The sequence below is a fragment of the Limnobacter humi genome, from assembly GCF_024518835.1.
GTDB lineage: Bacteria > Pseudomonadota > Gammaproteobacteria > Burkholderiales > Burkholderiaceae_B > Limnobacter > Limnobacter humi.
In genome coordinates this window covers 229,412-328,496 of the sequence record NZ_JANIGO010000004.1, presented here as the reverse complement: position 1 = coordinate 328,496, position 99,085 = coordinate 229,412, and the positions used below count along the sequence as shown (strand labels likewise).

Annotated in this window: 84 protein-coding genes and 1 pseudogene (1 of these 85 only partly in view); 50 read left to right on the top strand and 35 right to left on the bottom strand. The window is 56.0% G+C overall.

The features are described 5' to 3' along the window. The 3 genes and pseudogenes from NQT62_RS15570 to NQT62_RS13170 form a co-directional block, all read right to left on the bottom strand. Positions 1–110, bottom strand: a pseudogene (locus NQT62_RS15570) (flagellin FliC); the annotation flags it as partial. A gap of 262 nt (positions 111–372) precedes the next feature. Then, on the bottom strand, positions 373–1,218 hold the full coding sequence (locus NQT62_RS13175) for a flagellin N-terminal helical domain-containing protein (RefSeq protein ID WP_256765184.1): 846 nt from the start codon (positions 1,216–1,218) through the stop codon (positions 373–375). Positions 1,219–1,599: 381 nt separating this feature from the next. After that, a complete protein-coding gene (locus tag NQT62_RS13170) occupies positions 1,600–2,463 on the bottom strand; it encodes a flagellin N-terminal helical domain-containing protein (protein WP_256765183.1) in 864 nt (287 codons plus the stop codon). 545 nt (positions 2,464–3,008) lie between these two features. On the opposite strand from NQT62_RS13170, the gene flhD reads away from it, so the two are divergent. From flhD to NQT62_RS13125, 9 genes are all read left to right on the top strand, one after another. Continuing rightward, on the top strand, positions 3,009–3,326 hold the full coding sequence (gene flhD / locus NQT62_RS13165; RefSeq protein ID WP_256765182.1) for a flagellar transcriptional regulator FlhD: 318 nt from the start codon (positions 3,009–3,011) through the stop codon (positions 3,324–3,326). A 38-nt stretch (positions 3,327–3,364) separates the two neighbouring features. Next, positions 3,365–3,928: a flagellar transcriptional regulator FlhC gene (flhC, locus tag NQT62_RS13160; protein WP_256765181.1), complete on the top strand. Its 564-nt coding sequence runs from the start codon at positions 3,365–3,367 to the stop codon at positions 3,926–3,928. Positions 3,929–4,253: 325 nt separating this feature from the next. Further along, positions 4,254–5,114 carry a flagellar motor stator protein MotA gene (motA, locus tag NQT62_RS13155; protein WP_256765180.1) on the top strand — a complete coding sequence of 287 codons (861 nt, stop codon included), beginning with the start codon at positions 4,254–4,256 and terminating at the stop codon, positions 5,112–5,114. A gap of 6 nt (positions 5,115–5,120) precedes the next feature. After that, entirely contained in the window at positions 5,121–6,062 is a 942-nt protein-coding gene (motB, locus tag NQT62_RS13150) for a flagellar motor protein MotB (RefSeq protein WP_256765179.1), read from the top strand. A gap of 46 nt (positions 6,063–6,108) precedes the next feature. Then, the gene (locus NQT62_RS13145; RefSeq protein WP_256765178.1) at positions 6,109–7,041 is read left to right on the top strand and encodes a chemotaxis protein; all 933 of its coding nucleotides are present in this window, start codon (positions 6,109–6,111) and stop codon (positions 7,039–7,041) included. Positions 7,042–7,050: 9 nt separating this feature from the next. Next, the gene (gene cheY, locus NQT62_RS13140) at positions 7,051–7,440 is read left to right on the top strand and encodes a chemotaxis response regulator CheY (protein WP_256765177.1); all 390 of its coding nucleotides are present in this window, start codon (positions 7,051–7,053) and stop codon (positions 7,438–7,440) included. 27 nt (positions 7,441–7,467) lie between these two features. Beyond that, on the top strand, positions 7,468–8,256 hold the full coding sequence (locus NQT62_RS13135) for a protein phosphatase CheZ (protein WP_256765176.1): 789 nt from the start codon (positions 7,468–7,470) through the stop codon (positions 8,254–8,256). Between the two features lie 34 nt (positions 8,257–8,290). Next, positions 8,291–10,120, top strand: a complete 1,830-nt coding sequence (locus tag NQT62_RS13130) for a chemotaxis protein CheA (RefSeq protein WP_256765175.1) — start codon at positions 8,291–8,293, stop codon at positions 10,118–10,120. Positions 10,121–10,362: 242 nt separating this feature from the next. Further along, a complete protein-coding gene (locus NQT62_RS13125; protein ID WP_256765174.1) occupies positions 10,363–12,108 on the top strand; it encodes a methyl-accepting chemotaxis protein in 1,746 nt (581 codons plus the stop codon). Positions 12,109–12,139: 31 nt separating this feature from the next. Here the strand turns inward: NQT62_RS13125 and NQT62_RS13120 are convergent, their stop codons facing one another. Beyond that, positions 12,140–12,499 (bottom strand): Hpt domain-containing protein, encoded by a 360-nt coding sequence (locus tag NQT62_RS13120; protein ID WP_256765173.1) that lies wholly within the window; start codon positions 12,497–12,499, stop codon positions 12,140–12,142. 98 nt (positions 12,500–12,597) lie between these two features. On the opposite strand from NQT62_RS13120, the gene flhB reads away from it, so the two are divergent. The 7 genes from flhB (at position 12,598) to NQT62_RS13085 (ending at position 21,567) form a co-directional block, all read left to right on the top strand. After that, positions 12,598–13,728 carry a flagellar biosynthesis protein FlhB gene (flhB, locus tag NQT62_RS13115; RefSeq protein ID WP_256765172.1) on the top strand — a complete coding sequence of 377 codons (1,131 nt, stop codon included), beginning with the start codon at positions 12,598–12,600 and terminating at the stop codon, positions 13,726–13,728. Between the two features lie 409 nt (positions 13,729–14,137). Beyond that, the gene (flhA, locus tag NQT62_RS13110; protein WP_256765171.1) at positions 14,138–16,258 is read left to right on the top strand and encodes a flagellar biosynthesis protein FlhA; all 2,121 of its coding nucleotides are present in this window, start codon (positions 14,138–14,140) and stop codon (positions 16,256–16,258) included. Beyond that, entirely contained in the window at positions 16,255–17,604 is a 1,350-nt protein-coding gene (gene flhF / locus NQT62_RS13105) for a flagellar biosynthesis GTPase FlhF (protein WP_256765170.1), read from the top strand. Before flhA ends, flhF begins: the two co-directional genes overlap by 4 nt. A 23-nt stretch (positions 17,605–17,627) precedes the next feature. Further along, positions 17,628–18,389 carry a MinD/ParA family ATP-binding protein gene (locus NQT62_RS13100; protein ID WP_256765169.1) on the top strand — a complete coding sequence of 254 codons (762 nt, stop codon included), beginning with the start codon at positions 17,628–17,630 and terminating at the stop codon, positions 18,387–18,389. 22 nt (positions 18,390–18,411) lie between these two features. Continuing rightward, positions 18,412–19,128: an RNA polymerase sigma factor FliA gene (locus NQT62_RS13095; RefSeq protein ID WP_256765168.1), complete on the top strand. Its 717-nt coding sequence runs from the start codon at positions 18,412–18,414 to the stop codon at positions 19,126–19,128. Between the two features lie 87 nt (positions 19,129–19,215). Next, complete coding sequence (locus NQT62_RS13090) at positions 19,216–21,123, top strand: PAS domain-containing sensor histidine kinase (protein ID WP_256765167.1); 1,908 nt, start codon at positions 19,216–19,218, stop codon at positions 21,121–21,123. Positions 21,124–21,129: 6 nt separating this feature from the next. After that, positions 21,130–21,567 (top strand): response regulator, encoded by a 438-nt coding sequence (locus tag NQT62_RS13085; RefSeq protein ID WP_256765165.1) that lies wholly within the window; start codon positions 21,130–21,132, stop codon positions 21,565–21,567. Here NQT62_RS13085 and NQT62_RS13080 read toward each other — a convergent pair. From NQT62_RS13080 to flgA, 3 genes are all read right to left on the bottom strand, one after another. After that, positions 21,542–22,054: a flagella synthesis protein FlgN gene (locus tag NQT62_RS13080; protein WP_256765164.1), complete on the bottom strand. Its 513-nt coding sequence runs from the start codon at positions 22,052–22,054 to the stop codon at positions 21,542–21,544. The genes NQT62_RS13085 and NQT62_RS13080 overlap by 26 nt on opposite strands. A gap of 18 nt (positions 22,055–22,072) precedes the next feature. Further along, a complete protein-coding gene (flgM, locus tag NQT62_RS13075; protein WP_256765163.1) occupies positions 22,073–22,360 on the bottom strand; it encodes a flagellar biosynthesis anti-sigma factor FlgM in 288 nt (95 codons plus the stop codon). A gap of 143 nt (positions 22,361–22,503) precedes the next feature. Beyond that, complete coding sequence (gene flgA, locus NQT62_RS13070; RefSeq protein ID WP_256765162.1) at positions 22,504–23,259, bottom strand: flagellar basal body P-ring formation chaperone FlgA; 756 nt, start codon at positions 23,257–23,259, stop codon at positions 22,504–22,506. Positions 23,260–23,455: 196 nt separating this feature from the next. On the opposite strand from flgA, the gene flgB reads away from it, so the two are divergent. The 11 genes from flgB (at position 23,456) to flgL (ending at position 33,000) form a co-directional block, all read left to right on the top strand. Further along, positions 23,456–23,890 (top strand): flagellar basal body rod protein FlgB, encoded by a 435-nt coding sequence (flgB, locus tag NQT62_RS13065; protein WP_256765161.1) that lies wholly within the window; start codon positions 23,456–23,458, stop codon positions 23,888–23,890. Between the two features lie 19 nt (positions 23,891–23,909). Then, positions 23,910–24,332: a flagellar basal body rod protein FlgC gene (gene flgC / locus NQT62_RS13060; RefSeq protein ID WP_256765160.1), complete on the top strand. Its 423-nt coding sequence runs from the start codon at positions 23,910–23,912 to the stop codon at positions 24,330–24,332. A gap of 13 nt (positions 24,333–24,345) precedes the next feature. Beyond that, entirely contained in the window at positions 24,346–25,011 is a 666-nt protein-coding gene (locus NQT62_RS13055; RefSeq protein ID WP_256765159.1) for a flagellar hook assembly protein FlgD, read from the top strand. Between the two features lie 45 nt (positions 25,012–25,056). Beyond that, on the top strand, positions 25,057–26,367 hold the full coding sequence (gene flgE / locus NQT62_RS13050; protein WP_256765158.1) for a flagellar hook protein FlgE: 1,311 nt from the start codon (positions 25,057–25,059) through the stop codon (positions 26,365–26,367). 23 nt (positions 26,368–26,390) lie between these two features. Next, complete coding sequence (gene flgF / locus NQT62_RS13045; protein ID WP_256765157.1) at positions 26,391–27,128, top strand: flagellar basal-body rod protein FlgF; 738 nt, start codon at positions 26,391–26,393, stop codon at positions 27,126–27,128. Positions 27,129–27,155: 27 nt separating this feature from the next. After that, a complete protein-coding gene (gene flgG / locus NQT62_RS13040) occupies positions 27,156–27,938 on the top strand; it encodes a flagellar basal-body rod protein FlgG (RefSeq protein WP_256765156.1) in 783 nt (260 codons plus the stop codon). 132 nt (positions 27,939–28,070) lie between these two features. After that, positions 28,071–28,661, top strand: coding sequence for a flagellar basal body L-ring protein FlgH (locus tag NQT62_RS13035; RefSeq protein WP_256765155.1), 591 nt, complete (start codon positions 28,071–28,073; stop codon positions 28,659–28,661). Positions 28,662–28,679: 18 nt separating this feature from the next. Then, complete coding sequence (locus NQT62_RS13030) at positions 28,680–29,834, top strand: flagellar basal body P-ring protein FlgI (protein ID WP_370569184.1); 1,155 nt, start codon at positions 28,680–28,682, stop codon at positions 29,832–29,834. Then, the gene (locus NQT62_RS13025; protein ID WP_256765154.1) at positions 29,834–30,241 is read left to right on the top strand and encodes a rod-binding protein; all 408 of its coding nucleotides are present in this window, start codon (positions 29,834–29,836) and stop codon (positions 30,239–30,241) included. Before NQT62_RS13030 ends, NQT62_RS13025 begins: the two co-directional genes overlap by 1 nt. Positions 30,242–30,271: 30 nt before the next feature. Then, a complete protein-coding gene (flgK, locus tag NQT62_RS13020; RefSeq protein WP_256765153.1) occupies positions 30,272–32,002 on the top strand; it encodes a flagellar hook-associated protein FlgK in 1,731 nt (576 codons plus the stop codon). 17 nt (positions 32,003–32,019) lie between these two features. After that, entirely contained in the window at positions 32,020–33,000 is a 981-nt protein-coding gene (flgL, locus tag NQT62_RS13015; RefSeq protein ID WP_256765152.1) for a flagellar hook-associated protein FlgL, read from the top strand. A 497-nt stretch (positions 33,001–33,497) separates the two neighbouring features. On the opposite strand, the gene NQT62_RS13010 is transcribed toward flgL, so the two are convergent. After that, positions 33,498–34,130 carry a response regulator gene (locus NQT62_RS13010; RefSeq protein WP_256765151.1) on the bottom strand — a complete coding sequence of 211 codons (633 nt, stop codon included), beginning with the start codon at positions 34,128–34,130 and terminating at the stop codon, positions 33,498–33,500. Then, positions 34,127–35,662, bottom strand: coding sequence for a hybrid sensor histidine kinase/response regulator (locus NQT62_RS13005; protein ID WP_256765150.1), 1,536 nt, complete (start codon positions 35,660–35,662; stop codon positions 34,127–34,129). The genes NQT62_RS13010 and NQT62_RS13005 overlap by 4 nt, the downstream gene beginning before the upstream one ends. A 278-nt stretch (positions 35,663–35,940) precedes the next feature. Between NQT62_RS13005 and NQT62_RS13000 the strand changes: the two genes are divergently transcribed. From NQT62_RS13000 to NQT62_RS12990, 3 genes are read left to right on the top strand one after another with little or no spacing between them, the layout of a single operon-like run. Then, on the top strand, positions 35,941–36,843 hold the full coding sequence (locus NQT62_RS13000) for a CheR family methyltransferase (protein WP_256765196.1): 903 nt from the start codon (positions 35,941–35,943) through the stop codon (positions 36,841–36,843). Next, positions 36,840–37,463, top strand: coding sequence for a chemoreceptor glutamine deamidase CheD (locus tag NQT62_RS12995; protein ID WP_256765149.1), 624 nt, complete (start codon positions 36,840–36,842; stop codon positions 37,461–37,463). Before NQT62_RS13000 ends, NQT62_RS12995 begins: the two co-directional genes overlap by 4 nt. Positions 37,464–37,472: 9 nt before the next feature. Continuing rightward, on the top strand, positions 37,473–38,576 hold the full coding sequence (locus NQT62_RS12990) for a protein-glutamate methylesterase/protein-glutamine glutaminase (protein ID WP_256765148.1): 1,104 nt from the start codon (positions 37,473–37,475) through the stop codon (positions 38,574–38,576). Between the two features lies 1 nt (position 38,577). Here the strand turns inward: NQT62_RS12990 and NQT62_RS12985 are convergent, their stop codons facing one another. Then, positions 38,578–40,305, bottom strand: a complete 1,728-nt coding sequence (locus NQT62_RS12985; protein WP_256765147.1) for an EAL domain-containing protein — start codon at positions 40,303–40,305, stop codon at positions 38,578–38,580. 80 nt (positions 40,306–40,385) lie between these two features. Between NQT62_RS12985 and greB the strand changes: the two genes are divergently transcribed. Continuing rightward, a complete protein-coding gene (greB, locus tag NQT62_RS12980) occupies positions 40,386–40,943 on the top strand; it encodes a transcription elongation factor GreB (RefSeq protein ID WP_256765146.1) in 558 nt (185 codons plus the stop codon). Positions 40,944–40,990: 47 nt separating this feature from the next. On the opposite strand, the gene NQT62_RS12975 is transcribed toward greB, so the two are convergent. The 7 genes from NQT62_RS12975 to NQT62_RS12945 all read right to left on the bottom strand — a co-directional run bounded on the left by NQT62_RS12975 (position 40,991) and on the right by NQT62_RS12945 (position 47,099). Beyond that, entirely contained in the window at positions 40,991–43,237 is a 2,247-nt protein-coding gene (locus NQT62_RS12975; RefSeq protein WP_256765195.1) for a RelA/SpoT family protein, read from the bottom strand. Positions 43,238–43,285: 48 nt separating this feature from the next. Then, complete coding sequence (minE, locus tag NQT62_RS12970; protein WP_256765145.1) at positions 43,286–43,540, bottom strand: cell division topological specificity factor MinE; 255 nt, start codon at positions 43,538–43,540, stop codon at positions 43,286–43,288. A gap of 5 nt (positions 43,541–43,545) precedes the next feature. Then, positions 43,546–44,358, bottom strand: a complete 813-nt coding sequence (minD, locus tag NQT62_RS12965) for a septum site-determining protein MinD (protein WP_256765144.1) — start codon at positions 44,356–44,358, stop codon at positions 43,546–43,548. A gap of 11 nt (positions 44,359–44,369) precedes the next feature. Continuing rightward, positions 44,370–45,191 (bottom strand): septum site-determining protein MinC, encoded by an 822-nt coding sequence (gene minC / locus NQT62_RS12960; RefSeq protein WP_256765143.1) that lies wholly within the window; start codon positions 45,189–45,191, stop codon positions 44,370–44,372. Between the two features lie 102 nt (positions 45,192–45,293). Further along, a complete protein-coding gene (gene rpoZ / locus NQT62_RS12955; protein ID WP_256765142.1) occupies positions 45,294–45,500 on the bottom strand; it encodes a DNA-directed RNA polymerase subunit omega in 207 nt (68 codons plus the stop codon). A 10-nt stretch (positions 45,501–45,510) separates the two neighbouring features. Beyond that, positions 45,511–46,158 (bottom strand): guanylate kinase, encoded by a 648-nt coding sequence (gmk, locus tag NQT62_RS12950; protein ID WP_256765141.1) that lies wholly within the window; start codon positions 46,156–46,158, stop codon positions 45,511–45,513. An 11-nt stretch (positions 46,159–46,169) separates the two neighbouring features. Beyond that, complete coding sequence (locus NQT62_RS12945; RefSeq protein ID WP_256765140.1) at positions 46,170–47,099, bottom strand: YicC/YloC family endoribonuclease; 930 nt, start codon at positions 47,097–47,099, stop codon at positions 46,170–46,172. 85 nt (positions 47,100–47,184) lie between these two features. Between NQT62_RS12945 and dinB the strand changes: the two genes are divergently transcribed. The 5 genes from dinB to NQT62_RS12920 are packed head-to-tail and all read left to right on the top strand — an operon-like array spanning position 47,185 to position 52,551. Next, complete coding sequence (gene dinB / locus NQT62_RS12940; RefSeq protein ID WP_256765139.1) at positions 47,185–48,402, top strand: DNA polymerase IV; 1,218 nt, start codon at positions 47,185–47,187, stop codon at positions 48,400–48,402. A gap of 38 nt (positions 48,403–48,440) precedes the next feature. After that, complete coding sequence (gene rph, locus NQT62_RS12935) at positions 48,441–49,169, top strand: ribonuclease PH (protein ID WP_256765138.1); 729 nt, start codon at positions 48,441–48,443, stop codon at positions 49,167–49,169. A gap of 1 nt (position 49,170) precedes the next feature. Further along, entirely contained in the window at positions 49,171–49,800 is a 630-nt protein-coding gene (gene rdgB, locus NQT62_RS12930; protein ID WP_256765137.1) for an RdgB/HAM1 family non-canonical purine NTP pyrophosphatase, read from the top strand. A 1-nt stretch (position 49,801) separates the two neighbouring features. Next, the gene (gene hemW, locus NQT62_RS12925; RefSeq protein ID WP_370569183.1) at positions 49,802–51,157 is read left to right on the top strand and encodes a radical SAM family heme chaperone HemW; all 1,356 of its coding nucleotides are present in this window, start codon (positions 49,802–49,804) and stop codon (positions 51,155–51,157) included. Positions 51,158–51,213: 56 nt separating this feature from the next. Next, positions 51,214–52,551: a DsbA family protein gene (locus NQT62_RS12920; RefSeq protein ID WP_256765136.1), complete on the top strand. Its 1,338-nt coding sequence runs from the start codon at positions 51,214–51,216 to the stop codon at positions 52,549–52,551. Here the strand turns inward: NQT62_RS12920 and NQT62_RS12915 are convergent. The 5 genes from NQT62_RS12915 to NQT62_RS12895 form a co-directional block, all read right to left on the bottom strand. Beyond that, the gene (locus tag NQT62_RS12915; protein WP_256765135.1) at positions 52,515–55,685 is read right to left on the bottom strand and encodes an ATP-binding protein; all 3,171 of its coding nucleotides are present in this window, start codon (positions 55,683–55,685) and stop codon (positions 52,515–52,517) included. The two genes, NQT62_RS12920 and NQT62_RS12915, sit on opposite strands and share 37 nt — an antisense overlap. Next, the gene (locus NQT62_RS12910; protein WP_256765134.1) at positions 55,682–56,680 is read right to left on the bottom strand and encodes an ABC transporter substrate-binding protein; all 999 of its coding nucleotides are present in this window, start codon (positions 56,678–56,680) and stop codon (positions 55,682–55,684) included. The genes NQT62_RS12915 and NQT62_RS12910 overlap by 4 nt, the downstream gene beginning before the upstream one ends. 88 nt (positions 56,681–56,768) lie before the next feature. Next, the gene (locus NQT62_RS12905) at positions 56,769–57,410 is read right to left on the bottom strand and encodes an ATP-binding protein (RefSeq protein WP_256765133.1); all 642 of its coding nucleotides are present in this window, start codon (positions 57,408–57,410) and stop codon (positions 56,769–56,771) included. After that, the gene (locus tag NQT62_RS12900; protein ID WP_256765132.1) at positions 57,355–59,142 is read right to left on the bottom strand and encodes a PAS domain-containing protein; all 1,788 of its coding nucleotides are present in this window, start codon (positions 59,140–59,142) and stop codon (positions 57,355–57,357) included. Before NQT62_RS12900 ends, NQT62_RS12905 begins: the two co-directional genes overlap by 56 nt. A 100-nt stretch (positions 59,143–59,242) precedes the next feature. Further along, positions 59,243–59,767 carry a hypothetical protein gene (locus tag NQT62_RS12895; protein WP_256765131.1) on the bottom strand — a complete coding sequence of 175 codons (525 nt, stop codon included), beginning with the start codon at positions 59,765–59,767 and terminating at the stop codon, positions 59,243–59,245. 152 nt (positions 59,768–59,919) lie between these two features. Between NQT62_RS12895 and clpB the strand changes: the two genes are divergently transcribed. Next, positions 59,920–62,508: an ATP-dependent chaperone ClpB gene (gene clpB / locus NQT62_RS12890; RefSeq protein ID WP_256765130.1), complete on the top strand. Its 2,589-nt coding sequence runs from the start codon at positions 59,920–59,922 to the stop codon at positions 62,506–62,508. Between the two features lie 63 nt (positions 62,509–62,571). Here clpB and NQT62_RS12885 read toward each other — a convergent pair whose 3' ends face one another. Then, the gene (locus NQT62_RS12885) at positions 62,572–63,450 is read right to left on the bottom strand and encodes a metal-dependent hydrolase (protein ID WP_256765129.1); all 879 of its coding nucleotides are present in this window, start codon (positions 63,448–63,450) and stop codon (positions 62,572–62,574) included. A gap of 124 nt (positions 63,451–63,574) precedes the next feature. On the opposite strand from NQT62_RS12885, the gene NQT62_RS12880 reads away from it, so the two are divergent. The 3 genes from NQT62_RS12880 to aceA all read left to right on the top strand — a co-directional run bounded on the left by NQT62_RS12880 (position 63,575) and on the right by aceA (position 66,814). After that, entirely contained in the window at positions 63,575–64,594 is a 1,020-nt protein-coding gene (locus NQT62_RS12880; protein WP_256765128.1) for an AraC family transcriptional regulator, read from the top strand. A 90-nt stretch (positions 64,595–64,684) separates the two neighbouring features. Continuing rightward, complete coding sequence (rraA, locus tag NQT62_RS12875) at positions 64,685–65,176, top strand: ribonuclease E activity regulator RraA (RefSeq protein ID WP_256765127.1); 492 nt, start codon at positions 64,685–64,687, stop codon at positions 65,174–65,176. Positions 65,177–65,494: 318 nt separating this feature from the next. Next, complete coding sequence (aceA, locus tag NQT62_RS12870; RefSeq protein ID WP_256765126.1) at positions 65,495–66,814, top strand: isocitrate lyase; 1,320 nt, start codon at positions 65,495–65,497, stop codon at positions 66,812–66,814. Between the two features lie 444 nt (positions 66,815–67,258). Here the strand turns inward: aceA and NQT62_RS12865 are convergent, their stop codons facing one another. Both NQT62_RS12865 and NQT62_RS12860 read right to left on the bottom strand, forming a co-directional pair. After that, positions 67,259–67,756, bottom strand: coding sequence for a restriction endonuclease subunit S (locus NQT62_RS12865; protein ID WP_256765193.1), 498 nt, complete (start codon positions 67,754–67,756; stop codon positions 67,259–67,261). Between the two features lie 218 nt (positions 67,757–67,974). Then, entirely contained in the window at positions 67,975–70,671 is a 2,697-nt protein-coding gene (locus NQT62_RS12860) for a YhgE/Pip domain-containing protein (RefSeq protein WP_256765125.1), read from the bottom strand. A gap of 673 nt (positions 70,672–71,344) precedes the next feature. Here NQT62_RS12860 and NQT62_RS12855 point away from each other — a divergent pair. Genes NQT62_RS12855 through NQT62_RS12835 form a run of 5 tightly spaced genes read left to right on the top strand, consistent with a single transcriptional unit; the run spans position 71,345 to position 76,398 of the window. Continuing rightward, positions 71,345–71,947: a prepilin-type N-terminal cleavage/methylation domain-containing protein gene (locus tag NQT62_RS12855; protein ID WP_256765124.1), complete on the top strand. Its 603-nt coding sequence runs from the start codon at positions 71,345–71,347 to the stop codon at positions 71,945–71,947. Further along, on the top strand, positions 71,944–72,798 hold the full coding sequence (locus NQT62_RS12850; RefSeq protein WP_256765123.1) for a type II secretion system protein: 855 nt from the start codon (positions 71,944–71,946) through the stop codon (positions 72,796–72,798). The genes NQT62_RS12855 and NQT62_RS12850 overlap by 4 nt, the downstream gene beginning before the upstream one ends. 17 nt (positions 72,799–72,815) lie before the next feature. Beyond that, entirely contained in the window at positions 72,816–75,422 is a 2,607-nt protein-coding gene (locus tag NQT62_RS12845; RefSeq protein ID WP_256765122.1) for a hypothetical protein, read from the top strand. An 11-nt stretch (positions 75,423–75,433) separates the two neighbouring features. Further along, positions 75,434–75,973, top strand: coding sequence for a hypothetical protein (locus NQT62_RS12840; RefSeq protein ID WP_256765121.1), 540 nt, complete (start codon positions 75,434–75,436; stop codon positions 75,971–75,973). Further along, a complete protein-coding gene (locus NQT62_RS12835) occupies positions 75,970–76,398 on the top strand; it encodes a type IV pilin protein (RefSeq protein WP_256765120.1) in 429 nt (142 codons plus the stop codon). Before NQT62_RS12840 ends, NQT62_RS12835 begins: the two co-directional genes overlap by 4 nt. On the opposite strand, the gene NQT62_RS12830 is transcribed toward NQT62_RS12835, so the two are convergent. The 3 genes from NQT62_RS12830 to NQT62_RS12820 all read right to left on the bottom strand — a co-directional run bounded on the left by NQT62_RS12830 (position 76,395) and on the right by NQT62_RS12820 (position 83,221). Next, positions 76,395–78,065: a cation:proton antiporter domain-containing protein gene (locus tag NQT62_RS12830; protein ID WP_256765119.1), complete on the bottom strand. Its 1,671-nt coding sequence runs from the start codon at positions 78,063–78,065 to the stop codon at positions 76,395–76,397. The two genes, NQT62_RS12835 and NQT62_RS12830, sit on opposite strands and share 4 nt — an antisense overlap. A gap of 92 nt (positions 78,066–78,157) precedes the next feature. Continuing rightward, positions 78,158–79,789, bottom strand: coding sequence for a methyl-accepting chemotaxis protein (locus tag NQT62_RS12825; protein ID WP_256765118.1), 1,632 nt, complete (start codon positions 79,787–79,789; stop codon positions 78,158–78,160). A 105-nt stretch (positions 79,790–79,894) separates the two neighbouring features. Continuing rightward, positions 79,895–83,221 (bottom strand): PAS domain S-box protein, encoded by a 3,327-nt coding sequence (locus tag NQT62_RS12820; RefSeq protein ID WP_256765117.1) that lies wholly within the window; start codon positions 83,219–83,221, stop codon positions 79,895–79,897. A gap of 240 nt (positions 83,222–83,461) precedes the next feature. On the opposite strand from NQT62_RS12820, the gene NQT62_RS12815 reads away from it, so the two are divergent. Beyond that, the gene (locus NQT62_RS12815; protein WP_256765116.1) at positions 83,462–84,232 is read left to right on the top strand and encodes a sulfite exporter TauE/SafE family protein; all 771 of its coding nucleotides are present in this window, start codon (positions 83,462–83,464) and stop codon (positions 84,230–84,232) included. A 108-nt stretch (positions 84,233–84,340) separates the two neighbouring features. Further along, complete coding sequence (locus NQT62_RS12810; protein WP_256765115.1) at positions 84,341–86,284, top strand: hypothetical protein; 1,944 nt, start codon at positions 84,341–84,343, stop codon at positions 86,282–86,284. Positions 86,285–86,347: 63 nt separating this feature from the next. Here the strand turns inward: NQT62_RS12810 and NQT62_RS12805 are convergent, their stop codons facing one another. Beyond that, positions 86,348–86,557: a cold-shock protein gene (locus NQT62_RS12805; protein WP_256765114.1), complete on the bottom strand. Its 210-nt coding sequence runs from the start codon at positions 86,555–86,557 to the stop codon at positions 86,348–86,350. 271 nt (positions 86,558–86,828) lie between these two features. On the opposite strand from NQT62_RS12805, the gene NQT62_RS12800 reads away from it, so the two are divergent. Continuing rightward, positions 86,829–87,602, top strand: coding sequence for a GNAT family N-acetyltransferase (locus NQT62_RS12800; protein ID WP_256765113.1), 774 nt, complete (start codon positions 86,829–86,831; stop codon positions 87,600–87,602). Here NQT62_RS12800 and ppx read toward each other — a convergent pair. Then, positions 87,599–89,101, bottom strand: a complete 1,503-nt coding sequence (ppx, locus tag NQT62_RS12795) for an exopolyphosphatase (RefSeq protein ID WP_256765112.1) — start codon at positions 89,099–89,101, stop codon at positions 87,599–87,601. The genes NQT62_RS12800 and ppx overlap by 4 nt on opposite strands. Before the next feature lie 196 nt (positions 89,102–89,297). Here ppx and ppk1 point away from each other — a divergent pair, with 196 nt between their 5' ends. After that, positions 89,298–91,454, top strand: coding sequence for a polyphosphate kinase 1 (gene ppk1, locus NQT62_RS12790; RefSeq protein ID WP_370569182.1), 2,157 nt, complete (start codon positions 89,298–89,300; stop codon positions 91,452–91,454). A gap of 24 nt (positions 91,455–91,478) precedes the next feature. Here the strand turns inward: ppk1 and NQT62_RS12785 are convergent, their stop codons facing one another. Both NQT62_RS12785 and NQT62_RS12780 read right to left on the bottom strand, forming a co-directional pair. Then, positions 91,479–93,761, bottom strand: coding sequence for a RelA/SpoT family protein (locus tag NQT62_RS12785; protein ID WP_256765110.1), 2,283 nt, complete (start codon positions 93,759–93,761; stop codon positions 91,479–91,481). A gap of 65 nt (positions 93,762–93,826) precedes the next feature. Then, positions 93,827–94,687 carry an alpha/beta fold hydrolase gene (locus NQT62_RS12780; protein WP_256765109.1) on the bottom strand — a complete coding sequence of 287 codons (861 nt, stop codon included), beginning with the start codon at positions 94,685–94,687 and terminating at the stop codon, positions 93,827–93,829. 97 nt (positions 94,688–94,784) lie between these two features. On the opposite strand from NQT62_RS12780, the gene NQT62_RS12775 reads away from it, so the two are divergent. Then, positions 94,785–95,567, top strand: a complete 783-nt coding sequence (locus NQT62_RS12775) for a 3-hydroxybutyrate dehydrogenase (RefSeq protein WP_256765108.1) — start codon at positions 94,785–94,787, stop codon at positions 95,565–95,567. A gap of 14 nt (positions 95,568–95,581) precedes the next feature. On the opposite strand, the gene NQT62_RS12770 is transcribed toward NQT62_RS12775, so the two are convergent. From NQT62_RS12770 to NQT62_RS12760, 3 genes are all read right to left on the bottom strand, one after another. After that, positions 95,582–96,550, bottom strand: a complete 969-nt coding sequence (locus NQT62_RS12770; RefSeq protein ID WP_256765107.1) for an alpha-E domain-containing protein — start codon at positions 96,548–96,550, stop codon at positions 95,582–95,584. A 14-nt stretch (positions 96,551–96,564) separates the two neighbouring features. After that, positions 96,565–97,980: a circularly permuted type 2 ATP-grasp protein gene (locus NQT62_RS12765; protein WP_256765106.1), complete on the bottom strand. Its 1,416-nt coding sequence runs from the start codon at positions 97,978–97,980 to the stop codon at positions 96,565–96,567. A gap of 95 nt (positions 97,981–98,075) precedes the next feature. Beyond that, positions 98,076–99,085: the end of a DNA internalization-related competence protein ComEC/Rec2 gene (locus tag NQT62_RS12760; RefSeq protein ID WP_256765105.1), read on the bottom strand. Its footprint extends 1,423 nt past the window's final position; the window shows 1,010 of its 2,433 coding nt (coding positions 1,424–2,433); its start codon lies off the right edge, out of view; the stop codon is at positions 98,076–98,078.

Sequence of the window (99,085 nt, the reverse complement as noted above, 5' to 3'; positions counted from 1 at the left end):
CGCAGGCCGGAAGACAGGCGGGCGATGGCGGTGTCCAGACCGGCACCGGACATGGACAGGTTTTTCTGAGCGGTCAGCGACGCGACGTTTGTATTGATTCCCAACATGATGATTCTCCAAGCAGTGTGTTTTTGATTCATGGTGGCCGCGTCATTGCGCTGCCTTATGAATCCATTAACGCGAGGAAAAAAGGAATCTTTAGGGCGGAAAAACAAAAAAATTCCCCACAGGCGGAGAATTTTTTTGCACCCTCAAGTTTGCGGTCTTGCTGCCGTAAAGCTGCCCCGCATTCTGCGGCAACCCCCGGAAACACAGGCTTTTGGCCTGAGAACCGGGGGCGCTCGGAGGAACCCCTTCAATTGGGGGAAGGGCTTAACGCAGCAGGCTCAACACGTTGTTGGGCAGCTGGTTGGCCTGGGCCAACATCGCTGTACCAGCCTGTTGCAGGATCTGCGAGCGGGTCAGGTTGGCAGTTTCTTTGGCGAAGTCTGCATCCATGATCCGGCCCTTGGCAGAAGCCAGGTTGGTGGAGCTGCTTTCCAGTGAAGACGCCACTTGTTCCAGGCGGCTCAGGCCAGCACCCACGGTCGCACGCAGGTTGGTCACCGCATTGATGTTGGTGTCAATGTTGGTGATGGCGGTGGTGGCGTTGGCCACGCTGTCGATCGCACCGAAGGTGGATGCAGCCAGGGTGGTTTGCAGGTCGTTACCGCCCGATGTACCGTCATCAGTCAGGTTCACGGCCAGGCTGTCGGTGGTGGCGTTGCCAGAACCAATCTGCAGGGTCACCGACTTGTTGGCTGAGCTGAACACGTTGTTGCCGTTGAAGGTGGTGCCAGTGGAAATCCGGGTGATTTCATTGCCCAGTTCGGTGTATTCACGGTTCAGGTTGGCGCGGTCGGTGGAGTTCAGGGTGCCGTTTTTGGCTTGAACAGCCAGTTCACGCATGCGCTGCATGTTGTCGGAGATCTTGCCCATGGCGCCGTCGGCGACCTGGAGCAGGGATGTACCGTCGTTGGCGTTGCGTTGTGCAACGTCAAAGCCTTTGATCTGTGCGGTCATGCGCTCGGCAATCGCCAAACCGGCGGCATCGTCTTTGGCCGAGTTGATGCGCAGGCCAGAAGACAGGCGGGCAATCGAGGTTTGAAGGGAGCCAGCAGACTTGCTGAGGTTCATCTGGGCTGTCAATGAAGGTGCGTTTGTGTTGATTCCTAACATGATGTTCCACTCCGAAATGGTGATCAATGAGGTTGAACAAATGGGTCAGGGTTGGTAACCGCTGATCGATTCGGCAAGTTCGCTGCCGATGACTAGTTAACGAAACAGCTGGAAAAAACTTTAGATAAAACTTTAAAAAAAAATTATAAGCAAATGAAAACAAAGAAATAAAAAAACTGTACTTTGAGTGCCGATCACACTCAAAGTACAGTCGTTGATTCGCCCATGGCCGGGCATGGCCCTGGCTCGGCGAGGTATAAAAATGGCGGGTGGGTGTTGGCCTACCCCGCCAAAACAACCGGCATTCAGGAATCAGGATGCAGGCTGCTGCTTGGTCGTGGTGGTCACTGTCGTGGCCACCGTTGTCTTCACTCAACAGGCTTACTTCAACAGGCTCAACACATTGTTGGGCAGTTGGTTGGCCTGGGCCAACATGGCTGTACCAGCCTGTTGCAATATCTGCGAGCGTGTGAGGTTGGCAGTTTCCTTCGCAAAATCCGCATCCATGATCCGCCCGCGCGCTGCTGACAAATTCGTGTTCTGAATGTCTGCAAAAGCCACCACCTGCTCCAGACGGCTTTGACCGGCACCGACCACGGCCCGAACACTGGTGATGGCATCAATCGCGCCATCCAGGCGGGTAATGGCCGTGGTGGCGTTGGCCACGCTGTCCACGCCCACCAGGTTGGCCTGGATGGTGCCGTTGCCGTTCACCAACACGGTCGTCAAATCATTACCGCCTGCTGTGGCATCGTCGGTCAGGTTCACCGTCAGCGTGTCGGTGGCTGCGTTGCCGGTGCCGATCTGGAAAGCCATGCTCTTGTTGGCTGCGTTAAACACAGCATTGCCGTTGAACGTAGTGCCGCTCACAATGCGGTCCACTTCATTGGCCAGTTCGACGTATTCGCGGTTCAGATTGGTGCGGTCGGTGGGGTTGAGCGATCCATTTTTGGCTTGCACAGCCAGTTCACGCATGCGCTGCAGGTTGTCGGCGATCTTGCCCATCGCGCCATCGGCCACTTGCAGCAGCGAGGTGCCGTCACTGGCGTTTCTGGACGCCACAGCGTAGCCCTTGATCTGTGCATTCATGCGCTCGGCAATCGCCAGGCCAGCGGCATCATCCTTGGCATTGTTTACACGCAGGCCAGATGACAGGCGGGCGATGGAGGTTTCCATGCCCAGGCCGGACATGGACAAATTCTTTTGAGCGGTTAATGACGCAACGTTTGTATTGATTCCCAACATGATGATTCTCCAAGCGGTTTGTTTGTGTGTTCGGTGCTGGTCACAATGCCGCCCCGATGACCTGTTAACGCTGCTGGAAAAACGAACTTGAGGGGTGTTGTCAAACTTTTTAAATAAATTGTTGGGGGACTTCAGTTTTTTTTTCAGTCGCCGTAAACGCCGGTTTTTTGACAAAGGTTGACAGATCTCCGGTGCGTGGAGGGTCAAGTTTTATGCGGCTCTGACCGTTATTTGAATTGACCGGTGCTTGTTCGGGAGGCCTCGAAGGAGGCCCGCCATATGGGGTTCGACCAGATGGGGGGATCCCCCCAAGCCGTGATGCCCCCCGTGCTCAAGGATAGGCACAGTGAAGCCGTGAAGTTGATTTGTGTCATCCAGATTCCTACAGGTTGATTGACTGAAGGATGACGACACGAATGGTGCCAAGCCGATTCAGGTTTCCACTGGAGACGCCGACACTACGTATGAGGGAAATGTCTTTGAAACAACCGTTTGGAAGACAACAGAGACACGACAGACTGACTGTTGAATTGGAGGATGTTCACATGAAAAGCACACGTTTACTGGATGAGATTCGCGAGACCAACCTGTCCTACTTGTTGCTGGCTCAGCAACTGATTCGTGAAGACCGCGCCGAAGCCACCTTCCGTTTGGGAATTTCCGAGGAAGTGGCTGACCTGATTGACCAACTGACCACAGCCCAGGTGTTGCGGATTGCATCCAGCAACATGTTGATGTGCCGTTTCCGTTTCGACGACGAGGTGGTTTGGAACCTGCTGACCAGCCACACCAAAGATCGCACCGTGTCTGGCATGCACGCAGCCATCATCATGTCTGGCAAAGCCGCCAGCACCGCTGCGTAAGTTGCGTTTCAACCGATCACATCATCAAAGGCGCTGTCATGGCTAAAGTCAAATCCATTCTGTCCGAAGCAGCACAAATCCAGTTGGCGACCGAGCTCATCCGTTTGGATGCCCGCTTGCAAGTGCTGGAGTCCGAAACGCAGTTGTCCCGCGAACGTTTGCTCAAACTCTATAAAGAGTTGAAGCACAAGTCGCCACCCAAGGGCATGTTGCCGTTTTCGACCGATTGGTTCATGACCTGGCAGCCCAACATCCATTCATCGCTGTTCATCAACATTTACCAGACCCTGATCAAGAGCACCGAGATTGAAGACATCGATGCCATCATCAAGGCCTACCGCATGTACCTGGAACAAGTGGCGCACCTGGGCTTGCCCGAAGTGTTGTCGCTGACCCGCGCATGGCGCCTGGTGAAGTTCTTTGATGCCGGTATGTTGACCACCACCGCGTGCAAGGAATGTGAGGGCCGTTTTGTCGTACACACCTTTGAGTTGGTGAATGACTATGTGTGTGGCCTTTGCCACATGCCTTCCCGTGCTGGTAAAACCCGTCAGTCGGCTGCTGAACGTTTCTTCAATGAAGAGGCCAGCCTCGAAGTTTGATTTGAATTGAACAATCGCCCCAGGGAGAAGGGGCTACGTTTACCTCCGCTGCGTTAAAAGGTCCGGTTGCATCCTCCCACCCTCTGTCTCTTCCGGGTCTGCAGCGGGGGTTTCTCAATCCCCACAAGGCCAGTGCTTCCGTGCACTGGCCTTGTTGCATTGGGGGTCCCCAAAATGCAGGAACCACGCACCTGTCCGGGCACTTTGACAAGCTGTCATGCTTTGAATTCGCCCCTAAAAAGTGGCTTATTCAAATAAAAGATTTTACAAATCCTGCCGACAATACCTATACAGAAAAACCAATTTCGAGCAGAGGGTTCTCTCCATGTTTGTCATCGTTGGCTACATCCTTGTCACAGGCTCCGTGCTCGGTGGCTTCCTCATGGCGGGCGGGCACTTGCATGTGTTGTGGCAGCCAGTGGAGCTCGTCATCATCGCCGGTGCAGCCATTGGCGGTTTTATTGTGAGCAACACCACCAAGGTGTTGAAAGCTGTTGGAAAGGGGCTGGCCAGTTGCTTCAAGAACACGGCAGTCACCCGCGAGTTCTACATGTCGCTGATGGCCCTGATGTATGAAATTCTCACCAAGGTGCGCAAAGAGGGACTGATGTCCATCGAGGGCGATGTGGAAGAGCCCGAACAAAGCCCGCTGTTTCAGAAATATCCCGATGTGTTGGCAGACCATCACATTGTGGAATTCATGACCGATTACCTGCGTTTGATGGTGAGCGGCAACCTGAACCCGATGGAAATTGAAGCCCTGATGGACGGTGAGCTGGAAACCCACCATCAAGAAGCGCACACCCCGGCCTCTGCCGTTCAGAAAATGGCGGATGGCTTGCCAGCTTTCGGTATTGTGGCCGCGGTGATGGGGGTGGTGCACGTGATGGGTTCGGTGGGGCAAGTCAGCAACGCGGAGCTCGGGAACATGATTGCAGCAGCCCTGGTGGGTACCTTCCTGGGTATTTTGCTGTCGTACGGTTTTGTGGGCCCGTTGGCCAGTTTGCTGGAGCAAAAAATCAGCGAATCGTCCAAGCCCTTTGAATGTGTGAAAACCACGCTGTTGGCCAGTTTGAATGGCTATTCGCCTGCACTGGCTGTGGAGTTTGGTCGCAAGGTGTTGTATTCCACCGAACGGCCAACCTTCCTGGAGCTGGAGTCGCACGTGAAGGGTACCAAGGGGTAAACGGCCATGGCCAAGTCCGAGCAAGAACGCCCCATCATCGTCATCAAGAAGATCAAAAAGGGTGGCCACGGCCACCACGGCGGGGCCTGGAAAATTGCATATGCCGACTTCGTGACGGCCATGATGGCGTTTTTCCTGTTGATGTGGCTGCTGGGTTCCACATCGGAAGGCGACTTGAAAGGTATTTCCGATTATTTCAATTCACCCTTGAAGGTTGCCCTGATGGGGGGTGAAGGATCGGGCACTGCAACGAGTGTAATACAGGCAGGTGGAACCGATTTGGCGCGGTCGGTTGGACAGATCAAAAGTGGCAACAACGAAAAAGAGGTGAATTACAACCCCAACTCCACCACTGAAAAAGCTGAGGCCCAGCGCCTGGAGCAATTAAAGGGGGAAATTGAGGGCCTAATCGACGCATCGGATTTGATGAAACAGTTTAAAAATCAAATCATTCTGGATTTAACGCCGGAGGGATTGCGGATTCAGATTGTGGACGAGCGCAACCGACCCATGTTTGACATCGGCAGTGCGGTGCTCAAGGACTACATGAAGGATATTTTGCGCAACCTCACCAAGGTGTTGAACCAGGTGCCCAACAAGTTAACGCTGTCGGGCCACACCGATGCAGCGCCCTACGCCCTGGGCAACAAAGGTTACAGCAATTGGGAATTGTCGGCAGACCGCGCCAACGCCAGTCGCCGTGAAATGACAGCAGCGGGCATGTCGGACAACAAGATGCTGCGCGTGGTGGGCTTGGCGTCTTCGGTACCGTTGGTTGAAAACGATCCGATGGCTGCGGTGAACCGCCGGATTGCGATTGTGGTGATGAACAAAAAAGCAGAAGAAGCTGTGCGAGCGATGGCTCACACGGATGCTGCAGAGGGCCGCACGTTTGTGGATTTGCCACCCGTGCCCCGATTGAATGAAAAGCCTGTGAAAGGGCAGTGATTGAAATGGAAAACAATGGCAAGCAGCCATTTTGTCAGGAGCGACAATGATGCAAAACGACTACCGCTTGATGAACATGATTGATGAGAAGGCTCGGCTGGCGGGCTCCAACAAAATGGAGTTGCTGCTGTTCTCGCTGGGCTCGACCGAAGTGTTTGGCATCAACGTGTTCAAGGTTCGCGAAGTGTGCGAAACACTGCCGATCACCCGCACACCGAACATGCCACCCGGTGTGGAAGGCATCATTTCACTGCGTGGCAGCATTTTGCCCGTCATCGACCTGGCAGCGTGCTTGCGGATGGACAACGGATCGGAGCGCACCAAGCTCATCATCACCGAGTTTTCATCGCACACCCAGGCCTTCCTGGTGCAGGATGTGGATCGCATTGTGCGGGTGGACTGGGAACAAGTGAAATCACCCCAGAGCATCGGTCAGTCCCAAAGCGCCATGATCACGGCCCTGACTGAATTGCCCGATGGCAAGTTGGTGTCGATTCTGGATGTGGAACAAATTCTGGGTGAAGTGATTGGTGAGGGCGATGTGCCCAACATGGACTCGCTGCGCCCCGATCATCCACACCCGGTTTTCTTTGCAGATGATTCCAACCTGGCCCGGAAAAAAATCACCGAGGTGCTGGAAAAACTGCACCTGCCTTACCAAAGCGCCACCAACGGCCGCGAAGCCTGGGAAAAGCTGCGCAACATTGCCAACCGGGCTGAAAACGAAAACCGCAACATCAAGGACGAGGTGTCTCTGATCCTGGTCGATGCGGAAATGCCAGAAATGGACGGTTATGTGCTGACACGCCACATCAAGGAAGACCCGCGTTTCCGCGATATTCCGGTGTTGATGCACTCCTCGCTGTCCTCGGTGGCCAACAAGAAGCTGGGTCAGCAAGTGGGTGTGGATGCCTATGTCGGCAAATTCCATCCAGAAGAGCTGGCTCAAATGGTGACCTCAATGCTGCAACCAGCGTAAGGAGCAAGCATGAACCCCGAAGAATTGAGAATCCTGATTGTGGACGACTTTTCGACCATGCGTCGAATCGTTCGAAACCTGCTGAAGGAAATCGGCTACAACAATGCCGACGAAGCCGAAGACGGTGCTGTGGCGCTGGGCAAGCTCAAAAGCGGCCACTTCAATTTTGTGGTGAGCGATTTGAACATGCCCAACATGAATGGCTTTGAGCTGCTGCAAAACATTCGCAGCGACCCCGATCTCAAGCACCTGCCCGTGTTGTTGGTGACGGCGGAAGCCAAGAAGGAAGACATTGTGACGGCTGCCCAAATGGGGGCCAATGGTTACATCGTCAAGCCCTTCACCAAAGCGACCCTGGAAGAGAAACTTGGCAAGATTGTCGCCAAGATGTCTGTGTAAAAACCCACAACAAGCGAGGGCGCGAGGATGACTCCCGATAACTTGAAAAACGGCGACAACGACGAACTGGAAGCCCTGTTCGATTCCATTGCAGAACAGCGTAGCTGGGACAGCGGCGCAAGCGCCACCCCTGCGCAACAGCAGGCAGCAGCGCCGGACAACATGGCCAATGACAACCCATTTGCCGACATGGACGAAGGCGACGGTGATGACCCGCACGATGTCTTCCGTCGCGTGGGTTCACTGACACGAAAGCTGCACGACGCCCTGCGTGAACTGGGCTACGACAAAAGTGTTGAAACGGCTGTGAACAGCCTGCCCGATGCCCGTGCCCGACTGAATTACATCGCCAACCTGACGGGTCAGGCTGCTGAAAAAGTGCTAGCCACCGTGGAGGTTTCCCAGAAGCTGAACGATGACCTGGCCGACCAGGCCAATGCACTCGACAAAGCCTGGGACAAGCTCTACAACAATGAAATGAGCCTGGAAGAATTCAAGGCCCATGCGCAAGCCAACCGGGATTTTGTGAAGCGGGTTTCAGGCCACACGGGTGAAATGGGCAGCAAGCTGACCGACATCATGATGGCGCAGGACTTCCATGACCTGACTGGTCAAGTGGTCAACCGCATTGCGAACATGGCCCAAGGGCTGGAAGAGCAGCTGGTTCAGTTGTTGCTGGACACCACACCACCCGACCAGCGCAAGCAGGTTGAAGAAACCTGGCTGAATGGTCCAGCCATCAACACCGAGGGCCGCACCGATGTGTGTGCCAACCAGGGCCAGGTGGACGACCTGCTGGAAAGCCTGGGCTTCTGAGGACAGTGCCCGTTGATTCGGGTGGGAGAAATGAATGAGTGCATTCAGTGATGTCGAGTTGCTACAAGACTTCTTGACCGAAGCGGGTGACTTGCTGGAAGACGTGGACGCCAAATTGGTAGAGCTGGAGCAGAGTCCGGAAGATTCAGACCTGTTGGCCACGGTGTTTCGTGGGTTTCACACCATCAAGGGGGGCGCCGGTTTTCTGGAAGCTGCCCACCTGGTGGAGTTGTGCCACAAAACTGAAAACCTCTTTGACAAGCTACGTTCACGCAGCCTCTCGCTGACCGCCGAAATGATGGACAGCATTCTGGCTGCCACCGGTGAAGTGCACCGCATGTTTGGTGAAATGCGCAATGGGCATCAGCCGTCGGGGGCACCCCAGGAGCTGCTGGATGCGCTGGATGCGGCCATTGAGGGCCGCAGTGTCGCGCCGGTGGACCCTGTTGCTGCACCGAGCTCAACAGCTGAGCCTGAAGCAGCGCCTGTTGCTGTACGGTCCACCAACACCGACGATGAACTGGACTGGGCCGGCATGTATGAAGCTGTGGTGGGTGTACCACCCAAGGAACTCGCACAGGCAGCGCTGAGCACCGAGATGGTCACGGAAGCGTTGGCAAAACAGTCGGCCGCTGCAGTTCGCCCCAAGCCTGTGGCCAAACCCAAACCCGCTGCATCGCCTGCAGCCGCCGCCACCAAAGAAAACACCATTCGGGTCGACACCCAACGTTTTGACCAGATTTTGAACCTGAGCGGTGAAATTGGTTTGACCAAGAACCGGCTGAATTGCCTGTTTGATGCCATCACCCGTGGTGACCGCGGTGAGGATGTTCTCAAGGCGCTCGACACCGTGGTGGGTCAGTTGGACATGTTGGTGTCAGACCTGCAATCGGCTGTGATGAAAGCCCGCATGCAGCCAGTTGGCCGTGTATTCCAGAAATACAGCCGCTTGGCGCGTGATGTAGCCCGCCAGTTGGGCAAAGATGTTGAACTGGTGATTGAAGGCGCAGAAACCGAAGTGGACAAGTCCATTCTGGAAGAGCTGAATGATCCCTTGGTTCACCTGGTGCGCAATGCGGTTGACCACGGCATTGAAACCATCGCAGACCGCACAGCCGTTGGTAAAAATGCCAAAGGTATTGTGAACCTGTCGGCACGCCAAACAGGCGACCACATCGTGATCGAAATCCAGGATGATGGCCGCGGCATGCGTCCGGAAGTGATTCGGGAAAAAGCGGTGGAAAAGGGGTTGATCAGCCATGAAGAGGCCGGTCAACTCAACACCCAAGACAGCCTGCAACTGATTTTTTTACCCGGCTTTTCGACCAAGGATCAGATTTCCGATATTTCTGGCCGCGGTGTGGGCATGGATGTGGTCAAGACCAATATTCAGCGCCTGAATGGACGGATCGAAATTCAGTCTGAGCCGGGTCAGGGCTCTCGAATCACCATTCTGCTGCCGCTCACGCTGGCCATATTGCCGGTGCTGATGCTCAAGCTGGAAGAGCAAATTTACTCATTGCCATTGTCTTGTGTGCGGGAAATCATTCCGATTGAGCAAGAGAAGGTTCAGCGCGTGAATGGAAAGCCCACCATGGTCATCCGTGGCGAAGTGGTGCCTTTGCTGGATTTGGCCAGTCTGATCGGACGCCCCACCAGCGATCGACCCAAAGTGGGTGTGATGGCCGTGAGCGGCAACCGCAGTTGCATTCTGGCTGTGGACACCTTGGTGGGGCAGGATGAGGTCATGATCAAGCCACTGGACGGCGTCAAACCCAAAGGCGTGGCGGGTGCCACCTTATCTGGCGAGGGGCTGTTGGTGCTGGTTCTGGAATTGCGGGAGTTGCTGGAAGGCAAGCTGTAAGAACTCCCGTTGAATGGCTGTTTCCCCTGAGGGCCAGGTTTTTAACCTGGCCCTTTTGTTTTACCTTGTTTCACCTTTGTTTAAAGTAGGCGGTTTTTGCCGGTCTAATAACCTGATTGGGTTTGTCTGAAATTTTTAATAATTTGATATCGCCTGCTGCAGAACACTGCAGACCGCATTTTTAAATCAACACAACAAAGCCGACTGACGGGCTCACAAGGCCTGGGCTGGGAGATGTTCAGATGAGTTCACTGTACCGCACCATCGAGAAAACGTTTTTCTACACATTGGGCCGAAAGTTGTTTGGCAATGTGATGGTGACAGTGCTGGCCTCCATCACGGGTTTTGGCGTGCTGTACGCCTGGTTGCAAGGCCGCATTCCAGCCACCGATTTACCCGTGTTCAACACGCTGTTTGCCACATTCACCGCCCTGACGGTGCTCAGTGGCGTAGGGGCTTACCTGTATTTAAAACACCTCATTGTGCGCCCGGTGCATTTGCTCAGTGCCCGTATGAATTTGCTGGCCCATGGTGAGGGTGACTTGTCGGTGGATTTGCCCACCGTGACCCAGGATGAACTGTGTGAGTTGGCCGACAATTACAATGCCTTCATGGCACGCCTTCGTGATCTTATTCATGAAATTCGCCGCATGACCGCGCAGGTGTCCATGGAGTCGGTGCGGGTGTCTGGCAGTTTGAAAGACGCCAGCCGCACGGCCGACAAACAGGGTGAAATCACCGGTGAAATTTTCAATGCAGCCGACCACGCGTCCCAAGCCATGGAGCAGGTGGCCAACAGCGCCAGCTATTTGTCGTCAGCCACCAGCGAACATTTGCAGACCGTGAATTCATCCTACCGTGAACTGTTGACCGTGGCTGAAGACATGAACAACGCCTCGGGCAGCCTGAGCAGTTTCGGGCAGACAGTGGAGCAACTGGCGGCCACTGGCAAAGGGATTGAAAGCATCGTCAAGCTCATCAATGATATTTCGGACCAAACCAACTTGCTGGCCTTGAATGCGGCCATTGAAGCGGCGCGTGCCGGTGAGCAGGGCCGGGGTTTTGCGGTGGTGGCTGACGAGGTGCGCGGTTTGGCTGAACGGGTCAAGGCGGCAACCGGTGAAATCCGCGGCAATATTTCATCCATGCTCGCACTGGTGAACGACACACAAAACGAAACCCGTGAAATCAACCAGAGCATTCTCAAAGGCCAGCACACCGTGACTGCCTCGTCTGAGAAGTTTTCAGGCATGGTCCATAGTTTTGAGGAAATGAGCACCCAGATCAACGACGTGACCACACAGGTTCAGTCGGTGAAGGTGATCAATGCCGAGGTGTCGGAAAAAGCCTCTCGCATTCGCGAAACTGCACAGTCGGTGATCAGCCAGACCACCGACAGCGAGCGCTCCAGCAGTGAGTTGGCCAACGCAACCGACCGCATCAAGGAACTGGTGGCTCGCTTCAAGATTGGCAAAGGGGCTTATGAGTCCATCATCGAACGGGCCATGCAGGCTCGCCAGGCCTGTGCAGACATTTTGACGCGGGCCCAACTCAGTGGTGTGAACATTTTCGATGAGAGTTACAAGCCGATTGCCAACACCAATCCGCAAAAGTACAGCACCCACTATGACCGTGCGGTGGAACGTGAATTGCAGGCCGTGTACGATCGCTTGGTGGCCGATGTTCAAGGGTCTGTATTCGCACTCTGTGTGGACCGCAAAGGCTATGCACCAACGCACAACAGCAAGTATTCAAGGCCTGCGACCGGCGACCTGAAAAAAGACCTGGTGGAGAGCCGTGACAAACGCATGTTCAGCGATCCCGTCGGTCTTCGCGCTGCGCAGAATGTCACGCCGTGGCTGTTGCAAACCTATCGACGTGACACCGGTGAGGTGCTCAATGATCTATCCTTGCCCATCGAGATTGACGGCCGCCACTGGGGTGGTATCCGTTTGGGCTTCAGTCCGGAACTGTTGATTCGAGATTGATGACAGGCCAGTGACTGTGTTCAGCACTGATTCAGTGGCTGTTTAGCCAATCATTCATGACCGACTCACACTGCTTGAGTCGGTCCATCAATTTCTCAAACAGAAACTGAAAACTCTGGATGTCTTTGTCCGAAGGTACATTGGGTGCACTGCGGCAGGTTTTTTCCAGTGTTTCGGCGATTTCACGCACCATTTCAAGCCCAATGGCGGCGCTGGCCCCTTTCACATTGTGTGCGGCATTGCCCAGTTCCACCCAGTCTGCTGCTGAGTAGGCCTTGGTTAATCGATGGGTGTAGGTGTCCCGTTCATTCAAGTAAACCCCGATGAGCATCTTGAGCAACTCAAGATCATCGTCGATGCGGGCCAGTGCCTCGGTGGGGTCGTAAAGCATGGGTGCCTGTCCTGTGTGGTTTCCCCTTCAATTCGGGGGTTTGTTTTGTATGTTCTTGACCACATAATAGAGCCTTCATTGCAGAAAGGGGAGCCGCGGTGGCTGAAGAAAGCGACCAGGAAAAGGAATTACCAGCCTCCGAACAAAAGATCCGCAAAGCCCGCGAAGAAGGCAATGTGCCCAGGTCGCGAGAGTTGGGCGGTGGCGTGGTGTTGCTCGTCGGTGTGGCGTTGCTGTATTCGCTGGGTACAGACCTGTTAAGCCAAAGCGAAAAACTGTTGCGCGCTGGCCTAACGCTGGACCGCACGCAGGCGTTCGACACCAAGGCCATGGGCCTGAAATGGATTGGCATGATGCAGGATAGCCTGGTCATTTTGATCCCACTGTTTCTGGCTGTATTTGTGTCGGCGATTGTGGCCAACCTGGTGGTGGGCGGACTGAACTGGTCAACCAAGCCGCTGGAGCCAAAACTCTCCAAATTAAATCCTGTTAGCGGCTTGAAGAATATTTTCTCCACCAACGGTTTGGTGGAGTTGCTGAAAGCGGTACTGAAGGCCGTGGTACTGGGCGGCGTGGGCTACTTGTTGATTCAGGCCGACATGCCTGAGTTTGCCCAACTGTCGGCCATGCCACTGGAACATGCCATGGCTGAAACGGCCCGCATCGCTGTGAAAGATGCCTTGATTCTGGCCTGTGTGTACATGGGCATTGTGGCCATTGATGTGCCATATCAGCTGTGGAAGTACTACAAAGGTTTGCGCATGAATCTGGAAGAACTCAAGCGTGAAGCCAAGGAATCAGAAGGCGACCCACACTTGAAGGGGCGCATCAAGCAGATGCAACGGGAAGCCGCCCGCAAGCGGATGATGGCCTCGGTACCCAAAGCCGATGTGATCGTCACCAACCCAACCCATTACTCGGTTGCCCTGAAATACGACAAGCAGGGCAATGGCGCTCCCCGGGTGTTGGCCAAAGGCATCGGACCTTTGGCCCTGCGCATCCGCGAAGTGGGCAAGGAAGCCAGGATCCCCTTGGTTGAAGCCCCGCCCTTGGCCCGTGCGCTGTACGCCCATGTTGAACTGGAACAGGAAATACCCGCCAGTTTGTACACGGCGGTGGCCAAGCTGCTGGCGTATGTCTATGCGCTGGCGGAGGGCAGGGCGCATTTGCTCCAAGTGCCCGATTCGGCGGATATACCGGCGGGCTTGGATCCGGGAGTGAGTGAGTAAAGCTGTTTTCTGCGCGTGTACCCCTCCCTTGGCGACGGCCAATCTGTTGTTCAAAACCTGAGCCTCGCGATCGCTGAGGTCGACCCTCCAAAAAAGACGGTCGGGATCGACCTCTGGGCCAGCTCGTTGAGCTTGGCCCACCGCGCCTGCTTGGCACAGGGTTTGGCCAATGAGTGCAGATTGTCCTGACTGTCGCTGCAAAGGGGCGACCTTTCCTTCGGGGGGCGTTCGGGCTGGGCTACCGGTGTTGCGAAGGGGCGATCAGCGGAAACCGGGCTGCCGGTGTTGCTGGGGGCAGTCCAAACAGCACAGGCACCGTCTCACGTTGCAATTGGACACCTTTTCGGCCTCAATTCCCCGCTTGGTCCACCCCTCAAGTTTTCCATAATGGAACCGTTAACAACATCAGATGCGCAGAACTGTGGCCACTCCCGCATTCAATCTTGAATTCCTCAAACAGGGTTTCTCTGGCGACAAGGCCAAAACCTTGGGCGCACCGCTGTTCATCTTGATGATTCTGTTCATGATGATGCTGCCGCTGCCCCCAGTGGTGCTCGATCTGCTGTTCTCATTCAACATTGCGCTCAGCCTGATGGTGCTTGTCGCCAGCCTCTACACCACACGTCCGCTGGACTTCGCCGCCTTTCCCACCATCCTGCTTGTCACCACGTTGATGCGCCTGAGCCTGAACGTGGCGTCCACCCGTGTGGTGCTGATCCATGGTCACGAAGGCCCTGATGCGGCCGGCAAAGTGATCGAAGCGTTTGCCCATTTCCTGATTGGTGGCAACCTGGCGGTGGGCCTGGTGGTGTTTGTGATTCTGATGATCATCAACTTTGTGGTGATCACCAAAGGCGCTGGCCGAATTGCAGAAGTGTCGGCCCGTTTTACCCTGGATGCCATGCCCGGTAAACAGATGGCCATTGATGCCGATTTGAACGCGGGCCTGATTGCAGAAGACGAGGCCAAAAAGCGTCGTCAGGAAGTCACCCAGGAAGCCGAGTTTTTCGGCTCCATGGACGGTGCTTCGAAATTTGTTCGCGGCGATGCAGTGGCCGGCATGTTGATTCTGGCCATCAACATCATCGGTGGGTTCGCCGTGGGTGTGGCCCAGCACGACCTGAGCTTTGCTGCAGCCGGTAAAAATTACGTGATGTTGGCCATTGGTGATGGTCTGGTCGCCCAAATTCCCGCGCTGATCATTTCGATTGCCGCCGGCATGGTGGTCGCCCGGGTTGGCCAAGGCCAGGACATTGGTACCCAAATGGCCGGGCAGTTGATGAAATCCCCCCAGGCGATTGCCATCACCTCCGGTATTTTGGCGCTGATGGGCATGATTCCGGGCATGCCCAATTTTGCATTTCTCACCTTGTCGGCTGGTTTTGGTTATCTGGCCTACCGCATGGCCGCCAAAAAGGCAGAGCCTGCCAAGCAGGCATCCGATGCTGAAAAGGAAAAAATCAAGGCGGCCACCACCGAAGCCCAGGAAGCCACGTGGGACGACTTGGTGCCCGTCGACACCGTGGCATTGGAAGTGGGTTACCGCTTGATCAGCCTGGTTGACAACAAGCAGGATGGCGATTTGCTCAAACGCATCAAGGCCATTCGCAAAAAATTTGCGCAGGAAGTGGGCTTTCTGCCGCCCGCTGTGCACCTGCGTGACAACCTGGAACTGCGTCCATCGGTGTATCGCATCTTGTTGAAGGGCGTGTGCATGGGCGAAGGGGAAGTATTCCCCAACCAGTTTCTGGCCATTAACCCGGGCCGTGTCACCATGCAGTTGCCAGGCCCGCAAACCAAAGACCCCGCATTCGGTTTGCCTGCCGTGTGGATTGCTGAAGACCAAAAGGACAAAGCCACTGCAGCGGGATACACCGTGGTGGATGCATCCACCGTGGTGGCCACGCACCTGAGCCATATTCTGCAAACCGCGTCTGCCCAGTTGCTGGGCCGCACCGAAACCCAACAGTTGCTGGACCATTTTGCCAAAACAGCACCCAAGGTGGTGGAAGACCTCACCCCCAAGTTGCTGGACGTGGCCGTGATTCAGAAGGTGTTGCAGAACCTGCTGGAAGAATCGGTTCACATCCGCGACTTGCGCACCATTTTTGAAACCCTGCTGGAATACGGTAACCGCACCAAAAACCCGCTGGAATTGACTGCGGCTGTTCGCGTGGCGCTGGGTCGTGCAATTGTGCAAGCCTTGGCAGGGCCTTCCGATGAATTGAATGTGTTGGTCATGGAGCCCCGTCTGGAGCAGATGATCAGCCAGGCCCACACCACAGCGGGCAATGATCACGTGGGCATCGACCCCAACCTGGCGGAAACACTGGCACGCCAGACCGCCGAGGCCGCAGGACGTCAGGAGCAACTGGGGCAGAGCCCAGTGCTGTTGGTGCCCGATGTGCTTCGCCTGTCGATGTCCCGTCTTTTAAAGCGTGCAGCACCCAATTTGAAGGTGTTGTCGCACAGTGAAATTCCTGAAAATCGTTCTATCCGCGTCGCACAGGTCGTAGGAGCCAAAGCATGAAGCTGAAAAAATTCACCGCCTCCACCACACGTGAAGCCCTGCAGAAACTTCGGGCAGAGCTGGGTGAAGATGCCATCATTCTGTCCACCAAGCGCACCGCTGCCGGAACAGAGGTGTTGGCTGCTGCGTCGCAGGACCTGGATGACGTGGCTGTGCAAGCGGAAAAACCACAGGCTCAAACGGTGAGCCCTGCATCCTGGACGCGCAACGAACGACAGCAGTATGAAACACTGAGTAAACCCGCACCACAAGCCAGCCGGGCTGATCTGGTGGCTCAGCAAGTGGCGGCGCAGCGCAGTAGCCTGTTGTCGCCCAGCGCGCCATCCATGGCACCCGAGCAGCGTTTTGAGCCCGACGACATGATGACCGAGGTGGGACGCCGTCGCGCGCAGGCCGCCAGCCAGGCCATGGTCAACGAGCAGGCTGCTGTGCTGGAAGAAATCAAGCAGATGCGCCAACTGCTGAAAGACCAGATGAACCTGATGACCTGGCGTGATTCGCTGGAAAAGAATCCATTGAAAGCCGAATTGTGGAACCACCTGAGCAATGCTGGCTTTTCGCCATTGTTCGCCCGCACTGTGGTGGACAAATTGCCGGCCGGTCTGACTGAGAACCAAGCCATGGAATGGATACAAAGCGTTCTGAAGAAAAACCTGGCGGTGGTTGATGCCCAACACGACATGGTGGAAACGGGTGGCACTTATGCCCTGGTGGGCCCTACCGGTGTTGGTAAAACCACCACCACGGCCAAGCTGGCTGCACGTTGTGTGGTCAAGTATGGTGCAGACTCCCTGGGTTTGATCACCACCGACAGTTACCGGGTTGGTGCGCAAGACCAATTGCGCATTTACGGAAAAATTTTGGGCGTTCAGGTGTACACCGCACAAAATCACGCTGACCTGCAGCAATTGCGCACCAGCCTGCAGCGAAAGCGCCTCATCCTCATCGATACGGTGGGCATGGGCCAGCGCGACAGTCGGGTTGCCGAGCACACCAAGATTTTGACTGACAGCCATGTCAAGCGTGTGTTGCTGTTGAATGCCACCAGCCAAACCGAAACCCTGGACGACGTGGTTCGCCATTACAAAAGCACGGGTCTGGATGGAGCCATTGTGTCCAAACTGGATGAGGCCATCAAATTGGGCGGCGTGCTGGACGTGGTGATGCGCCACAAACTGCGCCTGCATTACATTGCCACGGGTCAGCGCGTGCCTGAAGACCTTTTCCTGGCCGATGCCCGTGTGTTGGTGCACCGCGCTTTAAAAAACCGGGCCAGTCAGGCTTTCAGCTCGTCTGACGAGGAATTGAAGTGGAAAATGGCCCAAGTCTCCACGACTGGTTTGTAAGCGGCTTCATTACACTGAGTCTCATGGATCAAGCCACGACATTGCGAAAATTGTTGGGTCAAACCCGCCCGGTGATCACACCGATCCTGGGCGACATGGGTTTTGACTATGCTGCTTGCCTGGCCCGTTTCATTCTGGAACGGCATGCCCGCCAGCATCAGAATGCCTTGGTGTTTGACGCCTCGGTGGCTGGCTTGCGACAGTTGTTGCCGGCAGACCGCCGCCAGGACGTGATTGAATTTTTCAAAGGCCGGTTGAATCTGGAAGACCAGGTGGTTGAGCTGGCCGACGGCCAGTACCTCTCCCCAGCCATGCATGGTCTGTCAGCGCTGGCCCACAATGTGGACCAGGTGGATGTGTTGCTGAGCAGGCTGCACCGCCTGCCCGTCACCTGTGACCGGCATTTCGCCACCTTGCCCTATGAGTCCTGGAAGCTGGCTGCAAAACTGGCACCATCGTCAGACTGGTATTGGGTGGTTCAACCCACCGCAAACTCGGTCACGCGGGTGTTTCAAGCCATTCGCAATACATGCGGAGTCGATCAAAACATTCACCACCGTGTTATTGTTGCAGGAGTGAAAGGGACGGATGAAGCCGATCATGTGTTCGCCAACCTGTTGGAGACCACATCGGGGTTTTTGAGCCAGCCACTGCAGTATGCCGGTCACCTCCCGGCCTTGGCCTTGGGTCAGCCCTTGAGTATGATGGGCCGAGAGATGATGACCGCAGGACGGCGAGTGGCCAAACTGGTGTGTGCCCTCGAAGAGCACGCCCTGGCCGAATAACAAGACAGGAAGCACACCCTCCATGTACACAGCGCAAGGCACCCTCGACAAATCGCAGCAAATTGACCAGTACATTCCACTGGTTCGCCGGCTTGCGCACCACCTCATTGCCAAGCTGCCTGCCTCTGTTCAAATCGACGACCTGATTCAGGCGGGCCTCATCGGCCTGATGGACGCGATTTCCCGTTTTGAAGAAGGGCAGGGGGCGCAGTTTGAAACCTATGCCAGCCAGCGCATTCGCGGGGCCATGCTCGATGAGCTTCGCCAGGCGGACTGGATGCCACGGGGCGTTCGGCAGGCCCAGCGTAAAATCGACAACGCCACCTTGAAGACCGAGCAGAAACTGGGTCGTTCCGCCACCGAAGCTGAAATCGCCGAAACGCTGGGTGTGAGCTTGGCGGAGTACCAAGACATGCTGTTTGAGTCGCGGGGTGCGCAGTTGGTGTACTACGATGACTATGCTGAAGACGGTGATGGCGAGGGCTACCTGGACCGCCAAATGGATGGCGATGAAGAGGCCAATCCGCTGGAAATGTTGGGTGATCAACGCTTTCGGTCCACACTGGTCAAGGCCATTGAAGAACTTCCCGAGCGCGAAAAAATGCTCATGGGTCTGTATTACGAGCAGGAACTGAACTTCCGTGAAATTGCCGCGGTGCTTGGCGTGACTGAGTCGCGCGTGTGCCAGTTGCACACCCAGGCGGTTAGTCGCTTGCGGGCCAAGCTCAAAGACCATTGAAGGCCTGAATTCGGCGAAACCCCACTCGCCAAAAGGCGCGCGCCTCGCGTAGACTTACCTCACCCTCGACTTTGTGATGCCTTGCCCATGGCCGCAAGCCCAACATCCACTGGAAAGCCCAGCAGCATAGAGCAGTCCAGAGCCCGCATTTTCCGTGCGCTGCTGATTGTTATTGTCTGCGCTGTTGGTCCGGTGGCCTTGGCTGCCGTCTACATGTCAGCCGACACCCCCCGCGCATCCAGTTGGCAATTCATCATGCTGGTCACGACCCTGTTGGGCATCATCAGTGCCCTGTTCATGGGGCGCAAGCTGTTGTCCACCCTCTTTGATGCGTTGGGGCAGGTGGTGCAGTCCGAACGCCAGTTGCGCAAGCTGATGGAGTTGTCGGGTGACTGGTACTGGCAGCAAGACCCACAACACGCCATCACCCGCATTATTTATCGGGGCCGAGACCAAGCCGGCAGTGAACTGACCGAGGACCTTCCGTTTCGTGGCCTGGCCCGATGGGACGTGGAGGGCCTAAAATGCATTGACCCCCGCTACAACTGGGACAGCTTTCGCGCCTTGCTGGACGACCATCAACCGTTTGACCGGGTGTTGTTTGAATATTGGCCAGCCAATCGGCCCCGCCTTATTTTCGAATCCACGGGTCGCCCCAGTTTTTCCAGTGAGGGGCACTTCCACGGTTACATGGGCGTGTCTGCCGATCTCACCCAGAAAAAGCTCAATGAACAAATGCTGTCTTTGCAGCGTTCGTTGTTGCAAGGGGTGTTGTTGTCAGCGCCAGTGCCCGAACTGGCCGCCGCTTACGCCAAGGGGTTGAAAAACTGCCTGACTGCCCACACGGAGGTGTTGCTGGGCTATCGCGACAATGTGCAGGTACCCAAATGGCATATTCGCGGCACCACACCCGAATTGCACCTGCCGCTGGACAAGGGCCTGGCTTTTTGGAATAACCCGGAGGCGTATTGCATGCCGCTGGAAGGCCACGATCAGCAAGGTTTGGTGTGGTTGGGGCAGATGAAGCCTGAACACTATTTTGATCCGGCCTGGACCACGCGTGTGGGGGTCAGTTGCATTTGGGTTGCCATTCGCAAAGCGGTGGAGCCCAATCAGCCGGAGTACTGGGTCATGGTGGCCCAACGTGGCACATCCAAAGTGTTTCACGACGATGTGTTGCGGGTGCTGACGGCGGTTCGGGTGTTGGGGTTGTGCGTGGAACGCCGCGTGTTTGAAGACGACCTGCAGACCCTGAATGCCACACTGGAACAGCGCATTGAGGCCCGAACAGCCGAACTGAAACGCAGCAATTCCGAGCTGGAAGCATTCACGTACACGGTGTCGCATGACCTTCGGGCACCCCTGCGCGCCATTGACGGGTTTTCCAGTATTTTGAGGGAAGACTTCAAAGACCACTTGCCCGATGATGCCCAGCATTTGCTGGACCGAATCAGCAACAATGCCCGCCAAATGGGTGGATTGATTGATGGTTTGCTGGACTTCTCCCGCCTGTTGCGCACCGATGTGGCTTGGGTGGAGGTGAATCAGCAGCAGTTGATTGAGCAAATCATCGATCAGCTGGATGCCCGGCGGCGAGCCACGCTGGATGTTGCTGCACTGCCCACGGTGCATGCAGACCCGGTGTTGCTCAAACAGGTCTGGATGAACCTCATCGACAATGCCTTGAAATTTTCATCCCGAACCGATGCACCCCGGGTGACCATTGCCTGTGAAAAGCTGCCGCGGTTTTATCGCTTCAGCGTGCAGGACAATGGGGCCGGGTTTGACATGAAATACGCCGACAAGCTGTTCAACGTGTTTGAGCGCCTGCATCACAAAAAAGATTTTGATGGCACTGGCGTGGGCTTGGCGATTGTGAAACGGATTATTGAACGTCACGGTGGCGAAATTCGCGCACTGGGCGAAGTGGGCCAGGGGGCCCGGTTTGAATTTACCTTGCCGGATAATGCCGGCAATCCTGACAGAAAGGACTGAAAAGCCATGGCGGATGTGGTGTTGGTGGATGACAATTCCAATGATGCGGATTTGGCGCTACGCGTTGTGCGGAAAACCTCGGCCAGTTCGTCCACGGTCCTGCTGGAGGACGGGGAACGGGCCATCGACTATTTCAAACAGTTGATGAACCAGCCCGGCGAGGACGGTGCTCCGGATTTGCCCAAACTGTTGTTGCTGGATTTGAAACTACCCAAGCTGGATGGTTTGGAGGTGCTGAAATTCCTGCGCGCCCAACCCGTGTTCAACACGATGCCAATTGTGGTGTTGTCGTCATCGCGTGAGATCAGCGATGTAAGAAAGGCTTACGAATTGGGTGTTAATAGTTTTGCAGTCAAACCGGTTCAGTTCGACCAGTACTTGACGCGCATCTCAGCGCTGGTGTCGTATTGGATGACCATCAACGAATTACCGCGCGGGGCGTAAGGCCCGAGCCAGACAGGCTGTTGAGCGAGCCAGTGGGTCCATAGGTGTTGGCGGTGCCGGGTTGTTGTTCAGCCACAGCGGCGGCCGTCAGAATGGAAATTCGCTCCTGCAGGCCGGCCAATTGCTCCGCCACCAATTCACCGTTGGCGGTGTTCAGGCGGTGGGCTTGCTGCAAGGTTTCCCGCAGGGTTGCATAAGTGCTTTGAAGGCGACGTTCATCGGTGGCCAGTTCATCCACCCAATGGGCGATGCCGTCCAACGTGGGCTCGTAACCCAGGCTTTGGGCGATCTGGATGTTGTTCAAATACCGCTTTTCCAGCTCCAGCATCATGCCTTCTTTCTGCAGAGCCAGTTCACCCAGGCGCTTGGTTTCCAGTTTCACCAGACAGGCTTGCTCTTCCAGCAGCACATCCACCAACGCCATGGCGATGTCGCATTCCTGCGCCAGGTTTCGGTAGAGGTTGATGGCCTGTTCGGTGTGTGACATGGTGTAATCCTCGCGCTTTTACTTTTGGCCCAGCAACTCGCGGGCACTTTCAATCACTTTGGAAGCCACGGCTTCGGCATTGACTTCAAACTTGCCTTCACGAATCGCCTGCTGGATTTCAGCCACGCGTTTCGCGTCGAATGGCGCTTCGGCGCCCTTGATGCCGTCAAACTGTCCCGACAGCTTGGTCACCGCGCTCTCGCTGGCACTGCTGTCGACACTGTCGGTCTTGCTGGCTTTGGCGCCACCCTGGGGTTTTGCCAGTTTGTCCACCGTGCCCGGCTCAAATTTTCCGTTGATTTTCATGTTGTCCTCCGCTTCAGGCAGAGCCTAAGGTTGCTTTCCATGACTGTTTAACGGTCACACCCGCCCTAACTTTAACGAAATATCCATGAAATGCCCATTCTTTTGCATTGAACCACCCGTCTCATGGGCTTTGCACAAGTCCATCAAAGGGTAACCTCCACTTGGAGGGGCTCCACCGCAATGCCTTGAAGCACTTTGCCTTGGGGGGTTTTCACCTTGACGGTCTGCCCCTGTTCGGCCGAATCCATCGCGATGGCCGACCCACCGATCGAAAAACCGGGCCCCTGAATCAACACTTTCACGGTATCCCCACTTTTCACCATGGGTTGCCCTTTGAGTAAATCCGGTTTCAGAATGGCGCCTGGCCACAAGGCCCTTGCAGCTGTTTTTTGATTCAGGTGCGACAACTCGGCCACCCAGCCGGTGCCCAACTGGGCAATGTCCAGGGTTTTGAATTCAACATCGTTGCTGGTCACATCCTGGCCAGATGCCACGGCATTTTTCATCACCAGCACTGGTGCATACACTTTGACATCCACGCCCACGAAGAAGCCAGGGGTGTCGGTGCCCAGGCACTGCACGCGCAAAAAGGTGCGGCCCCACAATCGGTTGCCCGTGGTGTTGGCCAATAGCGGTGAAGGGCAGTCCACCCCTCCAAGTCGGGGGTCCTGTTTCACCAGGCTCACCTCAATCTGACTGCCAGCGGGCACGCTGCCTGGGTCAATCAAGGTATTCAACCGGTCCAATGTCACCCAGCGAGCCTCACTGGCTGCGCGGGTTCCAGCCATGCTGACCGGTGAGCCAAGCAAACCCGCACCCAGCAACACCGCCGCCGCCAGCAGGGTGCTGCGGAGCGTTCGACCGGTGGTCTGTTGTCTGTGGATGGTTTGACGTTTCATTCAAGTTTTCGGCATGGCTGCCGTTAAAGACCATAAATAGTTGGATCATTGCATCGATCCGTCCATGCATCGTAGGCGGGTGAGGCTGGTCCGTGCCGCTCGAATAGAACGGGTAAATGCCCTTTTATTGTCTGTTTGATTGGACAGCACCCCATGAATAATCCATTCATCCCCCTGTGGAGAAAGGATTTTTCAGATGCTGGACAAACTTGCTGACACCATGCAGTTCTCTGCCGAGGCGCTGAAGCTGCGCGCTCGTCGCCAAGAAATTCTGACTTCCAACATCACCAACGTGGACACGCCCAATTACAAGGCGGTGGACATGAAGTTCAATGAGGCCTTGCGCGCCGCCACTGGCGATATGGCCTCGGGCCAAGCGTCTTCCTTGTCCTCACCGGCATTGGCGGTAACTCACAAAGGCCACATGGCTGGTAACGGTCAGTCCATGTCCACACAAGCCATGCTGCAGTTTCGCCGGGGTAACAACCCGGCTGTCGACGGCAACACCGTGGACATTGAACGTGAACGCGCCGCATTTGCTGAAAACACCGTGAAATACGAAGCCGCCCTGCGCAGCATCAATGGTCGCATTTCGACCTTGAAGCAGGCCATGGGTTCGGGCAACCAATAAGGCTTAGGAGACCATCACCATGTCCATGTTCGATGCATTCAAACTCGCCGGCAGTGCCATGCAGGCCCAAACCCAGCGCCTGAACACGGTGGCCTCCAACCTGGCCAACGTCGATACCGCTGCATCCAGTCCGGACCAGGTGTACCAGTCCCGCAAGGTGGTGTTTGAAGCCGTGTTGCAAAAGGCAGCACCTGGCAAGGCTGCGTTGGCCGACGATGTGCGCGTGAAAGACATCATCACCGACAAAACCGAACCCAAAAAAATGTACGACCCCAAGCACCCCATGGCCGATGACGAAGGCTATGTGTACATGCCCAATGTGAATGCAGTGGAGGAAATGGTGGACATGTTGTCAGCCTCCCGCAGTTACCAAACCAATGCGGAAGTGATGAACACCGCCAAATCGCTCATGTTGAAAACCCTCAACATGGGCAACCAGTAAGGAGCCTTGAACCATGGCCATTGATGCAACCTCCGCAGTGGGCACCAGCAAGACCAGCGCCACCGCCAAGAAGAATGACAACAGCCCTGAAGCCATTCAGGAGCGCTTTATGTCGCTCTTGGTGGCACAGCTGAAAAACCAGGACCCCATGGCACCCATGGACAATGCCCAGGTGACGAGCCAGATGGCGCAATTGAACACAGTCACCGGCATTAACAAGTTGAATGATTCCATGTCAGCCATGGTGGCCTCCTTTGCGTCCAACCAAACGGCGCAGGCTGTGACCATGTTGGGCCGCGCGGTGCTGACCGAAGGCAACGACATCGCCATGAAAGACGGTGTGGGCACAGGTTCACTGGAAATGAAACAGTCGGCAGACAGTGTTCAGGTCAACATTCTCGATTCCAACGCCAAGGTGATTCGCACCATGGACATGGGCCCACAGTCCAAAGGCATTCACCAGTTTGACTGGGACGGCAAGGACGCCAACGGCAACACCGTGCCTTCAGGCAATTACAAATTTGAAGTACAGGCCACGGCCGCAGGCCAAAAGGCCGATGTGACCACGCTCAGTTTGGCGGTGGTGCAGGGCGTTCGCAACGCCGGCAGTGAAGGATCGAAACTGCTGACCAACCTGGGAACGGAACTGTCGTTCTCGGACATCAAGCAGATTTTCTAAACATCAACGACAGCGAAGTATCACGAGTTTATTCAGGAGCTCAACATGGCAATTGCAGGTGGAACATTCCAACAAGGTCTCAGTGGCTTGAACGCAGCACAGCGCGGTCTTGAGGTTATCGCCAACAACGTGTCCAACGCCAGCGTCGTTGGTTTTAAAGGGTCTGAGGCGGAGTTTGCTGATGTATTTGCCCGTGCTTTCAACGGTGCGCGTTCCTCCAGTGCCATTGGTTTGGGTACCACGCTGTCCTCAGTGAACCAAAGTTTCAAGCAGGGCAACATCAACGTGACTGGCAATCCGCTGGACATGGCCATCAACGGCAACGGCTTCTTCAAAGTGGCTTCCACGGCTGGTGAAATGGTGTACACCCGCAATGGTCAGTTCAACGTGGACAAAGACGGCAACATCATTAACTCCAAGGGTGACAAGCTGCAAGGCTTCCCGATTGACTCCACCACGGGTCGGGCTTCGGATGTTGCAGGCAATGTCACCGTTTCACAGGCGGCCATTCCACCGTCACCCACACGGGGCTCAGGCCTTGAGCTCAATCTGGATGCCCGTGCCACTGCCATTTCCGGTGCCATCACCTTTGATCCATCAAACCTGAACTCCTACAACAACTCAACATCCATGACCGTGTACGACGAGTTGGGCCAGTCGCACATCATGAGCATTTACCTGCGCAAAGACACGCCCAACAACTGGAGCGCCTATGCCACGGTGGATGGCACGCAAGTGGATGTGGGCCTGTCGCCTGTCACGCCCACTGTTGCACCCGCCCAAGCGGCCGCCGGTGCCCTGGTATTTGGTGTGGATGGCAAACTGTCCACGCCCGCCAATGCCAGCTTCACCGTGGACCTGTCCCGTTTTGTAACCGCCGCAGGTGTTCCGTTTTCCTCCACTGGTGCATCGCCCAACAGCTACACCTTTGACATGAGCAAGGTCACCCAGTACGGCAGTTCCTTCTCGGTTCAAAACCTGAGCCAGGACGGCTACACCGCCTCCCCCTTCTCGGGTTTTAACGTGGGTGCTGACGGCACATTGACCATCAGCTATGCCAACGGCAAGCAGGTGGATGTGGCCAAAATCGGCCTGTACAAATTCTCCAATCCAGAGGCCTTGCAACCGGTGGGTTCCAATGGCTGGCTGGCCACGCAAGCGGCGGGTTCTGAGTTGGTGTCTTTGAGTGAGGACTCTGGTTTTGGGCTGATTCAATCCGGTGCCCTGGAAGAGTCCAACGTGGATTTGACTGCTGAACTGGTGGCCATGATTTCTGCCCAGCGCGTGTATCAGGCCAACTCGCAGAGCATCAAGACGCAAGACTCGTTGCTGCAAACCATCACGAACCTGCGTTAAGTAAAACAGAAGGCGACTGACCCATGGACAAACTGGTTTATCTGGCCTCTCAAGCCGCCAAGGGCACCATGGCCCGGCAAGAGAACATTGCCAACAACCTGGCCAACGTCAATACACCGGGCTTCCGGCAGCAGCTCATGGCTTTCCAGAGTGCGCCGGTGGTGGGTGAGGGCAGTGGCAGTCGCAGTTTTGCGGTGGAAACCTCGGTGGGGTTTGACACCACACCCGGGCAAATTCAGTCCACGGGGCGCGACATGGACGTGGCCATTCAAGGCAAGGGCTGGTTTGCAGTCACGGCTGCAAACGGCAACGAGGCCTACACCCGCAACGGTTCTTTCCAACTGGACTCGGGTGGCAACCTGGTCACCCAGGAAGGCTATCCCGTGATTGGAACATCCGGCCCCATCAATGTACCGCCCGATCATCGGGTGTCTTTTGAAACCGATGGCACCGTATCGGCCATTCCCCTCACCGGGCAGGGCGGTGTGGTACCCCTGGGCCAACTCAAACTGGTGGACCTTGAAGATGGCCAGTTGACCCGCGGCGATGATGGCCTGTTCCGCAGCAAAAATGGTCAGGATGCAGAGCCCAACCCAGCGGTGCGCGTGGCTGGCGGTTTTATTGAAACCAGCAATGTGAATGCGGTGGACATGATGGTGCAAATGATCACGGCCGCCCGCCAGTACGAAACCCAAATGAAGATGATCAGCTCGGCTCAAGAGAATGACCGCGCTGCGAACAACTTGTTCGGCTTGAATTAAGCCGGGCCGAACTGAGGAGAAATTGCCATGATGCGTTCTTTGTGGATCGCCAAAACCGGTCTGGATGCCCAGCAAACCAACTTGGATGTGATTTCAAATAACCTGGCCAACGTGTCCACCAACGGCTTCAAGCGGTCTCGTGCCGTCTTTGAAGACTTGTTGTACCAAACGCTTCGCCAACCCGGTGCGCAAACCACCGAGCAAACCCAGGTTCCCTCTGGCTTGCAAGTGGGTACCGGTGTTCGGCCGGTGTCCACGGTGCGCAATTTTGCCCAGGGCAACCTGCAGCAAACCAGCAATAATCTGGACATTGCCATCAATGGCCAGGGCTTTTTCCAGGTGCAAATGCCCGACGGCACCACCAGCTACACCCGGGATGGCAGCTTTCAGCTGGACTCCAATGGCACCCTGGTCACCTCCAACGGTTATCCGATTCTGGGCCCTGTGACCGTACCCCCCGGTGCACAAACCATCACGGTGTCGCAAGACGGTACCGTGTCGGCCACCATTCAGGGTCAGGTTCAGCCCCAGCAGTTGGGTCAGTTGCAACTGGCCACTTTTGTGAACCCGGCCGGTTTGTTCAGCATGGGGCAAAACCTGTATCAGGAAAGTGCCGCCTCTGGCGCGCCCACCCAGGTGGTGGCCGGCAGCAATGGCTCTGGCCAGTTGTCACAGGGTTATGTGGAAACGTCCAACGTGAACGTGGTGGAAGAGCTGGTGGGTTTGATTCAGGCACAGCGTGCGTACGAGATCAATTCCAAGTCAATCACGACATCTGACCAGATGTTACAGCGCTTATCACAGCTTTGATTTTTGCCTGACCTGACACACTGGGTGTGTTAGATGGGAGAAAAAGCAATGCTTACACGGCTTCTGATTGGTTTAACGGCAGCAGTTTCAATAACTTTAGGGGGATGCTCCACTTTTAATCCGAAAGTGGACATGCCCCAGCAAACCACGGTGCAACAGCCGGCCCCGCAAGTGGCCATGGCCCAACCCACCGGAAGCCTGTACAGCCCGCAAACCTTTCGCCCCCTGTTTGAAGACCAGCGTGCCCGTTTTGTGGGCGATACGCTCACCATCCAGGTGGTGGAGCAGTTGGCCTCTGAACAAACCAACTCGGCGTCGGCCTCCCGCAACAATTCAACCAGTCTGACTTTGCCGGGTCTGGGTTTTGGCATTTTCGACACCAACCCAGTGGACAAATCCGCCACAGGCTCCGCCGATTTCAAGGGCCAGGGCCAAAGCAAGGCCGCCAACACCCTGACAGGCACCATCACCGTCACCGTGAGCGAAGTGCTGCCCAATGGCAACCTGCGTGTGGTGGGTGAGAAACAGATTGGCACCAACCGCGATGTGGAAAAACTGAAATTCACCGGTGTGGTGAACCCGGTCACCATCTTGCCCGGCAATGTGGTGCCCAGTAACCGCGTGGCCGATGCCCGCATTGAATACAAGGGCGAAGGCACGATTGATGCCGCCACCACCATGGGCTGGCTGTCCCGCTTCTTCCTCACCGTTCTCCCATTCTGATTGCCCCGGAGCCTGCTCATGAATTCGCCCTACCTCAGCCCCAGCCTTCAGTGGATCAAGCGCTTGATGAAAGTGTTTGTGGTGTTTGTCAGCCTGATGGCGGTGTTCAGCCTGTGCAATGCAGCCCAGGCGCAAACCCGCATTCGTGACCTCACCAGCGTGCAGGGTGTTCGGTCCAACCCGGTGTATGGCTATGGCCTCGTGATCGGCCTGGATGGCACGGGAGACCAAACCACCCAAACCCCGTTCACCACCCAAAGCATTGCAGCCATGCTGGCCCAATCGGGCATTAACCTGCCGCCGGGTGGCAGTATTCAGCTCAAAAACGTGGCTTCGGTCATGGTGACGGCCAACCTGCCGGCTTTCGTGCAACCCGGACAATCCATTGACATCACCGTGTCGTCCATCGGCAATGCCAAAAGCCTGCGTGGCGGCATGCTCTTGCTGACCCCGTTGAAAGGCCCCGATGGCCAGGTGTATGCGTTGGCCCAAGGCCAGTTGATTGTGGGCGGTGCGGGCGCATCGGCGGGTGGGTCAAAAACCCAAATCAACCATTTGTCCTCCGGTCGCATTCCGAACGGCGCCATTGTTGAACGGGAAGTACCCACACCCTTCAACCTGGGTGAAAACATTCAACTGGAGTTGAATGCCACCGACTTTTCCAATGCCACCCGGGTGGCCCAGGCCATCAACAAAGGCATGGGGCAAGAGTTGGCCCAAGCCCTGGACGGCCGTATCATTCGGGTGCGTGCACCCTCCAGCCCCAACGAACGGGTGGCTTTCCTCTCCAAAATCCAGGAATTGGGCATCGACAAGGCGGTGGGTACCGCCAAAATCATCGTCAATGCCCGCACGGGGTCGGTGGTGATGAATCAGGCTGTTTCACTGGAAGACTGCGCAGTCGCCCACGGCAATTTGACGGTGAAGATCACCTCCACCCCGGTGATTTCACAACCTGCACCATTCTCGCAAGGCCAAACCGTGTCGACGCAACAGTCGGACATTCAGATTTCGCAATCCGGCGGCGAGGTGATCTCGCTCAAGGGTGCAGCCCAATTGTCCGACGTGGTCAAAGCCCTGAATACGCTGGGTGCCACACCGCAAGACCTGATCTCCATCCTGCAGGCCATGCAAAGTGCTGGCAGCTTGAAAGCAGAAATTGAGGTGATCTGATGGTGGCACCCCTATCCAACAATACGGCTGACCCACAGTCCCTCTCGCTGGATACCCGCAGCCTGGAAGGCTTGAAGCGCGGTGCCCGAGCCGAGAAGGGCAGTGCCGAATACAACCAGGCCATTGACAAGGTGGCCACCCAGTTTGAATCCATCTTTCTGCAAATGGCCCTGAAAGGCATGCGGGACGCCACGCCACAGGGCGGGCTTTTTAGCGATTCCGCCACCAAAAGTTACCAGGCCATGTACGACCAGGAGCTGGTACAAAAACTGTCGGGGCGGGGCTTGGGCCTGGCCCAGGAAATTGCGCGTCAATTGAAGTCGCAGGGGGGCACAGCCATCCCACCCCAAAGCGGGCATTCCCAAATCGAAGCGCAAGCCTCAACTTTGCCAAAACAGGGCCGTTAAGCCGTATAAGAGAGAAAAGGATTCGACATCATGACGAACTCGGTCTATGGCATTGCACTCAGTGGCCTGAACGCGGCGCGTTCGGGCCTTTCGACCACGTCCAACAACATTGCCAACAGCAACACCGTCGGCTACAACCGCCAGCTGGTGGTCCAGCAGGCGCGCCCATCGTTTGGCAGCGACATTGGCTACATTGGCCAGGGCGTGGACATTGCCTCGGTTCAGCGGGTGTATTCCGACTTTCTGAATTCACAAGAACAGAAAGCCACCTCCGACTCAGCATTCTTCAAAGCCAAGTCTGAGCAGATTTCCCGGGTTGATGCCCTCATTGCTGACGATTCTTCGGGCATCTCGGGTGCTTTGAGCAACTTTTTTGCGGCCGCTCAAACCCTGACCACCAACCCGGCAGATCTTCCATCCAGACAAAACTTTTTGTCGGCGGCCGACTCGTTGGCAGGCCGTTTCAATGGCTTGAACAATGTGCTGGATGAGTTGCGCAACGCCACCAACTTGCGCGTGAAAGACACGGTTGCCCAAGTCAATGACGCCACGGCTCAAATCGCCCAATTGAATGACCGCATTGTGGCGGCGGGCTCGCAAACCTTCAATGGTGGTCAACCCAACGACTTGCTGGATCAGCGCGACAAACTCATCATGGACTTGTCCCAACAGGTGCAAGTGACCCGCGTCAACATGGCCGATGGCTCGGTTAACCTGTTTTTGGGCAACGGGCAACCGCTGGTGGTCAAAACCACCCAGTTTCCAGTCAGCACCCAGGTGGATCCCTCCGACCCCAAGAATTTGCTGGTCGGTACCACGCAAACCATCAATGGACAGCAAGCGCTGATTCCCCTGAAAGCGGACACCTTGGGCATGGGCGCACTGGCGGGTTACCTCAGCTTCCGGGACAATGAATTAAACCAGTACCAAAACACCGTTGGTTTGTTGGCAGCCCGCGTGGGTGAGGCCATCAACAACATTCAGACCGCCGGTGTTGACCTGGATGGCAATGCCGGCAACCCGTTGTTCAAATTTGGTTCAGGCTCGTTTCTGAGCGGCATTTCCCGCGTGGTGCCCAATGTGAACAACAGCACAACGAATGTCACAAACATGACTTTCAAGAGTGTGGATTTGTCCAAAATCAGCGGCGCCGATTATGAAGTGACCATCATCGGTGGGCAGCCCCAATACAGAGAGTTGGGCTCCACGGGTTCCTTTCAGCCGGCAACCCTGGTACCGGATCCGACCGGCAATTACTATGAAATTCGCGATCCGGCGGGCGCACCCCTGGTTCAATTCCAACTGGACAATGCCACACCGCAGGAAGGTGACACCTTCACCTTGATGCCCGTGCGCGATGCTGCACTGAACATGACTTCGGCCATTACGCGTCCCAATGAAGTGGCTGCCTCATCGGCCACCAACCCCAGCGTGGGCAACAACGACAACATTCGTGACATTGCGGCCTTGCAAACGTCCAGAACGCTGTACAAAAGCAACAACGCTGCGGGCGTCTCGGTTTCTGACGCGTTTAACCAATTGGTGAGCCGCGTGGGCAACAAGGCGCGTGAATTGCAGGTGTCCTCGGATGCGCGAGACACGGTGCTCAAGCAGGTTACGGAAAGTCGCGATGGATTGTCGGGCGTCAACATGGACGAAGAAGCCGCCAATCTCATCAAATATCAGCAGGAATATCAGGCCTCGGGCAAAGTCATTTCCCTGGCCAAGGAGCTGTTCCAGCAAATCCTGGAAATGTTCTGATCCGGAGTCTATGAACCATGGCCATTAACCGTGTAAGCACCAACCTGTACTACAGCATCACTGCGGACCGCATGTCCAAGCAGCAGGGTGAACTCATCAAGCTGCAAGGGCAGTTGGCCACTGGCGTGCGCGTGCTCAAGCCATCGGACGATCCGTTGGCCATGTCCACCGCCATGGGGGCCAAATCAGCCATCAAGACGCTGGACAGCTTTCAGTCCAACATCACTTACGTGAACAATCAGCTGAGCCAGATGGACACCGCCCTGGGCTCCGCCAGTGATGTGATGAGCAGCATCAAAGAGTCCATGTTGCAGGCTGGCAACCCCACACTGAGCGCGGCTGAACGGGAAATTCTGGCCCGCGACCTGGAAGGCCGCATGGATGAATTGCGTGGCATTGCCAACCGCACCGACCCCAATGGCAATTACTTGTTTGCAGGCACTTTTCAGGATCAGGAGCCGTACCAGGCACCCAACCCGCCAGCCGTCACCGGCAACTTCCTGGAACAGCCCACGCAGGCCGCCATGCAAGCCATCACTGGTCGGAAAATCCAGGTATCGGCCGGACGAGACATCGACCTGAGCATCACCGGTTACGACGCATTCAACAACCCCAACACCGGGGCTGATGCATTTGCCATTATGCGACAGGCCATCTCGTATTTGCGAGACCCAGGTTACCCAGGTGGCCAGCAGGGCGCAACGCCAGCCGACACATTCAAAAAAGCGTTTGATGACAAACGCGCTGAACTGGACGGCGTGTTCGACCAGGTTCAATTGGCCCGAACCAAAGTGGGTGTCCGTTTGCGTGAGGCAGAAACACTCGAACAGATCAACTCGGCTGCTTCGCTGGACCAGGAAAAAGTGGCCGGTGAAGCGGTGGGCCTGGATTATGCCAAGGCCATCAGCGAGCTGTCGCAAGGGCAGTTGCAGTTGCAGGCCTCGCAGCAGAGTTTTGCATCGACCTCGCAGTTAAGCTTGTTCAGTTTCTTGAAGTAAAGGCGGGGGCTTGAATGCCCCTGTTGGTTGATTGTCCATTCGCAACACCGTTAGCCAGTTCATTTTTACTGCCCCCAGCAATACCGGTCGCCCGGTCCGAACGCCCCCCAAAAAGTAAAGGTTGCCCCGCGCATGTCGAACCGTCCCGAGAACTCGCCACTGCGTGGCTCAAACATCTCGGTCCGTGTGTTCGAATGCTGTGCGGGTCAAACCGATCGGAGGGCTGACTGTTCGGCACCGGGCACACCGGCATTGCTGGGGGCGGCCTGCGCGGTTCACCTCCCCTGCAGCGACAGTCAGGACAATCTGCAAAACCGTGCCAAGCAGGCGCGGTGGGCACAGCCTTTCAGGCTGGCCCAGAGGGCGATTCCCGACCGTCTTTTTTGGAGGGTCGACCTCAGCGATCGCGAGGCCCAGGTTTTGAAACACAGATTGGCCGTCGCCAAGGGCGAGGTAACTGTGCGGGCTGCTATCTCTGCAAAGCCAAACACGATCCTTCAAATCAACCCATGCTCCAACGCATACCGCGTCAATTCCCCATTGGTTTTCATGCGCATCTTTTCCAGAATACGCGCTCGGTAAACACTCACCGTCTTGGGGCTCAATGACAATTCTTCGGCAATCTCGCTCAATTTCTTGCCTGCGGCAATCAATCGAATGGTCTGAAATTCACGGTCGCTCAGCGTGCTGTGCAGGGGTTTTTCGGTGTCTTCCGTCAAATGGCTGGCCAACGATTCGGCCAGTTCGGGTGTGATGTATTTCCGTCCGGCGGCAATCACTTGAATGGCATCCACCAGTTTTTCCGGTGCAGTATTTTTCGTTAAATAACCCGAGGCACCTGCTTTCAGCGAGCGCACGGCGTACTGGTCTTCCGGGTGCATGGAGAGCATCAGGATTTTCAGGGCCGGGTATTTGTCCTTGAGGATTTTCACCACATCCACACCATTTTTTCCAGGCATGGAAATATCCAGAATGGCCAAGTCCAGTCCTGGATTGGCACTCATGGCTTTCATGATCTCGGAGTATTCACCCGCTTGTGCCACCACCTGAATGTAGCCCGTGTCTTCCAGCAACTGCTTCAAACTGCCACGCAACAGGGCGTGGTCATCGGCCAACAACACTTTGATCATTCGTCTGCCTCTTCCCCTGGCTGTCCTCTCGGAATCGACACCATCACCGTGGTGCCTTGTCCCACTGCGCCGCTCACATCCACCCATCCGTCAAATGCAGCAACCCGCTCTTGCATCCCTCTTAAACCGAAGGAGGTCTCTTTTAACTTGTCGGTGTTGTCAATGCCTTTGCCATTGTCACGAATTTCCATCGACAACTCATTGTCGGTGACAAACAGTTCCACATCAACCCGGGATGCTTGGGCATGCTTCACTATATTCGTTAATGCCTCCTGCAAAATGCGGAATAGGGCGGTTTTTTCCTCACCGGGCAAATCCACGTCTTCCACATTGCTCTGAAAATGTGCGGCCACCTGACTGCGTTTGTTGAAGTCCTTGACCAGCCAGTCCAATGCGGGAATCAAACCGTAGTCCAGAATACCAGGTCGCAGGTCCTTGGCAATCCGCTGGCTACTGGCCAATAAATGTTCAATCAACTCCAGCATGTCATCCAGTTTCTCCTGCACGGCAGTGTCTGGCACCAGGTTTTTGTTCAGCCAAGCCACATCGGCCTTCAACTTGGTGAGCGACCCACCCATGTCGTCGTGAATTTCCCGGGCAATGGAGCCTCGCTCCTGTTCACGTCGTTTCTCAAACTCGGTGGTGACCTGCCTTAACTCCACCTGGGCTTTCAGCAAACGTTCCTCAGCCTGTTTGCGGTCGGAGATGTCCAGCAGTACGCCATCCCACAGGTACATGGTGCCCTTGGGTTTGGCCACCGCACTGAGGTAAACCCAGCGTGTGTCCTGACCTTTTCGTTGCTTCAGCCGGCCTTCCCAGCCAAACGGTTCATCCTGGCCTGGCGGGTCCAGCAGTTCTTCGAACAACAGTGCCGCGTCATCGGGCTCAAACTGTTCGAAGAAGTAATGTGGATTTTCCAGAAAATTTCGCGGTGGCACGCCAAATAGGCGAATCACCCCTTCGCTGACATAGGGCACGGTTGGTCGAGCCATGCCCGCACCCGATACCATCTGAAAAATAATGCCAGGAATATTTTCTGCGATGGCAGCAAACCGGCGTTCACTTTCGCGCTGCGCCATCTCGGCGGCTGCCAGGTTGCGCCGTTCGTTGGCGGCCCGAAGCGAGCGCTCAATCGCCGGTACCAAGCGTGCCATTTTGTCCTTCATCAGGTAATCATCAGCCCCAGCTCGCATGGCATCCACCGCCACATGTTCGCCGATGCTGCCCGACACAATGATGAATGGAATGTCCAGGCCCGAGTCGCGAACCACCCGCAAAGCCTCTTCCGAGCTGAAGCCGGGCAAGTTGTGGTCTGAAATCACCACCTGCCATTCCTCATGTTCAATGCGTGCCTTCAGGTCTTCCAGTCGGTCCACACGCACAGCAGTGTATGTCAAGCCGCCCTGTTTCAATCGGTAGCACATCAACTCGAAGTCCGAGTCATTGTCCTCCACCACCAGCACCTTCAACCCCTCGTCGGAAAAGCTGCTCAGGTTGAGCAGGGAAGGTGGCAGCCCCTTGTTCTCGTTCATTGTTTGTTCAGCCTCTCATGGGCTTCTCAGCAAGTTGGGCGCTCGTCGCCAAAGCAGAAACAAACCCGGTTTCAAGGTGTTAATCCGGGCTTGTCCGGAGGTCAGTTTAGCGGAACATGCAAATGTCGGGAACTCACAAAAAGGTGGGTTCTTTTCATCCTGAACAGTTTTCGCTAAAAAGGCCCGGCATGAACCCAACGCCCCCCCGCTTTGAACCCAAAAACCCGCAACCGACCAGCTTGATCAGTGGTGCGCGCCAAGTGGTCAGCTCAGTGGGCATGTCGCTTCAGCAGGACGAAGCGGCCAGTCGCGAATTTGAATTCACGGAAGCCGATTTCGCCCGTGTGCGCGGCATGATTCTCAAGATTGCCGGTATATCGCTCGCACCCAGCAAGCAAAGCATGGTGTATAGCCGGTTGGCACGCCGCTTGCGGGCCTGCAATCAAAACCGTTTTTCAAGCTACCTCGATTTTCTGGAAAACAGCCCCAGCAATCCGGAGTGGGAGCAGTTCACCAATTCACTGACCACCAACCTCACCTCGTTTTATCGTGAGGCGCACCACTTCGACATCTTGAAAAGCCAGTTGCAAAGCCTGTCAGCCAAGCCACGCATCGACATCTGGTGCAGTGCCGCATCGACCGGGGAAGAGCCTTACACCTTGGCCATCACCGCCATGGAAGCGTTCAACAGCCTGAACCCACCGGTGCGCATTTTGGCGACCGACATTGACACCAAGGTGCTGGAGACCGGGCAGAAAGGGGTTTACCGCATGGACCAGGTGGAGAAAATTCCCCAGGAAATCCTGCGCAAATATTTCCTGAAGGGCAAGGGCGACAGCGAGGGTCTCATCCGTGTGCGTCCCGAACTGCAGGCCATGATCACCTTCCGGAAAGTCAATCTGATGGACCAGACCTGGAGCATTCGCCCAGGCTTTGATGTGCTGTTTTGCCGCAACGTCATGATCTATTTTGAAAAAGACGTGCAACTGCAGATCCTGAGAAAATTTGCACCCCTGATGAACCCGGGCGGTCTGCTGTATGCCGGACATTCCGAAAACTTTGCCATGGCGCGGGATTACTTCACCTTGCGTGGCAAAACCGTGTATGTGGTCAACGAAGACAAAGCCTACAAGGGCAATGGTTCAGCCCCCGCTGCCGGCCGTATCCAGGTGGGCGCATGAACATGCCGTCGGTGGTGGGTGGTGCCAAACAGCCCAGCCGCACACGGGCCGACACCGACCCAGTTGTGCTGGAGCGCAAGGTCATCATGCCTGGCGAGCACCTGGTCTCCTGGGACCCGGTGGAAATCGTCACCTTGCTGGGTTCCTGCGTGGCTGCCTGCATTTACGACGCCCACCGGAAAATCGGTGGCATGAACCACTTCATGCTGCCCGACATACCCAGCGTGGCCCCGGCGCTGACTGACCAGACCAAACCGTTGCGCTATGGCTTGTATGCCATGGAACGGGTCATCAATGATTTGCTCATGATGGGAGCCAAGCGCGAGCACCTGGTGGCCAAGGTGTTCGGTGGTGCCAACATGACCAACACCCTGGAAAACCAGCATGTTGGTCGCCGCAATGCCCAGTTTGTCATTGAGTTTCTTCGACGCGACAAGATTCGTGTCCTGGCCTCCGACCTGGGTGGCATCAATAGCCGCCGGATTCGTTTCAACACCCGGACCAATGCGGTGCGTGTAGAACGCGTGGCCAGTGCAGACCAGTTGGCCCTGCGTCAGGATCGTCAATATCGCGACCAGATCCAGGCTGATCCGGTGGATGGTGAAGTGATTTTTTTCTAAGGGATGCACATGAACAAGATCAAAGTGGTCGTAGTCGACGATTCCGCACTGATCCGAAATCTGATGACCAAAATCATCAATTCCCAGCCGGACATGGAAACCGTGGCCACAGCGCCCGATCCGTTTATTGCGCGTGAGCACATCAAGCGATTAAATCCGGATGTGATCACCCTGGATATTGAAATGCCCAAAATGGACGGCATTGAATTTTTGGAGCGAATCATGCGTTTGCGGCCAACGCCGGTGGTGATGGTGTCCACCCTGACTGACAAAGGCGCCGACGTCACCTTCAAAGCACTGGAACTCGGCGCGGTGGATTTTGTGACCAAACCAAAGCTCGACATCAGCCAGGGCATGCTCGACTATGCCAACGAAATTACTGACAAAATTCGGGCTGCCCATGCGGCCCGTTACCGGCTAACCAAATTGCCCGACAAGTCGGCCGCTGCATTGGCAGGTGCGGAAGTGGTCAAACCCATGGCGGCGCCAGCCGCGTTGGGCAACCGCTTTGCAGCCACCGAAAAACTGGTGTTGATGGGCTCCTCCACGGGCGGCACAGAGGCCATCCGCGTCATCCTCGAACAGTTGCCCACCGACTCGCCCGCCATTCTGATTACCCAGCACATGCCAGCCGGGTTCACCAAGAGCTTTGCAGACCGTTTGAACCAGGTGTGTCAAATCACCGTCAAGGAAGCCACCCATGGCGAACGCGTGTTGCCCGGTCATGCTTACATTGCACCGGGTGACAAACATCTCAAACTGGGACGCAACGGTGCCAACTACATTTGCCAGTTGGAAGATGGTGAGCCGGTCAACCGGCACAAGCCATCGGTGGAGGTGCTGTTCAAATCCGGCACTGAAGTGTCGCCGCGCAACATCATCGGCATCATGCTCACCGGCATGGGCAAGGATGGTGCACAGGCCATGGCGGACATGAAAAAAGCGGGCTCTTACAACATTTGCCAGGATGAGGCGAGCTGTGTGGTATTCGGCATGCCACGCGAGGCCATTGCACTGGGCGGAGCCGATGAGGTGGTGGCCTTGAACCAGATTGCCAAGCGCTTGCTGGACCACCTGTCGAAAATTGGTGGGCGTGCAGCCATCCGTGTATAAGTTAAGCAGGGCCTGGCCCTGCACCCTTGTTTAACCAGCACAGTAAAGCATCGGCCCCCAGTGGTTTGGAGAACAGATAGCCCTGCAGACGATCACAACCCATGTCCACCAGGGCCTGTCGCTGTTCAGCAGTCTCGATACCCTCAGCATGCACCACCAGGCTCAAGGCGTGAGCCAGATCAATCACCGCCTGTACGATTTTTCGACTCGATGGGCTGTCCAGCAAGTCACTGACAAAACTTTTGTCAATCTTCAGTACATTCATGGGCAATAGACGCAAGTAATTCAACGACGCATAACCGGTGCCAAAATCATCCATGGCAATTGAGCAGCCCGCCGCGCGCAATTGGTTCAAGGCCGCCACGGTGTTGTCCATGTGATCAATGGCCGCCGATTCCGTCACCTCAAATTCAATCCAGTGCGTGTCCAGCCCGCTGTCGCGAATGCTGGCCACAGCCTTGGCCGGGAAATCCGGGTTCATCAATTGACCCACAGAGCAATTGACCGAGCACCACAGCGGATGCCCGGCTGTGTGAAAAGCCTTCACATGCCGCGCAGCTGACCGAATCACCCAGTCACCCAAGGCCTCAATCAAGCCAGTGTCTTCAGCCACCTGAATGAACTCGCCTGGCATGATCAGGCCCAGTTCGGGATGCGTCCAGCGCACCAAGGCCTCCAGACCGCACACCTGGCCAGTTTTCAAGTCTTCAATCGGTTGAAAATTCAGCACCAACTGATGGTTTTCAATGCCTTTGGCCAAGCCCAACTCAATGGTTCGACGCCGCTTGGCCAGGCTGTGAACCTCGGACTCCACCGCGCGAAACAACTCAAAGGCACGCAGTTCCAGAACACCAGCCACCGCCTGTGCATGCGTGACCAGTTCGGCTGCGTGTGCGCCATCCCGACCCGGCCGAGCCAAGCCCAGGCGCATGCGGGGCCGAAGTGAAATGTTCTCAATCAGGAAGGGCCGGTTCAACTGGGTTTCTACAGTGGACAAGCGCTCCAACAAAGCATTGTCGGGATGCGCCCAATCAAAGCCATTGCTGACCACCACCAGGGTGGTGTCCGACCAGCGACACAAAATATCGTTCGGGAACACCTCCCGCACCCGGCCTACCACGCGATCCAGCATGTTGCGCCGCGCACGGGGGTCCAATTCCATGCCACGCATTTGATGCCGTGACAGCTGGATGCTGAACAGGCACAGGTCTTGCCCTTGCGCATGGTTGACCATCAGGCCCGACAATGCCTTGAGCAAACCTTCCCGGTTCAGAAAACCACTGGACGCATCGAAATACACCGCCCGACGGTGGGCTTGCTCCAGCAGGTGTTTCTCGCGCCGAAGTCTCAAGGTGTCCAGTTCACGGCGAATGGCCGGAACCAAGCGCTCGGGTTTGGATTTCTCGACGTAATCACGCACGCCCGCATGCATGGCGGCAATGCCGTGGGCCTCGGTGGCCAGGCCTGACAATAAGATCAGGGGCGTGCCGGGTCGATACTGTTCAAGCAAATCCGCTGCATGGTCGTGCGTCAATTCTGGCATGGAGTAGTCGCAAATCACCACATCAGCATCATGCTGCTGCAGGGCATCCACCAGGGCCGCTTTGTCGGCAGCGTGAAACAAACTGGCGGTGGGCCAGGTTTTGTGCAGCTGTCGTGCAATCAGGACGAAATCATCTTCGCTGTCGTCAACAATCAGAATGCAGGGGCTTTGCGCAGTCGAATTCATGAGCCTTTTGTTGTTGTCCACGCCGTGGCGCTTTACGGTATCCTGCACACTTCTGCAAATGCTGTCCAGTGTTGTAAACCATGAGCAAGGCATTCACCAAAGAGACGGACACCGAACAGGATGATGATGCACCAGAGGGGGCAGCAGCACTGCCTGTGGGCGCAAAAAATTATGTAACGCCGCAAGGCTACCGTCGCATGCGCGATGAACTGACACACCTCGTGAAAACAGAGCGGCCTGAAGTGGTTGCCGTTGTTTCATGGGCTGCATCCAATGGTGATCGCTCTGAAAATGGCGATTACCTCTATGGCAAAAAACGCCTGCGGGAAATTGATCGCCGCATTCGTTTTCTCACCAAGCGCACTGAAATTGCGGAGGTGGTAGACCCAGCAACCCAGCAAGGTTTGGAGAGTGTGTTTTTCGGTGCCACCGTCACCTACATCAATGGCAAAGGAGAGGAGCTGACGGTCAAGATTGTGGGTGTGGATGAAGTGGACCCTGCCAAAGGCCACATCAGCTGGATTTCGCCTGTCGCGCGCGCATTGCTGAAAGCCAAAGAGGGCGACACCGTGCGGCTGGTCACACCGGCCGGGCCGGATGAGCTGGAGGTGGTCGAGATTCGGTACGTGATTGAGTGAAATGTCGGTGCTGTACAACAGCACCGACCTCCGGTATTACAGGGGGCTTACAACCCCGGTGTGTGGAGTATCCGCGTTTTCACAAAGGTCTTGCCCTTGGCACGCGCCACACGCTCCACATATTCCAGCCGCCGCAGGGCCATCAAAATGCGCGCCAGGTGAATGCGGTCATTCACTTGAATCGTGAAGTGCAGCACCTTGCGGTTGGCGGTTTCATCGCTCATGGTGAGGTTGGTGATGTTGGCACCCAGGTCGCTCAACGTGGCTGCCACGGTGGCCAATGCACCTTTTTCGTTGAGCACCTGCAAGTCCACATTCACATCAAACTGCCGTGTAATGTCCTCTGCCCATTTCACATCGGTCCAGCGTTCCGGTTCTTTCCGGATTTGCTTGCGTGCGGTCTCACATTCATCGGTGTGAATGATGAGGCCTGAACCCTTGCGCACATAGCCGATGATGGCATCGCCCGGAATGGGCATGCAGCAATTGGCCCGTTGAACTGACATGCCCTCGCCGCCATGCACGATGATCGGCGCGCGAGCCTGGCCACTGGCCGACGCTGGCGCGTCCACCCGCGCATCCACTTTACCCAGCGCCATCAGCACCCGGCGCGCCACCACTGGGGCCACTCGTCGTCCTGCGCCAATGTCGGCCATCAGTTCTTCTTTGGTGCTCACTTGGGAGTCTTTCATCAAGCGGTCCCAAACATCCTGGCCCAGTTCACTGAGGCGAATGTTGTCAGCCTCCAACGCCTGGTCGAGCAGTCGGTTGCCCAAACGCACGGTTTCTTCGGTGTTCATCGACTTTAAATAATGTCGTATTTCCGACCGTGCCTTGCCCGAGCGAACAAACCCCAGCCACACCGGGTTGGGTCGTGAATGAGGCGCAGTGATGATTTCCACCACATCACCACTCTTCAACACCGTGCGCAGGGGTTCAATCACCTGGTTTACACGCGCAGCCACACAATGGTTGCCCACATCGGTGTGCACCGCATAGGCAAAATCCACCACAGTGGCACCCCGTGGCAGGCTCATGATTTTGCCGTTGGGGGTGAACACATACACCGCATCGGGGAACAGGTCCACCTTGATGTGTTCCAGGAATTCGGCGGAATCGCCAGTCTGGTTTTGAATGTCCAGCAAACTTTGCAGCAAACGGTGGGTTTGGGTTTGGATGGTGTTCAGGCCGTCGCCATCGCCCTTGTACAGCCAATGGGACGCCACGCCCTTTTCGGCCACTCGGTGCATGTCTTCCGTTCGAATTTGAAACTCCACCGGTGTGCCGTAAGGCCCCAACAGGGTGGTGTGCAAACTTTGGTAGCCATTTACTTTGGGAATGGCAATGTAGTCTTTGAATTTGCCCGGCACCGGTTTGAACAGTTGATGCAGCATGCCCAAGGCGAGGTAGCAGGTGGGCATGTCCTTCACCACCACACGAAAGCCGTACACATCCAGCACTTGCGAAAAGCTCAGGCGCTTTTCGATCATTTTCCGGTAGATGCCAAACAGCGCCTTTTCCCGTCCATACACCTGGCAGTCAATTTTTGCATCGCCCAGGCACTTTTCAACGGCTTCCAGAATTTTGCCCACCACCTCACGGCGGTTGCCCCGGGCTGCCAACACCGCCTTGCGCAACACTTGGTAACGCATGGGGAAAGCATGTTTAAAGCTAAGGTCCTGCAGTTCCCGGAAAATTTCATTCAAACCCAGCCGGTGGGCAATGGGTGCGTAAATCTCCAGGGTTTCCAGCGCAATTCGCCGCTTCTTGGACGGGCTCATGATGTCCAGCGTGCGCATGTTGTGCAGGCGGTCGGCCAGTTTGACCAAAATCACTCGCAGGTCGCGGGCCATGGCCAGCAGCATTTTCCGGAAATTTTCGGCCTGCGCTTCCTCGCGGGATGAAAATTCCATCTTGTCCAGTTTGGACAGTCCGTCCACCAGGTCCGCCACAGCGGGTCCAAAGCGGTCAATCAGATCGTCTTTGGTCGCGCCCGAGTCCTCCATCACGTCATGAAGCAGGGCGGCCTGGATGGCTTGGCTGTCCAGTCGCCAGCTGGCGCACAGCTCGGCCACGGCGATGGGGTGGGTGATGTAGGGTTCGCCGGTGGCCCTGAATTGGCCCAGGTGTGCAGAGTCAGAAAACTTGTAGGCTTCGCGGACGCGTTTAATCTCCGCCTCGGGCAAGTAAGCTGAGGCGGCGCCGATCAACTGGGCGATAGAGACCACACCGGACGCAATACCGGGTCGGGCAGCTGATGGATTGGTTTCAGAATGTAACTCTCTGGCTTGCATCAACCCCATTCAAACCTACAACACCTTTGGAAGTCTATTGTGACGGATTTACTTCTGATCCGGCAACACGATATTCACTTCAAGCATCTCCATATTGCCTTGTTTTTGAAGATTAAACTTGATGTCGTCGTGGTTGATCTTGACGTATTTCGCAATCACCTGCATCAATTCGTCCCGCATTTGGGGCAGAAAGTCGGGGCCGTCGGTGTCCACCCGTTCCCGGGCGATGATCAGCGACAGTCGCTCTTTTGCAACACTGGCGGACTTCTTTTTCTCGCCAAACAGCATCGTGAGGAGGGACATGTTGATCAACCTCCAAACAAGCGCTTGAGCAGGCCTGGCTTTTCGTAGTCCACAAACCGCAAGGGCTTTGTTTCGCCGAGGAAGCGGGAAATGCAGTCCTGATAGGCTTCAGCGGCATCATTGCTCTCGGCGTGAATCACCGGCATGCCCTGGTTGGAGGACTGCAACACGGTCTCCGATTCCGGGATTACACCCAGCAGTGGAATGCGCAGCAAGTCGGCCACATCGGTGTGGCTCAACATTTCGCCATCGTGGGCGCGTTTGGCTGAATAACGGGTGATCAACAGGTGTTCCTTGACAGGTTCACCGCCTTCCTTGGCTCGTTTGCTTTTGGCTTGCAAAATGCCAATGATGCGGTCCGAGTCACGCACCGAGGACACCTCCGGATTGGTCACCACAATCGCTTCGTCGGCAAAGGTCAGCGCCATCACTGCGCCGCGTTCAATGCCGGCCGGGCTGTCGCACACAATGTATTCAAAACCCATGTCCGCCAAATCTTTGATGACTTTTTCCACACCTTCCTCGCTCAGCGCGTCTTTGTCGCGGGTTTGCGAGGCGGGCAAAATGGACAACATGGGGCAGTGTTTGTCTTTGATCAGTGCTTGTTGAAGGGTGGCTTCACCATTGATGACGTTCACCAGGTCGTACACCACGCGGCGTTCACAGCCCATGATGAGGTCGAGGTTGCGCAGGCCCACGTCGAAATCAATTACGACTGTTTTGAAGCCACGCAGGGCCAGTCCGGACGCAAAGCTGGCGCTGGTGGTGGTTTTACCGACGCCACCTTTACCGGATGTGACAACAATGACTCGACTCACGAAAAGTTCTCCTAGCGGATGTTGAGGGCCTTGAGCTTGAGGCTGGCTTGCTCTTGGCTTTGATCTAAATAAACGAGTGTGGGCTTGGAACGGTTGTCTTCATGAAAACCGCCCTCGAAAGTTAAATAGTAACCTGCCACGGCCACCAGTTCGGGCTCGAAGCAGGTGGAGATGATGCGGGCATCGCGGTCGCCGGCTGCGCCAGCCAGTGCGCGGCCTCGCAGCATGCCATAGACATGCACGTTGCCATCGGCAATCACCTCTGCACCGGCTGACACCTGGCCCATCACCACCAAGTCGGCGCCCTGCGCGTAAAATTTCTGTCCACTGCGCACCGATTGCTCAATCACGAGGGTTTTCCTGGGCTCACCGATGGGTGACAGGGGGTTGTTCGTCTCGTTCTCGGAGACATCCGGACTGGTCTCGGTGTGATCAACACGGCTGACCATGGGTTCGGCCTGTTCATCGTGATTCACAGGCTGCGGTGCATCAGCTTGTGCAAGACCGTCGCCCGATTCAAACCGAATGCCCAGCGCCTCCGCCTGGTCTTCCAACACCGGGGATATTCCACGCAACTCCACCCAATGCACGCCGGCCTGTCGAAACAACTGGGCAAATGCAGTCAAGTCGATGGCCAGTTCGGCCAGTTGCTCGGTCGAGAATGCGCTCAGGTCGAGCAGGGCGGTTTCAGCCGAGTAAATGCCCGGTGTGGGGCCCAGCCGTTTGCGCACAGCATCCAGCAACTCGGCTTGCGGGGCCGGTTTCAGAATGAAAGCCACTGCCTTGGTGGAGGCAAAACGAATGTCCAGAATGGAATGTGTGCTTGTGTTCACAGGCGCGTGATGGTGTATGCAGAGAATCGGTCAAGGTGGTTCAAGAAACACAAAGCCCGAGCCATGTGGTCTCGGGCTTGTGTGGCACTGAACCTGAAAAACTCAGATGGGCACGCGCTTGAGCATTTCCACGCCCACTTCACCGGCCGCAATTTCGCGCAGGGCTGTGACCGTGGGTTTGTCTTTGCCAGCCTCTACCTTGGGTGTGTGGCCTTGGGCCAGCATGCGGGCTCGGTAGGTGGCGGAGAGGGCCATTTCAAAGCGGTTGGGGATGCGTTTGAGGCAGTCTTCAACGGTGATGCGGGCCATCGTGGGTTCCTTACAGTCCAATACTTTTGAGTTGTGCGCCGTGGCGGGCCATTTGCTGGTTAAAGCGGCACCGCGCAGCATAAACAATGGATTTCAGCTCGAGCAGAGCCTGATCAAAATTGTCGTTAAGGATAACATAATCGAAGCGTCGAGCCTGCTCGATTTCCAGTTGTGCGGCCCCCATTCGCTTCAAAATCACCTCTTCCGCGTCGGTTCCGCGTCCGCGCAGGCGGCGCTCCAGCTCTTCCAGGCTTGGGGGCAAAATAAAAATGGACACCACATTGCTCACCTTGCGCACCACCTGTTCAGCGCCTTGCCAGTCAATTTCCAGCAGTACATCACGGTCGGTGGCCATTTGGCCTTCCACCCACTGGCGTGATGTGCCGTAGTAATTGCCATGCACGTGGGCCCATTCCAGAAAGCCGTCCTGGTCTCGAATGGCCTCAAACTGATGCTCGGAAATGAAGTGGTAGTCCACCCCGTCTTGCTCACCCGGACGCGGGCGGCGGGTGGTGTTGGAGATGGACAGGCCGATCCCCTCCACCTCACTGAGCAAGGCCTTCACCAGCGAGGACTTGCCCGCACCCGATGGGGCGCTCACGATAAACAGGCTGCCGGAATAGTGAGGTTGGGCCGACGGTTGGGCGAGTTGGTTCATGGCAGGCGGCCTTACTCGATGTTTTGCACTTGTTCACGGAACTGCTCCACCAGCACCTTCAGGTCGATGGACGCCTGGGTTTGAGCAATGGCATGGGCTTTGCTGCCCAGTGTGTTGGCCTCGCGGTTCAGTTCCTGGGTGACAAAGTCCAGCCGTTTGCCCACCACACCGCCTTGTTTCAAAATGCGGCGCACTTCGGTGAAATGGGTATTCAAGCGGTCCATTTCCTCTTTGACATCAATGCGCACGCTGTGCAAAGCCACTTCCTGTTTGATGCGGTCTTCCAGGTCTTGCACTGTCAGGTGGCTTGCACGGTCCTGCACCACTTTGTTCAACATCTCGGTCATGCGTTCGCGGATCTTGCTTTCATAGTGAGCCAGAAATTCCGGCAATTGGGGCAGCAGGGTATTGAGTACTGCTTCCATGCCATCAATTTTTTCATTGAGCACAGCAGCCAGTTGAACGCCCTCGCGCTCGCGGGTGGCTTTCAGGGCGTCAATGGCTTCATCGCACAGTTGGTTCACGGTTTCCTGCAGCTCATCGCCTTGCAGGCTGTTGTCTTCCACCACACCAGGCCAGTTCAGAATTTCGGTAATCCGGAATCCGTTGGCCCGTGGCAGTACCGACTGAATACTGGACTCCAGCTCCGCCAGCATTTGCACCTGGCCCAGGTCAACCTGCGGAATGCGTTTTTCGCCCTCGGCACGGCCCCAGCTGATGCGACATTCCACTTTGCCGCGCGACAGGCTGGCCATCAGCTTTTCTCGCACCAGGGGTTCGCACAGACGCAGGTCGTCCGGCATGCGGAAGTTCAAATCCAGAAAGCGGGAGTTCACGCTGCGCAGTTCCATGCTGAGCGTGCCAGCGCGGGTGGTTTTTTGAACATTGGCAAAGCCGGTCATGCTGTGGATGCTGGCGGTGTTCTTGCTGGGCTTGCTCATCTGGAACGCTCGGTTGAAAGGCGCAGGGCCATGTGGATGTTGGTGGGATTGTAAACTGTTCACGCAGACGTTCTCAGGAAGCCTTGTGGAGTTAGCTCGACGAATCATTGCCCATCTCGACATGGACGCCTTTTATGCCAATGCCGAACTGGTTCGTAACCCGGCATTGAAAGGCCTGCCCGTGGCCGTGGGCGGGCCTCGCGGCTTGAAGCCCTTGCCCGGGCAGGCATTTCCCACCCTGGGGCAGTACGCCGGCCGCGGTGTGCTGACCACCGCCAACTATGAGGCCCGCGCTTTGGGTTTGCATTCGGCCATGCCCACCATGAAAGCAGCCAAACTGGCGCCGCAGGCCATTTTATTGCCGGCCGATTTCGAGTGGTACAAAACCCAGTCACGCCGTTTCAAAGCGGCGGTTCGCAAACTGGCCCCCCTGCTGGAAGACCGAGGTATTGATGAAATTTACCTGGACCTGAGTGAGCAGACCGGTGGTGACTATGCAGTGGCCGAACAACTGGCCCGCCAGCTACAGCAAGCGGTGTTTGAAGCAACTGGCGGGATGACCTGCTCGATCGGCTTGTCCCAGAACAAGCTGACCTCCAAAATTTGCTCTGACCTGCGTAAACCCCATGGCCTGTCGATTGTTCGACCGGAGGAATTTCGCAACATCATCTGGCCTTTGCCGGTTGGAAAAATCAATGGCATCGGCCCCAAGGCCCAAGAAAAACTCAAGGCCATGCATGTTCACACCATTGCTGACCTGGCGGCGCAAGCGGTTGAATGGCTGCAAGCCCGGTTTGGCGAAACCTATGGTTTGTGGATGCACAACAGTGCCCATGGCGTGGATGATCGTGAGGTAACCCTGTATTCCGAGCCCAAAAGCATCAGCCGCGAGACCACTTTCGAGCAGGACATGCATGTGCGGCGAGACCGGGACCAGCTCACACAGATTTTGCTGCACCTGGCCGAAAAACTCGCCAAAGACCTGGAACGCAAACAGCGCCTGGCACGCACGGTGGGTGTCAAGGTTCGGTTTGCAGATTTCAAATCGATCACGCGCGACATCACCACCGGCCAAGCGCACAGCACACCAGAGTCGCTGGTACTGGCGGCGCGGGAGTGCCTGAAGAAAATACCCTTTACCCCCCACGGTGCCCGGGCCAACATCCGCTTGTTGGGCATCAAGGCCAGCCATTTGCTGACCGCCGAGGATGCTGCACACAGGCTGCAGCAGACCAAGGCAGGCGGGCGTTCTGCAGCGCAGTGTGCCACCCAGTTGGATTTGGGGCTGGAAGATGGGGGATAATTCGCCCAATTCATTCACTTTCAATTGCCGGAGTATTCATGAGCAGCCCCCGCCCCGATGGCCGCAGCCCACAAGCGCTGCGCCCCGTGTCCCTTGAACGCCGCTACACCAAGCACGCCGAGGGTTCAGTCATGGTGCGCTTTGGCGACACCCATGTGTTGTGCACCTGCTCGGTGGAAGACAAAGTACCGGGCTTTTTGAAAGGTCAGAACCAGGGTTGGTTGACAGCCGAGTACGGCATGCTGCCCCGCTCAACCCATTCCCGCATGGACCGCGAGGCTGCCAAAGGCAAGCAAAGCGGCCGCACCCAGGAAATTCAGCGCTTGATTGGCCGTGCCCTGCGTGCAGCGGTTGATTTGAACAAGCTGGGCGAGCGCACCCTGAAAATTGATTGCGATGTCATACAGGCCGATGGCGGCACTCGCACAGCGTCCATCACCGGCGCCATGGTCGCTGTGGCCGATGCCGTGGGCACCTTGCTGAAAAGCGGTGCCTTGGCCGAGAGCCCGATTGTGCAGTTCGTGGCTGCGGTGTCCGTGGGGGTGGTCAATGGCCAGGTGGTGCTCGACTTGAATTACGACGAAGACTCCAATTGCGAAACTGACCTGAATGTGGTCATGACCGAAGCCGGTGGTTTTGTGGAAGTGCAGGGCACAGCCGAAGGCGTCGCATTTTCCCGGGGTGAATTGAACAGCATGCTGGACAGCGCAGCAGCAGGCATTGCCGAGCTGGTGCGTTTGCAAAAAGCAGCGTTGGCGGGTGAGTAAGATGGCGGTGTCTGACCAGGCGTGGGTGTTGGCCTCTGGCAACCAGGGCAAGCTCAAGGAATTTCAGGACCTGTTTGCCCCGTGGGGCATTGCCTGGGTGGCGCAAGGCGAATTGGGCGTACCCGATGCGGAAGAGCCTTTTCACACCTTCATTGAAAACGCCTTGACCAAAGCCCGCCATGCCAGCCGACTGACCGGGCGACCCGCGCTGGCCGATGACTCGGGTTTGTGTGTGCCGGCCTTGCAAGGTGCGCCAGGGGTGCTGTCGGCCCGCTATGCCACCTTGTTTGGGCGTGAAAAAAGCGATGCAAACAACAATGCGTGTTTGGTGGCGCAATTGAAGGACATCACCGACCGCCGGGCTTACTTTGTGTGCGCCATGGTGTGGGTGGCCCATGCCGATGACCCAACGCCAACGGTGGCGCAAAAAATGTGGTGGGGCGAAGTGCTGGATACCCCACAGGGCGAGCATGGGTTTGGCTATGATCCCCATTTCTGGCTGCCCGAACACCGCTGCACCGCCGCAGAGATGCCCAAGGCACAAAAGAACCTGCACAGCCACCGCGCACAGGCCACGCAGGCCCTGCTGATGGAATTGCAACAGCGCCTGAACCTGACCCAGGTGGCCTGACGTGAACACACCAACAGGGCAGGGCGCCACCACGGCATTCAATTTGGTGTCCCGGGTGTTTAAGCCCGGTGAACTGCAGTTTTCAGCCATGCCGCCATTGGCACTCTACATTCACCTGCCCTGGTGTGTGCGCAAATGCCCCTATTGTGATTTCAACAGCCATCTGGCCCCGCTGAGCCCCTTGCGCGAAGTGGCGGTGGTGCGTTCGTCAGGCTCAAGCAATGAGCCTGAGCATCCGTCGGAAGCCTCGTTAAAACCAGCCGATACTTTGCCCCTGGACCTGCAACGTCGTTACCTGGCAGCGCTGTTGGCCGACCTGGACCAGCAGTTGCCCAAAATCTGGGGGCGAAAGCTCTATTCCGTGTTCATCGGTGGTGGCACACCCTCCTTGTTTGCACCCGAATTGATCGATGAACTGTTGGGTGCTGTTCGGGCGCGTTTGGGCATGCCGCAAAGCGGTGAAATCACGATGGAAGCCAACCCGGGTACTTTTGAGTTGGCGCGTTTTCAAGGTTTTCGGGATGCAGGTGTCACCCGCCTGTCGATTGGAGTGCAAAGTTTTTCGACCCCACATTTGAAAGCCTTGGGGCGCATTCACAGTGGCGATCAGGCCGTCGAGGCGATTGGCGCGGCAGTGCAGTTGTTTGATGAGGTGAATGTCGACCTGATGTATGGCTTGCCCGGTCAATCGCTGACCCAGGCTGAACAGGATGTGATGCAGGCCATTGCACTGGCTCCCACGCACCTCAGCTTGTACCAGTTGACCCTGGAGCCCAACACACTGTTTGCCCAGCACCCACCCGAGCTACCCGATGACGATACGCTGGCTGACATTGAGGATGCCGTGCATCGCCTGGCTGCGCAAGCCGGTTATGAGCGCTATGAGATTTCAGCCTTTGCAAAGCCAGGCCACCGTTGCCAGCACAACCTCAACTATTGGGGGTTCGGCGATTACCTGGGCATTGGGGCGGGGGCCCATGCAAAGATCAGCTACCCCAACCGCATTGAACGGGAAACTCGCCCGCGCAACCCCCAGGCTTACATGCAAGCCTGGCTGGACGGGCAGGGTGATGGGTTAACAGCGCAAGGATTGTCGGCCCGCGAGTTGCCCTTTGAATTCATGTTAAATGCCTTGCGGCTCATCGAGGGGGCGCCCGAGCAATGGTTTGTTGAACGGTGTGGCCGCCCGCTGAGTGATTTGCAGCGGGGCTTGCGACCAGCGATGGAGCAGGGCTTGATCAACGCTCAGCCGGGCCTGCTCAAACCCACCGAACTGGGTTTTCGTTTTCTGAATGATCTGCAAAGCCTGTTCCTGGCCGCTGATGACAGCGAGACCAATCGCCCCGCTTCATATTGACATTATGTAAATAAAAATGGCACATTGTGATCACTTCACTGATCCCTTGGCCTGCCATGTCCATCAAATCCCTGTTGATGCCCGCCATTACCGAGCGTGTGTTTTCTGAGGCAACGCTCCTTCGCAAGCGGGCCAAAGCCGAGGCCACGCGCTTGAAACAGGGCCGACCCCACGCCGTGCATTACTTTCACCAAGTGGACGACCCCTACAGTGCGTTGCTGGTTCAGGTGCTGCCTTGCCTGCTCAAGCGTTATGCCATTGAATTGAACATTCACCTGTGCGGCGCGCCAGACGAGGCAGCGGCCCCAGAGCGGGCCAAGCTGGAGCGTTTCAGCCGATTGGATGCCCAACGCTTGGCCAACCGCCACGGTTTGGCGTACGCAGACCCGGGGCAACAACCCACGGTGGCGCAGGTGCGGGCCGTCCAGCGCAGCTTGCTGACAACCGTGAATCGCCCCCTGGAATTTTTATCGCTGGCCCACGAGTTGGGTCGATGCCTGTGGGCCAACCAGCTGTCGGAAGAGACCCTGGGCACCGATGGCGGAACAGAGGTGGACTTGCAGCTCCATCTGAATCAGTCCAACAATCTGCGGGAATCCTGGGGCCATTACCTGGGCGGCATGTTGTATTACGAGGGCGAATGGTACTGGGGGCTGGACCGTTTACATCACCTTGAAGCGCGTCTGAAAGGCCTGGGCCTGGAAACCGCGGGAACCTTTGGTCACCGTGAATTTTTGTGCCAACCCGATGTCGACCCCACCGAGCCGCTGGGTTGCCACAATCCGCCAGCGATTGATTTTTATTTTTCATTTCGCAGCCCGTATTCAGCCATTGTCGCACCCCGGATTTTTGAACTGGCCCGCTTGAGTGGTGCCAAGGTCAATTTGAAATACGTGTTGCCCATGGTCATGCGGGGCCTGCCGGTGCCCAAAAACAAGCGCCAGTACATTGCGCACGACACCGCACGCGAGGCGCGTTTTCATGGCATTCCGTTTGGTCGCTTGAATGACCCTGTGGGACGGCCGGCCGAGCGGGGTTTGGCGTTGATTCCTTTTGCGGAACGTCACGGCCGTGGGCAGGCCTATGTGCTGTCCTTCATGAAAGGGGTGTGGTCCGAAGGGATTGATGCCGGTAGCGACCGGGGCCTGTGCCACATCGTTGAACGGGCTGGGCTGAACTGGCGACGGGCGCAACAGGCCCTGCTGGATGACCATTGGCGCATGGTGGCCGAAGCCAATCGGCATGAGTTGTTTCAACTTGGCCTGTGGGGTGTCCCTTCATTCCGCGTGGGTACGATGTGCACTTGGGGTCAGGACCGTTTGTGGCTGGTGCGAGAAGCGCTGCATCTTGAACAGGCTCACACCGCTTCGCGCACCCCGGCATTCACCAATTGAATCAACTTGGCCGGGTTGATGGGTTTGGTGACAAATCCATTCATGCCACAGCTCAGCGCTTGCCGTTCCATGTCGTCAGACACTGCACCGGAGAATGCCACCATGCGGGCGTGCTGGTTTGGGCCTGGTTCTGATCGGATGACCTGGGCGGTTTCAAAACCGTTTAATCCGGGCATTTCCAGATCCAGAATAAACAGGTCAAACGCGGCATGCTGACACAGGGCGATGGCGGCTTCACCCGTGTCGGCGATGTCGACTTGGTGGCCTTGTTTTTCCAGCAGCAAACGCAACACTTTGCGGTTAATGGGTTCGTCATCCACCACCAGGCAGTGAATGGGTTTGCTGTGGGCATCGTTCGCCGTCTCTCGTTGCGCAGCAGCTTTCACGCCGCCCTGCATCGCAAATGGAATACGGACCTTGAACGTGGTTCCCACCTCGGGCGTTGATTCAACCTCGATGTGCCCTTGCATGGCTTCCACCAGGGCTTTGACGATGGACAAGCCCAGGCCTGTGCCCCCGAATTTCCGGAAGGTGGCCGAATCGGCTTGGTAGTATGGCGTGAACAGACCGCGCAACTGGTCTTCCCGCATGCCAATGCCGCTGTCTTGAATCATGAGCTGCAGGTCCAGCAGATTGGACTGGTTTTTGATCAACTCAGCGGTGCACCGCACTTGGCCGGTGGCGGTGAACTTGATGGCATTGGACAACAGGTTTTGAACAATCTGTTTCAGTCGGGTGGGGTCGCCCAACACCACAGCGGGGTCTTCGCCGGTGAGTTGCAGGTTCAGTTTGAGGTCTTTGGCGGTGGCCCCGGGTGTGTACAAGGCCACGGTTTGTTGAATCAGGTTGTTCAATTCAAACGGTATGCGCTCCAGTCGCAACTGGCCTCGTTCAATGGCCGATGCGTCCAGCAAGTCATCCAGAATAATGCGGGCCGATTCCGCGGCGCTACTCAATTGCTGGAAAGAAGCCTGCATGTCACCCGGTGGCAAGTCTTGCTCAATCAGCGAGGCCGTGCCCAGCACCACATTCAAGGGGTTGCGCAGTTCATGGCTGACCGTGGCAATGAATTTGGTTTTGGCCTGGCTCATGTTGAAAGCCTCTTCCTTGGCCTGCTGAATCTCAGTCACATCCTGCATGATGACGTAAAAGCCTTGAACCCCGTCTTCTTGAAAGTCTGGGATCAGTTCCAGCAGGCCAGTGCGTTGGGGAAGGTGTTCAGAAGCCGGGAATGTGGTGGTGAACTTCATGTGTTCGCCCATCAGCGCTTTCATGACCATCGGCAGGTTGCGCTGGTAAATGTCGGTGGGCAGCAGTTCCGACAGGTGAATACCCGTGATGTCTCGATTGCCCAGGTTGAACCACAGTCCATAGGCTTTGTTGGCAAATTTGTTGCGCAACTGGCTGTCCCAGTAACCAATCAGTGTGGGCACGGAATCCAGAATTTTCGACAAATCCCGCTTGGTCGCATTGAGCTCAGCAGTGCGTTGCTCCACCTGTTTTTCCAGAAACATGTTCAGGTTGGCAATTCGGTCGCGCAGCTCTTTGTCGGTTTGGATGTCGGTGTTGGAGCCCACCCAGCGCAACAAGGCACCCGCATCGTCGAAAATGGGCACGGCCCGTGTGTCAAACCATCGGTACTCGCCATCAAAGCGGCGAATGCGGAATTCACAGCGAAACACGTCGTGTGTTTGTACGGCGGTGGTCCAGGCTTGCACCAACGCATCCCGATCCTCTGGATGCACTGAACCCAACCAGCGGTCATCCAACAGTTCAGCCACCGGTTTGCCGGTGTATTGGCCCCAACGCACACTGAGGTAGTCGCAAGCGCCTTCCGCATTGCAGGTCCACAGCAGTTGGGGCAGCGAGTTGGCCATTTGCATCCAGCGCTGGTTGTTTTCTTCCTGAACAGCGCGCTCGACCAATGCCTTTTCAAAGGCTTTGCGCTCGGTGATGTCCTGGAAAGCGCCACTGATGCCCACAGCCACTGCTTGCTGTCCGTTGTGCGAATAAATCAATTCGCCAAACACATGCACCCAAATGTCACGGCCCTTGAAGGTGATCAAGGGCAGTTCCAGATCAATGCGCTCACCGGTTTTTTCAGCCTGTTCAAGGGCTGCACTCAAGGTGGCCCTGGCCTGGGGTGGGTACAGTTGAAGGGCCTCTTCCAGCTTGGGTTGATAACCTGTGGGGGCTTCAACAATGCGGTAAACCTGCTCCGACCAGGTTAAATCATGGTTTTCCAGGTTGATGTGCCAGCCACCCACACCACACATGCGGCCTGCAATTTCCAGAATGCCCGATGTTTTGGAGAGTTCATCCAACACGCCGTTTAACTGCAGCGAGGTTCGGCTTTTCTCTTCGTTTTGCGTTTCCAGTTGAAGGTTCAATCGGCTGAGTTCATGAATGCGGTGAACCAGCCCGTCAGCCAGGTTGTCAATGGCCGCGGCCACGTCGCCAATTTCATCGCCCTGTGGCAGTGTGCAGCGGGCTTGCAGGTTGCCTTGCTGAATAAGGCCCGCCACGGTGCGAATGTGGTTTAAAGGCCTGAGCACATTGGTGTGCATCAAATACAGCAGCACAAAGGTGCCCACCACGAACGCGAGCAAGGTGGCAATCAATACATAGCGACGTTCATCCAGCGTGCTGCGCAGGTCCATGTTGGCGGTGTCTTGAATGTTGTAGCTCAGTTCAGAAATTTGCTGGGCCTCGGCAATCAAGCGGTCCACCAGTACTTCCGACCGGCGCACATTCACCGACTCCGATTCAATCGCTTTGGTGTTTCGGTAGGCCTGATAAATCTGGACCATCTCGTCCAGTCGGGCATTGAGATTTTCCAGGTCTTGGGCGTTGGCATGCAATCGAACCAGTTGTTCTGCATGGCCATGCACTTCCCCGAACAATTGCAGCCACTGCTCGCTGTTGGTTTCGCCCGGGTAGGTGGAAATGGTGTGGGTGGTGACCACCAACTGGTTGGCATACCGCGCCAAGGCATTGGCTTCGGTGGCGGTGTCGCGGGTTTGTTGAATGGTGCTTTCATACACCGTCAGGGCCAACAGGCAAGCCAGCACCATGGCCACCCCAAACAGGAATGAGCCCAGCACTGCGCGGTTCAGGCGGATCTGAAAGCTCATCGCAATCCAAAGTCCACAGCATTGGTGTTCAATTTCATGAGGAAGCGGGGCTCAATCACGCGCGAGAGTTGGGGCAGCGTGGAATCGGCCTTCACATGGCGTTCGCGAATGGCCCATTTCGCCTCGCCTTCCATGGTGGTGACCAGCGACTGGCGCAGGCTCAACTGAAAGATGTACGTGTTCCAGGCCTTGTCCACAAATTCACGGTCCAGCCCGGTGTGGCGCATCATGATCTGTTTGGCTTCGTCGGGTTTTTTCTGAATGAATTCCACCGATGCTTTCAAGGCCAACATCACCGCATCAATGTCCCGTGTCGACGTCTCACAAAAGGACTTTCGGCAACTCAAATTAAAACTTTGGGTGTACAGGCGTGGCACCTGCACTGCTTGTACGGTGCCGTCGGCCAATTTCAAGCTCAGGTAGCCAAAAGGCTCCCACACGGCGATGGCATCCACCTCGCCCTGTTGAATGGCATTGGGCATTTGCTCGGGCGGCATGGGCACCTTGACCACTTGGCCTGGGTCGATGCCCTGGTACAACAAAAACAAATCCATAAAATAGTGAGACGAGGATTTGGCGACAAAGCCCACCCGCTTGCCTGCCAGGTTGCTGAGGTCGGGTTTCACGGTGGCTTTGCGAATCACAAAGCGCATGTCGTCTTTGTTGGTCACAAAGGTGGTGATGATTTGAAAGTCATCCCGTTCAAATGCGGTGAACACGATTGGCAGCTCCGAAGAGGTGGCCAGGTCGGCTCGCCCCGCCAACATTTCTTGCACGCACTTCACCCCCCCCATGCATTCCAACAACTCGGGGTACACCTTGAACTTTTCAAAAAACCCTTTTTCCTGGGCCACATACAAAGGCAGTGATAGCGGGGTTTTGGACACGGCAATGCGCGGGTTTGCGGCGAACAAGCCGGGGCTGACCAGTGCCAACAGGCTGGCCAGCAGGCAGACCCAGGTGCGAGGCCAGCCAAGGTGTGAGGGGGAATTCATGAGGCCTCCAATGGAACCCTTCCAGCATAGCGTGAGGGGTAGAATCCAAATTCGCGATAAACTTTTAAAAAACACCCCAATTCATGTTTTACAATTGGAGGTGCACATCGAGCCACTGCAGCAGGCTGTCCAGATTCAACGGCTTGCAGACCGTGGTTTCAAAACATTTACCCAAACCTTGCAGGTGAGCTGCCGACAGGCTGCGGTCTGTGATGGCCAAGGCCAGCACTTGCTGGTTGGGCCCCTTGGAGGCGCGCACCGTGCTCATCACAGCCAGGCCATCCAACAAAGGCAGTTGCACATTCATCAACACGCCATCAAGGCGCTGATCCAGCAGCAGTGCCAAGGCGGCATGGCCGTCGGCTGCGCGCAGCACGTCAAATCCACGCTGGACCAAAAAGCTGTCCAGAATGTCCAGGGTATTCACATCCCCATCAGCAATGAACAACTTCGCCGGCCCATCCCGACGTGGTCCCACCGTGGCGCGCACCGAAGTCTCGAATTGCGGCTGGCATTTCATGGGCAACAGCAGCGTGAAGCGGCTACCCTGGTTCACCTGCGACTCCACCGAGATGCTGCCGTGCATCAGTTCGGCCAGGGCTTTCACGATCGTGAGTCCCAAACCCGCGCCGCCAAACCGGGTGGCCATGTCGCTGTGCAACTGGGTGAAGGGCTCAAACAGCTGTTGTTGTTTGTCGGGCGAAATGCCCAAACCGGTGTCTTCCACCACCACCCGCAACCAGGTGATTGTCCTGAACGTGCAACGGGGCCTGCTGCAGGAGTTCAGCCACCCGGGCGCGATCCTCGTTCAGAATCAAGGCTTCCAACTGTGCCATGCGAACCAGGCGGGTGTGCTCAGGAAGGCCCAGCACACGCAGCCACACGGTGGACACATACAATTCATCGGTGACTGGGTTCCAGTCCACAATCCCGTCATTGACGGCTTCCATGGCCAATTGAAAACGCTGTTCGCTGAGTTGCAAGGCGCGCTTGATCTGCTCTTCCTCGGTGATGTCTTTGGCGGCAATGATGATCCCGCCCACTTCACCCTGCGCATTGCGCCATGGCTCAATCACCCAGTCCAGCCACATGTCTTTGCCTTCGGGTGTTACCCAATGGTCGTGGTTTTCATGGAGGTGTTGGCCCGAAAGCCCGGCTTGGTGGGCTGCCTTCCAGCCGTCGCTGATGGTGGGAATCAAGTCGTAATGCGACTGACCGATGGGGTTCTCCACCTGAGCCAAATAGGTGGTTTGCCACTGATTGGAACAACCGAGGTAACGCATGTTCCGATCAAACATGGCCACAGCCATGGGCAATTGTTCAATCACCCCCCGAATTTCTGCGAAATTCAGGTTGGCTTGCGCCAGCTGCTGGTCAGTCTGAATGCGTTGGCAATGCGTGTGTTTGAGGGTTTTTGCAATGTTGAGCAAAATGTCGCAAAACTCACGCGGAATGCCGATGTCGATGGTGTTCGAATCGGATTCAGGCCGGTTGACCAAGGTTTCCAGGTGCGCCTGGATTTTTCGAGACAAGGCTCGCAAGTACCGGTGTGTCAGCACCGAAAATAGCGCGAGCGACAGCACCATGCCCAAGAGGCCAATCCACACCACTTCCAGCACCGCATTGGTCACACCCCGTGCCGGTCGAATGGCGTACACCGTCCAGTTCAGGTTGTGCATCGGGCCTGTGGACCGTTCGGCTGGCTCGGCGATCAGGTAATCGCCCGTGGCGTACTCATGTTTGCGGATTTCATGCAGCAACTGGGCTGGGGTATCCGATTCAAGACGGGCGCTCAAATGGCTCAAGCGCACTTCGCCATCGGCCCCCAACACCAAGTAGGAGACGTCCGGGTCCTGGTGCTGTTCGCCAAACACTTTTTCAAGTTGTTGTTGAGCCAGCGTCCAGTCCACCACCATGCCCAACACCCCAGCCAGTGATCCATCCTCCCGATGAATCGGCACGCCCAATTCCATGGTGTAGGGACTGGCATTGGCAGGAGGCTGGTGGGTATCTAGCGCAATCCAGGCGGGGCGGCGGTCTATCCAGCGGGGTTCTTGCAAAGCATCCCGATACCAGGGCAGCGACGACACTTGTGCACCGGCCAACACATCGCCAGTGGCTGTTTGAATACGACCGGTCTCGTCAGCCGCACCCAGCCAGGCCGCATTGGGCAACATTTGATGGATCACGGTCAGTTCTCGGGCCGACCATTCCGACACTGGTTTGGTTTGCAGCCGGTTGCTGGCGGTGTGAGCCTGGTCGGCCAGTGCGTTCAACTGGTTGTTGAGCAGGGCCTGCACAAAGAAGGCCCGTTCGCTCAAGCCCTTCAGGGTTTGCTGCGTGAGGCGTGCAGACAAATACCAAAAGCCCGCCAACAACATTGGAACCACCAATGCCAGCACAATTCCAGCGCTGTGCCGCAGGAAAATGGTGGCCAGCTGTGGGCGTTTGGCGTCGGGCATGGAATCGGAAACCTCAATGGTGTCTCCGAGTTTTCGCCAGTTTGTAACATTTCGAAAGCCAGAGATGAATCCAAATTCAGGCTCATCTCACCCGATGCGTTCAGTTCAAGTGCTTGCTCTCCGGCCGTTCAATGATGCTGGAGGTACCTTTGAATTGCAGCCCCCACTCCGCTTGCGCACAGGTTCGAATCAACAGGTCGGCGAACCCATGCTGCAATTGTTCAGCCATCCGCATTTCAAACCCTTTGCCCGAGGAGGCACACAGCTTGAGTACCAATTCCCCGGTGGGGCCTTCACCGCCCGGTCGCAATTCTATTTGGGTCACCAGCAACGGCTCTGCACCCAGGGGTGTGGCGGTGTCCTTGTCCTGAAAGGGGGTGGAAAAATCCGCGGAGTACAGCGACACTTCCCGGCTCATGTCCAGCAAGGCCTTGCGGCCCACGTCATTCAAAGGCCGGTCGCTGGACAGCAGGGTGGCCATCATGTCGTCCAGGCTTGGGATCAGCATGTTCACCATGCGGCGGGTCAGCCAGCAACGCACCTCCTGCTGGTCGGCTGAGTTGATTCGCAGCAGCAGTCGGTCGTGTTCAGGTGCATACGCAATTTGCAGTTGTTTGATTTGCATGGCAAGCCGGTTGGAATGTCGAGTTGATACAGGTCAAGGCAATCGGCCGATAAAAGCCTATGCTCTTGAAATACACCCGCACGCCCACACTTCTGCTACAAGAGGCGATGCAACCGCATTTTGACTCAATTTGATTGAAAAAGGGTTTACGCATGCGACTGGACAAACTGACCACCAAATTTCAGGAAGCTTTGGCCGATGCCCAGAGTTTGGCTGTCGGCAAGGACAATCCCACCATTGAGCCTGCCCACGTGCTGCTTGCCATGTTGCGCCAGGGCGATGGGTCCATTCGCGGGGTGGTGAGCAAAGCGGGCGGCAACCCGGCAGCCTTGCAAAAAGCCCTGGATCAAGAGGTAAACAACCTGCCACGGGTGGCCAACAATGCCGGTCAAATCCAGATCAGCAGCAAGCTGCAAGCCGCACTCAACCTGACTGACAAAGAGGCTCAAAAACGCGGCGACCAATACATTGCCAGCGAACTGTTTTTGCTGGCCTGCTTGAATGAAAGCACCGGTGTTGCCCGCGCCATGAAAGAGGCGGGCCTGAATGCCAATAACCTGGGCAGCGCCATCGACCAATTGAGGGGCGGTGCGTCGGTGGACAATCCCGAGGGTGAAAGCCAGCGCGAGGCCCTGAAAAAATTCACCATCGACCTGACCGAACGTGCCCGGCAGGGCAAGCTTGACCCGGTGATTGGTCGCGACGATGAAATTCGCCGGGCTATCCAGATTTTGCAGCGCCGAACCAAGAACAACCCGGTGCTGATCGGCGAACCTGGTGTGGGTAAAACGGCCATCGTGGAGGGCCTGGCCCAGCGCATTGTGAATGGCGAAGTGCCCGATACGCTGAAAAACAAACGCGTGTTGGTGCTGGACATTGCCCTGTTGCTGGCCGGTGCCAAGTACCGTGGCGAGTTTGAAGAACGTCTGAAAGCCGTGTTGAAAGACATCGCCGCCGATGAGGGCCAAACGATCGTCTTCATCGATGAAATCCACACCATGGTGGGTGCTGGCAAGGCTGAAGGTGCGATTGATGCCGGCAACATGTTGAAGCCTGCGCTGGCCCGGGGTGAGTTGCACTGCATTGGCGCCACCACGCTGGATGAATACCGCAAGTACATTGAAAAAGATGCCGCGCTGGAGCGCCGTTTCCAGAAAGTGCTGGTGGGCGAGCCCTCGGTGGAAAGCACCATTGCGATTTTGCGCGGTTTGCAAGAGCGTTATGAGTTGCACCATGGCGTGGACATCACCGACCCCGCCATTGTGGCCGCAGCCGAACTGAGCCACCGCTACATCACTGACCGCTTCCTGCCGGACAAAGCCATCGATTTGATTGATGAGGCGGCTGCGCGCATCAAGATGGAGATTGATTCCAAACCCGAGGAAATGGACAAGCTCGACCGACGTTTGATTCAGCTCAAAATCGAGCGGGAGGCTGTTAAAAAAGAATCGGATGACGCGTCCAAGAAGCGCTTCGCACTGATTGAAGAAGAAATTGCCCGCCTGGACAAAGAGTATGCCGACCTGGATGAAATCTGGAAGGCCGAGAAAGCGGCGGTGCAGGGCAGTGCAGCCATCAAGGAAGAGATTGACCACATTCGTGCCGACATTGAGGCCCTCAAGCGCAAGGGCGATTGGCAAAAAGTATCGGAGCTGCAATACGGTAAGTTGCCGCAGTTGGAAGCGCAACTGAATGCGGTGAAGGACACCGAGAGTGGCGAGAAGAAACCCAACCGCTTGCTGCGCACCCAAGTGGGCACGGAGGAAATTGCCGAAGTGGTGAGCCGTGCCACCGGTATTCCCGTTAGCAAGATGATGCAGGGTGAGCGCGAAAAACTGCTGAAAATGGAAGAAGTGCTTCACCAGCGGGTGGTGGGTCAAGACGAAGCCGTGCGCCTGGTGAGTGATGCGATTCGGCGCTCGCGGGCTGGGCTGTCCGACCCCAACAAGCCTTTGGGTTCATTCCTCTTTCTCGGCCCCACGGGTGTGGGCAAAACCGAGCTGTGCAAAGCCTTGGCCGGTTTCCTGTTCGATTCGGAAGACCACCTCATTCGCATCGACATGAGCGAATTCATGGAGAAGCACAGCGTGAGCCGTTTGGTGGGCGCCCCACCGGGGTATGTGGGCTATGACGAAGGGGGCTATTTGACGGAAGCTGTTCGTCGCAAACCCTACAGCGTGATTTTGCTGGACGAGGTGGAAAAGGCCCATCCGGATGTGTTCAATATCCTGCTGCAGGTGCTGGATGATGGTCGGCTAACCGACGGCCAGGGCCGCACCGTGGATTTCAAAAACACCGTGGTGGTGATGACCTCCAACCTGGGTTCACACGACATTCAGCGATTGGCCGGGCAGGAGCCCGAGCTCATCAAGGCGGCGGTCATGAATGAAGTGCGGCAGCATTTCCGTCCGGAGTTTATCAACCGGGTGGATGAACTGGTCGTGTTCCATGCCTTGGACAACGCCCACATTGCCAACATTGCCCGCATTCAACTGGCCCGCTTGCAAAGCCGGTTGGCCAGTCGCGACATGCGCTTGGACGTAAGTGATGCAGCCCTGAACGAGGTGGTGAAGGCTGGTTTCGATCCGCTCTATGGTGCCCGACCGCTAAAGCGCGCCATTCAGCAATTGATTGAAAACCCCGTGTCCCGCATGATTCTGGAGGGGCGTTTTGGCCCGAATGATGTGGTGCCGGTGGATTTCAAGGATGGGGAATTTACGTTTGAGCGGGTGGTGCATTGAGGGTCACCGGGGCTCGGCCATACGCCCGCGTGACACTGAAACCAGCGCCACGCGGTCAAATCATCAATGCGCCGCAGCGTACATCGCCTCGCCGGCCAACACCGGGTTTCCGGTTTTGTTGAAGGTTTCCAGCCACACGCCATAGTTGTGCACGGTGGGGTCTTGCCACGGGTGGAAACCGGGCTTGAAGTAGTTCAGCAACTTGGGCAGCAAGCTGCTGTACAGGCCCTTGGGGCCCAACAGCCACACCAAGCCTTTGGCGTACATGTTGACCCGGGTCCAGCCCTTGAAGCCATCGGTGCCCAAAATCACCCAGGTGAAAATCAAGGTATGCAAAGTGAAATTGAACATGGCATGTGCCATCGCCAGGCAGCGCTTGAAGTAGCCCACCTTGGCCACTTTTTGCAGCACGTCAAACGCCACGGCTTTGTGTTCCATTTCTTCAATGGCATGCCAGGCCAACATGGCGCGCACGCGGTGGTCGGCGCCGGCCATCACTTCTTTTCGTGAAAAAAACATTTCCGCCATCATGGCCGTGAAGTGTTCCAGCGCCGCGGTCATCGCCAGGTTGTATTCGGGTGACATCCGCTCCAAACGGCCGTTCATGATCTTGTTGATCACTTTCAGCATTTTTTCAACAGGTACACCCTGGTCTTTCAGGCGCTTGTTGTAGTCGGTGTGCACTTTGCCGTGTTGCCCTTCCTGAAAGGAAAAGTCTTTCACGGCTTTCAGCAACTCGGGGTCGGTGATTTTGTCTTTGAAGTTGCGCACGCTGGAGATGAAGTAGCGTTCGCCGTCCGGAAAGCTCATTTGAACACCGTCAATGACACGGGTTTTGAATGCATCCCCGTCCATCCAGTAACGCGGAATGTCCCCATCGGTAATCCCGAAGTCCAAATCCTTGCGTACCACAATGTCTTCTTTGAATGATGTTGTTGTCATGCTTGCCTCCTGCTGCTTGATGTCACAAAGATTACCGAACAGCCCAAACACACGCTATGATTTGAAATGACAAAAAAGGAATAAATTGCGACAAGACGCAGAAATTCCGTCACAGGGAGACTGGGTGGAAACCATCAACTTTCAGATGCTTGCGAGCTTGGCCAATGCTGCGCGCCGCTGCGACATTGACCTCAACGAAGTGATGCAAGCCTTGCAACTGGACATCGACATGAGCGGCGACCCACGGCGGCGAATGTCACTGCCGTGCTTTTCAGCCTTGTTCAAAGCGGTGGAGGCCCGCAAACCCAAGCACCATTTTCCGTTGGTGTTTGGCGATTCCTTCAACTTTGATGGCTTGCCTGAATTGGCCACCTTCGTCACCAGTGCCTCCACGCCACAGGAGGCCATGCAAGTGCTGGATTGGGCGCCCAAGCTGTTGCACCCCAATCTCCAATTTGAAACCCGCATGCAAGGCCCCGAAGTGGCTTTGGAGGTGAAGGTGATTGACCCAGCCGGGGTGTACACCGATTTGCCAGGGTTTGTTGAATCCACCATGGCCGCTGTGCTCAAGTTTGTGCGCCTGCTCAGCCCGCAAGGCTCGTTGGTGCGTCGCGTGGAGTTTCGCCACTCGCCCATGGCCGATGTGTCGGACTATGAGCAATTGTTGCAGGCGGAGGTGCAGTTTTCTCGACCTCTCAACCGCCTGATCACCAATGCATCGGCGCTGGATGTCCCTTTGCCCGGTGGTATTCCGTCTGCCCATTTAAAGGCCCAAGCCGTGATCTTGAACCGCCTCTTGCCCGAGGTCGAAGAGACCACGCTGGACAAGCGCATTCGCCGCTTGTTGAAATCCCGACTCAGCTTGTTGGCTGAGCCGCTGGACACGATTTGTGCTGAATTGAATATCCACCCCCGCACCCTGCAGCGCCACCTCAAGGACAGGGGGTGTTCGTATGGCGATGTGCTCAACCAAGTGCGCCACGAACTGGCCATTGAGATGTTGAAGGGGTCGGTCATGGACATTGAGACCATTGCGTCCAAACTGGGCTATTCAGACCGGCGCAGTTTCACCAGTGCTTTTCAGCGCTGGCAGGGTATTTCCCCACGCGAGTTCCGCAATCAGAATTCAACAGCAGTGGGTTGAGCGAGCTCAGGATTGGCCTGCCTGATGGTTACAATTCGGTCCATGAAACAACCCGATGTGATTTGACGAACTTTTCAATTTGGTGAACGAATGAAACCCACGACAGACCTTTGCGATGCAAACGAAGACAACATTGCGGCCGGTATCCTGCGGGTGGTCGAACCCATGTTCAAAGCCTGGGGGAAATCCAGTGCATTTGCCGGCCAGGCACACACCCTGAAGGTTTTTGAGGACAACACCTTGGTGCGCACCGCGCTTGAGCAGCCCGGCCACGGCAAAGTGTTGGTGATTGATGGCGGCGGCAGCAAACGTTGCGCATTGGTCGGTGGCAACCTGGGTGTGTTGGCCGACAAAAACGGTTGGGCTGGCATTGTGGTCTATGGTTGCGTGCGTGACACCCTGGAACTCAATGCCTGCACCGTGGGTATTCGTGCCCTGGATGCGCATCCCATGAAAAGCCAGAAGCGCGGGTCAGGGCATGAAAACATACCGGTTGCACTGGGGCACACGGTGGTTCACCCAGGCAACTGGGTGTATGTCGATGAGGATGGTGTCTTGATCTCCGACAATCCCTTGATCTAAGTCCTCGAAAAAACGGGATTTTCTTCGGAAATTCCCGTTTTTTTATTCACGGTGCAGTGCAGGGTTTAGAGCAGATGCTCTTTTTTATAAAGAGAAAAAGTATTTCACATCGCGCATAAAAACACGTAAGTAATTGATTTTAATAAAAACGAAAAATAGTCTTGTATAAGATATAACTCTTGTTGCCGTGCGAAATGATCTGTAAGATACCGTCATTCGCAAGGTCGATCACCTTATTCGGTGAACCCCCCACACAGCAGCACCCGCGGGCCTCGATCAGCACCCCGTTTCTTTCTTACTTTTGCCTGAGGAAAAACCATGAGCAAATCATTTGAACAGCAAGTTCAAGAACTGAACAAAGACTGGGAAACCAACCCCCGTTGGAAACTGGTCAAGCGCGGCTACAAAGCTGAAGACGTTGTGCGTCTGCGCGGTTCGGTACAGCCCGAGTACACACTGGCCAAGCGCGGTGCTGAAAAGCTGTGGGAAAAAGTAAACGGTGGCGCCAAGAAAGGTTACGTGAATGCATTTGGCGCGATCACCGCTGGTCAAGCCATGCAACAAGCCAAGGCAGGCCTGGAAGCCGTTTACCTGTCGGGCTGGCAAGTTGCAGCCGACGGCAACAGCTCCGAAACCATGTACCCCGACCAGTCGCTGTACGCCTACGACTCCGTGCCAAAAATGGTTCGTCGTATCAACAACACATTCCAGCGCGCTGACGAAATCCAGTGGAAGAACATTTGCGACGGCAAAATGAAAGCCGAAGACGCGATCGATTACTTCCTGCCCATCGTTGCTGACGGTGAAGCTGGTTTCGGTGGTGTTCTGAACGCCTACGAATTGATGAAGAACATGATCGCTTCTGGCGCAGCCGGCGTTCACTTCGAAGACCAACTGGCCGCTGTGAAGAAGTGTGGCCACATGGGTGGTAAGGTTCTGGTTCCAACCGCTGAAGCCATCCAGAAGCTGATCGCTGCTCGTTTGGCTGCCGACGTGATGGGTGTTCCTTCCATCGTTCTGGCCCGTACCGACGCTGAAGCCGCCAACCTGCTGACTTCCGACTTCGACGAAAACGACAAGCCATTCCTGACCGGTGAGCGCACCGCCGAAGGTTTCTACCGCGTGAAGAACGGTCTGGAGCAGGCGATTTCCCGTGGTATCGCTTACGCCCCTTACGCCGACCTGGTGTGGTGTGAAACAGGTACGCCTGACATCGGTTTTGCCCGTGAATTCGCGCAAGCCGTTCTGGCCAAGAACCCAGGCAAACTGCTGAGCTACAACTGCTCCCCATCGTTTAACTGGAAGAAAAACCTGAACGACAGCCAGATCGCTTCCTTCCAGGAAGAGCTGAGCGCACTGGGCTACAAGTACCAGTTCATCACACTGGCCGGTATCCACGTCAACTGGTACAACACATTCCAGTTTGCTCACGCTTACGCCCGCGGCGAAGGCATGAAGCACTACGTGAACATGGTTCAGGAACCCGAATTCGCAGCGCGCGAAAAAGGTTACACCTTTGTGTCGCACCAGCAGGAAGTGGGTGCAGGCTACTTCGACGACGTAACCACCGTGATTCAAGGTGGTGCTTCCTCCGTGACAGCCCTGACAGGCTCCACAGAAGAAGAACAGTTCCACTGATCGGAACTGGCCGAGTCAGACACGGCATTTGCTAACCGCCCCGTGCAGTCTCAAACAACCCTTGGTGGGGTTGTGGGGCGGGTTAGTGGAAGAGGGGGAGAGGAGACAAGCTCAATAAAAATCAAATGAGTATTTTCCCCTTGCTGAACCTTTACCCAAGGTTCAACAGCAGGCGCTGAAACCCGACGAGAAACTCGTCGGGTTTTTTATTGTCTGTGGGCATTACTACGCAAATGACCCAATGCTGCCCTGTGAGCCAATAAATACGGTAATTTCAAGGGAATCGTGTTTTTTTATACGCCTCCGAATTAGAGTTTTTACTCTAATAATTGGCGTTACTTTAAAATAGCCAACCAGCCGAAACAACGGCTTAGCTCCAAAAGTTGTATTTACCAATCAATGTTGGTTTTGGTCATCACAGGGTTGTCTTGGAGCTGTGCTCTTTCAACCACGCCTCTGCCAGCCGATACTCCGGGTAAACCCTTGCTTAATGTCACTCCACTTGCGATGATGGAATGACGTGATTTCGCCGTTTTCACTAAGGCACTCCATAGGAAGGAACGCGGCGTCCTCCTCGTTGCCAGGCTTATTTGTCAATGGCGGGCGAATCAGCACAAAATCACTGAAAGGCAGAGTGGGCTCATCAACAAGAGTTTCTGTAAGTCCAGCTTCAATTTTTTGATACTTCTGAATTCCAATACGAATAGATTCAATCTGCTCATCCACCGCAGACAGGATTTCAGCAATACGTTTTTGCTCTTCGAGTGCAGGTAAAAAAAGCGGAAGCTTGTGAATAGATTCAAGAGAAAGGCCAAACCGAGTTGACCCAGTCGCAAGTTTTGCAAAATGATTATTCACCTCAGTATGCCGCAATAGATGGCATAGGAATTCCCCATGGATTTTCCCGCTCTTTGGCCTGAGTAAGGCTTGGTGGTAGCCGATTAGTCGCGCTAGACGCTCAGATAGGCGTGCTTAGTTTTCCGACCTGCATGGATGAGCCTTATTACCTAGTTTGGAATCGTGTTAATAATTGTTGCGCTAACTATAGACGCAAGAAATTTCCTAAAATCTAGCGGAAAGATATCTCAAATGTAAATCCTGAACAAGACAAACGTTTGACAAAAGGGCCCGCTTAGAGTGAGCCCTTTAAATCAAACGCCTTAAATCAAGGAATCGTGTCCCAGCGAATCGGAATCAAACAAATCGCTGTCCGCATCGCGACGTCCAATTGAACGTCCATGGCCACGACTGCCGCCCAGTAAGTCGCCCACAAGTGCTGAGACGCCTGAAGGGTCGTCTTGTGCAAATTCGCTGACCTGTCTTCCAATGCCACGACAGCCATTGGATACCGTTTTAACAACGCTGCTCAAACCTTCTGTTACTGGCGCGAGCGGTTGCAGGGCGCTGTCACTGGTCAAGTCTGTAACTCCATCTGCAACTTTGTCCAAGGTTGTCGGCAAACCACTCTCAACGCCTGAAGACTGACCAACGATGGGGGCAAGAAGACCGCTTGTGAGAGGGCTCAATGGAGAGGAGTCGAGCGCAAGCGTTGTACCCAAAGCTCCAACCCCTGCTGCCACACCGGAAGTGCTTCCCTCTTGAGACCCTAGCAGGTCAGCAACTGGGTCGATTAGTACCTCCAGCGGCGTGCCTGTTGTGCCTTCGTCCAGTCCGGTTGCCAGTGCATTTATTCCGCCAACCAAACCTGTATCCTCGCTGGCGTCGGTATCGGTCGTTCCCAATACATTGGTCAGAAGCGTGGCCAATCCTGTGGAGTCTTGCTCGGCCACACCTCCCAGTGCGTCTCCCGCTTGAACTAGACCCGATGCCAAAGCGTCGGTAATGCCTGCAACCGGGGCGAGAGGTGTTTGTAGCAGGCCACTGCCTACATCATCCAAAAGTCCAGATACACCATTTATCGTTTGGCCTTCAGGACGCGGAGTTGGTTCAGGTTTGGCTACTTCTCCACCGAGAACCTCTGAAAGTAACCCCAGCGTGCCTGTGGGGTCGACTGAGGCATTTTCTGCAAGTGCATCTCCGCCCATCTCTATGCCATCAGAAAGTGCTGCCAATAAGGCACCAACACCGTCTGTGACTGGACTTAAGGGTTCCAAAGCGCTTTGATTTGTTAGTTCTTCGAGCCCCGACGACACCCCGTCCAATGTTCCGGGCAGCCCATTGGATGCGCCCTCGTGAGTTCCAACGACAGGGCCAAGCAACTCGGCTGTCAAAGGAGCCAGAGGACTGACGTCTTCGCTGAGTACACCGCCAAGCTCCGAGAGCCCAAGAGCAACCCCACTTGTTTGCCCTTCGTCACTACCCAGAGTCCGAGACAACGGGTCAATTAGTACGTCGAGCGGCGTGTCCTCTGTACCCTTGTCCAGACCTGTGGCGAGTGCGTTTACGGCACCAACAAGCCCTGAGTCCGCTGAACTGCTTGTGTCATTTGTGCCAACAACATTTCCAAGCAATGAGGTAAGTCCTGTTGGGTCTTGCTCAGAAACACCTGCAATGGCATCTCCAACGGTGAGAAGAACTCCTGCAATTGGGCCAGTTACTGCGGTTAAAGGTTCAAGTGCTGTTTTAGCCAAAGCTGAATCCAAATCGCCAACCACGCCTGCAAGGCCAGTTGTTGACTCATCCACTTGTGGCCCTTCAGGTGTTGCGCCAGTTTCCACGGGTGCCCCGAACACTTCAGCTAACAAATCGACAACACCCGACGGGTCTGCGTCTTTGTTCTCGTCCAAAGTTTGGCCTACCTGCGACAAGCCATCTGCCAAGGTATTCACCAATTCCGACACTCCAGCGGTAACTGGTGAAAGTGGTGCCAAAGCGCTGTCGCTAGAAGTCAGAGACTCTAAGCCGTCTGCGACTTGATTCAGGGTCGAAGGTAGTCCCTGGTTTCCTGAACCGGAACCGCCCACGATTGGGCCCAACAGCCCGGATGTTAAAGGGTTTAGCGCACTCTCGTCGTTGGTCAATACGGAACCTAGCCCGGCCAGAGCAGAGGCGACGCCTGTTGTTTGCCCGGAGTCTGAGCCTACAAGATTTGCCAAAGGTTCGACCAAGGGTGCCAAGGGGGTGTCTTTGGTTCCAGCGTCTAGTGCTGCAGCCAGTCCATTTACGCCGCCCACCAAACCACTGTCAGTGGAGCCGCTGCCTGGCTGGGCAACCCCCACCACCTCAGCGATTAGACCCACCACGCCAGTGGGGTCTTGCTCAGATGCACCATTTAGCGCAGAGCCAACATCTGTGAGCACTTGAGCGACCGGCTCCAAAACTTGAGTCAATGGGGCTGCAGGCGTTTGTGCTACACCCTCACTGACGCTGTCTACAGTCCCCGCTAAACCGTTGGCTTGGTCTGCTTGTGAGGGAGGAACGCTGCCAATGTCGGGGGAAGGTTGATTGCCAGCGGTGGAATCATCATTATTTGATAGAAGCAGAAAGCCACCCGCTGCCGCCGCCGCTGCCAATGGCCCGCTTCCTGCAGCCAGAAGACCACCACCAACAAGTCCGAATACCCCGCAGCCTTGCTGCTGAGCGAGTGTGCCAGAAGCCAGTTCTTCATCTTCGCTGTCCAAGAACACGCCTTGCTCACAAGTCGGAACAACTTCAGCCTGTTCTATACCCGTTGCGTCATCGACCTTTCGTTGAATCTTGGCACTGGCTCCCGCTTGCAAAGTGAGCACGGATGGAATCTGGCCATCCACAAATGAACCGATTTCAACAATCGCATCCTGATTGGCTTGGTTGACAATTTCATCGCCGAATAGCACTGGCTCACCTGGGCCAATCAAAATCTTTTCCGCACCACGGGATACCGCCAGTTCTCCTGCTTTTACTATAATCTGCGCCATGATTCCTCAGTAAACTGATTATATTTGTCAGTAATACTTCCAAGTACCTCTGACGGATTCGTTTGGTGTGCCGAGCACTTACTCTGGAGAGGCTCCTTATTGTCTTGTTGCAAAACACCCCAAGTACGATTGCTCAACGATGATTGAAATCTGTAGAGCGTTTAATCAAAGTGAATTGCATTTATCAATCCGTTACAATTTTTTTTGCATCGATGTCAACTCTGCTATTTACCGGGCAATACAAGTGGATGGCTGCGCTCAAAATGCAGACAGCCAATCCTTGCGGGCTTCCTGCGTCATGCGAACAGCTCGCTCGCGCACTTCGGCGGTAAATTTGGTTCGTGTCTTGTTCATGATGACTCCATTGTCTCAAATAACGGAGCCTCCTCAAAATCCGGGGCGGTTCAATTAACTTTTTTAGGTCTGGGCATAGTCGGTATCTTAGAAAGGTTAAACTCCGTCTAAGAACCGACTAGCCTGTTGTTTTATACGAAACGGCCTGTCAAGCCGTCTAAAATATTTTTTTGGGTCATTTGCTTAGTAATGCCCTTGTCTGTGCCCAACAACTTCACAAGCCCACCATCGCACGAGCTAACCATTCACGGCCCCCAGAGAGGGGATAGGGACCGCGTGCCGATTCACCTATTGTTCATCAAAACACCGGTGAACCAGCATGGCAAGAAATCTTGGATTCTCAATCATTGAACTGACCATCGCGATTGCCGTCATCGCGGTCATCAGCGCTGCTGCGTTGCCCATGCTGACCCAGCGCGGCAACGGGCAGGCCTCACTGGCTTTTCAGGTAACCGGCGTGGCTGATTTGCTGGAAAGTGCGAGAACCCTGGCGGTCAAGTCCACCAGCAACACCTGTGTTCGGATGTGGAACAGCACGGTGAATGTGGGAGAAAAGCAGCGCTGCGTGCTGAAAGCAGCCATGTTCAGACCATCCCGCCGGGATTACGACCTGGCCTGCACCGAGCCCAATCCCAGTCAAAACACCAACGATTACACCGTGCAACAAACCGAGTTTTCGGACCTGTCGTTTGTACTGCCCAGCCAGACTGTCACTGCCAACGGTCAGTGTCCCACCACAGCAGCCACCAATTTGTTGTTTCTCGGTGGCAGTGGGTTTTTGATGGATGGGCAACAACAAATCATCTCGCAACAAATGGCCAACACCTACCTTTACCTGTATTCGCCCGGTGCCACGATACCCGGTGTTTGGACCTTGCGAGTGGAGCGTTCAGGCATGGTCAGCATCATGACAAACTCATGAAACATATTCTGCGCAAACCCTTTCAATGGGGCCTCACCCTCATTGAAATTTCCTTGTCACTGGCCTTGATTTCCATTGGCTTGCTCGCCGTGGCCGACTCCATTCCGGGTTTGGTTCAGCGTGCCAACGAGCTCCGAATCTCCAACAATTTGAGAACATTGTTGTCCCTGAAGGAAAACCTTCGGGGTGATATTTCAGCCGCTGGCAGCGGCGATATTCAAACCACCAGCCGTTACTCCATTTACGTGTGCCAGTACGGTAGCAACGCCAGCAATCCGTCCGAATGCACACCGTTGAGTTCGCCGAATTTCAACGCGCAAGGCCTGGTTCACAAAGAGTGCGTGGCCTCGGCCGCCTCGGGACAACTGGTGAGCAATGACCGATCCGTGATCCGGATTGCCGTGTATCGGGGCTATGGCAACCGCCTGGAATACTTTTATGCCGAGGTGCCATGGAACGAAACCGAGTTGATTGAAACCACCCTGGCCACGGTGTGCACCACCCCGTTTAACACGGCACCGACTGGCATCGCACAGGGCAAATGGATTTTGATGAACAACACGGAGGTCTATGGGCTGAATTCATTTAGCGCCTGTGGTGTAGACAACGCTGGGATGAGCAGCTTCATACAGCACGGCCCGCCCCAAGGTTGCGTCTTGCCCGTGAACCAGATTGGTTCGGATCCGTCCACCAAATGTTCCCCGGGCGTCAATGGTCTGAACGCCATCGCGCTTTATTACAAGTTTGATGTTCAAAACAGCAGCACCGATCGGGAAGCGTCCTTTTCCGACGTGTCGATCATCCCGTTGACCAATCGACCTTGCATCAACGATGCGAGCACCAACGACTGACAGGCAGGTTTGTAATCATGGGCTTTGAAAATTCAGGACAGCGGTCACGCATTCGTCAGTTGGGCATGGCAGCCATGTTGGTGGCCGCCTCTGTGGCAGGCCTGTTGTCCGTGATTGCATTGAGCCGCAGTTCGAATTTGTTTTTGCACCAAAACATCAGTGAAAACAATTATGCAACAGCAAAGGCGCAGCTCAATGCACAGGAGGGGTTGAACCAACTGGTCGCCTTTTTCAATACCCTGGACCAAGGGCGACTTAGCGCGGTACAACAGCAGTTCCCCAACACCAATGCAGGTGTGTGTGGCGGCAGTAACCCCCCACCCGGCAATTTACAGCCGATCAGTTTTCGTGCCGTGGTACAAAATACCCGCACATTGGATGGCATCCAGATTTACGCAGCATTGGGCGATGCGACCAACCCCTGCGAGCAGCCCACCCCTGAAAGCTGGAAACTGTATTTCAGGATTACTGGCACGTACAACTGCACAGGCAGTGCTGACCCGTTGTGTGCGCTGCGCGAAATGCGGGGCAGCCTGACGCCCAACCCCGCCGCGGTGGATACCACCCAATGCACCACCGGCCAACCCATTTGCAAAACCGTGGAGACCACCGTCAGCTCGTCAGATGACCGAATCAATTTCAAGCAATGTGGTCAGAATGACGCTTATGAGTTCAAGCCATTGAACCTGCGCAGCGTGGGAGGATTTCTAACCGGGGACGCCTATTCCGGAAAAGTCAGTGCCAATCCGAACCGCATCCGCGACGAACGGGCCATGTGGAAAGCACCCTTGACCGTGCTGGGCGATGTCATCAATGGCACCGATTCTTCGAAAATGCTTGTGGAAGGTTTCAAGACCCGAATCGGTATTTCCTTTTCGGAAAATGCGCTCTACATGGGCGCCAAAAACATGCCTCCCATGCCGTACTTTCAGCCCATGGAGATCGGTGGTTCCGTCATTCCGCGGGCACCTGCCAGTAACCCCTATCGGCTCAATGTGCCCGAGACGCGCGACATTGAATTGAATGTCTATGGCACCAATCTGTCATCCAATGGCAAGCTGTCTGACAGCAGCGCCGGCCCGGTGAATGTGAATGTCGCCTATGCCGACGAGAATCCGGATTTGCTGGATGGTGCTCGTATACGTCCCACACAAACTCTGCTGGCGAAGAATTTGCCCAGTTTGAACGGCAATCCGTTTTTACAAAATTTGCGCTCCTCCGATGCGGTATTGAAGCATTTCCTGGCCTTGAATTATTCGGATGTAAAAACCGTTAGCAGAGACGGTGTGCGGATCGACCTCAACAGCATGTTGCCCATTGAGAATGCTCAAAAGAATGCGCAAGGAATTTTCAAAAGCGGCTCGGTCAGCAATGACGAAAACGACTGGAAAAAAGTGGGTGTGGTGTATTACCTGGTGGATGTGCGACAACGATCAAAGAGCACACTGACCTACACCGATCAGTCGGGCGGCATAGTCACGCTCAACAATGTGGTACACGACAACGGCAGTGGTTATTACGACGGGGTTCCCGGCCTTGACAACCGTCAATATTGCGATGATCTCTACGGTCAGAGCCCCAATTTCAGAAGCCTCAATGGCGGATGCATTGATCCAGTATCGCTGGTCGACCGCGGGGCCTTCAACGATTTCCAGAACCGTCTTCAGTCGTACAACGATGGAGAGGCCCGCCTGGGGCGGGACCTGGTCAATACACAGACACGATTGAACCAGCAATTCGAGGCTGACAAAGCAGCCTTGGATCCAAAATCAAAAACCTACAACAAACAGTTGCAAAACCTGAACGATCAACTGGACATCGCAATCCGCGACAACACCAACAACTATAACAACCAGATGAATCAATTGAGTCAGGGTTGGAATACGTTCATCGCCGGCCCCAACGGCTACCAGCAGAAATACACGGCGGCTTTGATGAACCCGGACTATCTGCGGCAAAAAACCTACGATTTGCTGGTTACACGGCCGACTGCCTTGAACCATCAATCCTATTTGACCACCAGCACACACTGGGTGCGGGATTATTGGAACAACCCGCGCAGTACACGGGGCACTGCAGGGTGTTTTTCAGACAACAAGCGGCCGTGCATGTCGCCCTACAGCGGCGCTCAAAGCATGCTGGACAATGCCGTGGTGGTGATTGATGCGCGTGGAACCGATGGGGTGTACTGGAAATACCTTCGATACCCCGCTGCACAGCTCATCATCGTGTTGGGCAACCTGATCGCCGAGGATGTGTCGCTCAATGCCAACCTGGTGGTCACTGGCAACTTGATTTTGAAAAATCGGGGGCTGGCTTTGGCGCCTCGCCGCTGGTGGGGCATACCGCGGTACAAAAAATGTTCATCGGACCTAACACCGGGATCTGATGCATTCGTGAATGGTCAGCGCGAATCCGGCCCTTACAAAATGAGTGGCGACTTCTACCTGTTCAGTGGTGCATCCGGAAAAGTCAGTGACTGCATTTCAACCAGTCGAACTGGTGGATCGTCCACCACCGCTGTTCAGGTGTGCGACACGCCACCGGTCACCTGTGAGGTGTTGCGGCAGTCGGCCGGTGCCAAAGCCAAAGTGTTAATCAAGCAACAGTTTTTTGATCGTTGAGGTAAGCCGGCATGGGACTGTACCGCGTGCGTTATTCAAAAGGTCTGGCCTTGCTGGAAAGTATTCTGTCCAGTGCCTTGATTGTGATGGTGGTGTATGCCGCCACATCGGCCTCGCTCTCGCTGAGCACATTGGACCAAAGTGTGGCAGGCCGAGACAAAATTGGCCAGGCGGTGAAGGAATACTCCTACATCCTTTACCAATATGCGGGAGACCTCAACATTGCACGTGATACCGCGCCGGATGTCTGGGCCAACAACCTTCAAACCTTCTGCCAGGCCATGGTCACCCAGCAACGGCAAGCCAGTTCAGGCGAGCAGGCCGACACAGTGTTCACCCTGTGGAATAAAAATTTCAATTCGGATGCGAGCACGCTCAATTTTAAGCTCGACGGCTGTGACTTGAATTCATCGGCGCAAACGCCAGGCTTGGTGTTCATCACCTTGAATTATTCCTGGAATGCCCTGAAAAATGCAGGCCTGCTCAACCAACAAGACAACACTGGCCGTCAAACCGACAGCATGTACATCAGTGTTTACAAACCGCTATGAACGTCAAACACACCCACGGATTTACAATACTGGAACTGATGATCGCGCTGGCCATCGTTGGTGTTGTGGCCACGATTGCTTTAAGCGGTGTTGACGTGTTTAACCGCCACCGCATGCGGGTGGAGGCCAGTTCGTTGCTTCGGCAGGTGGCGATGAATCAAATCAGTTACCGGGACCGGTATGGCGTGTATGGCACATTGTCCAGCCTTCAGTCTGCTGGTTTGGCTTCCAACAGCGACTATTTTGATCTGCAGCTGGATGTGCCCGCTGTAACCGCCTTTCGGCAATACAGCCTGACCCTGACAGCCCGCAACCCAGGCTATGACGAAACCTGCCAGGTGTACAGGATGGTGGTCGATGGTGGTATTACAAGTACCACCAGCCAGGATTCATCCAACGCGGATTCAACCCGTCGGTGTCTCTAGTAAATGGCGCGCCCGATCATGGCGGCAATGGCCTGCTCTGACCGGTAAGCATTGACGGGTCCCATCTGGCTCAAGGCTGCTGCTTCGTCGCTGGAGTAAGCCTGTACATGCACCTGGATGGCAGGGTTTAGCAACACGGCATTTTCAATGATTTGTCCCAGTGATGGCATGTCGCCGGTTGCAATCACCAGGTGGTTGGCTTTGGCAATGTGGGCTTGCACCAGGGTTGATGGGTCTGCCAATTCGCCGGCCACCGCCGCCTTGCCGGCATCCCGCAGTTTTCGAACCAGGTCGCGACTGGTGTCCACAGTCACCACCGCACAACCTTGTTGCTCCAACAACCGGATGACCTGCCGCCCCAGGGCGGTGTAACCGATGACCACCACATGCTGCCCCAGAAACCGTTCATCGGTTTGGGTCGGCAATGCCTCGGTGTCGTGTCCGCGGGCGTTCAGGCGTCGAAACACGGCAAACCGACGCAGCAGCAATGCGTGCAAGGGTGACAACACGGAAAACACCAGGGGATTCAGTCCAATCGACAAAATGGCACCGGCCACCACCAGGCTTTGCACCGCCTGATCGACCAAACCCAGGTACAGCCCCAAACTCACCAGAATGAATGAGAATTCACCAATCTGTGCAAGGCTGGCCGCAATCACGAGTGCGCTTTTCAAAGGGTATTTGAACAGCAGCACCAGTAGCGCGGCAGCCAGGGATTTGCCCAGCACAATAATGCCCACCACCGCCAGCACCCGCAGCGGCGCGTCCACCACCACCTGGGGTTGGAACAGCATGCCCACCGACACAAAAAACAGCACGGCAAATGCATCCCGCAGGGGCAGTGATTCTTCAGCCGCCCGGTGGCTCAGTTCGCTTTCCCGCATCACCATGCCAGCAAAGAAGGCGCCCAGCGCAAACGACACCCCAAAGAGTTTGGCAGCCAAAAAGGCCAAGCTCACCGCCAAGGCAACCACAGACAGCGTAAACAGCTCACGGGAACCTGTCTGGGCGATTTTCCAAAGTACTTTGGGCACCACCCGTTTGCCCACCACCAACATCAAGGCCACGAAACCGGTCACTTTCAGTAGCGTCACACCAAGTTCCAGTGCGATGCTGCTGGCCGATCCCAACACCCCACCTTTCAGAACACCAGCCAGCGGTGGCAGCAGCACCAGCACCAACACCATGGCGAGGTCTTCCACCACCAGCCATCCCACCGCAATTTGCCCATTGACGGAATTGAGCATGTTGCGGCTTTCCAGGGCTTTCAGGAGCACCACCGTGCTGGCCACCGACAGGGCCAAGCCAAACACCAGCGCCTTTCCCACCGGCCAGCCCCAGGTGTGCGCCACCAACATCCCCATGCCAGTGGCCACTGCCATCTGAACCACAGCGCCGGGAACGGCGATGTTTTTGACGGCCATCAAGTCTCTGAGGGAAAAATGCATGCCCACACCAAACATCAGCAGCATGACGCCGATTTCAGCCAACTGGTTGGTGAGTTGCGCGTCGGCCACAAAACCCGGTGTGGCAGGGCCAATTAAAAAGCCGGCAATCAGGTAGCCCAGCAGCGCGGGCGCCTTCAGCCGTTCAGCCAGGTAGCCAAAAACCAGGGCCAGGCCAAAACCGAAGGCCAGTGCAGCAATCAGGGGGACGTCGTGGGGCATTGTTTCCAGTGAGTCGGGGTTTTGGGGATGAATGTGTTGTACCACATCCTCCCGCTAGACCCCAAGATCACCGGAAAGTTGCCAAGCCCTGTTCAGGCGGATTGGGTCTTGAATGAGGCAACCGATTGCATCAGGTCATTGGACAACTGCAGCAAATGCGCAGACACCGCTTTGTTTTGTGTGGCCGACGCCGTGTTTTCTTCGGTCATTTGGGCCACCCGTTCCACATTGCGGCTAATGTCCACACTCACATTGGACTGCTCTTTCATGGACACTGAAATGGCCCGGATGGCTTCACTGACCCGGTCTGCCTTGCGTTTGATGTCATCGATGGTGGTGGTCACCAGGTCGGCCTGTGCAATGCCGTCTTGAACAAGCTCAACCGATGAGCCCATGGACTGTACTGCCTGACCGGTAATGCGCTGGATTTCAAACACCATGCCCGAAATCCGGTCAGTCGAACCCTTGGTTTGCTCGGCCAGTTTTCGAACTTCATCGGCCACCACCGCAAAGCCTCGGCCTTGTTCACCAGCCCGTGCTGCTTCAATGGCTGCATTCAAAGCCAGCAGGTTGGTTTTCTCGGCAATTTCGGTAATGGTTGAAATAATTTCGGAAATCGACTGGGACTGGTGCTCCAGCGACTTCACGGCAGTGGCACTGTTCTCCACCGCCTTGGCAATCTGTGCAATGCCATCCACCACTTTGCCCAGTTTCAGCTGGCCCTCATCAGCAGCTGCTTTGGCCTGCAGGGCTGTTTGAGCTGCATCTTCCGAGTTGTCGGTGATTTGGGTGATGCTGACGGTCAATTCTTCCACCGCCGCAGCCATGGATGAGGTGGCCTCTGCCTGCTGATTGCTGGCCTGCGCCATGCTACCAGACGACTGTTCCACTTGCTCGGCGCTGCTGCCCAGTGCATGGGCCGATACCCGCAAGCCATTCATGAGCCGGTTCAGGTTTAATTGGGCGGCGTGCAGGGCCTGCAAAATGGCGTCAATTTCATCGTCCTGTCCAGCCACAATGCGTTGGCTCAAATTGCCTTCAGCCAAGGCCTGAATGTGGGCATTGGCCGTGCTGAGTTTTCGCTGCAACAGTTTGGCAAACAACAGGTAGCTGCTCAGGCCCAGCAGCACAGCCAGGCCCATGGCCACACCCACACTCACGATGGAAGACTGATAGGCGTCCTCGCTCGCCTTCTGTCGCAACGTCAGCAGCCGCTGTTCTTCGCCTTCAATGGCACCCAGAATTTCTCGCATCTTGTCCATGTGGGGTTTGGAGCTGACGCTTCGAATATCCTCGTCATAATCAGCCTGGCTGACCTTCTGTTGATTCAATTGGCGCCGAGTGTCAATGAGGTGATTGATCACGCGCTCCAGCCAACCGGTGTAAATCTCCTGAAATTGTTTGAATCGCTCAACCTGGGCTGGGTTATCGGCGGTCAGTTTCATGCCTTGTGAGAGGTTTTCCGTTACCGAAGCCTGTCCGTCCTGGTAAGGCTTGAGGTAGTCCTCATAACCCCGCAGCAAGAACCCGCGTTGCCCAGTCTCAATGTTGATGATGCTTTCCCGCAAACCGGAGACAGTGTTAATCACCTCATAGGTGTGCACATTCATGGCGGAATTGGTTTGGATATTGCGGGCACTGATCAGTCCGACGACTCCCGTGATGGCCGACAGAACAATCAGGGCCGCAAAGCTGAGGGCCAGTTTGGCTTTCAAGGTTTTCATGGAAGGTTCACCTGTGTGGATTTTTTGATGACAACAGCCCGATTGTCTGTTTGCCCATCGGCTTTGTCATGGATTAAAAGGGTGACCCACCCGCTTTGGGGGGCATTATTCGGATGCTGTGTCCGCTTCCATCAGGATGCGAATCAGCGTTTCTTTTTTGAAGGGCTTGATCACATGCTCGCACATGCCCGCCCGAAGAATTTCAATGCGGTCTTTTTCACTGGCGGACGCGGTCACCGCAACAATGCGGGGAGCCCTGTCGCCCATGGCCTGTCGAATGGCATGCGTGGCTGCAAAGCCGTCCATTTCCGGCATTTGCAAATCCATCAGCACAAAGTCGTAGGTTTTGTGGGCGCAGGCGTCCACAGCTTGCAAGCCGTTTTCGGCCAGGTCCACCACCGCACCCCATTTTTTCAGCATTTCCGAGGCCACCATGCGGTTCAATTTGTGATCATCCACCACCAAAACCTGTTTGACTTGCAGCGGGCCGTCCGCGGTGGTGGCGGGTTCTGCGGCCTGGCCTGTCGTCATGGGTTTGTGCTGCAGTAGTTCAGGCAACAGTGCATGCCGCTGAAAGTCGGGTGTGGTACACGGCACGGTGAAGAAGAAAAGGGTGCCTTCCCCGGGCGTGCTCTCCACCCCCATTTCCCCGCCCATCAATTCAGTGAGGCTTTTGCAAATTGACAAACCCAAACCGGCACCGCCGTATTTTCTGGATGAGCTGTTGTCCACTTGGCTAAACGGCTTGAACAGCTCGGTCAACTGTTCCCTGTTCATCCCGATGCCAGTGTCCTTGATGGAAAACTGCAAAAATTCCCCACCTTGCAGTGGTTTGACCTGCAAATGGATGTGACCTTTCTCGGTGAATTTCAGTGCATTGGACAACAAGTTATTCAGAATCTGCGCAAGCCTTAACCGATCACCAACCAGGCTGACCGGGCAGCTCGGGTCTTTCGTGCAGAACAGCCGGATGTTTTTTTCATCCGCGCGATATGAGAACAGGTCAATGCTTTGGTTAAGCAGTTGGTCCAGATCAAAACGACCCAAATTCAATTCCAGTTTGTTGGCCTCCACCCGGGAGATGTCCAGAATGTCATTGAGCACATTGAGCAGCACATCGGCGGCCGATCCGATCTTCCGAATGTAGTCGCGCTGCTGGATGGGCAAATCCATGTCTTCCATCAGTTGTATCAGTCCCATGATGGCGTTCATGGGGGTGCGAATTTCATGGCTCATGTTGGCCAGAAAGGCACCCTTGGCCTTGTTGGCCGCTTCGGCCTGTTCCGTTCGTTCAGTCAGCACACTGTTCATGCGCTCCAGTTCGCGCTGCTGGGCTTTGAAGTCCGTGATGTTCGTGGAAATCGAAAAGAAACCCTCCACCCGGCCATAGAGAACATCCGGAATCAGGTGAACCAGCAAGTCTGCATAGCCACCGGTGGGCAGGGCCTTTTTCTTTTCAAACCGCCGCCGTTCGCCCTGCATCACCGCATCATAGTGCTCCTTGTGCTGGAGGAAGTTTTCCTCACCCATCACCTTGCGCAGGTGAAGTCCCCGGATTCTGTCCGACGGCAAATTGCTCCATTTTTCATGGTTCTTGTTGGCAAAGTGACATCGCAGGTCTGTGCCCCAATACGACACCAAACCAGGCAAGCATTCTGACAATGTTCTTAAGAAATGTTCCCGCTCAATCAGCGCCGCTTCCTGACGTTTTCGCTCGGTAATGTCCTGCACATGGGCGATGAAATACAGCACACGGTCTGCAGAGTCGCGCACAGCCGATACGCTGAGGTGCACCCACACCACCGCGCCGTTTTTGTGGATGTAACGCTTCTCCAGCTGGAAGCTGTTGCGCAGGTGCTTGAACACCTCGCGCACCCAAGGCTTGTGAATATCCACATCCTCTGGATGCGTCACTGAGGTAAAACTCATCGACAACAATTCAGACTGTGAATAACCCAAGGTCGTGCACAGTGCGTCGTTGACCTGAAGAAACTGGCCTTTGGCACCCAGTATCCCCATGCCGATGGCTGCCCATTCAAAGGACGATCGAAAGCGCTCTTCGGCTTCCCGAAGCGCCGCTTCGAATTGGCGCTGCACGGTGATGTCCACATTCACGCCCACCAACCGGAAGGCGCGCCCATGTTGATCGCGGTGCACTTTGGCCCGAGACTGGATGTTTCGGACCACGCCATCGTTGCGGCGCAGAATATTGAAGTGGAATTCAAAGGCCTCATCACGGCGTTCAGCCTGGGTCAGGGTTCGATGCACGCGTTGACGGTCCTCCGGCACCACATGGGTCATCCAGTCTTCCAGTGTCAGCAGTTGAACCGCATCAGCCACGCCATAGATGGACAGCATGGTGTCATCCCAACGCACCAACCGGTCATCCAGGTTCAGCTCCCACACGCCAATACCAGCACTTTGGGTGGCCAGGTGAAAACGTTCACGTTGATACAGCGCTGTTTGCCGTGCTTGATCTTCCAACAAAGCCTGCTCAAGGTGGTGTCGGTTGGACTGCCGGATGGCGAGCATCGTCAGCCCGGTGAACAGACCAAACCCACACAGCAGAATCAGGCTGTCTCGCATCCAGATTGCCTGCGTGGGTTCATAGTCCACCCAGATGGTCAATTGAACTGGCCACTGGGCATTGTGCAGGTTGCCCGGTTGAAGGTGGGTGGTCGCCCGCAAGTGGTTCGGAAAATACAGGCTGTGCTGTCGACCAATGCGCGGCGCATTGTCCGGTGTCTCGGCCGTGGTAATGGTGCCTTCCAGCTCCCGCAGCCAGCGTGGCGGGTTTTTGATGTCGGGTTGTAGGGTCAGCAATTGACCATCGTCCAGCGACAGCGCAGAGGACACTTCCGAACCCATGTGCATGGCCTGCATTCGGGTGGCCAGGTAGGCGCGGTTCACGCCCATGGCCAGAATACCCGCTGTCTTGCCATCCCGGTCTATCAAGGGGTGCTGAACCATCAACACGGGTCCCGCTGTTGTCGTGTTGACCGACAGGGCTCGGAAGTCGGTCGGCCAACTGCTGCGGTCCCTTAAGGCTTGTTGAAGCAGGCGCACATCGGTGTCGCTGTTTTTGCGCTGCAGGCTGCCCAGCACGGTACCCTGGTCGCTCAGCAACACAATGGTGCTCACTGTGGGCAGTGTATCCATCAACTGGTTCAGGGTGTTCTGGATGCCGCCGGGCGCGTTGCTGTGCAGTTCGTTGAGCAGCAGGTCGGTGCTGGCGTCCATGCTGCGCTCCATGTGCAGCATTTCATCACGAACACCATCATGAAGCAGGCGCAATTGCTTTTGGCTCAAGTCAACAGCCTGAGTATGCAATCGCTGGTAATCGGCAATCGACATGCCCAACAAGCCTGTCGCCAGAACGGTCAGAACCGCCAAGGCAAGCAAACGTTGGTGTCGATAGATTTTTTTGTTCACCGGACAAATCCGTCTTGAAAATTCAATGTGCTAACAAGTGTTGCAATCCCACTATCCCCAGAAGCATTGTGCGTTGCATGGGTTCTGTCCGATCCAGCGAGAAGGGAATGAAATCCCCCCCCTTTTTTGACATGGGGGTTTTGCCCACTGGGACCGGTGCGGGTATTCCATTAGCATGCAAGACAACGTATTTAAAGAAATGTGGCCATGGCCGGCTGGTCATGCGCAAAGAGGACGACAATGTCGCAGTGGTTGGATTTTGCCTGGATCGCTTTGGGCGCTTTTTTTGCAGGTGCCGTCAACTCGGTGGCCGGTGGTGGAACCTTCTTTTCCTTCCCGGTGTTGCTGGCCGTGGGGGTTCCCCCGGTGATTGCCAACGCCACCAATTCCGTGGCGTTGTGGCCAGCCAGCCTGGCTGGGGCCTGGGCATACCGGCACGAAATGGCCCGTTACAAAGCCCATGCCGTGCCATTGGCCGTGGTGGCCCTGTTGGGTGGTTTGCTGGGTGGGGGGTTGCTACTCTTGACCCATGACAGCCTCTTCAATCAACTGATTCCCTGGCTGCTGTTGCTGGCCACGGGCCTGTTTGCATTGAGCAAACCCTTGTCCAGGCTGGCATCCCGGCTGGGCGGCCAGCGTCAGCATCAATTCGGTGTGGCAGGCCTGCTGGTTCAGGGCCTGGTCAGTGTCTACGGTGGTTTCTTTGGTGCCGGCATGGGCATTTTGATGCTCGCCAGCCTGGCCATTCAAGGCATCGACGATGTGCACGAATTGAATGCTTTGAAGAACGGGTTGTCGGCCGTGGTGTATTCCGTGGCATCGGTCACTTTCATTGTGGCGGGGTCCATCTGGTGGACCCACACCGTGGTCATGGTGATTGCAGCCGCTCTGGGTGCCTATTTGGGCGTGGTGGTGGCGCGCCGCATTCCAGCGAACTGGTTGAGGGCCGGAATCGTGCTGGTTGGATTGATACTGACTGGGGTGTACTTCAACAAAATATACCTCGCCTGAGGTAAGCAGCCACCCCAGTTTTTGCACCCCGTATGGCGGTGTGGCAAGGTAAAGAAAAAAACCTGTCAGTTCAACCCGGCCACTTAGATTAAGGGTGTACTGAACACAATGCCTTCCACATCAGTCTGCGGACACCATCCGGGCTCATTAGCGCCGGTTGACACGTTTTCACTGTCCGATTGCAAATCCCATGTCCTGCTCAAGGCGGGCCTGAAAGCGCTGCCCGATGGCCGTTGCATCACCCTGAGCTGGACCGCCAAACTGAAAAACATGGTCATGGGTAACAATGCCCAGGCCCGTTATCGGCGAGCCGACTTTGAATCACGACAGCTGAACTCCTGTGCCCTGTGGTCCGCCAATTATCTGGCCGCCAGCAATGGTGTGCAACCCGATTTGAAGCAGGACAAAGGGTTGCAGTTGCGCCTGAACCGAGAGGACTTCCGGCGATTCAACCGCGCACTGTTTGCCGAAGCCACCCACCAAGCAACAGCACGCAACCGCATGGCGGCTCGTTTTTCCCGGGTTGCCAAATGGTGCAATGGCGTGGGTGAATTGGGCGCAGCTCCCACGGGCATGTTGTTGCAAATCATGAAGGACCTGACCGTTCCCAATCGGCACGACAGCGCCATGGGCAGCCAGGTCAGGGCATTTTTTACATTGGTATTTCCGGTGTTTCCGGTGGTGGCCATGATCAGCACCTGCCTGACCAATGCTTGCAGCCCTGTTGCTGGCGCCATGGCGTCATCCATGGGCCGTTCCGTGGTGGGCACGTTGGGCAGTTACAACGCCGTCACCGGTGTGGCTGCCCTGTGTTCACTGGGTGGTGCTGCCTTGGCCGCTGCCACCGCGCAGCGCAGCCCACTGAGCGATCAAACCGTCGACTGGGTTCAACAAGAACAAGCCCGGCACAGTCAGCGCCTGCTCAAACTGGTGCGCGAGATGATCGAGAAACCCGGTGCCCGGATGGCAGTCAACCGCGCCCTTCGCCGCAAAATACCCCCACACCGCTGTGTTCACGCGCAACACACAAAAACTCCGGAGCCCATCCTGGTGGATGCCTTGATTCAGGCGGTGCGTTCGGTCACAACAGACGCAGAAGCTTGCCAGGCGATTGATCGAACCATGGGGCGCTACCTGAATGTGAGGCATTTTGATTTGCCCGATGAGGTGCCCCACAACCGCATTCGAAACGATGTTCATTCCAAACACCGCCTGGCCCGGGAAAAAGACATCCTGGCGCTAACCAATCTGATTCAGCATGCACGCCTGGATGCGGTGGACCCGACTCGCCACAATGACGTTCGTACCGACATTCAGGATTGGTTCAAACAGGCACGGACCAGCACCTTGGGCAAGTTCGCGCACGGGGCCGATGCAATCAGCCAGCATGGCATTGCCCGGGCCATCCGCTCGGGCCAGGAAGGCATACAACCCGCTCTTCGGGAGCAGCTGAAGAACAAACCAGAGCACATGTTGAAATGGATTGGTTCCAATGATCAAATCCTGGCCAACCATCACCAGTATGGTCCTGTGACCGTGTTTTTCGCACGCGTGGCCGAAGGCCTGCGGGTGTTCAGCCATGGTGTGTTGCTATCGACCAATTATCAGCTGACTCGTCCGTTCGCATGGGCATTTGGCCGGCTGACAGAACTCTTGCCCAATGTGGACCTGCCGGGGCGCGAGAAATCCATCCAGTGGCGAGGTCATCAATCCAGGGCGGTGTCGTTCAGCGTGGGGCGTTTTTTCTCCAGCGCCATATGGGCGGTGGTGGATGCCTTCCTGATTTTGCCCCTGGCAGGCGGGCACGGCGTGGCGTATTCCGGTCAGGGGCCAATCAGCGGCGTGCCGTTTCCATTAAAGCCATTTGGACAGGGTTCGTGGATATTGGGTTTCAGTGTGATCAGCACCGCACTGCAGATGGTGATGGTGGCAGGGGTAACAATGCCAGCGGTGGTGTTGGCCAAGGCTGCATTTCTGGCAGAAGGCTGGCGTGGCAATCTTCAGCGAATTGGGCCAGCGTTGTCCAAACGGGAGCGTTTGCAGTGGCGCTGACCGAGCCCACCCAATAAAAAAGCCCGCATGAAGCGGGCTTTTCGCAAAGTGCTGTGCCTGAAATTACTGAGGTACAACGTTCTCGGCTTGAGGTCCTTTCTGACCTTGTGTCACAGTGAAGGACACTTCCTGGCCTTCGGCCAGTGTCTTGAAGCCAGAACCCTGGATGGCGCTGAAGTGTACGAACACATCAGGACCGCCGTCGCGGGAAATGAAACCAAAACCTTTGGATTCGTTGAAGAACTTTACTTTACCTTTGAGGGTTTCAGACATAGCTGTATTCCTGGATCTCTAAATTGAACAAAATAGCGAAAAAACCGGGGGTATCTCGAGAAACAGAACGAATTGCTAGACTGAAACGCCTGAATTGAACTGACCTAAAGTAGCGCCAAATTTTTTTTGCTATCAGCAGTTTAGGGTATTCCACAGGACTGTCAAGCTCCTTTTTCAGATCAGGTCATTTTTTCTTCACAAAAGTTTTATTGGGCTGTCACATCGGCACCGTAGATTTCACGTCATCGAACTGAAAAATGGATGACAAGCCATGCACGGAAACCAGCAAAAAAACCCGAAACACGCGCTGTACCTGCAATCCGCCTCGGTTGACCAGGGACCGTCCCTGGAAGTGGTGTTGGCCAAAACACCCGACGAGGTGCTAGAAGCCCAAAAACTGCGATTCAATATATTTTCTGAAGAATATGGTGCCGACCTGGGCACCAGTGGCGTTGACCAAGACGTTTTTGATGCGTATTGCGACCATTTGCTGGTGCGCAACACACAAACTGGCGAGGTCATCGGCACCTATCGCATACTGCCACCCGAGGGGGCCGCCAAGCTGCGCTGCTGGTACTCCGAAACCGAGTTCTTCATGAACCGAATCGAGCGCCTGCGAAGCTCAACGGTTGAAGTGGGGCGCTCGTGCGTCCACCCAGACCACCGCAGTGGCGCAGCCATCATGCTGCTGTGGAGTGGCATTGCGCAGTACATGAAGCTGGGTGGCTACAAGCACCTGATTGGCTGCGCCAGCGTGAGCCTGCGCGACGGCGGTCACCAGGCTGCCAGCTTGTTCAAGCGCCTGGATCCGCACCTGGCCGAGGCCAGCCTGCAAGTGTTTCCCAAAAACCGCCTGCCGATTGAACGTTTGCGCAGCGACGTGGACATTGAGCCACCACCGTTGGTGAAGGGCTATCTGCGCTTGGGCGCCAAAGTGTGCGGCGAGCCCGCATGGGACCCCGATTTCAACACGGCCGACTTCATGATGCTGCTGTCCATTGACCGCATGAGCCCACGTTACGCCCGCCATTTCGGCTTTATTTAAGAGCGCCGGGCCACCAATTCCAGCACCAAGCCAATTTTCGCCCACTGATCCACCTCAGTCTCCAGACTGTACTGGCTCAGTGGGTGGCTTTGCAGCCAGGACTTCGGCAGGCTCAGTTGCACGCCCTGCTCGGTGAGGGTGAGCCTGGCCGCGGGCATGGGATCGTTGTCCCGCCGGCGCAAAAACAGGGCAGCCAAGCGCAGACACAGTGGTGCCGCCCAATGCAGCGGGGTATCCGACAAGCTCCCCACTTTGGCCAATTTCCCGTTGTGGGCCAGCACCCAGGTGGCCAATTGATTTTGCTCCCGCTTTGAAAACCCCGGCATGTCGGCATTGCTCAACATGTAGGCAGCGTGCTTGTGGTGGCCGTTGTGGCTGATCGCCAAACCGATTTCGTGCAATTGAGCAGCCCAATTCAGCATGGGCAGTTGTTCTTTGAGCACGGGTCGTTGGCGCACCAACTGCTTGAACAGTGTTTCGGTCAGTTCACGAACGCGCCCGGCGTGAACAGGGTCAATCTTGTATCGGTGAATAAATTGGGCCACCGTCAATTCACGCATGTCGTCGTTGTGTCGACGGCCCAGCATGTCATAGAGCAAACCTTGGCGCAGGGCCCCATCGGTGACTTCCATCTGCTCAATGCCCAGTTCTTCAAACACGGCAATCATCACGGCCAGGCCACCGGGCATCATGGGCAGGCGGTCAGCCTTCAGGCCGTTCAGCGTAATGGCATCCAGATGGCCAGCCTCCACCACATGGGCACGAATGTGTTCCAGGCCCGCCTTGGAAATACCATGCTCGGTAAACCCATTGGAGATGCAGATCTCAGCCAGTGCACGGGCGGTGCCCGATGAGCCAATGGCATGAGTCCAACTGCCTTCCTTCAGTTCGCGGCGCAGCACAGCCACCTCGCGGCGGGCACTCAGGATGGCGTTTTTCATGGCGCGTGCACCAATGCTGCCATCGGCAAAATAAGATTGAGCGCAGCTCACGCAACCAATGTAAAGGCTTTCCATGGCCAAGGGCTCGTAGTCTTCGCCCAGAATAAACTCTGTAGAACCGCCACCGATGTCCACCACCAGGCGTTTGCCTTGGCCCACGGGCAGTTGGTGCGCCACACCGCAATACACCAGGCGCGCCTCTTCCACGCCAGATATCACATCAATCGGAAAGCCCAAGGCTGCCTCGGCCTTGGCGATGAATGTTGCGCTGTTGCGGGCCACGCGCACGGCATTGGTGGCCACAGCCCGCACATTGTCAGCATCAAATGAACGCAGCCGTTCGCCAAAGCGCTGCAGGGCCAGCAATGCCCGTTCCTGAGAAGGCTCATCCAGGTTTTTGTTCTCGTCCAGGCCTGCACCCAAACGGACGGGTTCCCGCAGGCTGTCGATCAGGTAAATTTGAGATTGCCCGTGGAGCTCTTCAACCCGCGCCACGATCATGCGGAAGCTGCTGGAACCCATGTCGACCGAAGCGATCAACTGTGGTGGTTTTGCCATGGTGTGCACACTGTTCAAAGTCTGGCGCTAGGATGCCATAAACCGGGAAGTTGCTCGCTTGCAGATTTGCGAACCGATGCTGAAGTTGTGTTGAGACGACAGCCGTGGACGTCTCTCGCCGGATCTGATGGCTGAATTGTCAAATGTTTGTCATGTTACTGAAATAAGATCAGGGTGACGATTTGTTCAACAGAGGATGCACTTGAAAAACCCGGTGACTTTGCCTGATGTGGCCCCCAACAAAGACCTGTACCTTAACCGCGAACTGGGTGTGCTGGCCTTTAACCGCCGGGTCCTGGCGATGGCTGAGGATGAGTCGGTGCCCTTGCTCGAGCGGTTGAAATACCTGTGCATCGTGTCCTCCAACATGGACGAATTTTTTGAAATTCGGGTGTCGGGCTTGATGGAACAGATCCGTCAAAATCCGGACTTCCGGGAAGACGATGGATTGACCGCCAGCGAATGCCTGACCCGTGTATCGGATGTCGCGCAAGACATGGTGGCGCAGCAATACAAACTGCTCAACGACGGCGTGCTGCCCGCGTTGCGCAATCAAGGCATCGCGCTGCTGACCCTGAACACCTGGAATGAAGAGCAGGCGCACTGGGCGCGCCAGTATTTCCGTCATGAAGTATTGCCCGTGCTCACGCCGATTGGTCTGGACCCCGCACACCCCTTTCCCCGGGTGCTTAACAAGTCGCTGAATTTCGCGGTTGAACTGTCTGGTCAGGATGCCTTTGGACGATCGTCCAACATTGCGATTGTTCAAGCACCCAGGGCCTTGCCGCGGTTGATTCGCATGCCGTCCAACCTGTCGGGATACGAGCACGGGTTTGTCATGCTCACCTCAATTTTGCAGTCCTTCATTCCGGAGCTGTTTCCCGGCATGGAGGTGCACGGCGTATACCAGTTCCGCGTAACTCGCAACAGCGACTTGTATGTGGATGAGGAAGAAATTACCAACTTGCGCGTGGCCCTGCAGGGTGAATTGTCGCAGCGCCATTATGGCGATGCTGTGCGGCTGGAGGTGTCGGACCAATGCACCGACACCATGACCGCCCGCTTGTTGAAGGAATTTGGTTTGAGTCAGCAGGCACTGTACCGGGTCAATGGCCCAGTCAACCTGGTTCGACTCATGCAGCTGCCCGATTGGGTTGACCGCCCCGATTTAAAATTCAAACCCTTCACACCGGGACGCCCCGATGCCTTGCTGAAAGAGTCGGACCTGTTTCGCGCCATTCAAAAAGGTGACGTGCTGTTGCATCACCCGTATCAAAGCTTTAACCCGGTGCTGGATTTTCTCAAGCAGGCGGCCACGGATCCGACTGTGGTGGCCATCAAACAGACCATTTATCGAACAGGTACCGATTCAGCCTTGATGGAAAGCTTGCTGGCCGCAGCCCGCAGTGGCAAGGAAGTCACGGTGGTGCTGGAACTGATGGCCCGGTTTGATGAAGAGGCCAACATCCAGTGGGCGTCTAAACTGGAGCGGGTTGGGGCCCATGTGGTGTATGGGGTGGTGGGCCAGAAAACCCATGCCAAGATGTTGATGGTGGTGCGGCGCGAGAAAACGGACAGTGGAAAATCGGTGCTTCGCCGCTACGTCCATTTGGGCACCGGCAACTATCACCCGCGCACGGCCAAGCTGTACACCGATTTCGGGTTGTTTTCCTGCGATGAAGCACTGGGCCATGATGTTCATGAAATTTTCAATCACCTCACAGGCCTGGGCCGCGCCCGCAAGCTGAACAAAATCTGGAATTCACCATTCAACTTGCACAGCAATGTGGTTGCCGCTGTGCGCCGCGAGGTGGAGCATGCCAAGGCAGGTAAAAAGGCCCGCATCATGGCGCGCATGAATGCATTGCTGGAACCCACACTGATCAACGAGTTGTATGCCGCATCCCAGGTGGGCGTCAAAATTGATCTGATTGTTCGAGGCGTGTGCGCTTTGCGGCCTGGTGTACCAGGCCTGAGCGAGAACATCACCGTGCGCTCAGTGGTGGGCCGCTTGCTGGAGCACAGCCGGGTGTTTTATTTCCTGAATGATGGCGTGGAAGATGTGTACATTTCCAGTGCAGACTGGATGGAGCGCAACTTCTTCCGGCGTGTGGAATTGGCGGTGCCCATCACCGAGCGCAAGTTGAAAAAGCGGGTTGTCGATGAGGGCTTGAAAGCCTTGCTGGCGGACAACCTGCTGGCCTGGAGCATGGATTCCGATGGCCACTACACCCGACGAAAGCCCAGCAGTGCACGCCGTTTGAATGCGCAAATTCATTTGCTGGGCTTGTTGGCGGTTAATTATCAGGACGAAGAGCCGGCAGGCTCAATCGGTGAGCCTCTGTCAGACTGAACAAGCAGTGAGAAAGCGCCCGTTTTAACGGCGTCTTACATCAAACACGCCGTCGACTTCCAGCAAGTGCGACAAGGCCTGTCGAAGAATTTCACCGCTGCCCACTTCAGCCGTGAATTGCATCTTGGCCACACCCCGGGTGCTTTCGGTTTTGACACCGATCACATTGATTTTGTCGCGCGAGAATACTTCCGTGATGTCGCGCAGCAAACCCTGACGATCGTTGGCGGTGATGGAAATGTCCACCGGGTAATGCAAGCCGTCGGACTCCCCCCAGGTTGTTTCAATCAGGCGTTCCGGGTGTTTGCGCATGACTTCAGCCAGGTTGGAGCAACCCAGGCGGTGAATGGACACCCCTTTGCCCCGTGTCACAAAACCAATGATGGGGTCGGGTGGGGCTGGGCGACAGCACCGGGCGAGGTTGGTCATGAGTGTGCTGACCCCCACCACCAGAACACCCGATTGCTTGCTGTCGCTTTGACCCTTTCGCCGGGTGATGATTTCAATCTGTTCTTCATCGGACAGCGGCCCTTCGTCTGCGGGCGAGCCCTTCAATGCGTGTTCAATGGCCCGCGGCCGAATTTCTTCGCGCGCCAGGGCCACGTACAAGTCTTCCGCTTTGTCGTAGCCCAGCTTTTGTGCCAGTTCATCCTGATTTTGCGCGGTAAACCCAATGCGTTGCAGTTCCTTGTCGGCCATGGCCTTGCCACGGTCCAGGGTTTCCCGCCGTTCCTGCTGGGCAAACCACTGCTTGACCTTTTGCCGCGCACGGTGACTGACCAGGTATTTCTGGGTTGGGTTGAGCCAGTCGCGGGACGGTCCGGTGGCCGCATCGCCCCGGGCACTCACAATTTCAATGGTTTGGCCATTTTCCAGCGGCGTGTTCAGTTGCACCATCTGCCCATTGACCTTGGCGCCACGGCAGCGGTGGCCCAGCTCGGTGTGCACGTGGTAGGCAAAATCCAGTGGTGTGCTGCCAGTGGGCAATTCCACAATTTTGGCCTGGGGCGTGAACACATACACATGGTCGTTCAGGGCGGCAATTTGCATGTCCTGCGCCCAGTCGCTGGCTTCGCCCAGTGTGTCCGTCACGTCTTTTTGCCACGCCAGCAGTTGCCGCAGCAGGGCAATCCGTTCTTCAAAAGCGCCTTCAGCCCGGCTGGCGCCGCTGTAGCCATCGGTGCCAGCCTCTTTGTAGCGCCAGTGGGCGGCCACCCCATATTCGGCAAACTGGTGCATTTCCTCGGTGCGAATTTGCACCTCCAGCGCTTTGCCCGTGGGGTCTTGCACCACGGTGTGCAGCGAGCGGTAGCCATTGGGCTTGGGCTTGCTGATGTAGTCGTCAAATTCTTCCGGAATGGGTTGCCACAGGTTGTGCACAATGCCCAAGGCGGTGTAGCACTCGTCCACCGTGCCAACAATCACCCGGCAGGCGCGCACATCGTAGAGCTTGTCAAAGCTCACCCCTTTGCCGCGCATTTTGTTCCAGATGCTGTAAATGTGTTTGGGGCGACCACTGATTTCACAGTGAATACCCGCTCGCAGCAGGGCATCCTTGATGGTCTGCATGGCCGATTCTATAAACGCTTCTCGCTCGGTGCGTTTTTCGTCCAGCATCTTGGCCACGTTTTTGTACGTGTTGGGCTGCAAAATGCGGAATGACAGGTCCTCTAGTTCCCACTTGAGCTGCCACAAGCCCAGCCGGTTGGCCAGTGGTGCATACAACTCCAGCGTTTCCTGCGCGTGCTGTTGCGCGTAGTTCCACAGCGGACCCTGTTCAGCCTTGATGTCCGGGTGGGCGGTGAAATGACGCAAGGTTTGCAGACGCGAGCACAGGCGAATCATGATCACTCGCACATCCGTGGCCATGGCCAACAACATTTTGCGCAGGGTTTCCATTTGGTCGGCCCAGCGCAGGGTTTCGATGGCACTGCGGGCAGCATTTGGTCCAACCATCGAACGCATTTTGAACAGTTTGCGCAACGAGGCCAGCATGCGGCCCACTTCGGCACCAAACCGGGCTTCCATGTGGTTTTCCAGGTGTTTGTCGAAAAACACCATGGGGCCCAAGGCACCGGCAATCCGGGTATCGGCATCGGTGCGCAACTCGGCCAGCAAATCGGCCACCGCCAGCATGTGCTGAATGGCGGGTTCCTGGGTGTCCAGCACTTGACCATTCGCATGGCTGCGAATGTAATCCAGCGCCTGTTCAACCCGTTGGGCATCCGTTGGGTTCAACAGGGCCAAAGCCGGTGCTGAGGGCTGGTCTGGGTTGTCAGTGGCCAGGGTGGATGTTACAGAAACCATTGTCTTGAGTCAGGGTTAACCGGGTGTGCCCGCATGGACGCACCGATGGAGCCACAAGGGCCAGTTTAAAACAAAAAGTCTTCCACAATCCGGATTTGGTCAGCATGCATGAAGGTGGGGGCATGCCCAACGCCGGGGATTTCCTTTAACTGGGCTTTGGGCCCTTCGGTTGACATGCGCTGGCAAGTGGCTCTTGACAACAGGTCGGATTGTTCACCGCGAACCACCAAGGTCTGGGCACGGATTTGGCTGTAGGCGGCCCACAGCATGCCCTCGCTGGCTGCCACGGTGTCGGGTGTCAGGCCCTGAAACGTCGCACCGATGAGCGGGTCATAGTGGGTGGTCCAGCCGCCCTCGGTTTGTACCAATACGCTGTCGCACAAGGTGTTCCATTCGGTCTCGGTGTGCGGGCCAAATGGCAACGAGATGGCCTTGATGGCAGCGCGTGCGGTCTCCAGATCAGCAAATACCGGTGATTTGCCCACATACTGACCAATCCGGCTCAGGGCCTCGAAGTTCAGGCTGGGGCCTACATCGTTGAGGATGAGCTTGCGCACCGGATTGTCGGGCAGGCTGGCATACCCCATGCCTATCAATCCACCCATGGAGGTGCCAAACCAGTCCAAGGTACCGGGGTTTAAACGCGCCACCAAGGCCACGCAAGCCGCCACGTAATTGGGCACTGCGTACAAGGCGCCATTGCCCAGCCAGTCGGATCCACCGCGGCCTGGCATGTCGGCCGCCACCACGCGCAGGCGCTTGCCCAGCGTTTGTCCCATGTGTTCAAAATCCTGGCTGCTGCGGGTTAAACCATGCACGCACAACAGCACATGTGGGTTGTCGGGCTCACCCCATTCGCGATAGGCTAGTTTTTTCAGGCCCATGGGGCTTAACCATTGAACGGTGTGCAAGCGGGCTGTCAGCATGGGTCTCTAGTCTCCTCTCATGGTTTGACTGTACCCAGTCAGTATTTCAGTTTTTCCGGCATTCGTTTCAGCATGAGGGTTCACAGTGAGCACGAAGATGAGCATCAACAACAAAATTGCCTTGGTCACTGGCTCCACCAGTGGCATTGGTTTGGGCATTGCCCAGCGTTTGGCAGCGCAGGGCTGTCACATCATGCTCAATGGTTTTGGCAGTGATGCGCAAATTGCGCAGGCCCGCAGCAGTATTGAGGCTTTTGGGGTGAAGTCTGGTTTTCATGGTGCCGACCTGTCCAAACCAGCCGAGATTGAAGCCCTCATGAAGGCCACAGAGGGACAACTCGGCCCGGTGGATATTTTGGTGAACAACGCGGGTATACAACACGTGTCGCCAGTGGAACATTTTGAGGTGGCCAAATGGGATGCCGTGATTGCCATCAACTTGACGGCTGCATTTCACACCACCCGGTTGGCGCTGCCCAGCATGAAGGCCCGTAACTGGGGCCGCATTGTGAACATCGCATCGGCGCATGGGTTGGTGGCCTCAGCCAACAAATCTGCCTATGTGGCGGCCAAGCACGGCATTGTCGGATTGACCAAAGTGGTGGCCCTGGAAACCGCACAAACCGGGGTGACCTGCAATGCAGTCTGTCCGGGTTGGGTGCTCACGCCGTTGGTGCAAGCCCAAGTGGATGCGCGCGCCCAACATGAAGGTGTATCGGTGGATCAGGCCAAAATCAACTTGCTGAGCGAAAAACAACCCTCGCATGAATTCGTGACACCCGAACAATTGGGTGGACTGGTGGTGTTTTTATGTTCTGATGACGCCGCACAGGTACGCGGCGCCGCTTGGAACATGGATGGTGGTTGGGTGGCTCAGTAAGCGGCCGCGCGGTTTTAGCTTTGATATTCCAGCGGTACCAGAAAGTCTTTGCTGATGCGGTTGCCCAGGTCATTCACCCGTTCCAAGAAGTTGGTGAGGTAAGCGTGCAGACCCATGTGCAGAATGTCGTCAATCTGGTTGTACAGCAGTTCGGCCCGCAGCTTGCCCGCCCGGCGCTCGGTGCCGGCCGAGTAGTTGTTGCGAATGGTTTCCAGGTTGTTGCACACCTCGTTGATGGACGCCAGCAGTGAGCGTGGCATGTCGTCCCGCAAAATGAGCAATTCGCACACGCGTTCCGGTGTAATGACATCCCGGTACACCTTGCGGTAAATTTCGAAGGCCGACACCGACCGCAAAATAGCGGCCCAGTGATAATAATCGGCGTGTGGGTCTTCCGATCCGATGCTGGTCGACAGTGGGTTGAACGGCATGCTGTGGAATTTCACATCCAGCAATCGCGCTGTATTGTCGGCCCGTTCCAGAAATGTGCCCAGGCGAATAAAGCGAAAAGCCTCGTCTTTCAGCATGGTGCCGATCGTTACACCGCGTGACAGGTGGCTACGAAATTTCACCCATTCAAAAAATTCGGTGGGATCGCGCTCCACCACCCCATCCACGAACAGTTTTTTCAATTCCAGCCAGGTGGTGTTGTTGGTTTCCCAAACTTCGGTGGTCAATGCGCCTCGCACAGCACGGGCGTTTTCCCGGGCTGCTTGCAGGCAACAATAAATGCTGGATGGGTTGCCCGGGTCTTTCACCATGAAGTCAATCACAGCCTCTGGTGTGATGCTGGTGTGCCGGTTTGAGTAGGCTTCCTGCAATTCGCAAATGGACAGCATGGCCCGCCAGCCCTGTTCGGCGTTGTCTGCATCCTGCGGGAGTAGGGCGGTTTGCACGTTCACATCCAGCATGCGGGCGGTGTTCTCAGCCCGTTCAATGTAACGGGCCATCCAAAAGAGGTGGTCTGCAGTGCGGCTTAACATGGTGTGTCCTCCTCTTAGCGTTCCAGTACCCACGTGTCTTTGGTGCCACCGCCCTGGCTGCTGTTCACCACCAGTGAGCCTTCGCGCAGGGCCACTCGGCTTAGGCCGCCAGGAATCAACGAGACCTTGCTGCCGGAGAGCACAAAAGGGCGCAGGTCGATGTGGCGGGGTGCCAAGCCCGATTCCACAAAGGTGGGGCAAGTGGACAAGGCCAGGGTGGGTTGCGCAATGAACTTGGCCGGGTCTGCAATCAGCTTGGCACGGAATTCTTCAATCTGTGCTTGGGTGGAAGCCGGGCCAACCAACATGCCGTAGCCGCCCGCACCGTGTACTTCCTTCACCACCAATTCCGGCAGCTTGGCCAGCACCTCTTTCAAGTGTTCCGGCTTGCGGCACATCCACGTCGGTACATTGTGGATGATGGGTTCTTCGCTGAGGTAAAAGCGAATCATATCGGGCACGTAAGGGTAGATGGACTTGTCGTCGGCCACGCCGGTTCCAATCGCATTGCACAGCGTCACATTGCCTGCACGGTAGGCCGCCAGCAAGCCAGGAACGCCCAGTTGGGAGTCATGTCGGAAGGCTTTGGGGTCGAGAAAATCGTCGTCCAGTCGGCGGTAAATCACGTCCACGCGCTGTGGGCCCTGGGTGGTGCGCATGTACAGCACGTCGTCGTCCACAAACAGGTCTTTGCCTTCCACCAATTCCACACCCATTTGCTGGGCCAGGAAGGCATGTTCAAAGTAGGCGGAGTTGTACATGCCCGGGGTGAGCACCACCACCGTGGGTTCGCTGCCCTGGCGGGGCGACACACTGCGCAGGTTTTCCAGCAGTTTGTCGGGGTAATGCTCCACGGGGGCTACCCGGTTGCGGGCAAACAGTTCCGGAAACAGTCGCATCATCATTTTGCGGTTTTCCAGCATGTAGCTCACGCCCGAGGGCACCCGCAGGTTGTCTTCCAGCACATAAAACTCGCCTTGGCCTGCCCGCACCACATCCACGCCAGCAATGTGGGCGTAGATGTCGCCCGTCACTTTCACGCCTTGCATTTCGCGGCGGTACTGCTCGTTTTCAAAGATCTGTTCGGGCGGTATCAAGCCCGCTTTCAGAATGCGCTGCTCGTTGTAGATGTCTTTCAAAAACAGGTTGAGTGCTGTCACCCGTTGGCGTAGGCCTGTTTCCAGAATTTTCCATTCGGCAGCCGGAATAATGCGCGGCACGATATCAAAGGGAATCAATCGTTCAGTGCCTGCATCGTCGCCGTACACCGCGAACGTGATGCCCACACGGCGAAAGATCAGATCCGCCTCTGCCCGTTTGTTGTGCAATCGCTCGGCAGCCTGGCTGTCCAGCCATTTTGCAAAGTCTTGATAGTGGGTCCGCACAGCGCCTTGGGCGCTGCGCATTTCATCAAATGCCGGGATGGACATGGTGTGGATTCCTTCTTCTGTCCCCTCTGTTTAACAAGAAGCGTGCCAAGCATATTCAGCCTGAAAGCGGCCCCTGTTTTAGAAAGTTAACAGTGTCAGTGCTGGTCTGCACTGTTTTCGTGCGCCGACCACAAACCGGCTCGGCTTTCTGCGGCGGTTTCCACCCGCGGCGGTGATGCATCCACACCCAAATACAGTCGAATTGCACCAACTTGGGCTGTGTTCAGCGTGCTCAGGCCTTGCTGCGCGTAGCGCTCCAGCACGCTGGGGTGTGGATGATGGTAGCGGTTGCTCCAGCCGGATTGAATGATGACCAACTGCGGCTGAACGGCCGCCAGAAAGGGCGGGCTGGACGATGTTTTTGAACCATGGTGTGGGGCAAACAGGATGTCGCTGCGCAAGGCTTGCGCTGGGTGCTGGGTCAGCAATTGTTGTTCCGCAAATGCCTCGATGTCCCCAGTTAACAGCACACTGTGCGCTGCATTTCGAATCCGCAACACACAACTGCGGTTGTTGTCTGTCCAGCGACGGTCCTCTGCGAGGTTTTGATGAATCGGAATGGGTTCAAACAGCACACCGTCCCATTGCCAGGCTGTTTGCTGATGACAATCCGACACCAGCACATGGCGAGAATGTTGCTCACCATTTAAACGGGCAGCACGTTGAAGTGGATGTGTGGGTGGCAATGAACTGCTGAATGCCTTGACGGGCCATTGAGCCAGCACGGCAGTGGCGCCACCGCTATGGTCTGCATCGCCATGGGAAATCCACAACGCATCCAGTGGGCCGCTCAGATGGGCTTTCAGCCACGGCACCACCACCAACCGCCCTTGGTCGCTTTGTGGTGTGGGTGCGGGTCCGGTGTCAAACACCAGATCATGCTGGTGGGTTTGAACGGCCACTGCAGTGCCTTGACCAATGTCGAGCGCCGTCACCCAGAATTCGCCGGGGGCGGGTCGGGCTGCTGGCCAGGCCAGCAGGGCAATCAGCGGGATGGCCAGAGTGCGCGGAAATACCCAGCGGGGCAGCATCAGGCCGACACAGCCGATTGTGACGAAGCACAATACCCACGGTCTGGGTTGATGAATGGCCATGACTGGTGGAC

Bases quoted from the DNA above. Each gene is read 5' to 3' on its own strand.
- NQT62_RS13175 (WP_256765184.1), bottom strand. From the start codon at position 1,218: ATGTTAGGAATCAACACAAACGCACCTTCATTGACAGCCCAGATGAAC.
- NQT62_RS13170 (WP_256765183.1), bottom strand. From the start codon at position 2,463: ATGTTGGGAATCAATACAAACGTTGCGTCATTAACCGCTCAAAAGAAT.
- flhD (WP_256765182.1), top strand. From the start codon at position 3,009: ATGAAAAGCACACGTTTACTGGATGAGATTCGCGAGACCAACCTGTCC.
- flhC (WP_256765181.1), top strand. From the start codon at position 3,365: ATGGCTAAAGTCAAATCCATTCTGTCCGAAGCAGCACAAATCCAGTTG.
- motA (WP_256765180.1), top strand. From the start codon at position 4,254: ATGTTTGTCATCGTTGGCTACATCCTTGTCACAGGCTCCGTGCTCGGT.
- motB (WP_256765179.1), top strand. From the start codon at position 5,121: ATGGCCAAGTCCGAGCAAGAACGCCCCATCATCGTCATCAAGAAGATC.
- NQT62_RS13145 (WP_256765178.1), top strand. From the start codon at position 6,109: ATGATGCAAAACGACTACCGCTTGATGAACATGATTGATGAGAAGGCT.
- cheY (WP_256765177.1), top strand. From the start codon at position 7,051: ATGAACCCCGAAGAATTGAGAATCCTGATTGTGGACGACTTTTCGACC.
- NQT62_RS13135 (WP_256765176.1), top strand. From the start codon at position 7,468: ATGACTCCCGATAACTTGAAAAACGGCGACAACGACGAACTGGAAGCC.
- NQT62_RS13130 (WP_256765175.1), top strand. From the start codon at position 8,291: ATGAGTGCATTCAGTGATGTCGAGTTGCTACAAGACTTCTTGACCGAA.
- NQT62_RS13125 (WP_256765174.1), top strand. From the start codon at position 10,363: ATGAGTTCACTGTACCGCACCATCGAGAAAACGTTTTTCTACACATTG.
- NQT62_RS13120 (WP_256765173.1), bottom strand. From the start codon at position 12,499: ATGCTTTACGACCCCACCGAGGCACTGGCCCGCATCGACGATGATCTT.
- flhA (WP_256765171.1), top strand. From the start codon at position 14,138: ATGCGCAGAACTGTGGCCACTCCCGCATTCAATCTTGAATTCCTCAAA.
- flhF (WP_256765170.1), top strand. From the start codon at position 16,255: ATGAAGCTGAAAAAATTCACCGCCTCCACCACACGTGAAGCCCTGCAG.
- NQT62_RS13100 (WP_256765169.1), top strand. From the start codon at position 17,628: ATGGATCAAGCCACGACATTGCGAAAATTGTTGGGTCAAACCCGCCCG.
- NQT62_RS13095 (WP_256765168.1), top strand. From the start codon at position 18,412: ATGTACACAGCGCAAGGCACCCTCGACAAATCGCAGCAAATTGACCAG.
- NQT62_RS13090 (WP_256765167.1), top strand. From the start codon at position 19,216: ATGGCCGCAAGCCCAACATCCACTGGAAAGCCCAGCAGCATAGAGCAG.
- NQT62_RS13085 (WP_256765165.1), top strand. From the start codon at position 21,130: ATGGCGGATGTGGTGTTGGTGGATGACAATTCCAATGATGCGGATTTG.
- NQT62_RS13080 (WP_256765164.1), bottom strand. From the start codon at position 22,054: ATGTCACACACCGAACAGGCCATCAACCTCTACCGAAACCTGGCGCAG.
- flgM (WP_256765163.1), bottom strand. From the start codon at position 22,360: ATGAAAATCAACGGAAAATTTGAGCCGGGCACGGTGGACAAACTGGCA.
- flgA (WP_256765162.1), bottom strand. From the start codon at position 23,259: ATGAAACGTCAAACCATCCACAGACAACAGACCACCGGTCGAACGCTC.
- flgB (WP_256765161.1), top strand. From the start codon at position 23,456: ATGCTGGACAAACTTGCTGACACCATGCAGTTCTCTGCCGAGGCGCTG.
- flgC (WP_256765160.1), top strand. From the start codon at position 23,910: ATGTCCATGTTCGATGCATTCAAACTCGCCGGCAGTGCCATGCAGGCC.
- NQT62_RS13055 (WP_256765159.1), top strand. From the start codon at position 24,346: ATGGCCATTGATGCAACCTCCGCAGTGGGCACCAGCAAGACCAGCGCC.
- flgE (WP_256765158.1), top strand. From the start codon at position 25,057: ATGGCAATTGCAGGTGGAACATTCCAACAAGGTCTCAGTGGCTTGAAC.
- flgF (WP_256765157.1), top strand. From the start codon at position 26,391: ATGGACAAACTGGTTTATCTGGCCTCTCAAGCCGCCAAGGGCACCATG.
- flgG (WP_256765156.1), top strand. From the start codon at position 27,156: ATGATGCGTTCTTTGTGGATCGCCAAAACCGGTCTGGATGCCCAGCAA.
- NQT62_RS13035 (WP_256765155.1), top strand. From the start codon at position 28,071: ATGCCCCAGCAAACCACGGTGCAACAGCCGGCCCCGCAAGTGGCCATG.
- NQT62_RS13030 (WP_370569184.1), top strand. From the start codon at position 28,680: ATGAATTCGCCCTACCTCAGCCCCAGCCTTCAGTGGATCAAGCGCTTG.
- NQT62_RS13025 (WP_256765154.1), top strand. From the start codon at position 29,834: ATGGTGGCACCCCTATCCAACAATACGGCTGACCCACAGTCCCTCTCG.
- flgK (WP_256765153.1), top strand. From the start codon at position 30,272: ATGACGAACTCGGTCTATGGCATTGCACTCAGTGGCCTGAACGCGGCG.
- flgL (WP_256765152.1), top strand. From the start codon at position 32,020: ATGGCCATTAACCGTGTAAGCACCAACCTGTACTACAGCATCACTGCG.
- NQT62_RS13010 (WP_256765151.1), bottom strand. From the start codon at position 34,130: ATGATCAAAGTGTTGTTGGCCGATGACCACGCCCTGTTGCGTGGCAGT.
- NQT62_RS13005 (WP_256765150.1), bottom strand. From the start codon at position 35,662: ATGAACGAGAACAAGGGGCTGCCACCTTCCCTGCTCAACCTGAGCAGC.
- NQT62_RS13000 (WP_256765196.1), top strand. From the start codon at position 35,941: ATGTCGCTTCAGCAGGACGAAGCGGCCAGTCGCGAATTTGAATTCACG.
- NQT62_RS12995 (WP_256765149.1), top strand. From the start codon at position 36,840: ATGAACATGCCGTCGGTGGTGGGTGGTGCCAAACAGCCCAGCCGCACA.
- NQT62_RS12990 (WP_256765148.1), top strand. From the start codon at position 37,473: ATGAACAAGATCAAAGTGGTCGTAGTCGACGATTCCGCACTGATCCGA.
- NQT62_RS12985 (WP_256765147.1), bottom strand. From the start codon at position 40,305: ATGAATTCGACTGCGCAAAGCCCCTGCATTCTGATTGTTGACGACAGC.
- greB (WP_256765146.1), top strand. From the start codon at position 40,386: ATGAGCAAGGCATTCACCAAAGAGACGGACACCGAACAGGATGATGAT.
- NQT62_RS12975 (WP_256765195.1), bottom strand. From the start codon at position 43,237: ATGCAAGCCAGAGAGTTACATTCTGAAACCAATCCATCAGCTGCCCGA.
- minE (WP_256765145.1), bottom strand. From the start codon at position 43,540: ATGTCCCTCCTCACGATGCTGTTTGGCGAGAAAAAGAAGTCCGCCAGT.
- rpoZ (WP_256765142.1), bottom strand. From the start codon at position 45,500: ATGGCCCGCATCACCGTTGAAGACTGCCTCAAACGCATCCCCAACCGC.
- gmk (WP_256765141.1), bottom strand. From the start codon at position 46,158: ATGAACCAACTCGCCCAACCGTCGGCCCAACCTCACTATTCCGGCAGC.
- NQT62_RS12945 (WP_256765140.1), bottom strand. From the start codon at position 47,099: ATGAGCAAGCCCAGCAAGAACACCGCCAGCATCCACAGCATGACCGGC.
- rph (WP_256765138.1), top strand. From the start codon at position 48,441: ATGAGCAGCCCCCGCCCCGATGGCCGCAGCCCACAAGCGCTGCGCCCC.
- rdgB (WP_256765137.1), top strand. From the start codon at position 49,171: ATGGCGGTGTCTGACCAGGCGTGGGTGTTGGCCTCTGGCAACCAGGGC.
- NQT62_RS12920 (WP_256765136.1), top strand. From the start codon at position 51,214: ATGTCCATCAAATCCCTGTTGATGCCCGCCATTACCGAGCGTGTGTTT.
- NQT62_RS12915 (WP_256765135.1), bottom strand. From the start codon at position 55,685: ATGAGCTTTCAGATCCGCCTGAACCGCGCAGTGCTGGGCTCATTCCTG.
- NQT62_RS12910 (WP_256765134.1), bottom strand. From the start codon at position 56,680: ATGAATTCCCCCTCACACCTTGGCTGGCCTCGCACCTGGGTCTGCCTG.
- NQT62_RS12900 (WP_256765132.1), bottom strand. From the start codon at position 59,142: ATGCCCGACGCCAAACGCCCACAGCTGGCCACCATTTTCCTGCGGCAC.
- NQT62_RS12895 (WP_256765131.1), bottom strand. From the start codon at position 59,767: ATGCAAATCAAACAACTGCAAATTGCGTATGCACCTGAACACGACCGA.
- clpB (WP_256765130.1), top strand. From the start codon at position 59,920: ATGCGACTGGACAAACTGACCACCAAATTTCAGGAAGCTTTGGCCGAT.
- NQT62_RS12885 (WP_256765129.1), bottom strand. From the start codon at position 63,450: ATGACAACAACATCATTCAAAGAAGACATTGTGGTACGCAAGGATTTG.
- rraA (WP_256765127.1), top strand. From the start codon at position 64,685: ATGAAACCCACGACAGACCTTTGCGATGCAAACGAAGACAACATTGCG.
- aceA (WP_256765126.1), top strand. From the start codon at position 65,495: ATGAGCAAATCATTTGAACAGCAAGTTCAAGAACTGAACAAAGACTGG.
- NQT62_RS12860 (WP_256765125.1), bottom strand. From the start codon at position 70,671: ATGGCGCAGATTATAGTAAAAGCAGGAGAACTGGCGGTATCCCGTGGT.
- NQT62_RS12855 (WP_256765124.1), top strand. From the start codon at position 71,345: ATGGCAAGAAATCTTGGATTCTCAATCATTGAACTGACCATCGCGATT.
- NQT62_RS12850 (WP_256765123.1), top strand. From the start codon at position 71,944: ATGAAACATATTCTGCGCAAACCCTTTCAATGGGGCCTCACCCTCATT.
- NQT62_RS12845 (WP_256765122.1), top strand. From the start codon at position 72,816: ATGGGCTTTGAAAATTCAGGACAGCGGTCACGCATTCGTCAGTTGGGC.
- NQT62_RS12840 (WP_256765121.1), top strand. From the start codon at position 75,434: ATGGGACTGTACCGCGTGCGTTATTCAAAAGGTCTGGCCTTGCTGGAA.
- NQT62_RS12835 (WP_256765120.1), top strand. From the start codon at position 75,970: ATGAACGTCAAACACACCCACGGATTTACAATACTGGAACTGATGATC.
- NQT62_RS12830 (WP_256765119.1), bottom strand. From the start codon at position 78,065: ATGCCCCACGACGTCCCCCTGATTGCTGCACTGGCCTTCGGTTTTGGC.
- NQT62_RS12825 (WP_256765118.1), bottom strand. From the start codon at position 79,789: ATGAAAACCTTGAAAGCCAAACTGGCCCTCAGCTTTGCGGCCCTGATT.
- NQT62_RS12815 (WP_256765116.1), top strand. From the start codon at position 83,462: ATGTCGCAGTGGTTGGATTTTGCCTGGATCGCTTTGGGCGCTTTTTTT.
- NQT62_RS12810 (WP_256765115.1), top strand. From the start codon at position 84,341: ATGCCTTCCACATCAGTCTGCGGACACCATCCGGGCTCATTAGCGCCG.
- NQT62_RS12805 (WP_256765114.1), bottom strand. From the start codon at position 86,557: ATGTCTGAAACCCTCAAAGGTAAAGTAAAGTTCTTCAACGAATCCAAA.
- NQT62_RS12800 (WP_256765113.1), top strand. From the start codon at position 86,829: ATGCACGGAAACCAGCAAAAAAACCCGAAACACGCGCTGTACCTGCAA.
- ppx (WP_256765112.1), bottom strand. From the start codon at position 89,101: ATGGCAAAACCACCACAGTTGATCGCTTCGGTCGACATGGGTTCCAGC.
- ppk1 (WP_370569182.1), top strand. From the start codon at position 89,298: ATGCACTTGAAAAACCCGGTGACTTTGCCTGATGTGGCCCCCAACAAA.
- NQT62_RS12785 (WP_256765110.1), bottom strand. From the start codon at position 93,761: ATGGTTTCTGTAACATCCACCCTGGCCACTGACAACCCAGACCAGCCC.
- NQT62_RS12780 (WP_256765109.1), bottom strand. From the start codon at position 94,687: ATGCTGACAGCCCGCTTGCACACCGTTCAATGGTTAAGCCCCATGGGC.
- NQT62_RS12775 (WP_256765108.1), top strand. From the start codon at position 94,785: ATGAGCATCAACAACAAAATTGCCTTGGTCACTGGCTCCACCAGTGGC.
- NQT62_RS12770 (WP_256765107.1), bottom strand. From the start codon at position 96,550: ATGTTAAGCCGCACTGCAGACCACCTCTTTTGGATGGCCCGTTACATT.
- NQT62_RS12765 (WP_256765106.1), bottom strand. From the start codon at position 97,980: ATGTCCATCCCGGCATTTGATGAAATGCGCAGCGCCCAAGGCGCTGTG.